We start from the raw sequence: 114,064 nt of genomic DNA, 5'->3' as shown, positions 1-114,064 counted from the left end.
GCCCGTTTCCGGCACACGTGATAACCGTGCGTACGAGTCGTACACCGGCCGCCGCGCCGTCTCACCAGCGGTAATGTTCTCGTAAGCACTCATACGGACGACAGTAGGTCAACAAATAAGGGTTCGCTAGAACCCTCCTTACCACTCACGAAAGGTGACTACTTGTCCCGCCGGAACAGCTTGTTCCCCAGCCATACGATGGGGTCGTACTTCCGGTCCGCGACGCGTTCCTTCATCGGGATCAGCGCGTTGTCGGTGATGTGGATGCCCTCCGGGCACACGTCCGAGCAGCACTTGGTGATGTTGCAGTAGCCGAGCCCGTGTTCCTCCTGCGCCTCGTCACGCCGGTCGGCGACGTCGAGAGGGTGCATCTCGAGTTCGGCGATCCGCATCAGGTACCGAGGCCCGGCGAAGGACTCCTTGTTCTCCTCGTGGTCACGCACCACGTGACAGGTGTTCTGGCACAGGAAGCACTCGATGCACTTGCGGAACTCCTGCGAGCGCTCGACGTCCACCTGCTGCATCCGGTACTCCCCCGGCTTCAGCTCCGGCGGCGGAGTGAACGAGGGGATCTCGCGGGCTTTGGTGTAGTTGAACGACACATCGGTCACCAGGTCGCGGATCACCGGGAACGTCCGCATCGGCGTCACGGTGATGACCTCGTCCTCGGTGAAGGTCGACATCCGGGTCATGCACAGCAGCCGCGGCTTGCCGTTGATCTCCGCCGAGCACGAACCGCATTTGCCGGCCTTGCAGTTCCACCGCACCGCCAGATCCGAGGCCTGGGTGGCCTGCAACCGGTGGATGATGTCGAGGACGACCTCGCCCTCGTTGACTTCGACGCTGTAGTCCTTCAGCTCACCGGAGTCGGCGTCGCCGCGCCACACCCGGAAACTCGCCTTGTAGCTCATGCCGGGCTCCCGGGGTGCGAGGCCAGTTCTTCGTCGGTGTAATACTTCCCCAGCTCGGAGAGTTCGAACAGTTCCAGCAGATCCTGACGCAGCGAAATCTGTTCCTTGACCTCGATGCCGACTTCCGGCACCACCGGGTTGTCGCCCGGCGTGGCCGAGCAGACCAGGAGTTTGTTGCGCCACTGGGCGTCCATGCCCGGGTGGTCGTCGCGGGTGTGCCCGCCCCGGCTCTCGGTCCGCAGCAGCGCGGCACGGGCGACGCATTCGCTGACCATCAGCATGTTGCGCAGGTCGACGGCGAGATGCCAGCCGGGGTTGAACTGCCGGTGCCCTTCGACGGTGACCCGCTTGATCCGCTCGCGCAGTTCCCCGAGCTTCTCCAGCGCCCGCTCGATCTCCTCCGACTTCCGGATGATGCCGACGAGGTCGTTCATCGACTGCTGCAGTTCGGTGTGCAGGCTGTACGGGTTTTCCTCGACGCCGTCACCCGGCGGGTCGAACGGCGCGAGCGCCATCGCCGCGGCGGCGTCCACATCGGACTGGCTGACCTTGGGGCGATCCTTCAGCTCCGACACGTAGGACGCGGCACCGAGTCCCGCGCGGCGGCCGAAGACGAGCAGATCCGAGAGCGAGTTGCCGCCGAGCCGGTTCGAACCGTGCATCCCGCCCGAGCACTCGCCCGCGGCGAACAGCCCCGGCACGCTCGACGACGCGGTGTCCGGATCGACCTCGATCCCGCCCATCACGTAGTGACAGGTAGGGCCGACCTCCATCGGTTCCTTCGTGATGTCGACGTCGGCGAGTTCCTTGAACTGGTGGTACATCGACGGCAGCCGTTTGCGGATCTCCTCCGCGGGCAGCCTGCTGGCGATGTCGAGGAAGACCCCGCCGTGCGGCGACCCCCGGCCCTCCTTGACCTCGGTGTTGATCGCGCGCGCGACCTCGTCCCGCGGCAGCAGGTCCGGGGTGCGGCGGTTCTTCTCCTGGTCGGTGTACCAGCGGTCGGCTTCTTCCTCGCTGTCCGCGTACTGCCCCTTGAACACGTCGGGGACGTAGGAGAACATGAACCGCTTGTCCTCGGTGTTCTTGAGAACCCCGCCGTCACCGCGGACGCCTTCGGTGACCAGGATCCCCTTCACACTCGGCGGCCAGACCATGCCCGTCGGGTGGAACTGGACGAACTCCATGTTGATGAGCGTCGCCCCGGCCCGCAGTGCCAGCGCGTGCCCGTCACCGGTGTACTCCCACGAGTTCGAGGTGACCTTGAACGACTTCCCGATGCCGCCGGTGGCCAGCACCACCGCCGGGGACTCGAACAGGATGAACCGGCCGCTCTCGCGCCAGTACCCGAAGGCACCCGAGATCCGGCCGTCGTCGGTCAGCAGCTCGGTGATCGTGCATTCGGCGAAGACCTTGATCCTCGCCTCGTAGTCGCCGGTCTCCTTGAAGTCCTCTTGTTGCAGCGAAACGATTTTCTGCTGCATCGTGCGGATCAGTTCGAGTCCGGTGCGGTCGCCGACGTGCGCCAGCCGCGGGTACGTGTGCCCGCCGAAGTTGCGCTGACTGATCCGGCCGTCGGCGGTGCGGTCGAACAACGCGCCGTAGGTCTCCAGTTCCCAGACCCGGTCCGGCGCCTCCTTCGCGTGGAGCTCGGCCATCCGCCAGTTGTTGAGGAACTTCCCGCCGCGCATGGTGTCGCGGAAGTGCACCTGCCAGTTGTCGTTCGAGTTCGCGTTGCCCATCGACGCCGCGCAGCCGCCTTCGGCCATCACCGTATGCGCCTTGCCGAACAGCGATTTGCACACCACCGCGACGCTGAAGCCGCGTTCACGGGCTTCGATGACCGCGCGGAGACCTGCGCCGCCGGCCCCGATCACCACCACGTCGTAGTTGAGCCGTTCGACCTCGGTCATAGAAAGAGCCACCTCAAAGCTTGTCGCCGGGGACGGGAGATTCCCGCGCCGCTAGTTGATGAACCGCAGATCCGAAATCGCACCGCTGGCCACGAGCATCACGTAGAGATCGGTCAGCACCAGCGTGCCGAGCGTCGTCCACGCCAGCGCCATGTGCCGGGTGTTGAGCTTCGTGATCTGCGTCCAGATCCAGTAGCGGACCGGATGTTTCGAGAAGTGCTTGAGCCTGCCGCCGGTCACGTGACGACACGAGTGACAGGACAACGTGTAGGCCCACAACAGGATCACGTTGCCGAGCAGCACGATGTTGCCGAGCCCGAAACCGAAACCGCCGGTCTTGCCGTGGAACGCGGTGATCGCGTCGTAGGTGTTGACCAGCGAGACGACCACGGCCACGTAGAAGAAGTAGCGGTGGACGTTCTGCAGGATCAACGGCAAGCGGGTCTCACCGGTGTACTTCGCGTGCGGTTCGGCGACCGCGCACGCGGGCGGCGAGAACCAGACCGCGCGGTAGTACGCCTTGCGGTAGTAGTAGCAGGTCAGCCGGAAGCCGAGCAGGAACGGCAGGACGAGGAAGCCGAGCGGGATGAAGCCCGGCAGTTCGCCGAACCACGCCCCGAAATGCCGGGAGCCTTCGACGCAGGATTCCGAGACGCAGGGCGAGTAGAACGGCGTCAGGTAGTGGTACTCGGGCACCCAGTACGCGGTGCGCACGAACGACCTGATCGTCGCGTAGATGATGAAGGCGGAGAGGCCGAGGACGGTCAGCAGCGGGGAAAGCCACCACCGGTCGGTGCGCAGCGTTTTCTCGGTGATCCGGGCCCGCGACGGTGCGCGGACCCCCGTACCCCGTCCGGCCTCGTTGCCGGCGGGGGCGCTCACCGCTGGTCGCGCTTGTAGCCGCCGACGCCTTCGTCATCGGCGCCTTGCCACAGCGCCGGGTCGTAAGGCGTGTCGGGAACCTGGACACGATCGGCGGCCTTCGCCTGCGCGGGCACCGCGTTCGGGGTCGTGTCGAGATCGGTCGCGTCGATGTCGAGCCGCTCGACGTCGTTCGCCAGGCGTCGTACCGCCGAGGCGTCGCCGTATCGGGATCGCAGCGCGCCGACGCACTGCCTCAACTGACCGATGGCTCGCCGAAGCTCGGCGATCTCTGTGGTGGACATCGGTACCTCCCGATGGTCGGTTCGGTTGGCCGCTTGAGCCTTCGAAGGCAAGCGATCCTCGCCGTCTCGACTCTGCCGCGCGTTGTGCAATGTGACAAGTAGCACAGTGGAACCTAGTGACGTGATGGAGGTCACGCGAGTCGATCTTCTGTATCGATTTTGATTCGAGCTTTCCCCCGAGGTACTGTGGCCACTGTCACGACCCAGCGGCGTCAGCGTTGCCGTCCCGCGGACCACCACGACCAGTGATCCGGAGCCGGACAATGAGCACCGCCCCGAACGTCCATCCCATCATCGCCGAAGTCACCGAACGCATCGCGGCCCGCAGCGCCGAAACCCGCGCCGCGTACCTCGAGCGTGTCGCCGCCTCCCACGAAGAAGGGCCGATGCGGCGCGGCCTCGACTGCAGCAACCTCGCCCACGGCTTCGCCGCGATGGAAGGCGTCGACAAAGCGGCCTTGCGCGCCGTGCGGGCCCCGGGCGTCGCGATCGTCTCGTCCTACAACGACATGCTTTCGGCGCACCAGCCGATGCAGGAGTACCCCGCGATGCTCAAGGGCTCGGTCCGTCAGGCGGGCGGGGTGGCGCAGTTCGCCGGCGGCGTGCCCGCGATGTGCGACGGCGTCACCCAGGGCCGTCCCGGGATGGAGCTGTCGCTGTTCAGCCGCGAGGTGATCGCGATGTCGACCGCGATCGCGCTCTCCCACGACATGTTCGACGCGGCGCTGCTGCTCGGCGTCTGCGACAAGATCGTGCCGGGCCTGCTGATCGGGGCGCTGTCCTTCGGGCACCTCCCGGCGATCCTGGTGCCCGCCGGGCCGATGAACTCCGGCCTGCCGAACAAGGAGAAGGCGCGCGTGCGCCAGCTCTACGCCGAGGGCAAGGCCACCCGCGAAGACCTTCTGGACGCCGAAGCGGCTTCGTACCACTCGGCGGGAACGTGCACCTTCTACGGCACGGCCAACTCGAACCAGATGGTCGTCGAGGTGATGGGCCTGCACCTGCCGGGCGCCAGCTTCGTCCAGCCGAACTCTCCGCTGCGGAAGGCGCTCACCGAAGAGGCCGGACGCCGCGTGGTGAAGCTTTCGCGGGGCGAGGAGTACACGCCTATCTCCGGTGTGATCGACGAGAAGGCCGTCGTCAACGGCGTCATCGCGCTGCTCGCCACGGGCGGTTCGACCAACCACACGATGCATCTCGTCGCGATCGCCGCGGCCGCGGGCATCCAGCTGACCTGGGACGACTTCTCCGACCTGTCGGCGGTGATCCCGCTCCTGGCGCGCGTGTATCCGAACGGCAGCGCCGACATCAACCACTTCCACGCCGCCGGGGGCATCCAGTTCCTGGTCGGCACGCTGCTCGACGCAGGGCTGCTGCACGAGGACGTCCGGACCGTCGCCGGACCGGGTCTGCACCGGTACCGGCAGGAGCCGATCCTCTCCGAGGGCGAACTGGTCTGGCGTGACGTCCCGGCGCGCAGCCTCGACGAGGACGTCCTGCGTCCCGTATGGCGGCCGTTCGCTTCCGACGGCGGGCTTCGCATGGTCGCGGGCAACCTCGGCCGCGCGGTGATCAAGGTGTCGGCGGTGGCGCCCGAGCACCGGATCGTCCAGGCCCCGGCTCGGGTGTTCACCGACCAGAAGTCCTTCAAGGACGCTTTCGAGGCCGGCGAGCTGAACCGCGACGTGGTCGTGGTCATCCGGCAGCAGGGCCCGCAGGCCAACGGGATGCCGGAACTGCACGGCCTCACCCCGGCGCTGGGGGTGCTGATGGACCGCGGGCACCAGGTGGCGTTGCTCACCGACGGCCGGATGTCGGGCGCGTCCGGGAAGATCCCGGCGGCGATCCAGGTGACCCCGGAAGCCGCCGCGGGCGGCCCGATCGCGCGGATCGCCGACGGCGACGTCATCCGTCTCGACGCCAAGGCCGGGACGCTCGACGTCTTCGTGGGTGACGAAGAACTCGCCCGCCGTGAACTGGTGGACTCCCCGCCTTCGGAGGCATCCTGGACCGGCACCGGCCGGGAGCTGTTCGCGGCGCTGCGCCGCGCGGTCGGCCCCGCCGATCAAGGCGCGAGCGTGTTCGGACCGCTCACGCCGGAACACTTCGGCGCTCCGGCGCACACGTTGACCCCTGTGGAGGTAACCCAGTGACCACCGGCGCCGACCTGCTCGGCCTGTCCCCCGTGATGCCCGTCGTCGTGCTCGACGACGCCGCCGACGCCGTGCCCACCGCCCGGGCCTTGCTCGCGGGCGGGATCGGCGTGATCGAGCTGACCCTGCGCACCCCGGCGGCGCTCGCCTCCATCGAGCGGATCGCCGCGGAGGTCCCGGAGATCGTCATCGGCGCCGGGACGGTCACCGCCCCCGAACACGCCAAGCAGGCGGCCGCCGCCGGCGCGAAGTTCCTGGTGACCCCGGGCTGCACCGACTCGGTCCTCGACGCGGCGTTCGACACCGGGCTCCCGTTCCTGCCGGGCGCGAGCACGGTTTCGGAGGCGATGCGGCTGGCCGAACGCGGGCTGACCGCGCTGAAGTTCTTCCCCGCCGAGGCCAGCGGCGGCGTGGCGTACCTGAAGTCGATCGGCGGGCCGCTGCCAGGGCTGCGGTTCTGCCCCACCGGCGGGATCACCGTGAAGACCGCGCCGGACTATCTCGCACTGTCCAATGTGGGCTGCATCGGCGGTTCGTGGCTGACCCCGAAGGACGCCTTGGCGGCCAAGGACTTCGGGAAGATCGAGGCTTTCGCGGCGGAGGCGTCGAAGCTCTGATCCGTGTCGTGAAGGCCACCTTCGCGAAGGTGGCCTTCACTGCTTTCAGAGCGGGAGCTGGTACTGGATGAACCCGCGGTTGACCGCGACCTGGTCGTACAGGCGACGCGCGGTGACGTTGGATTCCTTGGTGTGCCAGTAAACCCTGTCGCAATCGCGGTCGCGCGCCCAGTCCGCGACGGCCTCGATCAGCGCCCGCGCGACCCCCTTGCCCCGGGCTTCCGGCGCGGTGAACAGGTCTTGCAGGTAACAGACGCCGGTGAGCGCGGAAGTGCTGGGATGCACCAGGAAGTGCGTGATCCCGACGAGCTCGCCACCCACGCGGGCCCCGAGCGCGTGCATCCGCTCCCCCGTTCGGAATTCGCGCCAGGCGCGGTCGTAGACCTCTTGGGGCGCAACACGTTCGTAGAAGGCGATGTACGCGCGGAACAGGTTTTCCCAGGCTTCGCGGTCTTCGGGTTTCAGTGGAGCGATGGTGATCATGTGGTCCTCCCAGTGATCACCCGAGCGTAGGGTTTCGCCGCCATCTCGCGTGTGGCCAATCACGCGGTAAAACGAGCTGCCACTCGCGGTATGGGGTTGGCTTGGCGGGAAGGACGTTGCGAAAGTGGCTTTCGCAACAACTTCCCGCGGGCTATCTACCGGGTATCGCAGGCGATGGCTTGCTTCACCAGGGCGGCGATGCGCTTCTTCACCGCGGGGGTGGCGCCGGTCAGCGCGAAGGCCGTCGCCCACATCTCGCCGTCGTCCAGTTGCGCGGCCTCGTTGAAGCCGAGGGTCGCGTAGCGCGTCTTGAACTTGGCCGCTGCTTGGAAGAAGCAGACGATCTTGCCGTCCAGTGCGTAGGCGGGCTGGCCGTACCAGAGCTTCGGCGTGAGTGTCGGGGCGTTCGCCTTCACCACGGTGTAGACCAGTTCGGCGAGCACCCGGTCCTCATCGGGCATCTCGGCGATCTTCGCCAGCACGTCCTGCTCCGCCGCCGCCGCTTTGTCAGCGGCCGAACCGCGGCGCGCGGCCTTCTTCATGTCCTGGGCGTGTTCCTTCATCGCGGCCTTCTCTTCGGCCGTGAATCCTTCGTACCTGGTGGTCATGGTGGTTTCTCCTTGGTAGGCGGCGAGCGGGGGCATCCGGTAGTGGCACATCAGGACTGGTCGGCGAGAGCGGTGGTCTCCCAGGTGAACCCGTCCGGATCGGTGAGCGGGGCGGCACCGCAGATCGCGATGCGGTGCGAGCCGGCGCCTTCGGGCGACACGCCCGCGTCCTTGGCCAGCGCCTTGCGCCGGTACAGGGCCAGCTTCACGGGGCTCGAACCGGCCTCGAACTCGACGTACACGCGGCCGAAGCTCTTCCCCACGGTGAGGCCGTGCTCGACGTAGAACTTCTTGCTCGCGGCCACGTCGGCGACGCCCAGCAGCAACACGATGTCGTCGAACTCACGGGCGGCCGGCCCGGTGTTCTTCTTCGCCGAGGTGGCGATCTTCCAGATCGCGCCGTCCGGCGCCTGGACGACACCGCCGTAACCCCACAGCGATTTCGTGGCGGGCTTGATCACGGTCGCCCCGGCGGCGACGGCGGCGGCGATGAGCGCGTCGGCGTTGGCGGGCTGGGACACCGTGAGGGAAAGGGTGTAGCCGCGGAAGCCGGTGGACGGCTCCTCCGAAGCCCGCAGGCGCAGCTCGGAGCCGAGCCCGAAGGCGGTGGCGTAGAAGCGTTCGGCGGCCTCGGTGTCGGCCACTTCGAGGGTGATGGCGTCGATGAAGTTCATGCCGGTAACGCTATTTCCGAGCAGGCATCCAGCGCTTCTCGATTCCTGATCGGTCGCGACGACGCTGGTCAGAGCCTTGCTTCGGCTGATCGCGGGACCGCGGTCCGTGAAGGCACCTTCCCCAGTACATGAAGGACCCCTTCACTGCGCCAGGCGCAAGGAAGGGGTCCTTCATGTACCTCAAGCGGGACAAGAAAACTCCGGTACCAAGCCGGTCAAGTCTCGTGAGTGGCGATTCGGGTTCTAACCCGAATCGCCACTCACGACCACCGGAACGCGAAACACCGACCGGCGGGCAAGCGGGCCCGCACGGCCGGTGAGCGGCTCAGGTGAAAGTGACTCAGGTGAAAGTGACTCAGTCGAGGGCGGCGTCGTCCAGTAGCGCCGACTCGGCGCCGAACTCGCGGAGTTCGTCGCGGATCACGGTGTAGGCCAGCCCCTGGGGATAGCCCTTGCGGGCGAGGAAGCCCAGCAGGCGGCGGATCGCCGCCTGCTCGTCGACGTTGCCCAGGGAGCGCATGCGCTTCCGTACCAGCTCTCGGGCGCGCTGCTCCTCTGCCTCTCGGTCCACCTCGTCGGCGGCCTGGACGGCGATATCCCCATCGATTCCTTTGCGTTTGAGTTCGGCTACGAGGGCGTTCCGTGCCAGGCCCATGTTGGCATGACGGGAACGAACCCACATCTCGGCGAACTCGGCGTCGTTGATGAGCCCTGCCTGGTCCAGCTTACCGAGCAGGGTTTCCGTCGTCTCCTCGTCGAAGCCCTTGCGCTTGAGGGCCTGACGCAGTTCCTCCGCGGAGCGCGGGCGCGCGGCCAGGAGATCGAAGCAGATCTCCTTGGCCTTCTTCCTCCGCTCGTCCGGCGGTAGCTCCGCCGGATCCACTTTGGGCGGACGCATTCAGCTACCACTCCTCAGAAGTCCCACAACGAATCGGCATCCGAGCCCCGGAAGGCACGGAGGAGGGATCAGGGCGAGCGCACCTCGCCCAATCCCCTCGTTCCCTAGAAGTCGACCGGCGCGGGGGCGGCTTCGGCGTCGACAACGGCGCCGATGCCGAGCTTCTCCTTGATGCGCTTCTCGACCTCGTTGGCGATGTCCGGGTTCTCGAGCAGGAACTTGCGCGCGTTCTCCTTGCCCTGGCCCAGCTGGTCGCCCTCGTAGGTGTACCAGGCGCCGGACTTGCGCAGGATGCCCTGGTCGACACCCATGTCGATCAGTGAGCCCTCGCGGGAGATGCCCTTCCCGTACAGGATGTCGAACTCGGCCTGCTTGAAGGGCGGCGCGACCTTGTTCTTCACGACCTTGACGCGGGTGCGGTTGCCGACGGGCTCGCCGCCGTCCTTGAGCGTCTCGATCCGGCGGACGTCCAGACGGACCGACGCGTAGAACTTCAGCGCCTTACCACCGGTCGTGGTCTCCGGGGAGCCGAACATGACGCCGATCTTCTCGCGCAGCTGGTTGATGAAGATCGCGGTGGTGCCGGAGTTGCTCATCGCACCGGTCATCTTCCGCAGCGCCTGGCTCATCAGCCGGGCCTGGAGACCGACGTGGCTGTCCCCCATCTCGCCCTCGATCTCGGCGCGCGGCACGAGCGCGGCGACCGAGTCGATGACCAGGATGTCGAGCGCGCCGGAGCGGATCAGCATGTCCGCGATCTCGAGCGCCTGCTCACCGGTGTCCGGCTGGGAGACCAGCAGCGCGTCGGTGTCGACGCCGAGCTTCTGGGCGTAATCCGGGTCCAGCGCGTGCTCCGCGTCGATGAACGCGGCGATGCCGCCGTTCCGCTGCGCGTTGGCGACCGCGTGCAGCGCGACGGTGGTCTTACCGGAGGACTCCGGACCGTAGATCTCGATGACCCGGCCACGGGGCAGGCCACCGATCCCGAGCGCGACGTCGAGCGCGATGGCACCGGTGGGGATGACCTCGATCGGCACACGGCCCTCTTCACCGAGGCGCATGACCGAGCCCTTGCCGTACTGCTTGTCGATCTGGGCGAGGGCCAGTTCGAGCGCCTTGTCCTTGTCGGGTGCTGCTGGTGCCATGGAGTCCACCTCGTTGGTTGAGCCGGTAAGGCTTGTTTCAGTTCTGAGCTGTCGGGTCCGACGCTACGGGCGACCACCGACAATTCCAGGCCTCGCGCCCAAGCTGTGGATCGCTGACCCCGTTGTGGACAACACCATAGACGAACACGTGTTCGAGGCCGTTGCCGACACGCCGTCGCGCTAGAGTTCTTGTCCCTTTGCCGAGGTCAGCGCCGCTCCGGCGGGATCTCGAAGGCGTCGCAGACCGCCCGCCAGACGTCTTTGGCCGAGGTTCCCGCGTCGAGGGCCTGTTCGACGGTCTGCCCCCCGAGTTCACCGAAGACGTGATCCCTGGAGAGGGTTTCCGCACGTCCGGGACCGAATTCGTCGGCCATCAGCCGCCGGAAGACCGTGATACGCATCGGGTGAAGTCTAGCCCGCCTCGGGCACGAAACGCGTGAAGGCCCCCTCCCCTCGGCTGAGTTCCGCGAAGGCCTGGGCAAGGGTGCGCCCGATGTGGCATTGGAGGCGCTGAGCGTCCCCAATGCCACATCGGGCGCACCGAACGGAGCCAGAAGGGCGGGGGATCACTCGCCCGGCTGGACGCTCTTTTCGAAGTAGTCGGCCAGTTCGCCCGGCGTCGGGTTCTGTCCTTCGGCCGGGACCTGGTAGATGAAGCCGACCAGCGGCCGGTCGGTCACGGTGAACACCAGTACGGCGGCGTTCCGCCCGGCGGCCGAGGAGTACTGGCCTTCCAGGGCGTTGCCGACCCATTTGGCCTCGGTGCGGTCCCCACCGGCCGATTTGAGCAGTCCGTCGGTGTAGGCCTTGAGCTTGTCCGCGGAGTCGCTCTGCAGATAGGTCACCTGGGTCCCGGCGCGGCCGGGGGCGGAACAGGTCGACGTCACGCCGAGGTCTTCGGCCGGTTTCGCCGGCCCGTTGCCCATGCCGGGTTTGCAGTCGCCGGTGTCGGCGATCTTCCCGGCGAGCTGACGCAGGCAGCCGGTGAGGCCCTTGTCGTCGGCCGCGCCGGGCACCTTGCACTCGTCGGCGGTGTAGGTGGTCGCCGACGAGGACGTCAGGAAGTAGGTGAGCCCGGCGGCGATCAGCACGACGACGGCCGCGATGGCGCCGATGACGAGCGGCTTCTTCTTGCTCGCGGGCGCCTTGTCCCCGGCGGCCTGCCCGGCCAGCGAGTACGTCGGGAAGTTCGCCGGCGCGGGCTGCTGCACCTGCTGCGGGCCGCTGTTCGGGTAGCCCGACTGCGGGAAACCGCCGGATTGACCGGGGCCCCCTCCCGCGTAGCCGGGGATCGACGCGACCTGCTGCGGCGGCGGCGCGTACGGACCCGAAACGCCTGGGTGCGCGCCGGTTCCCGCCGCGACCTGTCCTTCGACGCCCTGCGTACGCGAGCTGATGCCGTCGGAAGCGACGTGCTGGGCGCCGAGCGCGACCGCGGTCTCCGGCTGGTCGAGGCTGCCGGGGACGACGCCGAGCTTCTCCGCGATCAGGCTGCCGACCAGCGGGAGACGGCTCGAACCGCCGACGAGGTAGATGCCGGCGAGCCGGTCCGGGGTCATCCCGGCGGAGCGGACCACGCGCGCCATCAGCTCGACACTGCGCAGCATCGACGGCCGCACCAGCGCTTCGAGTTCGCCTCGCGTGACGAGGACGTCCTCGAACGGCTCCGGCATCGGGACCTCGGTCTGCGGATGCCGCGAGAGGGCCTCCTTCGCCGCCTTCACGTCCTCCTGCAGCGCGCGTCGCGTACGCCGGTCCGGAGTGGACTCGGGCCGCAGGACCCGCTGCCAGCGCTGGGGATCCTTGTGCGAGACCTCACGTCCGACGTGCACCAGCAGCGCCTGGTCGACGTCGAGGCCGCCGAGGTCGGGAAGGCCGTCTTCGGCGACGACGGTGAAGCCGCCGTTCGGGGTCGCGCCGACGATCGCGACGTCGACGATGCGCTCGCCGAGGTCGTACACGGCGAGCGCCTGCCCCGGCGCGAGCGTCTTGCCGGGGAACGACGCGAAGTGCGCGGCCGCGGCGACGGGCTCGGGGACGAGCACCAGGTTGCCGCCCATCCCGGCGAGCCGGGCGGCGGACAGGAGCACGTTGCGGCGGGTCTGGCCCCACTGCGCGGGGTGGGTGAGCCGGACCTCGTCGGGCAGCTCGCCGCCGAGCTGGCGGGTGGTCTCGTCGAGGACGCGGCGCAGGATCGCGGCCAGCACTTCGGTGACCGGGATGACGTCGGTGCCGAGCAGGAGCGTCTGCTCGTCGATGCGGCGTTTGGGGTTGGGCTCGAAGCGCGTCGGGTCCAGCCGGGCCCGGCGTTCGGCGTCCCGGCCGACCATGATCGTGCCGTCCTCGGTGGCGAACACCGCGGACGGCATGTTGGCCGAACCGTCGACCTCGACCACCCGCGGCGGCCTCCCGTGCGCCGAAAGGACGGCCACGGTGTTGGACGTCCCGAGGTCCACCGACAGGATCCGCACAGCACTTACCCCTTCACAGACGAACGGCGACCGCCCCAGCACTGATCCGGTCGCGCTGGCCGTGATGCTCCCATGAGCGAGGTCACCGTACGTGCGGAACCCGCCGAACTCATCCCCGACCGGGTGCCGTGTCACAGGCCTCGGAGCGAAACTGTCGGTGGTCCGGCGCACTATGGAGGGCGTGGCAGACGTACTCGACCTCTTCTCCCCCGCGACCAGGGACTGGTTCACCGGGGCCTTCGCCGCGCCCACCCGGGCGCAGGAGGGGGCGTGGCGTGCCGCGCACGCGAAGGAACATGCGCTGGTCGTGGCGCCCACGGGCTCCGGCAAGACGCTCTCGGCGTTCCTCTGGGCGCTGGACAGGCTGTCGGTCGAGCCGCCGCCGTCCGAGCCGCGGAAACGCTGCCGCGTCCTCTACGTCTCGCCGCTGAAGGCGCTGGCGGTCGACGTCCAGCGCAACCTGCGGGCACCGCTGGCCGGCATCTCGCAGGCGTCGCGGCGGCTCGGGCTGCCGGTGCCGGACATCGGCGTCGGGATGCGGACGGGCGACACCACCGCCGCCGAGCGGCGCTCGTTCGGCAAGACCCCGCCGGACGTGCTGGTCACCACACCGGAGTCGCTGTTCCTCATCCTCACTTCCTCCGCGCGTGACTCGCTGCGCGGCGTGGAGACGGTGATCATCGACGAGGTGCACGCGGTCGCGGGCGGCAAACGCGGCGCACATCTGGCCTTGTCGCTGGAGCGGCTCGACGCTCTTCTCGAGAAGCCCGCCCAGCGGATCGGGTTGTCGGCGACGGTCCGGCCGATCGACGAGGTCGCCTCGTTCCTGGCGGGCGGCAGGCCGGTCACCATCGTCCAGCCGAAGCTCGCGAAGACGATCGAGGTCCGCGTCGAGGTCCCTGTCGAGGACATGTCCAATCTCGACGGTCCACAAGGGCCGAAGCAGAACGAAGACCTCGATGCGGGACTCGCCCGGCTCCCCGGCTCGCTCGAGGACATCGACGGCGCGCCGCGGCGGCCGTCGATCTGGCCCGCGGTGGAGGAGCGGGTCCTCGAACTGATCCAGGCACACCGGTCGACGATCGTGTTCGCCAACTCGCGGCGGCTCACCGAGCGGATGACCGCGCGGCTCAACGAACTCGTGGCGGAACAGTCCGAACTGGAGCCGGATCAGCGGTATCCGGCCGAGGCGATCGGCCAGTCCGGGCTCACCACCGGCGCGGCGCCGGTGATCGCGCGGGCGCACCACGGCTCGATGTCACGCGAGCAGCGCACCCACGTCGAAGAGGAGCTCAAGACCGGCCGTCTCGCCTGCGTCGTGGCGACGTCGTCCTTGGAGCTCGGCATCGACATGGGCGCGGTCGATCTCGTCGTGCAGATCGAGGCACCGCCGACGGTCGCTTCGGGGCTCCAGCGGGTGGGCCGGGCCGGGCACCAGGTCGGCGCGGTGTCGAGCGGCGTGATGTTCCCGAAGTTCCGGGGCGACCTCGTCTCCTGCGCGGTGGTCGCGGAACGGATGGCGTCCGGGTCGATCGAGGCGGTGCGGTATCCGCGGAACCCGCTGGACGTCCTCGCGCAGCAGATCGTGGCGATGGTGGCGCTCGAATCGTGGACCGTCGACGAACTCGCCGCCCTCGCCCGCCGCGCGGCGCCGTTCGCGTCCCTGCCGGACGACGCGTTGCTGGCCGTGCTCGACATGCTCGCCGGCCGGTACCCCAGCGAGGAGTTCGGGGAGCTGCGCGCCCGGATCACCTGGGACAGGGTCAGCGGCGAACTGCACGGCCGTCCGGGTTCGCAGCGGCTGGCGGTGACCTCCGGCGGCACGATCCCCGATCGCGGCCTGTTCACCGTGATGACGCCGGGCGGCGACGACAAACCCGGGTCGCGGGTGGGTGAGCTCGACGAGGAGATGGTCTACGAATCCCGCGTCGGGGACACGATCCTGCTCGGCACCTCTTCCTGGCGGGTCACCGACATCACCCACGACCGCGTGATCGTGGTGCCCGCGCCGGGTGAGCCGGCGCGGATGCCGTTCTGGAAGGGCGACGCCCCGGGCCGCCCACTGGAACTGGGGCGGGCGCTGGGCGCGTTCGTCCGCGAACTGTCCACTTCGGAACCTTCGGTGGCCAGGGAACGCGCCGCAGTCGCCGGGCTGGACGAGTACGCGTGCGACAACCTGCTGGCCTATCTGGAAGAACAGAAGTCCGCCACGCGCCATGTGCCGAACGACAAGACCGTGCTGCTGGAACGCTTCCGCGACGAACTCGGTGACTGGCGGGTCATCCTGCACTCACCGTTCGGCGCTCAGGTCAACGCGCCGTGGGCGCTCGCGATCGCGGCCCGGCTGCGCGAGAACCGCGGGGTCGACGCCCAGGTGGCGCATTCCGACGACGGCATCGTGCTGCGGCTGCCGGAAGCCTTGGACTCCGAAGGCTCGGAAATCACCATCGGCGTCGAAGACGTGCTGCTCGATCCGGAGGAGGTCGAGCAGCTGATCGTCGCCGAGGTCGGCGGCTCGGCGTTGTTCGCCGCCCGGTTCCGGGAATGCGCGGCGCGGTCGCTGCTGCTCCCCCGCCGGGATCCGCGCCGCCGCACGCCGCTGTGGCAGCAGCGGCAGCGCGCGTCGCAACTGCTTTCGGTCGCGGCCAAGTACGAGCGGTTCCCCGTCGTGCTGGAGGCGATGCGGGAAGTCCTGCAGGACGTGTACGACGTCGGCGGGCTGCGCGAACTGATGACCGACGTCCGGTCGCGGAAGGTCAAGCTGGTCGAGGTCGAGACCCCGTCGGCGTCCCCGTTCGCGCGCAGCCTGCTCTTCGGCTACGTCGGGATGTTCCTGTACGAGACCGACGCCCCGCTCGCGGAACGGCGCGCGGCGGCGCTGGCGCTGGATTCGACACTCCTGGCCGAGCTGCTCGGCACCGAGGCGATCCGGGAGCTGCTGGACGCCGAGGTCGTCGCCGAAGTCGAGCGTTCGCTGCAACGCCTCGAGCCCGACAGGCATGCCCGCAATGCCGAGGAAGCCGCGGATCTGTTGCGGTTCCTCGGGGATCTCTCGATCGAGGAGGCCGCCGCGCGCGGTATCCAGCGGGAGTGGCTGGAGGAACTGGAGGCCGCGCGGCGAGTGCTCCGGGTCCGCATCGGCGGCGGCGAACGTTTCATCGCCATCGAGGACGCGGGCCGGGTGCGGGACGCGCTGGGTACCGCGCTGCCGGTCGGCGTGCCGGAGGCGTTCACCGAACCGGTCGACGATCCCGTCGGCGACCTGCTGTCGCGCTATTCGCGCAGCCGCGGCCCGTTCAGCGCCCGTCAGGCCGCCGAGCGGTTCGGGCTCGGGACGGCCGTCGTCACCGGAGTCTTGGACAGGCTGACCGCGCAAGGCAGGCTGGTCCGGGGCGAGCTGAGCCCGGTCGGGCATCCGGAGACCCACGGCGTCGGAATGGAATTCTGCGACGCGTCGGTGCTGCGCAGGCTCAGGCGGGCGTCGCTGGCCCGGCTGCGGGCCGAGGTCGAGCCGGTCGAACCGGCGGCGCTGGGCCGGTTCCTGCCGTCGTGGCACGGCATCGGCGCGCGCGTACGGTCGGCGCCGACGGCGGACGACGTGCTGTCCGTGGTCGAGCAGCTGGCCGGCGCCCCGCTCCCGGCGAGCGCCGTCGAATCGCTGATCCTGCCGAGCAGGCTGCCCGGCTACACCCCCTCGCTGCTGGACGAACTCACCACGGCGGGCGAGGTCACCTGGTGTGGCTGCGGTTCCCTGTCCGGCGGGGACGGCTGGCTGGCGCTCGCCCCCACCGACGTCGCCGATCTGCTGCTGCCCGACCTCGACGACGATCTGCCCTCCGGGCCGCTACACCAGGCCATTCTGTCCACTTTGGAGGGTGGGGCGCAGTTCTTCCGCCAGCTCGTGGACCGGGCGTCGCCGTTGGTCGAAACCCCGCCCAACGACGGTGAAGTCGTCGCCGCGCTGTGGGATCTCGTCTGGGCCGGGCTGGTCACCGGGGACACGCTGGGCCCGTTGCGGGCGCAGGTCTCCGGTTCCGGCGCGGCGCACAAGCCACGGCGGCAAGCTCCTCGTGGCCGGTACGCGCGGCTTCGTGCCGGGCGGCCGGCGATGCCTTCGCGCACCGGTCCGCCGACGGTCGCGGGGCGCTGGGCGCTGACTCCGGACCGCGCGCCGGATCCGACGAGGCGTGCGCTCGCGCGGACGGAGGCGTTCCTGGAACGGCACGGCGTCCTCACCAGGGGCGCGCTCGACACCGAGCGCGTGACGGGCGGGTTTTCCGGGATCTACAAGGTTTTGCGCGGCATGGAGGATTCGGGCCAGGTCGTCCGTGGTTACGTGGTCGAAGGGCTCGGCGCGGCGCAGTTCGCGGCGAAGGGCGCGGTCGACAGGCTGCGCGCGCAGTCCGGGAACCAGCGCACCACCACGGAAGGCGCCGTCGTACTCGCCGCCGCCGACCCGGCCCAGCCCTACGGCGCCGCGTTGCCGTGGCCTGCCGCGACGGGCGACCCGAAGCACCGTCCGGCAAGGAAGGCGGGCGCGCTGGCGGTGCTCGTGGACGGCGTCCCGGCGATGTACGTCGAACGCGGCGGCCGGTCGCTGCTGAGTTTCACCGAGGATCAGGAGACGTTGCGGTCGGCCGCGCGGGCGTTGTCCACGGCGGTGCGGGAGGGCTGGCTGGGTCAGCTCGCGGTGCAGAAGGCCGACGGCGAAGTGGCACTCACCTCGGAGCTTTCCAGCGTCCTCCAGGAGGCGGGATTCCGGGCGACTCCCAAGGGACTGCGCCTGCGGGCCTAGAATCACGGCTCAGACCTGCGGAGAAGGACGTTCGAACATGGTGATGCGCGACCTGCGCTACTTCGGGGATCCCGTGCTCAAGACCGTATGCGACCCGGTCACGACATTCGACAAGAAGATCGAGTCGCTGGTGACCGATCTGATGGACGGGGTGAAACCGGCCGGACGCGCCGGGCTCGCTGCGCCGCAGATCGGGGTCGGCCTGCGGGTGTTCAGTTACGACGTCGGCGGTCTGAGCGGATACGTGATCAACCCGGAGATCGTCGAGCTGTCCGAAGAGACGCATGAGATCGGCGAGGGCTGCCTGTCCGTTCCGGAACTGTGGTTCCCGGTCGTCCGCGCGAAGCACGCGGTGGTGCGAGGCGTCGACCTGCGCAACGAGCCCGTCGAGGTCGAAGGCTTCGAGGTGCTCGCCCAGTGCCTGCAGCACGAGACCGACCACCTCGACGGCAAGCTCTACCTGGATCGGCTCACTCCCGAACGCAAGAAGCGCGCGCTGGGCGAGGCCCGCGGCAAAGACTGGTTCTGGAACCGCAATTAGTCACCTGGTTGCGATCGTTTCTCTCGCAACCAGGTGACTAATTGCGGGGGTTGGGGAGCGTGAGGCGCAGGGTGCCGGAGTCGCCGGGGGCACGTTCGGGGCGGAGCCCCGCGCGGGCGGCGGTGCGGTAGAGGGAATCGTCGCCGGGCAGGCAGACGGCGGCGAGTTCGCGCTCCCCCTTGGCTGCGGCGAGGACGGCGAGCCTGGTCAGCAAGGCGGTGCCGATGCCTTGGCGCTGCCAGGAATCCTCGACCAGGAGCGAGACTTCGGCCGCGCCGGCGTCGGCCGACGGGATCAGCTGGCCGAGACCGATCACGTCCCGGCCGCAGACCGCGAGCAGGCTGATCCCCCGCGGCGGCATCAGGAGCCGGTGCAGCCAACGGCGCGGCACGGCGCGCATCCCTGTGTGGTAGCGGTGGAAAAGCGTCGTCATCGAGCATCTCTGGTGCAGCGCGGACACCGCTTCGGCGTCACCGGGGACACCCTTCCGAAGGACGATCGCGGCGCCGTCGGCCCGGTCGAGCACGACCGGACCGGTCACGTTGTCGCGGACGGCGGTCATCAGCCCGGTCAGCGCGACCGCGCGGCTCAGTTCCAGTTCGACGAACGGCGACCACCGGCGGCGCGCGACGAACGCGGTGCCGTCGCCCGCCGGGAACACCGCCCGATGCCCGCCCTCCGTGCGGGCAGGGTTCGCCTCGATCGACGGGACCTTCGTGACGACGTCGGCCGCGAGCACGCCGCGAAGGACCTCTGCGAGGCCGCTGGGCTCCTCGACGGCTCTCTTGGCCGCGGCGAACGTGGCGGTGGCCGGATCGACCAGTTCGGCCAGATCCGCGTCGATGACGGCGGAGCATTCGCATCCTTCGTCGCGGATCGCGTCGACGAGCAGTTGCCGCGGCAGACCGGTGGCCGGCCGCAGGACGATCTCGTCGAGCAGGCCGCCGGGGACCGGGAGCACCGACAACCCGAGGATGTTGCACTCGAGGTCGGCCAGCCGGATCGCGATCCTGGCCAGGGTGCCCGGCCGGTCGTCCACGCGGATCCGGACCCGCCAGGCCGACGCGGTCGTTGTCTCTTCACCGGGGTGAAGCCGGGCGGGCCGGACTCGATAGGTCTCCATGACCTCCACGGTCCCGGCCGGTTGTTGCCTGCCAACGGCGCGGGTGTTTCGCTCAGGTCAGCGTTCGACGCCACCGCGCAACCCCGGCGAAACAACTACCGGGGTGCGAGCACGCTGAACTCGTTGCCCTCCGGATCCACCATGGCCACGGCACCTTGCCTCGCCGAACCCTGTCCTGTCGCGCCGAGCTCCCTGAGACGCCGGACTTCGGCCGTCCGGCTCTTACCTCGCCGTGGCGCGATCTCGAACCGCAGCCTGTTCTTGTGCTGTTTCTCCTCTTTCGTGGCGAGGAACTCGACCCACGGGCCGCGGCCGCCCGGCGGCCGCAGACCCACGATCGTCTTCTCGCGGACGCCGATCTCCCAGCCAAGGGCGGCCGCCCAGAACCGCGCGAGCCGCTCCGGGTCGAGAGCGTCGGTGACGACCGAAGCGATCGCGCCGGAACCCTCGTACTGCTCGCGCGGTTCGAGGACGCAGAACTCGTTGCCCTCGGGGTCCGCGAGCACCACCCACGGCACCCGCTTCTCCGCCGGCGGGCCCTGGCCGATGTCGATGTGCCGTGCGCCGAGGGACAGCGCACGGTCCACCAGCTCGGCCTGGTGCCCTGGCGAACGGCTCGTCAGATCCAGGTGCAGCCGGTTCTTGCCCCGTTTGGGGACCGCCTCGGAGCGGAACGCCGGTTGAAACGGGGCGTCCCAGCTGAACAGCCCTTCCCAGAAACCCGCCAGATCTCTGGGAAGGGCCGAGTCGAAGACCAGGTTCACCAGCTGCGATGCCACACCCGTGAACCTAGACGGCACCACCGACACTTCTGTGTCTTGTGGGTGAACCCGCGTCTGTGTCCCGTAGGTGAACCCGCGTCCGCGATCGACGTCGGCAGGGCGCTCGCCGGTCATGCACGTCCCGATGAGCGGGCAGGGCGCCCTGCCACCGCGATCGCGGGGCCTTCGGCCGGGGCGGGTTCACGCGTTCGGTCGTTCTTCAGGCACATTTTCGGCTCCGCCGACTGGCGCTGACCGGTTTGGCTTCCCCACCGACCGGTCATCGAGTCGCGAGCCGCAAAAGGGCCCAAAGTTGTCCCGCCATGTCCTGGTCTCCGCTGACCGTCACCGCCGTCGGACCCGCCCGGCCCCAGAGCCAGCGGTAGATCTTGTCCGGATGCCCGGTGATCAGATCGTCCGCGCGCCGGGCCTCCTCGGCGGAGCATCGCCAGGCGACCGTTTCCGTGGGCCCGGCTCTGGCGATCCAGTGGTGGCCCGCGGTGCGCACGCCGACCGATCCGGTCCTGGTGCCGGACAAGCCCAGCAACGGCAGCCGCTGGCCGAACCACAGCACCAGCGCCTCGTCGATCCCGTCGAGTGCCACGTCTTCGGGGATCGCCGACACTTCCCGGCCGGCGGCGCTCTCCGCGTCGATCCGGTGGATCGTCGTCTCGTGCGCCATCCGCCGCCGCCAGAACCCGTAGCTGCGGTCCGCCGGCCACCAGGTCGGCGCCGCTGCCTCCGGATCGTGCGCGGACAATTCGGCGACGAGCTCGTCCCGGCCCTCGCGGAAGTACTCCTCCAGCGACTGCGTCGGCCCCGGCTTGCGCTGCCAGTGTTCGGGACGCCGTCCGTCGATGATCCAGCGGCGGGTGACCCGGTACACGCTGCCCACGTGCCTGAGGACCTCACCGAGCGTCCAGCCGGGGCAGGTCGGAACCGGAGCGTCGGCGGACGCGGTGTGCGCCACCTGGGCCATCAGCTCGGTTTCGGCGCCGAGCACCTCCAGGAACCTGCCCTGGTCGATCATGGCCTGCCCGGCCATCGGGCACCCCCTCTCCATGGTGACTCAGGCGACATGCGCCGAATCACCCATCGGCAGCCCGTGCACCACCCGTCGGACGAGTTCCAGGAACACCGTGGCGGCCCGCGTCAGCTCGTCCGCCAGTTCGACGGTGACCTTGCCGGTGATCCCCGCCTGCGCGGCGGCCCGCGTCGCGGAGTTGGCCGCGAAGAACGCCGCCCACTCCTTCAATTCGGGCGCGACGGAGTCGAGCAGCACCCAGCCGCTCGCCGGCCGGGCCCGGCCCCGGTGCGGACGGCCGCGGGCCTCCAGTACCGCCGCCGCGCCCCGCAGCGCGGCGAGATACGCCCCGATGAACCGCTCCGCGGGATCGTTTTCCCGCTCCGCCTCGGCGAGACCCCGCCTCGCCTGCGCGTACAAGGAGACCGCCGCGGGTGGTGCCGGCGGGCGCAACGACATCGGCAGGGCGGGCTGCGCGGTGCCCCCCGGCCTCTCGGCTTCGTCAGGGGACACGACCGAAACGGACATGACGACCCTCCTCCTGTACGTGAGCGCCGGCCGGTGCCCGGCGCCGAGGCGCTTCCCCCGCCCCCGCGCCGGGCACCTACCGGTGCGCGCTCACCGAATGTCGAACGTCTGTTCGAACAAGACCAATGTAACCCCGAAGTGCCCATTTCTTCAACCCCGTGCCGGGGCGATCGCCGCATGTGGTGCGGGACACCGGATCGGTCACGTGATCTCATAGGCTCATGAGCACCATCGACCAGTCCGGGCATCCCTCGGTGGCCAAGGTCGCGGCCGCGCTCGCCGAGGCGGGTCAGCAGGACGCCGCGGACGGGATCCGGATCCTCCCCGCCGAAGTCCGCACGGCCGCGCAAGCCGCCGAAGCGCTCGGTGTCGAGGTCGGCGCGATCGCGAACAGCCTCGTGTTCCGCAGCCGCACCGGCGGGACCGAAACGGCCCTGCTCGCCCTGACCTCGGGCGCGCACCGCGCCGACACCGGCATCCTCGCCTCGCTGACCGGCGCCGACGAGATCGGCAAGGCGGACGCGGATTTCGTCCGCGCGCACACCGGGCAGCCGATCGGCGGCGTCGCCCCGGTCGGTCACCCGAAAGCGTTGACCACCCTCGTCGACACCGCGTTGCGCGCCCACGACGTCGTCTGGGCCGCCGCCGGACACCCGAAGTCGGTGTACCCCACGACGTTCGCCCGCCTCGTCGCGCTGACCGGGGGCACTCCCGCGGACGTCGCGGGCGCCGGGCAGGATGGGCGCCCGTGACCGCGATGTCCTCGGAATGCACCCGCTACGTCCAGCTGTCCGCGGACGAGTTCCGCGCCCGGCTCCCCGAGGCGCTGACCATCTACGTCAACGCCATGCGCTACCCCGAAGGCACGGCCGAGCAACGCGCGCCGATGTGGCTCACGCACGCGTTACGCGAAGGCTGGCGCTGCATGGCCGCGCTCGACGCGGACGGCGTCCTGCTCGGGCTCGCCTACGGCTACAAGGGCCGCGGCGGCCAGTGGTGGCACGAACAGGTCCGCCACGGCCTGACCCGCCGTGAGGGCCAGGCCGCCGCCGAGCACTGGATGTCCGACTACTTCGAGCTCACCGAGATCCACGTGAGCCCCGAAAACCAGGGGAAGCGGATCGGCGAGGACCTCCTGCGGCGGCTGCTCGACGGCGTGCCCAACGCCCACGTCCTCCTTTCCACGCCGGAAGGCACCAGCCGGGCCTGGAACCTGTACCGGCGCGTCGGCTTCGTCGATGTGCTGCGGGACTACCACTTCGCCGGGGATCCGCGGGCGTTCGCGATCCTCGGGCGGACGCTGCCGCTCTAAGGTTTCGTGTAGGCGACGGCGAGCGCGGCGATGAGCACCGCCGCGCCGCACCAGCCCACGGCGCCGAGCCGTTCACCGAGCAGGGCCATCGACAGCAGCGCGGCGGTCAACGGTTCCAGCAGGGCGGACAGCGCGGCCAGTACGGGATGCGCGCCTTCGAGGCCCCGGAAGTACGCGGCGTACGCCAGCGCCGTGGGCACGACACCGAAGTAGACGACGAGCGCGACCACGTCGGCCTGGACCGGCACGGCCATCCCGAACCACAACGCGGCGGGCGTGAGCGCGGCGCCGCCGATCAGGCAGCCGAACGCCGTGGTGGGCAAGGGATCCAGCCCCTCGACGCGGGTCGCGGTCACGAGTGTCAGCGCGGCGAACCCGGCCGCGGCGAGCAAGGCGAACAGCACTCCGGCGGCGTTGACCTCTTCTCCGGGCGTCCACTGCAACAGCGCCAGCCCGATGAGGGATCCGACCAGCGACACCGCTGTCCACCGCGTGGGGAGTTTCCTGGTCCTGACGACCGTCGCGACGGCGAGCAGAACGGGCGCGCTGCCGATGGTGGTCATCGTCGCGACGCTCACGGAACTCAACGAGACCGCGACGAAATAGCTGGTCTGGAAAAGGGCGAACAAGCCGCCGACCGTCAGGAGGCGACGGCGGACCTGTGTCGTGCGGGGAAGGTCGCGGAGGCCCCCGGTGAGCCAGAGGTAGCCGGTGGCGATCACGCCGCCGATGAGCAGCCGGTACGCGGCGACGCTCAGTGGATGGAGCCCCGCGCGGGAGGCGAGCAGGGATCCGGCGAGGCCGCCGGTCCCCCAGAGGATACCGGCGAGGACGAGCGCGGCCGACGATCGGGCGCGCGTGGGTACGGCTACGGACATGGGGAACGCTCCTGCGTCTTTGTCGGGTCAGCGGACGGCGACGACGCGGGGTGCTTCAGTGCAGCACGGATCGGCCGGGCGGCTGGAACGCCGCGCGGCCGGAGACACCCCGCTCAGGAGGCGGGGGGTGGGGTGACGAGAAAGATCCGGTGCACGCGAGGGAACGTATCAAGGCTTCGGTGGTGGGGGCACGTGAATTGCGGCACGCGGCGGGCCACGGTGGTCGTGAGTGGCGATTCGGGCGCGGTGAAGGTCGGGTTTCCTCGGGTGAGCCGAGGGAAGGGGTCCTTCACGCGCCATCGCTGAGGCTCTTGGTGTCGCGCAAGTCCGTGAAGGGCCCCTTGAGGGACTCTGGGTCCCTCAAGGGGCCCTTCACGGACTTGCGGCCAGATTCCTTCGGACAGGGTGGGAGCACACATCCGGAGGGCCCCTCCGAATGCAATGAAGGAGCCTTTCATTGCGAAATTTGCAATGAAAGGCTCCTTCATTGCGCGCGCGAGGGCCGAAGGAGCGTGGCTCAGTCCAGTGCGGCCAGCATCTCCCGCAGCGTGTCCAGCCCCATCCCGCCGAGCGCCAGCGCCCGCGTGTGGAACTGCTTGATGTCGAAGGCGTCCCCCTGCCGGGCACGGGCCTCGTCACGCGCGGCGAGCCACAGGCGTTCGCCGAGTTTGTACGACGGCGCCTGCCCTGGCCAGCCCAGGTAGCGGTCGATCTCGTCGTGCACGTGGGCCGGATCGGTGACGGTGCGGGTGAGCATGAACTCCAGGCCCAGCTCGGGCGTCCACCGCTCCCCCTCGTGGAAGCCGGTGCCCGCCGGGATCTCCAGTTCCAGGTGCATGCCGATGTCGACGAGCACGCGCGCGGCGCGGAACAGCTGTTCGGAGAGCATGCCGAGCAGGTCGCCGTCGTCGGCGAGGAAGCCGAGGTCCTGCATCAGCCGCTCGGAGTACAGCGCCCAGCCTTCGGCGTGCCCGGAGGTGAACGCCAGCAGCCGCTGGTACTTGTTCAGCGAGTCGGACTGGTCGACCGCGGTCGCGATCTGCAGGTGGTGGCCCGGCGCGCCCTCGTGGTAGACGGTGCTGACCTCACGCCAGGTGACGAACTGGTCCCGGCCCTGCGGCAGCGACCACCACATGCGGCCGGGACGCGCGAAGTCCTCGCTCGGGGCGGTGTAGTACGCGCCGACGGTGCCGCCGGGCGGGGCGATCTTGCACTCCAGTTCCATCACCCGGTCGGTGATGTCGAAGTGCTTGCCGCGCAACGACTTCAGCGCGTTGTCGGACAAGTTTTGCATCCAGGCCTGGAATTCGGCCCGGCCGCGGACGACGTACTTGGGGTCGGCGTCGAGGACGGCGGCCGCCTCGGCGAGGGTGGCGCCCGGTTTGATCCGGCCGGCGACCTCGCGCATTTCCGCTTCGATGCGGGTGAATTCGGCCCAGCCCCAGGCGTAGGCCTCGTCCAGGTCGAGGGTGGCTCCGGTGAACAGCCGGGACCACAGTTTGTAGACCTCGGCGCCGACGGCGTCCTTGACCGGCGCCAGCGGGGCGAGTTCGGCGCGGAGGAAACCGGCGAACTCCGCGTACGCCTCCTGAGCGGCGTGAGCGGCGTGGCCGAGCTCGGCACGCAGCTTCTCGTCGACGTCCTTCGCTCCCGAGATCAGCGTCTCGAAGAAACCGGCGTCGTCCTTCAACCCCGCCCAGGTTTCGGCCTGTTCGGCGACCTTGCCGACCTGCCGCAACGCCGACACCCGGCCGGCGTTCGCGGCCGCGAGCAGCGAAGCGCGGAGACCGTCGAGCGCTTCGGGTACCTTCGCCATCCGGGCGGCGATCGTCGCCCAGTGCTCCGCGGTGTCGGTGGGCATGAGGTCGAAGACCATGCGCAGTTCCTGCACGGGGCTTTCGATCACGTTCAGCGCCGCGACGTCGAGACCGGCATCGTGGATCTCCAGCTGCAACCCGATCCGCTCGGTGAACACCGCCTTGGCCGCGCCCTCGCCGTCGTCGGCGGGTTCGGCCGCTTCGATCTCGGCCAGCGCGCGCGTGGCGATCGCCGCCCTGGCCGCGTGTCCGGCAGGCGAGTAGTCGGTCAGTTGGTCGTCGTATCCGGAGATGCCGAACGTCGTCGCGGCGACCGGGTCGGCCGCGGCGTACTCGTCGACGTACCGGTCACAGATCTGGTGCACACTTTGCGCGGTCGAAGCCATGACCGGCACGCTACCGGGACAGCGGGCGACTTCGGTACGGAGTTACGCCCGGGCCGGGACCAGCCCGAGCCTGCTGACCACCTCACGCGTGGCCTTGGACCGGTTGAACGTGTAGAAGTGCAGGTCAGGGACGCCTTCGGCGATGAGCCGCTCACACAGTTCGGTCACCGCGTCGATCCCTTCCGCGCGGAAGGCCTTCGGGTCGTCGGCCAGCGGTTCGAGCCGGTCCAGCAGCCGCCGCGGCGCCGGCGCGCCGGACAGCTTGATCGACGTGTGCAGCGTCCGCGGCGTGGTCAGCGGCATGATGCCGGGGATGACCAGCGCCTCGCAGCCGGTGGCCGCCACCCGGTCACGCAGGCGGAGGAAGTCTTCCGGCTCGAAGAACAGCTGCGCGATCGCGAAATCGGCGCCCGCGCGCAGCTTGCGCACGAGGTACTCGGTGTCGGCCTCGAGGTTCGCCGACCTCGGGTGGCCGTACGGGAACGCCGAGACGCCGACGCAGAAGTCGCCGAGCGAACGCACCAGTTCGACGAGTTCCTCGGCGTAGTTGAGCCCGTCCGGATGCGGGACCCAGTCGCCGTAGACGTCGCCCGGCGGGTCGCCACGCAGCGCGAGGATGTTCCGCACGCCGACGGCGGCGTACCAGCCGATGACGTTGCGCAGTTCCGCGACCGAGTGGTTCACGGCGGTGAGGTGCGCCATCGGCACCAGCGTGGTTTCGGTGGCGACGCGGGCGATACTGCGGATCGTGCCGTCCCGGCTGGAGCCGCCCGCGCCGTAGGTGATCGACATGTACGCCGGGTCCAGCGGTTCGAGTTCCCGGATCGACTTCCACAGCACCGCCTCGTCGGCCGCGTCGCGAGGCGGGAAGAACTCGATGGAGAACACGGGTCCATCACCCTGCAACCGCTCGACCACCGACGTCATACCGCCATGTTAAGGGGGAGGTCCGCTGGCTGGGAGCCCCCTCTCAGGCTGTGGGCATGCGACCTCGGCCACTCGCGAGCGGTTGCCGTGTGGCGCCGGCCTGGGGAGACTCGGTGACGAGCACAGGGAGCCGCCATGAGCGCCGAAACCGACACCAGCTGGGACGAGGACGTCCGCGTCGCGGTCTACCGCGCGTTCGCCGAACACGGGAGGCCGCCGACGGCGCCGGAACTGGCCGACGCCGCCCACGGATCGCTCGCGGTGGCGAAACAGGCGCTGCACCGGCTCGCGGAGCGGCGGCACCTCGTGCTCGACGACTGCGAGCACGTCGTGATGGCGCATCCGTTCGCGGCGATCCCGCTGGGTTTCTCGGTGATGGGTGAGCGGACGCTGTGGTGGGGCGGCTGCGCGTGGGACGCGTTCGCGATCCCGCATCTGGTCAAGGCCGAACCCGAGGTGCTGGTGTCCACGCGCTGCCGGGGCTGCGGCGAACCGCGGGCCCTGCTCGTGAACGACCAGGTGCCACCGAAGGGCGATCTGGTCGCTCATTTCCTCGTCCCGGCGGCCCGGATGTGGGACGACGTGGTGCACACCTGCGGGAACCAGCGCCTGTTCTGCGGCGAGTCCTGTGTGGACGCTTGGCTGGCGGAAACGGGGCAGGACAAGGGCTACGTCATGGACCTCGCGACGTTGTGGCGGCTCGCGGCAGGCTGGTACGACGGCAGGCTCGACCACGGCTACACCCGCCGGGATCCGGCCGCCGCGGCCGCGTACTTCGAACAGGCCGGGCTGAGCGGACCGTTCTGGACCTAGACCAGGAACCGGAGCGCCGCGGTGACGACGACCCCGCAGAGGATCGCGGCGAGCACCGGGACGCGCAGCAGGTAGGTCACCGCGATCGCGGCCAGTCCCGCGCACAGCGTCCAGTCGACCGCGGACCAGGCCGGACCGGTCACGTCGGTCAGCACCAGACCGGCCAGCAGCGCGGGCGCCAGCAACGCGATCACGCCTGCCGAACGCGGCGGCAGCGTCCGGTCGCCGAGCAGGACCGGGCCCGCCGCCTTGAACCCGATGCTGACCAGCGCGACGGCGACGATGGCGATCCAGAGCGTCATCGCCGCGTCCCCAGGCCCAGCAGCGCGGCGGCCGACGCGCCGATCAGCGCGAGCCCGACCGGGACGAACAGCACCAAGATCCCGGCAAGGCAAGCGGCGAGCGCCGCGGTCCGGACCGCCTCGCGGGAACGGCGCAGTTCGTCGATGAGCAGGACCAGGAAGAAACCGGGGAACACGATGTCGAGCCCGAACCGCGCGACGACGTCCGGCGGCGGCGCGGCGAGGACGCCGAGCACCGTCCCCAGCACCCACGCGGGCAGCTGGACAAGGGTGCAGCCGATGAGTTTTTCGCGATCGAAACGCCCTTCGCCGAGGTGCGCGGCCACCCACGAACCGTCGACGACGGCCTGGCCCTCCCACGCGCGGCGCAGTCGTCCTCCGCGCAGATCCGCGGCGACGGCGGCGCCCATCGGCAGGAACCGGGCGTTGATCAGGGCCGCGGCACCGACCGCGACGGCGATGTTGCCGCCGCCCGCGAGCGCGGTGGCCATCGCGAACTGGGCCGAGCCGGAGAACACGAGGATCGACGCGGCGATCGGGGCCGCGATCCCCCAGCCCAGAGTCTGGCTGTACGCGCCGAAGGTGACGCCGAGGACGAAGGTCGCGACACCCAGCCCGAGCCCGACACGGGCGCCGGCCAGGTAGTTCCGCCGGCGCGTCGACATCTCCGTCATGACCCGAGCCTAACAAGCTAAACTACCTTTGACCATTAGGAGGATTCGTGGACGGCCACTGGGACGGGTACGACAGCATCGGCGGGAGCGCGCCGTTGGACCTGGTCAACACCGTTTCCTGGCGCCGCGATCCGGCCCGGCGGGAAGACCGGCTTTCGACCCCGGAACGGCTGTCCGAGTGGGTCGTCCTGGTCGGTGCGGGCACCGAACGGCTGGAGATCTCCGAGGCCGTCCTGGAGACGGTGAAGGCCTTCCGCGAGACGCTGTACCGCGTGCTCGTGTCGGATCCGCCGGACGTCACGGCGCTGCGAAAGCCCCTGATCGAGGCATACCGGCACGCCTCGCTCCCCCGGTCCTTGCCGCTGCGCTGGGTGGTGCCGCTGGAGAGCGACGGCGCGCTGCCGTACTTCCTCGCGCTGGCGGCCGAGGACCTGCTCCGGACCGGGGATCTGGAGCGGATCCGGGAGTGCGAGGGGCCCGGCTGCGGCTGGGTCTTCACCGACCACACGCGCAACCGGTCGCGGCGCTGGTGCAGTTCGTCGGACTGCGGCAACCGGGCGCGGGCGAAACGGCACTACGACAAGACCCGCAATTAGTCACCTACTTGCGGTAGTCGGTAGCACGAGGACCGCAAGTAGGTGACGAATCGCAACGGCGGGCCACGTCTCGTTCGCCACATTCCACGGCACCCGACTGGGTCATGAAGACATCCTTCCCGGAGGATGTGCGCATGGACACGTCCGCCTACGACGCCGATCTGCCCGCCAACGTCGAGCGGGCCCTGGCCGGATTCCTCGAGCGCGCCGGTGCCGAAATCCGCCGCACCGAACCGGTCGTCGGGGTCGGGATCGACGCGCTGGCCGGATTCGTGCTGGGCGGCGGCAAACGGCTGCGCCCGACGTTCGCCTGGTGGGGCTGGCGCGGCGCCGGCGGCGATCCGGCGGGGCCGGACGTCGAAGGGGTGCTGCAGGCGGTGGCGAGCCTGGAGCTGATCCAGGCGTGTGCGCTGATCCACGACGACCTCATCGACTCCTCCGATTCGCGCCGCGGTTCACCGACCGTGCACATCGCGGGCGCGAAGCTCCACGCCGACAGCGGCTGGCTGGGTTCGCCGAGCACCTTCGGGCTCGCGACCGCCGTCCTGGTCGGTGACCTCGCGCTGGCCTGGGCCGACGACATGTTCGGCGAGGCACCACTTCCGCCCGCCGTCCTCGCGGCGGCACGGCCGGCGTGGCGCGCGATGCGCACCGAAGTACTCGCCGGGCAGTACCTCGACGTCCGCACGCAGGCCACCGGCGACGCCACCCCCGAGGCGGCACTGCACATCTGCAAGCTCAAGACAGCCGCGTACACCGTCCAGCGCCCGCTGCACCTCGGTGCCGCGCTCGGCGGCGCCGACGACGCCCTGATCGCGACGCTGCGCGAGTTCGGCGACGACGTCGGCGTGGCGTTCCAGCTGCGGGACGACCTGCTCGGCGTGTTCGGCGACCCGTCGGTCACCGGCAAACCCGCGGGCGACGACCTGCGTGAGGGCAAGCGGACGCTGCTGGTCGCGCTGGGTCTCCAGCGCGCGGCCGAGCAGGGCAAGGACGCGGCGGCGAAGATCATCTCCGACGCCATCGGCGACGCCCACCTGTCCGAAGACGCCGTCGAGACCGTGCGCGAAGCACTGCGGGACGTCGGTGCGGTCGACGCGGTGGAACGCCGCATCGACGAGCTCACCGACTCCGCGATGGCGGCGCTCGACCGCGCCCACCTGGCCGAGCCCGCTCCCGCCGCGCTGACCGGGCTGGTCGTCAAGGCGACCCAGCGGACGTACTGATGCGCACTGTCACCGGTCCGAGTGACCACGTGGTGGTGATCGGTGGCGGGCTCGCCGGGCTGTCGGCGACGCTGCACCTGCTCGGCGCCGGCCGCCGGGTGACCCTGCTGGAGCAGGACAAAAGCCCCGGGGGCCGGGCGGGGCAGGCGGATTTCGGCGGCAACACCGTCGACACCGGCGCCAGTGTGCTGACCATGCCCGAACTGCTCGACGAGGCCTTTTCCGCGGTCGGCGAATCCCTTTCGGACAACCTGACGCTGACGCGCCTCGACCCGGCCTACCGCGCGAAGTTCGCCGACGGCAGCACGATCGCCGTGCACACCGAGGCGGCGGCGATGGAGGCCGAGATCCGCGCGGCCGCCGGTCCCGCCGAAGCCGAGGGCTACCGCCGGTTGCGGCGCTGGCTGACCGAGCTTTACGCGGTGCAGAAGGACCATTTCATCGGCGCGAACTTCGACTCGCCGCTCGATCTCGTACGCCCGGAGCTGGCGAAGCTGGCCGCACTGGGCGGTTTCGGACGGCTGGGCCCGAAGATCGGCGGATTCCTGCGCGACGACCGCGTGCGCCGTCTGTTCTCCTTCCAGGCCCTCTACGCGGGGCTCGATCCGGCGCGCGCGATCGGCGCGTACGGCGTCATCTCCTACATGGACACCGTCGGCGGGGTCTACTACCCGGCGGGCGGGATGGGTGAGATCGCGCGAGCGATGGCGAACGCGGCCGGACGCGCCGGCGCGGAAGTGCGGTTCGGCACCGAAGCCGCTTGGCTGGAAAGGGTTTCCTCGCGGGTGCGCGCGGTACGGACCCGCTCGGGCGAGCGGATCCCGTGCGACACCGTGGTTCTCGCGACCGAGCTCGGTACCGCGTACCGGCTGCTCGGCGCCCGTCCCCGTCGGCCGCTGCCGCTGCGGTACTCGCCGTCGGCCGTCGTGCTCCACGGGCACGCGCCGAAAACGTGGCCGGACTTGGGCCACCACACCATCTTCTTCGGCCACGCCTGGGAAAAGACGTTCTCGGAGATCATCCGCGAAGGCAAGCTGATGAGCGACCCGTCGCTGCTGGTGACCCGGCCGACGGCGACCGAACCGGGACTGGCCCCCGGCGGCGATCAGGTGATCTCGGTGCTCGCCCCGGCGCCGAACCTGCGCCGCGGCAAGATCGACTGGCGCCGGGTCGGCCCCGCCTATCGTGAGGAACTCCTGCGTACGCTGGAAAAGCGCGGCCTGACCGGATTCGCGGACGGCTTCACCGTCGACGAGACGATCACCCCGGCGGGCTGGGCGGAACGCGGGCTCACCGCGGGCACCCCGTTCTCGCTCGCGCACACCTTCGCCCAGACCGGCCCGTTCCGGCCGGGGAACCTCATACGAGCGGCGGAAAACGTCGTACTGGCGGGCTGCGGGACCACACCCGGCGTCGGCATCCCACCGGTGGTGATCTCCGGCAGGCTGGCGGCGGGAAGGATCACCGGCCGATGAACGAACTCGACGCCGCGGGCATCACCGGCCCGGCGTTGCGGGCCGCGTACACCGAATGCCGGCGCATCAACGCGCACCACGGCCGCACCTTCTTCCTCGCGACCCGGCTGCTGCCGCCACGGACGCGGCCGTTCGCGCACGCGCTGTACGGCTTCGCGCGGATGGCGGACGAACTGGTCGACAATCCCGCGCCCGGCACCGATCCCGCGGCCGCGCTGGACGAGGTCGCCGTCATGGTCGCGCGGATCTTCGACGGTGAAACACCGGCCGATCCGGTCCTGACCGCGCTCGCCGACACCGTGCGCCGCCACGACCTGGACCGCGAGTTGTTCGACGCGTTCCTGCGGTCCATGGCGATGGACCTCAAGATCACCGAGTACGCGACCTACGCCGACCTCCAGGGGTACGTCCACGGTTCGGCCGAGGTGATCGGCCTGCAGATGCTGCCCGTCTTCGGCACCGTCGTCCCGGTCGCGGAAGCCGAACCCGGCGCCGCCGCGCTGGGCGAGGCGTTCCAGCTGACCAACTTCCTGCGCGACATCGGCGAGGACCTCGACCGCGGGAGGCTGTACCTGCCCACCAGGGAACTGGCCGCGTTCGGCGTCGACCGCGAACTGCTCGAATGGTCCCGTGCGCGCGGGCTGCCCGACCGGCGGGTGCGGCGAGCGCTCGCGGTCGCGGTGGCGCGCAACCGGGCGGTGTACCGCCGCGCCGAAGCGGGCATCCCGTTGCTGCGCGAGGAATCCCGCGACTGCGTGCGGACCGCCCTCGTCCTCTACGAAGGCATTCTGGACGAGATCGAGGCCCTCGGTCACGACGTGCTGAACACCCGCGCGGTCGTCCCTCGCCGCCGTCGGCTGAAAGTCGCGCTGCCGAGGATACTGGCGAGCGCGTGGAGCAACTCCAGGCTTAGGGTGCGAACATGACCACTGCTTCGAACAGGAAGATCCGGATCGGCGTCCAGCTGCAGCCGCAGCACGCCGAGTACAAGGCGATCCGCCGGGCGGCTTCGGAGGCCGAAGACCTCGGTGTGGACATCGTGTTCAACTGGGACCATTTCTACCCGCTCTACGGTGAGCCCGAGGGTCTGCACTACGAGTGCTGGACCATGCTGGGCGCCTGGGCGGAGTCCACCTCGCGGGTCGAGATCGGCGCGCTCGTGACGTGCAACAGCTACCGCAACCCCGAACTGCTGGCCGACATGGCCCGCACCGTCGACAACATCTCCGACGGACGGCTGATCCTCGGCATCGGCTCCGGCTGGTTCGAGAAGGACTACGACGAATACGGCTACGAGTTCGGCACCGCGGGCGGGCGGCTCGACAACCTCGCCGAGGCGCTCCCGCGGATCGAGAGCAGGCTGGGCAAGCTGAACCCGCAACCGGTCCGGGACATCCCGGTGCTGATCGGTGGCGGCGGCGAGAAGAAGACGCTGCGCCTGGTCGCGAAGCACGCCGACATCTGGCACGGCTTCGGCGACCCGGAGGTCGTCGAGCGCAAGGTCAAGATCCTCGACCAGCACTGCGCCGACGTCGGCCGGGACCCGAAGGAGATCGAGCGTTCGGTCGCCGTCGAAGGCGAGCCCGAGGAGCTGGGCCCGAAGCTGCTGGAGCTGGGCGTCTCACTGTTCACCGTCGCGACCGGCGGGCCGGACTACAACCTCGACAAGCTGCGGTCCTGGATCGCTTGGCGGGACAAGCAGCAGTCCTGACCCGCTTTCGCGCGCCATGAAAGGTCCTTTCCTTGCAAAATTTGCAAGGAAAGGACCTTTCATGGCGTTCGGGACCGGTCGCGCCGGTGCGCAGCGACCCGCTCCCGAGTCGCGCACCGCGTCGAGCAGTACCGCCGCGGGCTCCCCCCACCCAAATGCGCGAACGGCTTCCCACAGCCCGAAGCCGCGCACAGCCCACCCGGCGGCGCCTGACGGTCCGAAAGCAACGCCGCCAACGCCAGCGCGGACGACGTCACCAGCCACGCGCCCCATGGCCCGTCGTCGTCGGCGTCCACGTGCAGATGCCAGCCGAACCCGTCGGCGTGATCGGTCAGCCGCGGCGGATGCGCGTAGCGAGCCAGCAGCCGGTTGAGTACCTCGGCCGCCTCTCCCGCATCCCGCGCCGCGAATACCTCTCGCAACTCCGCGGCCGCTTCGCGCAGCGAAGCCACATCCGAAGGCGCCATGTCGACCGAGGTCTCGCCGTGCGCCTCCAGAACGGCGCGAACCGACGCGACCGAGGGGTCCGGCGCGAGCAGGACCGCCAGCAGATCCACCGCCCGCCGCGCCGCCGCCCGCGCCGAACGGCCGGGCAGGAAATCCCGCTGCGCTGAAGTCATACCCCACTGTAACGTCTCGCTCATGAGAGGCCGTTACAGTCTCGCCGTCTATTTGACCGGCGCGACGGTCGCCAGGACCGGGGACGAACTGTCCGGACCGGCGTTGCTCCTGCTCGGCATGAGCGTCGACGGCTCGGCCGCCACCGGGTCCGCGCTGCTCGCGGGTCTGACGGTCTCCGCGGCGGCGGGAGGGCCGCTGCTCGGGGCGCTGCTCGACCGGAGTCCACAGCCGGGACGGCTGCTGGCGTGGGCGCTGCTCGCCTACGCGGGCGGACTCGGCGCGGTACTCGCGCTGGTCGAACTCCCGGCGGCGATCGCGGTCGCCGTCGCGGTGGGGCTGCTCAACCCCGCTTTGGCGGGCGGCTGGACGGCGCAGCTGCCGAACGTCCGCGGCATGACACCGCTGGCGAGGGCGAGCACCCTGGACGCGATGACGTTCACCGCCGCGAGCCTCGCCGGGCCGGGGCTCGCCGGGCTCGTGGCCGCGTACGCCGGCGCTCCGGCCGCGGTCGCCGTCGCGATCACGCTGGTCGCCGCCGCCTTCCCCGCCGCATGGTCGCTCCCCGCGGCCGAAGCGAAGCCCGCGACACCGATCCGCCGTCAACTCGCCGACGGGTTCACGGTCCTCTTCCGCAACCGCGCGCTGCTGCGGGCCACCGCGACGTCCACGGTGTCCTTCGTCGGCATCGGGGTCGCCGTGGTCTGCTATCCGCTGCTCGGCGCCCAACGGCTGGGCAGTCCGGGCTTCGGCGCGCTTCTGCTCACCGTGCTGGCCGCCGCGTCACTGGTCGCGAACGCCGTACTGGCCCGCAGGCCACAGCCACCGGACGGCACCGTGCTCGCCAGCACCGTCCTGCTGGGCGCGAGTTTCCTGCTCGCGGCGACAGGGCACGACGCGGTGACCCTGCTGGCCGCCGCCGCGCTCGCCGGATTCGCCGAAGGACCGCAACTTTCGGCGCTTTTCGCCATCCGGCATCGCGAAACGCCCGCGCGAGTGCGGGCTCAGGTTTTCACGACGGCGGCGAGCGTGAAGATCACCGGACTCGCGGCGGGCGCGGCGGCCGCGGGACCGTTGAGCGCACTCTCCGTGACCACGGCGATGAGTGCCGCGGCGGGGTGTCAGCTTCTCGCGGCCGCGACGTATGCGCTGGTCAGAACTAGAACGCCATCGCCTGCGCGCGCCGCTTGACCTCGGTGCCGTGGCTGGTGCGAAGCGCGTTGACCGGGGTGGCCCCGGGCAGGGTCTCGTCCGCGGCGAAAAGCCAGCGCAGCATCTCCGTCCGGCTGAAACCGGAGTCCGCGAGCACGGTGATGGTGCCCGCCAGGCCCTTGACCACGCCGTCCTTCACCAGGAACGCGCCAGGGACGTACAGCTCGCCCTTGCGCCGGACGGCGATCAGATGGCCGTCGCGCAGCATCTGGCGGACCTTGTTGGCCGAAACGTTCAGCGCGGTCGCGACCTCCGACAGCGGAAGAACGGCCACATCTGCGTCAAGAACGTCGTCGGCGACGGGAATCCCACTCACAGGTGACACTGTGCCACATTCCGTCTCCCGCTCCGTTAGTACGCATGGGTGACGGCCCGGCCATGACGGAGAGTGCGCGCCTCGTCACGTATACCGCCGATTCGACGAAATGACGGAAATCGTGATCCTCGGCGCGCCAGGTCCCGTACACCACAACATGGGTACTTCCGTACGATCCATAGCCGTGACACGCACGGATCCCACTCTGGTGGGCACTCTGCTCGAGGGCCGCTACCGGGTGGACAAGCTGCTCGCACGCGGTGGGATGTCGTCGGTGTACCGCGGCGTCGACACCCGCCTGGACCGCCAGGTCGCCATCAAGATCATGGACCCGCGGTTCGCCGACGACCGGTCCTTCGTCGAACGCTTCGAGCGGGAAGCCCGCTCGGCGGCACGCCTGCACCACCCGCACGTGGTGGCGGTACACGACCAGGGTTTCGACACCCCCGGCGGCGAGGAGTCCGGCCGTGCCTTCCTGGTCATGGAACTCGTCGACGGCGGGACCCTGCGTGAACTGCTCGCCGAACGCGGCCCGCTGGACGTCGCGCTCGCGCTGAGCATCACCGAACCGGTGCTCTCCGCGCTGGCCGCGGCGCACGCCGCCGGTCTGGTGCACCGTGACGTCAAACCGGAGAACGTGCTCGTCGGCCGCGGCGGCACGGCGCTTTCGGGCGGCGTGGTCAAGGTGGCCGACTTCGGCCTGGTCCGCGCGATCGCCAGCGCGGGCACCACCAGTTCGAGCGTCATCCTCGGCACCGTCGCCTACGTTTCACCCGAACAGGTCGCCACCGGCGCGACCACCTCGCGCGGCGACGTCTACTCGGCCGGGATCCTGCTGTACGAAATGCTCACCGGACGCCCGCCGTACACCGGCGACACCGCCCTTTCGGTGGCGTACCGGCACGTCAACGACGACGTCCCGCGCCCGAGCGAGCTGCGTCCCGGCATCCCGCCGCAGCTGGACGAGCTGATCCTGCGCGCCACGCGCCGCGATCCCGAGCAACGCCCGGCCGACGCCGCGGCCTTCCTCGCCGAGCTGAACCATCTGCGCACCGTCCTCGGCGTCCCGGCGGTCCCGGTGCCCGTGCCGCTGCCCGCGGACGCCGACCGCGAGACCGACGCCGAACGCACCACTCCCGGCATCCCGGCCGTCCCGGCGGCCCCGGTGGCGAACCCGGCCATGGCGACGACGGTGCTGGCCCCGGTCGCCGAGGCGACCATGCCGGTCACCGGCCCGCGCGGAACGCAGGCGCTGCTCCGTGAACCGCCGCCGCCCGCCGCCCAGCCGCCCCGCACGCCGCCCCCTCGGCCACAGCCGGCCGCGGACGACGAGCAGCCGGGTTCGCGCAAACGCCTCTACGTCATGATCGCCGCCGCGGTGCTGGTTCTCGGCGGCCTGATCGGCGCGTTCGCCTTCATCCTCAACGACACCGGGCCGAGCTCGTCGTCGGTGCCGAAGCTGGCCGGGATGAACCAGGCCGCCGCCGGTGACGCGCTCCGGTCGGCGAAACTGACCCCTGCCTACACCGAGGAGTACAGCGACACCGCCGCCCAGCACACGGTGATCCGGTCCGACCCCGCCGCGGGCACGTCGCTCGCGCCGGGCGCCACGGTCAACGTCGTGCTGTCGAAGGGCCGTCCGATCGTGCCGGACATCCAGGCCGGGACGAGTCAGCAGGACGCCGAGACGGCGATCAAGGCCGCGCAGCTGACCCCGGTCCAGGGCGAACAGGAGTACAGCGACGTCGCCAAGAACAAGGTGGTCCGCGTCGACCCGGGCCCCGGTTCACAGCTGAACATCGGCGGGCAGGTCACGATCATCGTGTCGAAGGGCCCCGAACCGCTGCCGCCGGTTCCCGACGTCACTGGCCAGAGCAAGGACGCCGCCTTCCAGATCCTGCAGCAGGCGGGCTTCCAGCCGTTCCAGGCAGGCGAGGAGTTCTCCGACCAGTTCGCCGCCGGTCAGGTGATCCGCACCGACCCGAAGGGCGGCGAGAAGGCGAGCAACCGCCGGATCGGGGTGTTCGTTTCGAACGCCGTCGAAGTGCCGAACGTGACCTTCAAGCGGATGGAGGAGGCGATCCAGATCCTGAAACAGGCGGGTCTGGAACCCGACCGTGAGGGTCGCGGAAACGGCAACGGTCACGGCGGCGGAAACGGCGGTTTCGACTTCGTCCTGCAGCAGGATCCGTCGCCGGGCACCAAGGTGCCGAAGGGCACGAAAGTGAAGCTCAAGGGCTTCGGGTGACGCGAAAGGTGCGTTGAAACCGTTCAGTACCGGCATGGTCATCGGATACCGTGAAGCGCATGGTGGTCGTTGACGGCGTGAGCGGCAGGTCGGACAGGTTCACCCCGCGTTCTGCCGCGCCCGGTCCACGATGAGCTTCTTCACCGACGGTCCGCGCAGCCGCCCCCTGTTCCCGGTGCCGGAACAGGAACTGTTCGGCTACAACGGCCGCCCCTGGGTGGAGACGCCGCACGAGTACATCGTGCCGGCGATCCTGCCCTGGTCGATGCCGCTTGGCCGCGCAGAGCGGACCATCGTGGCGCTGCGCGGCATCGAGGTGTGGCCGGAGTCGGTGTCGTTCCAGCTGTCGGTGTACTCGCGGGATCTCCTGCTTGACGAACCCGGCGAAGGCCTCATCGACCACCGCCGGGTCCCGGACTACAACGCACTGCTGGTCGGGGTGCTCTTCCCCGACGGCAGGCGGGCAAGTTCGGAGACCATCTCCGTGCCGTCGGCCACCAAACCGGATCAGCCGGTGCTGCGCGCACAGGGGCTGGGCGGTTCGGCCTTCCACGTCGACCACGAGATCTTCCTGTGGCCGCTGCCACCCGACGGGCCGCTGGAGTTCGTCGTCCAGTGGCTCGACCGCGATATCGAGGAGACGCACACCGCGCTCGACGGCACCGCGATCCGCGACGCCGCCAAGGAAGCAGGCGAGATCTGGCCCGGCCTGCCCGCCAGGGAGGCGCACGGTCTGCCGTTCCGCCGGGTCGGGGCGCAGGCGATGATCACCCCCGCCTGGCCCCGCGAATCGCAGGCCCCGCCTCCGCTTCCCCAGCCGCAACGGCCCGCCCCGCCGCCCGCCGAGGCTCCTGCTCCGGCGGCGGATCAGCCGCGACGCGGTGCGCCGCTGCCGACCCGCCTCCCCCGCCGGGCTCGCTGAGCACCGGTAACTCGTATCTCGCGTGATCCTGGCCGTAACTCGCGTGATTGAAGCCGTAACTCGAGAGTTCCGCCTTCAATCACGCGAGTTACGGGTTCGATCACGCGAGTGACGGGTTCAGCGGAACGCTTCGACGTTCGCCACCGCCCACTCCGCGTAGGTGACGCCGGGCCGTCCGGTGAGTTCCTGGACAACCCCCGTCGGCCTGTCGGGGTTTTCGGTGAAGTACGCGAAGCCGTCGAGCAGCCACTCGGCGATCTCCACCGGGACGCCGGCGGCGGCCCACTGCTTGTTCGCCTCTTCCCGGGTGAGCTCGTGGAAGGCGACGTCCTCTCCGAGCGCGGCCGAAATGGCGGCGACCTGCTCGCGCTGGCTGATCGCCTCCGGGCCGCTCAGCGTGTGCTTCTTGCCGACGTGCCCCTCGGTCAGGATGACGTGCGCGGCGACGGCGGCGATGTCCGCGAGGTCGATCGGCGTCATCCGGGATTCGGGGTATGCCTCGCGGACCACGCGCTCGGTCTTGATCGTCTCCGCCCAGCCGAGGGTGTTGTTCATGAACGCGCCCGGCCGCAGGAAGGTCCAGTCGAAGTCCGCCTCCCGGACCGCCTTCTCGATGATCGCGTAGTCCACGCCGCTCGAGTTCTCCTCCGGGTCGTCGGCGTTGCTGCCCGACAGCGCCACCACCCTGCGCACTCCGGCCTCCTTCGCCAGCTTCACGAAGTCGTCCACCTTGGCCGCCAGCGGCGCCAAGTACACGGTCTCGATGCCCTTGAGCGCTTCCGGCAGCGTCTCCGGCTTGCCCAGGTAGCCCTTGGCGATCTCCACCTGCTCCGGCAGTGCCGCCTTCGCCGGGTTGACGGTCAGCGCCCGCACCGGCGCTCCGGCGCTCACCAGCTCGTCGACGAGCAGCCTGCCGACGCTTCCGGTCGCACCGGTCACCAGGATCGTCACGATTCCCCACTCCTTTTCGTACGTCCTACGAGATAAGTTTAACCGTACCGCATACGAGAATGTAGAATCCAGCTTCACGGCCGAGTGGAGTGTGGATGGACTTCGAGCGCAGCCTCGAACTGTTGTGGCGTGACCGCGGCGAAGCCCGGCAGCCGACCAGGGGGCGGAAGCCGAAACTGACCCTCGACCAGGTGATCGCCACCGCCGTCGCGCTCGCCGACGGCGCGGGCGAGGCGACCGTCTCGATGAACCGGATCGCCAAGGAACTCGGCGCGGGCACGATGACGCTCTACACCTACGTCCCCGGCAAGACCGAACTGCTCGACCTCATGGTGGATTCGGTACTCGCCGAACGAGACCTCCCCGGCCCCGGCGCCCCCCGGCCGGACGGCTGGCGCGAGCAGGTGCGGCTCTACGCCGACCGCACCCTGGCCGTGTTCCGCGCGCATCCGTGGCTGCGCTCGACGTCGATGGTGCGGCCGGTGCTCGGCCCCGGGCTGATGGCGGGTCAGGAGTACCTGATCGCGGCGGTGTCGGACATCGGGCTGACGCCGCGCAAGGCGGCCGCGGCCGCGAACAGCATCGAGATCTACGTGCAGGCCAACGCGACGCTTTTCGCCGAGACCGCGCAGGTCGAACAGGAGACCGGGCAGTCGACCGACGCCTGGTGGGGGCAGCGGTCGGTGTTCTGGGAGAAGTACTTCGACGTGGAACGGCATCCGGCGATGACGCGGATCTGGGAAAGCGGCGGTTACGACGCGGACACCTGCGAAGCCGCCGACGAGACCTTCGCTTTCGGCCTGGAGCGCCTGCTGGACGGCATCGAAGCCCTCGTCACCCGCTGACCGTCCCGCAATTCGTCACCTACTTGCGGCAGTTCGCCGTGCCAACTATCGCAAGTAGGTGACGAATTGCGTCAGGAGACCGTCGGCAGATCGGGTGCCGAGACGTCGTAGACCTTGCCCTCACGCGTGAGCAGGGCGGCGAGGACCTTCGCCTTGCGTTCGGTGTCGGCCGAGGTCCCCCACCGCACGGTCTTCCCGTCGGCCAGCGCGAACTCGACGCTGCCGGGGGTCTTCGCCGTCGCGGTGGTGACCTGCTTGAGCAACTGCTGCGGGATCACGCCGAGGACGCCGGTGACCGCGCGGGTCACCGGGTCGTCCGCCGACACCGACGGCAGCTTGAGTTCGGGCAGCCCGGCGGGCCGCTCCTTGACGGTCTTGAACACCACTCCCCCGCCGTCGACGAGGTGGATGCCGTCGCCGCCGGGTCCGCTGTCGAAGAAGGCGATCGCGGCGCGTTCGGTCACGGTGATCTCGATGGTGCTCGGCCACGACCGGGAGACGTCGACGGTGGCGATGCCGGGCATCTGCGCCACCTGGTCGCGGATGTCGTCGGTGTCCAGGCGCAGCATCGGTTTCTGGTCCGGCACCGCCGCCGCGGCGCGGATCTGTTCCGCGGGCACGGAGCTCGCCCCGACGACGTCGACCTGCCGCACGCCCAGCATCGAGCTGAACCACAGCAGGTACACGAGGGCGACGACGGTCAGCACCGAAAGCAGCGCGACCCAGCGCCGTCGCATCTCCTTGTGCCTGGCCGGTCGGGTGGTGCGGCGGCGGTCGTACACGGACCGCCTGCCGCGCCGGGCCTTGACGCGTCGAGCGTGTTCGGTGCGCGGACGCCGACCGGGTTCGGCCGGGCGGCGGCGTTCCCCGGTCTGCGTCATGGCTAGCCTGCCCGCCGGTCCAGTTCGGCCAGGATCTCCGGGCCGAGCTGCGTGACGTCGCCGGCGCCCATGGTCACCAGCAGGTCGCCAGGTTCGACCAGATCCGCCGCGAGTTTCGCCGCGACGTCGAACGCGGGCTGGTAGTGCACGGGGACACCGGAGATCTGGTCGGCGATGAGCGCGCCGCTCACGCCGGGCTCCGGCTTCTCACGCGCCCCGAAGACGTCCAGCACGACGACCTCGTCGGCCAGGGACAGCGCGGCCGCGAACTCCTTCGAGAACGTCTTCGTGCGCGAGTACAGGTGTGGCTGGAAGACCACGACGACCCGGCCCGAACCGGCGGCCGTCCGCACCGCGCGCAACTGCGCGTCGACCTCGGTCGGGTGGTGCGCGTAGTCGTCGTACACGCGGACGTCGCCGGAGCGGCCCTTGAACTCGAACCGTCGCCGGACGCCACCGAACGCGGCGAGCCCTTCGGCGAGCCCTTCGACCGGCGCGCCGAGTTCGATCCCGGCCAGCAGCGCGGCGATCGCGTTCAGCGCCATGTGCTCGCCCGGCACCGCGACCCGCAGGACGATTTCCTCGCCCCGCAAGGAGATCCGGACGACGCCGCCGTCGGGGGCGGGCGCGTAGTCCAGCACCTTGGCGTCGTCGGCGCCGGTGACGGAACGCCCGTATCGGCGGACACGGATGCCCTGCGCCGACGCCCGCGCGCCCAGCTCCGAGGCGCCCTCGTCGTCACCGCAGACGATGAGCAGCCCGTCCGGCACGATCCGGCCGAGGAACTCGGTGAACACCGAGACGTAGGCCTCGGCCGTGCCGTGGTGGTCCAGGTGGTCCGGCTCGACGTTGGTCACCACGGCGACCGAAGGCGAGTAGGCCAGGAACGACCCGTCGCTCTCGTCGGCCTCGGCGACGAAGACGCCGCCCTCGCCGTGGTGCGCGTTGGCGCCCGACTCGTTGAGGTCGCCGCCGATGGCGAACGACGGGTCGAGCCGGCACTGCTGCAGCGCGACGGTCAGCATCGACGTCGTCGACGTCTTGCCGTGTGTCCCGGCGATGCAGGCGACCCGGTGGTCCTCCATCAGCCCGGCCAGCGCCTCCGCGCGGTGCAGCACGGTGATCCCGCGTTCCCGCGCGGCCGCCAGTTCCGGGTTGGACTCCTTGATCGCGGTCGACACGATCACCGCGGACGGGCCTTCGGGGAAGGCGTCGAGGTTCTCGGCGCGCTGCCCGACGGCGATCTCGGCGCCCTGGGCACGCAGCGAAAGGAACGCGCGCGACTCCTTGGCGTCGGATCCGGAGACCTGCGCGCCGCGGGCCAGCAGGATTCGCGCGATACCGCTCATCCCGGCGCCGCCGATCCCGATCAGATGGGCACGCCTGAGCGTTTCGGGCAGCTTTTGATCAAACCCAGTGTCAGGCACCTGCGGCCTCCAGCACGATCTTGGCAAGGGTCTCGTCGGCCTCACGGTGGCCGAGGCCGACCGCAGCCGCACTCATCTTCGCGACCCTGTCGGCGTCGGACACCAGCGGGATCACCAGCTCCGCGACCTTGGCGGGGGTGAGGTCGGCGTCGGCGACCAGCAGACCGGCGCCCGCGTCGACCGCGGGCCGGGCGTTGACCGCCTGCTCGCCGTTGCCGTACGGCAGCGGGACGAACACCGCGGGCAGGCCGACGGCCGAGACCTCGGCGACGGTCATCGCGCCGGAGCGGCACAGCACCGCGTCGGCGGCGGCGTAGGCCAGGTCCATCCGTTCCAGGTACGGCACCGGGACGTACGCGGGCTTTCCGGGGAACTCCTGGACGACCAGCGTGTTCTTCGGCCCGTGGGCGTGCAGGACGCCGACACCGGCGTCCGCGAACTCCTTGGCGGCGCCGGAAACGGCGGCGTTGATCGACACCGCGCCCTGCGAACCGCCGAAGACCAGCAGCGTCGGGGCGTCGGGGTCGAGCCCGAAGTGCTCACGGGCTTCGGCGCGCAGCGCGGCCCTGTCGAGCGACGTGATGGAGCGGCGCAGCGGGATGCCGATGACCTCGGCCTTCGCCAGCGGGGTCCCCGGGACGGCGACCGCGACGCGGACGGCGAACCGCGCGCCGACCTTGTTCGCCAGGCCCGGCTTCTCGTTGGCCTCGTGCACCACGATCGGCGTGCGGCCGCGCGCGGCGAGGTACGCCGGAAGCGCGACGTACCCGCCGAAGCCGACGACGACGTCCGCGCCGACCCGGTCGAGGACCTCACGGGTGCGCTTGACCGCGTCGCGGACCTTCAGCGGCATCTTCAGCAGTTCGGGCGTGGGCTTGCGTGGCATCGGCACCGGCGGGATCAGCTCCAGCTGGTAGCCGCGCGCCGGGACGAGCTTGTTCTCCAGCCCGCGCTCGGTTCCCAGCGCGATCACCTTCGCGTCGGGACGCAGGCGCATCACCGCGTCCGCGAGGGCGAGCGCCGGTTCGATATGCCCTGCGGTGCCGCCACCGGCGACCACGACCACCGGCGCCTTGCCGGCGACCTCGGCTGCTGCGTCGGCTCTGACGGGGTTGTTCACCTATGACCTCTCCGATTTGCGGTACCCCGTTTCGCGGTACCGCGGTTCGCCGCCGTTCGCGCGGCCGTCCTCCTGCCGGGTTCCCGCACCGAACGGCGCCGTTCCTGTGCGGGCGAAGGCCTCGCCGTCCTCGGCGCGGGCCTCGCCGCCTTGGCGGCGCCTCCCCTGCCCACGGCGCCCTTGCGTTTGGCGGGCGGTCGGTACGGCTCGGGCGCGGGAAGCCTCAGCAGGCGTCCGAATTTACCTGGCCCCTGCGAGCGCAGTGCGGCCACCGCCTCCGGTTCGTGCCGGGCGGCGTTGGCGAGGATCCCCATGATGAGCATGGTGATCACCAGCGACGTCCCGCCGTAGGAGATCAACGGCAGCGTCACCCCGGTGACCGGCAGCAGGCCGACGACGTAACCGATGTTGATGCCCGCCTGCGCGACCAGGAAGACGGTCAGCGTGCCGGACACGATCCGGATCCACGGGTCGAGGTTGCGGGTGGCGATCCGCAGGCCGACGATGGCGACCCCGGCGAACAGCCCGAGCACCACCACGCAGCCGACGAAGCCGAGTTCCTCGCCGATCAGGGCGAAGATGAAGTCGTTCTGCACATTCGGCAGGTAGCCCCAGTTGGACTGGCCCTGGCCGAGGCCCTTGCCGAGGAACCCGCCATCGGCGAGCGCGAGTTTCGCCTGGTTGGCCTGGAAGCCGTCGGCGCTGGTGTCCGGGTCGCCGGAGACGAACGACATGACCCGCGCCAGCCGGTACGGGGCGATGATCGCCAGCACCAGGATCCCGGCGAGGCCACCCGCGAGGATGACCCCGAACAGTCGTTTCGGCGCGCCCGCGAACCACAGCAGGGCCATCAGCACGACCGCGAGGGTGATCGTGCCGCCGAGGTCGGGCTGCATCATGACCAGCGCGAACATCAGCAGCGCGATCGGCACGACCGGGACGAGCAGATGCCGCCACTGGTTGATGATGTTGTACTTGATCACCAGGATGTGCGCACCCCAGAAGGCCAGCGCGACCTTCGCCGCCTCGACCGGCTGGAAGGCGAAGCCCCCGAGCCGGAACCAGCCCTGCGAGCCGTTGACCTCGGAGCCGAGCGGGGTCAGCACCAGTACGAGCAGCCCGAGGCACACCACGGTCGCCGTCGCCGAAAGCCGCCGGACGCGTTCCAGCGGCACCCGCAGCCCGACCCAGAACACCACCGCGCCGATCCCGACGAACATGAGGTGCTTGCTGAACTGGGCGTACACGCCGGTGCCGGTCTTGGGGTTGTACGAGGCGACCGACGAGGCGGACAGCACCATCACGATGCCGATCACGGTCAGCACGCCGGTGAGCGCCAGCACCAGGTGGAAGGAGGCGAGTGGCCGCGAAAGCCACGCCGTCAGCGCGGTCCGGAAGGCGACGAACGGGCTTTCCTTGCGTTCACGGCGCTTGCGGGGCGCGGACTCGCGCTTTCTCTCCTCAACCGCCGTCACTGGTCTCCCCCGCACCGTCGCGCAGGACACGGACCGCACGCGCGAACGCGTCGCCGCGCGCGCCGTAGCTCGTGAACATGTCCAACGACGCCGCGGCGGGGGCCAGCAGCACCACATCTCCGGGCCGCGCCAGGGCGCGGGCCGCCTTCACCGCCGCAGTCATGGGGTCATCGTCACCCGGAAGGAGGCTGTTGACCGGGACATCCGGCGCGTGTCGCGCAACAGCGGCGGCGATCACGGGTGAATCCACGCCGAACAGCACGACTCCGCGCAACCTGCCGGCGATCGAGCCGACGAGCTCCTCCACGGAAGTGCCCTTGAGCTGGCCACCGGCGATCCAGACGACGGAAAGGTGCGCGCGCAGGGAGCCGCTCGCGGCGTGCGGATTGGTCGCCTTGGAGTCGTTGATGTACCGGACGCCGTCGATCTCGGCGATCTCCTCGGCCCGGTGCGGGGCGGGCCGGTACTCGCGCAGGCCCTTGGCGACGTCCTCACCGCTGACGCCGTACGCGCGGGCCAGCGCGGCCGCGGCGAGCGCGTTGGACACGTTGTGCGGCCCGGCGGGGCGCACGTCGGCCAGTGTGCCGAGCTCGTCGGCGCTGGTCGCCGGGTCGGCGACGAAGGCGCGGTCGACCAGCAGGTCTTCCACGATCCCGAGTTCGCCGGGACGCGGGGTGTCCATCCCGAAGGCGACCCGGCGGGCGTCCGCGGGCGCGTGCTCGTCGGCGAGCCGGACCGACCACTCTTCGTGCAAGTTGTGCACCACGGTCCGGGAGTGGGTGTGGACCCGCCCCTTCGCGGCCGCGTACTCCTCCATCGAGCCATGCCAGTCGAGGTGGTCCTCGGCCAGGTTCAGCACCACCGAGGCGTGCGGGGCCAGCGTGGACGACCAATGCAGCTGGTAGCTCGACAACTCGACGGCGAGCACCTCGTGCCCGGCACGCACCGCGTCGAGCACCGCGAAGCCGACGTTTCCGCAGGCCACGGCGTCGATCCCGGCGGCGCGCAGGATCGATTCCAGCATCCCGACCGTGGTGGTCTTGCCGTTGGTCCCGGTGATCGCGAGCCACACCGGCGGCTTGTCGCGCAGCTGCCCGACGCGCCAGGCCAGCTCGACGTCGCCGATCACCTCGACCCCCGCCTCGGCCGCCGCCACCAGCAACGGCGAAGACGGCTTCCAGCCGGGACTGGTCACGACCAGCTCGACACCTTCGGGCGGCACCGCGAGACCAGGCACCAGTTCGGCGCCGAGACCTTCGAGTTCCGCCAGGCGTCCGGCGTCGCCGTCGGTGACGGTGACCCGCGCGCCCTGGTCCAGCAGGACCGGGACGGCGGATTTGCCGGTGACCCCGGCTCCGGCGACGAGGACGTGACGACCGGCCAGTTCCACCGCTTATCCTCCGAGACCGAGTTGCTCGCTGTAGAACAGCCCGAGACCGAACATGCAGCAGACGGCCGAGAGCAGCCAGAACCGGATGATGACCGTGGTCTCCGCCCAGCCCGCGAGTTCGAAGTGGTGATGGAACGGGGCCATCCGGAACAGCCGCCGCCTGGTCGTGCGGAACACCGCGATCTGCGCGACCACCGAGATCATCTCGACCATGAACAGGCCGCCGATGACGATGGCGAGCAGTTCGGTGCGGGTGGTCATCGACAGACCGGCGACGAGACCGCCGAGGGCCAGCGAACCGGTGTCACCCATGAAGATCTTCGCCGGGGCCGCGTTCCACCAGAGGAACCCGACGCAGGCGCCGGTCGCCGCGGCGGCCACCACGGCCAGGTCCAGCGGGTCACGGACGTCGTAGCAGGCGGCCTGCGGGGTCACCGCGCACGAGAGGCGGGTCTGCCAGAAGGCGATGACGACGTAGGTCGCCAGCACCATCGCCGCGGTGCCGCCGGCGAGGCCGTCGAGGCCGTCGGTGAAGTTCACCGCGTTCGACCAGCCCGAGATGACGATGTAGCAGAAGATCACGAAGAACACCGACGGGAAGGTGATCAGCGCGAGGTCCCGCACGTAGGACAGGCTCTCCGACGCGGGCGTCAGGCCTTCGCCGTTGGGGAATCGCAGCGCCAGTATCGCGAAGACGATCGTGACCACCAGCTGGCCGACCAGTTTCGCGGTCTTGTTCAGCCCGAGGTTGCGCTGCTTGCGGATCTTGATGAAGTCGTCGAGGAACCCGACGAGCCCGAGGCCCACCGCCAGGAAGAGGACAAGCAGCCCCGAGGCGGACGGGCCGCCGGTGCCGTTGCCGCCGCTGAGCGAGCTGATCAGATGCGCCACGAAATACCCGACGACCATCGCGATGATGATCGCGACACCACCCATCGTCGGGGTACCGCGTTTGGATTTGTGTCCCTGCGGCCCTTCCTCCCGGATCTCCTGGCCGAAGCCCTGCCGGGAGAACACCCGGATCAGATAGGGAGTGAGGAGGATGGAGACCAGCAGGCCCGCCGCGGCCGCGATCAGGATGCTGATCACGCGTCACCACCGTTCGAGCGTTCGTGAGAGGGGGAAGTGGGTACTACAGGGGTTTCGACGATCGTTCCGGGGGAGGCGAGCACGGCATCGGCCACCCGCCACAGCGCGGCGGCTTTGGAGGCCTTCACCAGCACCACGTCCCCCGCGCGGAGCTGATCATGCAGCAGGGCGATGGCGGCCTCGACGTCGGGTACCAGTACCGACTCCTCGCCCCAGGAGCCCTCCTGCTGGGCACCCTGATGCGTGGCCGCGGCGGCCTGGCCGATGACCACGAGCTTGTCGATGTTGAGCCGGACGACGAGCCTGCCGATGCCGTCGTGCGCCGCGACCGAGTTCTCGCCGAGGTCGCCCATCACGCCGAGCACGGCCCAGGAACGGCGGTTCGCGCTCATCGACGCGAGCGCCTTGAGGGCGGCCCGCATCGACTCGGGGCTGGCGTTGAACGAGTCGTTGAGCACCGTGACGCCGTCGGCCCGGGTGGTGACCTCCATGCGGCGGTCCGAGCGCCGCTCGAGGCTCGACAGACGGGCCGCGACCTCCTCGACCGTCGAGCCCATTTCCAGCGCCACGGCGGCCGCGCTGAGCGCGTTGCCGACGTGGTGTTCGCCGTAGAGCGGCAGTTTCACCGGCGCTTCGCCGTCCGGGGTGACCAGGCGGAACGACGCGCGCGCTTCCCCGTCGAGGGTGATGTCGACGGCACGGACCTGCGCGGACGCGCTCTCGCCGACGAAAACCACCCGCGCGGTCGTCCGGCTCGCCATCGCCGCGACGTACGGGTCGTCGAGGTTCAGGACCGCGACACCGCCGTCCGCCGCGCTCGGCAGCGCCTCCACGAGCTCGCCCTTGCCCTTGGCGATGCCCTCGCGGGAACCGAACTCGCCGACGTGCGCGGTGCCGACGTTGAGCACGACGCCGATCCGCGGCGGCGCGATGGCCGCCAGTTCGGCGATGTGGCCGGGCCCGCGGGCGGACAGCTCCAGCACTAGCTGCCGGGTCGAGGCGTCGGCCCGCAGCGCCGTCCAGGGGTGGCCCAGCTCGTTGTTGAACGATCCCGGCGGCGCCACCGTCGGGCCGAGCGGCTCCAGCAGCTGGGCGATGATGTCCTTGGTCGAGGTCTTGCCCGACGAGCCGGTGACCCCGACGACGGTCAGGTGGTCGCCGGCAAGCTTCTGGACCACGTGCCGGGCGAGCTTGGCGAGCGCGGCCAGCACCGCGGCGCCCGCTCCGTCCTTGTCCGAGACCAGCGCGAACGCCCGTTCGTGCGTGGCACCGGCGGCGGGCGGCGGCACGATCACGGCCGGGGCGTCGACCTCACGGGCCGCGAGCACCGCGACAGCGCCGGACTCGACTGCCCGCGCGGCGAAGTCATGGCCGTCGACCTTCGCCCCGGGCAGCGCGACGAACAGACCGCCGGGCGTGATCTCGCGGGTGTCGAATTCGACGCTTCCGGTGACCTCGGCGGTCCCGTCGGTCCGATGCAGCCTGCCGCCGACGATGGCGGCGATCTCGGCCAGGCTGAGCACGATCACTCTGTCTCCAGACGTCTGCGGATGGCGGAGGCCAGCTCTTCCCGGTCGGAGAACGGGTGCACGACACCCTGGACCTCCTGGCCGGTCTCGTGGCCCTTGCCCGCGATGAGCACGATGTCACCGGGCTGGGCGAGCGCGACCGCGTGCACGATGGCTTCGCGGCGATCGGCGATCTCGACGATCTCGCCGCCCAAGGCGGGCCCGGCGTTGCGGGCACCGGCCAGCATCGCCGCCCGGATCGCGGCCGGATCCTCCGAACGCGGGTTGTCGTCGGTCACGATCAGCACTTCGCTGCGCCGGACCGCCGCCTCGCCCATCATCGGGCGCTTCGCGGTGTCACGGTCCCCGCCGCAGCCGAGGACGGTGATGATCCGGCCCTCGGTGCGGGCGCGCAGCGCGTCGAGCCCCTGCGCCACCGCGGCGGGCTTGTGCGCGTAGTCGACGACGGCGGTGAACGGCTGGCCGAGGTACACCCGCTCCATCCGGCCCGGCACCTCGACCGAGGCGAGCCCGGCGACGATCGCTTCGAGCGGGACACCGGCGGTGGTGAGGATCGCGGCCGCGAGCACGGCGTTCGCCACGTTGAACGCACCCGGCAGGGGGATCATCGCCGACGCGGCGAGCCCGTCGGGGCCGTGGAGGGTGAAGGTCTGCTCCCCCGCCGGGGTGGGGGTCAGGTCGGTGGCGCGCCACAGCGCGTCCGTTCCCGGTTCGGTGGACACGGTCACCGTGTGCGGGGTGAGGAGTGCGTGGCCCCAGGCGCTGTCGACGACGACCACTTCGGCGGTGGAACGGCCGTCGAACAGCAGCGACTTGGCGGCGAAGTACTCCTCCATGTCCTTGTGGAAGTCCAGATGGTCCTGGGAGAGGTTGGTGAAGGCCCCGACCGCGAAGCGCGTGCCGTTGACCCGGCCCAGCGACAGCGCGTGGCTGGAGACCTCCATCGGGACGTGCGTGACCCCGCGCTCCACCATCACCGCGAGGAGGGCCTGCAGATCCGGGGCCTCGGGAGTGGTGAACCCGCTGGCCAGCCGCTCGCCCGCGATCCGGGTCTCGACCGTGCCGATCAGCCCGGTGGTCAACCCGGCCGCCTTGAGCCCGGCGTCGACCAGGTACGACGTCGTGGTCTTGCCCGACGTCCCGGTGATCCCGAGGACGGAAAGCTCCAGCGACGGCTCGCCGTAGATCCAGGCGGCGATCTCGCCGAGGGCGGCACGCGGGTCCGGATGCACCAGGATCGGCACGCCGGCGTCGCGGAGCACCGGGCGCTCGGCACCTGCCTCGTCGGTGAGCACGGCGGCCGCGCCGGCGGCGATGGCCTGGTCGCTGAAGTCCGCGCCGTGGGCACGGGCGCCGGGAAGCGCGGCGAACAGGTCACCGGGGAGGACGTGCTGCGCGCGCAGCGTGCTGCCCGTGACCGTCAGCTCGGCCGCGGACGGATAGTCGTCGTCACCGCCCACCACGAGCCGGGCGCCCGCCCTGGCGAGCAGCGTGCCCAGCGGCATCGGCTCGATCCTGGCCGGACGAGGGGGTGCGGCGACGGCCTTGACCGGGCTGTCCGGGACCTGGGCAGCCGTCGCGCCGGACCCGCTTTCGACGGCGGGACCGCTGCGGGGATCTGAAGTAGGCACCGACACAGCAAAGGAGGTTACCGGCGCGGCATTCGGGTGACTGAAGCGGTGCGGTGTGTGCACGCGACGATCACGCCCGTGGTAATGGGTTTCGTGAGCTCTCCTTGGCACGCAAGGGCTTCCGACTGTCGTTTGAGGACAGCCGCGGTGAGCGGGTTCGGGTGCGGGTGGTCGTGAGTGGCGATTCGGGTTAAAACCCGAATCGCCACTCACGACCAACCCGACCCACGCCCTCCGCAGGGGAACACGCCCACCGTCAGGAGAGCACCAGCGGAACCTGGGGCGACGGGCCGTCCGAAAGCGGGATCTGGAACCGCTGCGCCAGATACGCGGCCACCGAGTGGAACAGCGGCGCGGCCGAGAGTCCTTGCTGCAGGGTGGCGTCCGGGGCGTCGAGCCGGATGCCGACCACGAACCGCGGGTTGTCGGCGGGCAGGATCCCGGCGAAGGTGATGTTGTACAAGTGGTTGCTGTACGTCTTCGTCTGCGGGTCGACCTGCTGGCCGGTGCCGGTCTTGCCCGAGATCTGATAACCCTCCAGCGCCGCCTTCGGCCCGGTGCCGCTCTGCTGCCCGCGGCCCTTCTGCGTGACGGCGCGCATCATCTCGCGCACGGTCTTCGCCGCCTGGGGGCTGATGACCTGGACGGTCTTCGGCGCCGGTTCGGGGACGAGTGTCCCGTCCGGGTTGACCTTCGCCTTGACCACCCGGGGTTCCACGCGGAGCCCGTCGTTCGCGATGGCCTGGTACATCCCGGCCATCTGCACGACCGTCATCGAAAGCCCCTGCCCGATCGGCAGGTTCCCGAAGGTCGTGGCCGACCACTGGTTGCGCGGCGGGACGACGCCCGGGCTCTCGCCGGGGAGGCCGAGGCCCGTGCGCTGGCCGAGGCCGAACTTCTTGAGCAGGTCCGCGTACCGGTCCTCGCCGAGCTTCTGCGCCAGCAACAGGGTTCCGACGTTCGACGACTTCGCGAAGATGCCGGTGGTGGTGAACTGCTGCGTGCCGTGATGCCAGGCGTCCTTGACGATCTTGTCCGCGACCTGCAGTGAACCCGGCACCGCCTGCGCCGACTCCGGCGTGGTGATGCCCGCGTCGATCGCGCCCGCGGCGGTGACGATCTTGTTCACCGAACCGGGTTCGAACGGGGTGGTCACCGCGCGGTTGTTCAGGTTCTCCGTCTCACTGCGCGAAGCCGGATCGTTGAGGTTGACGGTCTTGTCGTTGGCCAGCGCGTAGACCTCGCCGGTCTTCGAGTCCATGATGACCGCCTGGCCGCCCTTGGCCTTCGACTTGGCGACGTACTCGCTCAGCTGCCGCTGCAGTTCGTACTGCAGGTCGGTGTCGATCGTGAGCTGCAGGTCCGAACCGGGGACGGCGTTCTGGATGTCCCGTTCGGTGCCGGGGATGACAAGGTTGTCGTTGCCGTTCCGGGTGTTGACGATCTTGCGGCCCGGCGTTCCGGCGAGGTCGTTGTCGCGCGAGGCCTCGAGACCGTAGCCACCGTGCAGGTTGTGCTTGGAGACGTCCTGATCGTCGGTGCGCCAGTTCGCGTAGCCGACGATGTTCGCGCCCACCGAGTCACCGGGGTACTCCCGCTTCGAGCGCTTCTCGACGCTGATCCACGCGTATTCCTTGACGATCGCTTCGGCGACCGACGGTTCGATGTCGTGGACCAGGTACGTGAACCCGTCGGGCTTGTGGAACTTGTCCAGCAGTTCCCGCTCGGTGATCACCCCGGGCAGTTTGGCCGCGATGAGCTTCGCCGCGCCCGCCACCTCGGTCTCGAAGTTCTTGCCCTTGGTCGGGTTCTTCGCGGCGAAGTCGTTCATCGTCTTGTGGAGCCAGTTCAGGCTCACCGCGAGCGTCCGCACCTCGACACTGAACGCGATCTTCGTCCCGTTGCGGTCCAGGATGGACCCGCGCTGCGCGGGACTTTCGATCACCGACGTCCGCTGCCGTTCCGCCGCCTCGGACAGCGCGCCCGCCTCGAACCACTGCACCTGCACCAGTTTGAGGCCGGCGAGCACCATCACGACGATCAACAGGATCCGGACGCCGGTGAACCGGCTCGGATTCCCGCCGTTGCCCCGCCGTGCGGTGGCACGGCGGGTCCCGGCGGCGTAGGTCCGCCGCGCGCTGCCCACCGACCGCGCCCTTGCCTGCGCCGGACGGCCGGGCGACATCACTGACCTCCCTGCGCCGGGGCCGCCGCGTTCTCCTGCGGTACCGCGGGCTGGTCGCCTTCGTACGGAGTGCCCTGCTGCGTGCCCTCGGCGGGCGGAGGCGCCGTCGAGTCGGCCGACGCGGGGGGCGCCTCGCCTTCGGCCTTCTTCGGCTCACCGACCACAGTGGACTGTCCGTCCGGGCCGACCACGATATGCGCGGGGTCGCCGCCGGGCACCATGCCCAGTTCCCTGGCCTTGGGCGCCAGCGATGCGGGCGACTCGGCCTTCGCGACCTCGCGCTGCAACCGTTCCTTCGCCTCGGCGAGCCCGGCGTTGGTCGTGCGGAGCTGTTCGAGCCGGTACGAATCGGCGATGGCCTGCGTGGTCAGCCACAGCGTGCACGCCACGCCGACGGCCAGCATGCCCATCATCATCAACACGAACGACGCGCGCGAACGCGGCCAGCGCAGCTTGAGCTTCTTCGGCTCTTCCTTGCCCGCGCCGCTTTCGGCGTCGGGACGGTTGCGTTGCTGGTCTCGCTGGAGCAGGTCGGCGCGCTGGGCGCGGCGGGCGTAGGCGCGTTCGGCGGCCGACGTGCGACCGCGCGAGGCGCGAGTGGAGGTCGTGGTCTCGGTGGCGTCCGTTGTCTCGTCGACCGTGCTGGTCGCGCGGGCACGCCGTCCGGGCGCCGGTGTCCGGCGGCCGCGGGACTTCGCGGGAGCGGTCATCGTGCTCGGTCTCCGATCCGTTCGGCGGCTCGCAGCCGCACGGAGGCGGCCCGTGTGTTCTGTTCGGTCTCCGCCTCGCCGGCCTTCTCGGCCCCTCTGGTGAGCAGTTTCAGTTCCGGGCCGTGGCCCGGCAGTTCCACCGGAAGCCCTTCCGGCGTCCGGGATTTCGCCAGTTCCGCGAAGGCCTGCTTGACCAGCCTGTCCTCGAGGGACTGATAGGACTCCACGACGATCCGGCCACCGACGGCGAGGCAGGACAGCGCGCGCGGCATCGCCCGCCGCAGCACCTCCAGTTCACCGTTGACCTCGATCCGCAACGCCTGGAACGTGCGCTTCGCCGGATGCCCGCCGGTGCGCCTGCTCGCCGCGGGGACCGCGTCGTACAGCAGTTCCACCAGCCGCCCGCTGCGCGTGAAGGGTTCCTTCTCTCGTTCCGCCACAACGGCTTTGACGATCCGCTTGGCGAATCGTTCCTCGCCGTAGTCGCGCAGGATCCGGATCAGCTCGCCGGGGGCGTAGGTGTTGAGCACGTCGGCCGCGGTGATCCCCGTGGTCGGGTCCATCCGCATGTCGAGCGGGGAATCCTTGGAGTAGGCGAAACCACGCTCGGCGCGGTCCAGCTGCATCGAGGAGACGCCGAGGTCGAACAGGATCCCGTCCACTCTGGACAGTCCGAGACCATGCAGCGCGGACGGCATCTCGTCATAGACGGCGTGCACGAAGTCGACGCGATCACCGTGCGGCGCAAGGCGTTCCGCGGAGAGTTCCAGCGCGTTGGGGTCACGGTCGAGTGCGACGAGGCGCAGTCCGGGGAACGCGGTGAGCAGCGCGTCGGAGTGACCGCCGAGACCGACGGTCGCGTCGACCAGCACGGCCTCGCGGTCGGAGAAGACCGGCGCGAACAGCTCCACGATACGGTCGAGAAGCACCGGAACGTGCTCGTGTTCGTCTGCCATGTCTTCCCCCTTTCCTGTAGTGCCGGGGAAGATGCCGGATGCCGTCAGGTCCCTGTCCGCCCGCCTGCTGACCTGGTACCGGGGAAGGTGTACCAGGGCCACTGAGCGGACAGAGGCCTCACGGCATCCGTGTGGACGATTCCCAGCGTGTCCGAGGTATGAACCCGCGCCCCCCGACGGCGTGGGTGCTTCCTCGGTCACGTCTAGAAGACGCCCGGCAGAACTTCCTCTCGAGCCTTCGCGTAGCTGTCCTCGTGTTCGTCCAGGTAGCCCTGCCACGCTTGGGCGTCCCAGATCTCCAGCCTGGTGATCGCCCCGATCACCACGCACTCCTTGTTCAGCCCGGCATAGCGTCGGAGCTCGGACGCGATCGCGATACGTCCTTGCCCGTCCGGGCGTTGTTCGTCCGTCCCGGCGAAGAGATAACGCTGGTAGGCCCGGACCGCCTCGTTCGTGAACGGGGCGTCGGCGACCTTCCTCGCCATCTGCTCGAACTCGGCCCGGGGAAAGACGAAGAGACAGTGATCCTGTCCCTTGGTGACCATCAGCCCACCGGCGAGCGCGTCGCGGAACTTCGCGGGCAGCGTGAGCCGCCCTTTGTCGTCCAGTTTCGGGGTGTGGGTGCCGAGGAACACCGGCTCCACCTCCCTACCGATCCAGGCTGCGAACAACCAAGCTCGGCCACGGGGCTCCCTTCTGCCCCACTGCGCACCACCGTACCCCACTTTTCACCACAGTCAACGCGTCAAAAGCCGCGACCACTCCGTCGTGTCAGGCGTTTTCGCTGGTCAGCCAGGTGGGGCCAGGTGGGGGCTTGGTGGGGGACGGTGGCCAAGATCCCCCTGGGCGGGTATCGAAGCAACCTCATTCATGCCTGATGCGTCCGGATATCGGCCGCCGGAACCCTGCTGTGGGGCGGAATGGGGGTGAAAGTGGGGAATCCGGTGGAGCGTGGTGGGGACACTGTGGAGGGTGCCGACGTCGGTTCATCCGATGACATGTCGACAAAGGACCCTCGGCGACGACTTGTCCGCCGGGTCCGCGGTGCGCCCAATGTGGCATCGGGGACGTTCAGTGACTCCAATGTCACATTGGGGGCACCTCACTCTCGCGAGTCCCGTGGCGACCGGGCTCCAGGTCTAGCGGTCCGGGTCCAGCAGCGAAGCGAGACGCGCGGCCAGCCGCGGACCGTCCACAGGGGACACAGTGACCCATGCCTGCCCGCCCCGGCCTTCGGTCCGCGCCGCGCAGTACGCGCCGACGTCGGTGTCGAACCAGGTCAGTCCGCCGGCCCGGTGTGCGCGGCCGTCGCGGTCCCGGGTCCGCACGGTGAACTGGCCCGCGCTGTAGACCGGCCGGGCCTGGATCGCGAGCACCTCGCGCAGCTGACTGTCCGAAGCCGACGAGCGTCCGCCGTCGCCGAACACCGGATCCTCCAGGTCACCGCCGAAGCGCGCGGCGGGCAGACTGATCCCGTAGCCGGGGCCGGGCCGCAGCTCTGGCAGGACGTCGACGATCGCGGCGAACACCTCGCCGTCGCCGATCCCGGAAAGCGCGATGGTCTGTTCCGGCTGGGTGGCCAGTACGCCGTGCCGTCCGCGCGCGGCCGCGACCGCGCGGAAGGGCGCTTCGGCCGTCATGTCGGCCAGCGCCTCGCATTCGACGTAGACCTCGGCGCGGGCGAGCAGGTCCAGCCGCGCTTCCAGGGCGGTGTCGAGCCGGTCCCCGTCAAAAAGGCCTCGTTCGGTGAGGTTTTCGTAGACCGCCTCGCGGATCTCGGCGCGTTCCGCTTCCGTGGCGCCGACGCTGCGGACGGACAGCGGCCAGGGCGGGGCCGCGTGTCCCAGGTCGGACCAGAGGACGTCGAACGCCGACGCGGAAACGCGGATCAAGACCGCCCCAGCTCGGGCGGCTTCCCGAAGGAGACCTGTGGAGTCAGCGAACGCAGTGAGGCATCGCGGGTGTTCATGACGTCGACGGCCTTGCGCCGGGCCTCTTCGGCTTCCGCGTGCTTGGCCTCCATCTCGTCGGCGAGCGCGGCGAGGAGCGCGAGGTTCCCGCGGGCGGCGGCGCCGCGGATCATCGCGCCCGGGTCGTAGTCCACCGGCGGCGGCATGTCGGCGCGGGCCCGCGCGGCCGCCTCGGCCTGTCCGGCGACGGCCTTCCCGAGCGCGGACGAGAGGTCCGCGGACCAGGCCAGCCAGCCGGACGCCTTGGCCAGTACGCCGCGGAGCGCGTCGCCCGCTTCCCCGCGCCAGTTCTCTTCGCTGCTGCCGACCAGTCCGGCGAGTTCCGACGTCGCGTCGTTCATGCGCAGGGCGAGCGCGTCCCAGGCGGCGCCGATGCCGCCCGCCGCCTCGGGGTCGTTGCCCGCTTCGACTTCGGCGGCCAGCGCCTCGTGGCTGTAGGCCTCGTACCGCGTGGCCGCGACCGGGACCTCACGCCCCGGCGTCTCTCCTTCAGGCACGGCAGTTCTCCTAAGGCTGCTAAGGCAGTTTGGGTTCGGCCAATCCCGCCACCTGCACCGCGCGCTCGCAGGCGAGCGGGGTGTCGGTGAAGTTCGTGTTGCTCACGTCGATCTGGACGCTCGCCTTCTCCCCCATGCCGAGCAGGACCGCGCAGGTCCCGTCGGCGGCCTTCTTGTCGGCGACCTTGAGCGCGTCCCGGCCGCCGACCTTGGTCTTGGTGGCGGTCTTGCGCGCGACTTCGAGGTCCGTCAGGCCGTTGCGCTCGTCCACGGTGATGGTGACGCCGAAGGTCGCGGGCACCGTCCAGTCGCAGGCGCGGGCGCCGTTGATCTCCTTCGCGACGCCGAGCACGTTGATCCCGGCCGTCGACCGGTCCTGCGGGCCGAGCAGCGCGCACGGGTCGACCCCGCGATCCGGCGCGGGCGCCGAAGACGACGGAGCCGGGCCCGGGCCGTCCGCGGCGGCCGGAATCTTCGCCTGGCCTGCCGCCCCTTGCCCGCAGGCGGACACGGTCATGACGGCGAGCGCGCCGCAGAGGGCGAGAAGAGGGAGGCGGGAGCTCATGGGTTCAGCCGCCGACACAGTCCACGTCCGCCGCCGCTTGTTCATCCTGCCGGGTGTACCGGGCCAGAGCCTTCTCGATCCGGTTCTTGAGCGCCTCGAGTTCCTTGCCGAACGCCGTCAGCGCCTCGACCGCGGAGCCTTCGGCGCCGATCCCGTACTGCGCCATGAACTTGCCGACCTCGTCCGCGTATCCCCCGCCGAGGGGAACCGTGCGGCCGAGGACCTTCGCCTCGCGGACCATCTGGCCGACCACGTCTTGCAGGGCGGAGATCTTCGCGTGGGCGTCGGCTGCCAGCTCCGGCGCGACCGCGAATCCGCTCAGGTCGAACCTGGGTTTGGCGGTGCTCACCTCGCTCATATGCGATTACGCCTCTCCGTAGTCGAGCGACCTCGCACCGGAGCATACGACAAAACCCGGCGTCAGCGGGAGCACCCGAAAACGCGCTCAGCTCACCCGATCGAGGTAAAGTCTCCGGTTGCACAGAGTCATCGACTGGGGTTGGCGGGGTTCCCCCCAAGAGTTCGCCCGAGTTTGACACACTTCGTGGGAGGCTGACCGCTGCCCGGGGCATCGCCCGGGCGTTGAAAAGCTGGCCTTCAGCAGACCCAGCGGACATCCAGCCACGCGGCATCAGGAGGTCGAGTGACGTCGAGAATCCAGTCTGCGACGCCCGGCGAACAGCAGGGCGAGCAGGCAACCGGGCAAGCGCCGTACCCCACGGCCGCCGGCTCGGTCAGCGGCCGGCAGAACGGCCGTGCGAGCAGCAGAGCTTCGCTCGACGAACTGCACGAGACCGCGCGGCGGATCGCCGCCAACGTGGAGCGGGTACTGGTCGGCAAACCCGACGTCATCCGCATCGCGCTCGTGACCCTGCTCGCCGAAGGCCACCTCCTCGTCGAGGACGTCCCCGGGGTCGGCAAGACCTCGCTGGCGAAGGCGCTGGCCCGCTCGATCGACTGCACCGTCAGCCGGATCCAGTTCACCCCCGACCTGTTGCCCAGCGACGTCACCGGGGTGTCCATCTACAACCGGCAGAGCGGCGGGTTCGAGTTCCGGCCCGGTCCGGTGTTCGCGAACATCGTGGTCGGCGACGAGATCAACCGCGCCTCGCCGAAGACGCAGTCGGCGCTGCTCGAATGCATGGAAGAGCACCAGGTCACCGTCGACACCTCGACGTACCACCTCGAAGAGCCGTTCATGGTGATCGCCACCCAGAACCCCATCGAGATGGAGGGCACCTACGCGCTGCCCGAGGCCCAGCGGGACCGGTTCACCGCGCGGGTGTCCATCGGCTACCCCGACCAGCAGGCCGAGCTGGCCATGGTCGACGAGCACGCCGGGCACAACCCGCTTGCCGATCTCGAGCCCGTGTCCGACCGTGAGTCGGTGCAGCGGCTGATCGAGACGGTGCGGGCGGTGCACATGTCGCCGGAGATCCGCAAGTACGCCGTCGAGCTGGTGTCCGCGACCCGTCAGGTGCCGGAGATCCGCCTCGGCGCCTCGCCGCGGGCGACCCTGCAGCTGGTCCGCGCCTCCCGCGCGCAGGCTGCGCTGTCCGGCCGCGAGTTCGTCGTCCCGGACGATCTGCACACGGTCGCGGTCCCGGTGCTGGCGCATCGCATGGTGCTCACCACGGAGGCGCACGCGGCTCGCCGGTCGGCCACCGACGTGGTCCGCGCGATCCTGCACCGCGTTCCCGTCCCGCAGGGCTCGTCGGGCACGAACCACCGCTGAGTAGAAGGAATACGGGGCCATGCTGCGTGCTCTGTCCGGCCTGACCACACGCGGCCGCTGCCTCCTCGCCGCCGGCGTCGCCGCGGCGGCTTGTTCGTTCGTGCTCAACGAACGGGATCTGCTGCGGGTCGCGGTGTTCGTCATCGCCCTGCCGCTGCTGGTCGCCTTCTTCATCTCGGCGACCCGGCTGCGGCTGGGCGCGGCCCGCTCGCTGCGCCCGGAGCGGGTCTCGGTCGGCTCGCCGGGCGAGGTCCAGCTCGAACTCTGGCGCGACGGCAGGCTCCCGGCCGGCGAGGTGCTGCTCGAAGACGGTGTGCCGTACGCGCTGGGTTCGCGGCCGCGGTTCGTCGTCGAACGGCTCCCCCACGATCGCCGCGTCGCGCTGCGGTATCCGCTTCAGCCGGTGCTGCGGGGTATCCAGCAGGTCGGCCCGCTGCGGGCGACGATCACCGACCCGTTCGGGCTGTGCGAGTTCGAACGTGAGCTGATCGGGCATTCCCGGCTGGTCGTCGTGCCGAAGGTGGTCGGCCTGTGGGGGCTGCCCAGCGGTGCCGGGATCGGGGCCGGCGACGACGGCAGCATCCGCCTGCACGCCGGACAGGGCGAGGCGGACGTGATCGTCCGGCAGTACCGCCAGGGCGACGACCTGCGGAAGGTCCACTGGCGCTCCACCGCCCGCCGCGACGAGATCATGGTGCGCGTCGAGGAACGGCCCTGGCGTGGCGGCACGACGGTGCTGCTGGATCACCGCGCGGCCGCGCACCACGGCACCGGTCCCGCCGCGAGCCTCGAATGGGCCGTCTCGTTCGCCGCTTCCGTGGGCCTGCACCTGCGCCGCTCCGGTCACCGCGTCCGGCTGATCACCGAACATGGCCAGACCCTGGCCGACACCCCCGGCGAGGGTGGCGAGCACTACGACAACGTCGTGCTCGACGTCCTCGCCGCGCTCCAGCCCGCGCACCAGCGCGACATCACCCTCGGCCACGACCCGGCCGAAGGACAGGAACTCATCGCCGTGCTCGGCACCGTCAGCAACGAATCCGTGCACGAGCTGTCCCGGTACCGCCCGCGCGGGATCCGGAGCCTCGCCGTGCTGCTCGACACCCCCGGCTGGTCCTCCGGCGTCAACCGCCCGGAGAACCGCGCCGCCGCCACCGAGGAGTCGGTCGCGCTGCTGCGCGCCGCGGGCTGGGGCGTCGTCGTCGCCGGCCCCGGATCGTCGATGCAGCAGGTGTGGGCCGAGCTGTGCCAGACGGCCACCCGCCGGGGCACCCTGATCGGAGGCGGCCTGTGACCGCGACCGCGCCACCCCGCCCGCACACCCCCCGCCCGCGTCCCGAAGCGCCGCCGCCGCTCTGGACGAGCAGTGTGCTCGCCCCGGTCGCCGCCGGACTCGCCACGCTGTTCGCCTCGACCTCGCTCACCGGCGTCGTCTCCGGCTGGGCGTGGTTCGGCTACCTGCTGGTCGCCGTCGTGCTGATCGCCTCCACCGGGCTCGCCCTGCGGTCGCTGCGCGCGCCGACCATCGTCGTCGGCTTGGCGCAGCTGCTGGTACTGCTGTTCCTGATCACCGGGGCGTTCACCACCAGCGGGATCCTGAAGATCATCCCCGGGCCGGACGCACTCGAAGAACTGCGCGGCGTACTCGCCGCGGCGGCCGAACAGATCCGCGTCGGACTGCCCCCGATCGAGGGCACGCCGCCGATCCTCTGCCTGGTCACCATCGCGATCGGCCTGGTCGCCGTCCTGGTCGACACGCTGGCCGTGGCCGCCGCCGCGCCCGCCGCGACCGGCTTGGTCCTGCTGTGCGTGTACGCCGTCCCGGCGGCGCTGGCCGAGGACATGTTGCCGTGGTGGACGTTCCTGCTGGGCGCGGCCGCGTTCGCCGGGCTGCTCGCCGTCGACGGCAACCACCGGCACCGCCGCTGGCGCAACCGCGAGGCACCGGGGCTGGGCAATTCGGCGAGCACGTTGTCCGCGCCTGTCGGCGTGGTGGCCGCGGCGATCGCGATGGGCCTGGTGATCGGCACGGCCGTCACCGGGATCGGCACGGTCGGCAAACTCCCGGGCGCCGAGGGAACCGGCCGCGGCGGCGCGGGCGGCTTCGGTGTCGAGCCGTTCACCCAGCTGCGCGGCCTGCTCGACCAGGGCGAGAACGTGGAACTGTTCAAGGTCTACGGGATGGGCGCGGACAAACGCCTGCTCCGCGCCTTCACCCTCGACACGTACACCCCGAACAAGGGCTGGGGGCTGGCGCAGAACGGCCGCGCCCAGCAGGGGGTGCAGGCCAACAAGGGCCTCCCGCCCGCTCCCGGCGACGACGGCGCCGGCCCCGCGCGGGACATCCGGATCGAGCCGACGAACTGGGTCGACAACTGGCTGCCGATCTACGGCGCGCCGCGGTCGATCAACGGGCTGGCCGACAACTGGCTGTACGACCCGGTCGGTGGTGCCGTGTTCACCACGACCAAGCAGAACGCGCCCGCCTACACCGAGACGGCGTCGATCAAGGAGCCGTCGAAGGACCAGCTCCGGCTCGACGACCCCCGCCTCGCCGAGGTACCGCAGCAGTTCGTCCAGGTCGACCGAGTCGATCCCCGGGTCGTCGCCAAGGCCAAGCAGCTGACGGAGAACGAGTCCAACAACTTCGACAAGGCGCAGGCGATCTGGTCGTTCTTCACCGCGCAGAACGGCTTCGTCTACGACACCAAGACCGCCGACGCCACCGACTCCGACGCGCTCGCCGACTTCATCCTCAACGGCAAACGCGGATTCTGCGAGCAGTACGCGTCCGCGATGGCCGTGATGCTGCGGTCGGTCGGCATCCCGTCGCGAGTCGCCATCGGCTTCACCTCCGGGACCCCGAAGGGCGACTACCTCTCGATCAGCTCCGAGGACGCGCACGCGTGGGTCGAGGTCTACTTCCAGACGAAGGGCTGGGTCAGCTTCGACCCGACCCCGCTGCTCGACGGCCGCGCGGTCGTCCCGCCGTATCTGCAGACCGACACCAGCAGCTCCGCGACCAACGACACCCAGGAAGTGCCGAGCGCGCCCGCGTCGAGCGCCCCCGCCACCGGCACGCCCCGCGACCCGGGCGCGGACCTCGGCGCGGACGGCGACGGTGATCAGCAGGAGGAAGAGCCGCTGTGGCCCGCGATCCTCGCCGGGATCCTCGGTGGCTTGGCGGCCGCGCTGACGGTGGTCGCGATCGTGCGGTCCCGGTTGAGATACCGGGCGCTGATGCGGCCTGGGGCCTCCTCGGCCGCGGACCGCGAGGACAACGGGTTCCTGGACAACCAGAACGTGACGAACTGGCTGCCGCTGATCGCGATCGGCCTGTGGGTCGCGGCGTTCGCCTTCCTGGCGGCCTGGGTGTCGTGGTGGTTCGCGCTGGCGCTGGTGGTCGTCCTCGGCGTGTTCGGGACGCCCACGACGATCCGGGAGATCAAGCGGCGGCTGCGGCTGCAGAAGATCGCGTCCCACTCTCCCGCCGCGGCCGACGCGGCGTGGCGGGAACTGATGGACGAATGCGCGGACCGCGGCCTGCCGCTGTCCGACGGCGACACGGTGCGGGTGGCGGGCCGGAAGGTCGTCGAGAAGCACCGCCTGGACGAGGACGGCCGCACCGGCCTGCGGACCGTCATCGGCGTCGTGGAGAAGTCCTGGTACTCGGACCTGCCGGCGGACGATCAGGAGCTGGGCCCGGCCTTCGACGAGGTGCGCAAGAGCCTGAAACGGAACGCGCCCATGTCGTGGAAGGGCCGCCTGTTCCCGCGGTCGCTGCGGCGAGGGAAGAAGTAGGCCGCTCCTCGTACAGGGCGCCGTGAAGGACTCCAGTCTGGCGCTCACGGGAGTTTTCACGGCTCTGGGGACAAGGGCATCAGAGTTCGGCGCCGGGCCATCGGAAGCACTGAAGGAGCCGCCCGCTCCCCCTCACGCCGGGCTGGGGTTCCGGTGGTCGTGAGTGGCGATTCGGGTTCTAACCCGAATCGCCACTCACGACGTACTTCAACGCGAACATGCCGACGAGGCACCGCCTCGTCGGCATGTTCGCGTGTGTGAGAGCTACTGCTCCTCGAAGCGCTGGCGGAAGCGCTCTTCCATGCGCTGGGTGAAGGAGCTCCGGCGCGGGGACGACTTGCCGCCGCCACCTCCGCCGGCCCCCGGGCCACCGCTGTCCTTACCGCCTTCCGTTTCGGCTCCTTGCCGAATCGATGTGACGGCCATCATGACTCCGAAGAACATCACGAGGAACCCGAGCACGCTGATCACTGGGATTTCGGCGACCCGGATGTTGACCACCACGCCGAGCACCAACAGTGCGACGCCCACTACGAACAGGGCGATGCCCTGCAAACGCCGTCGGCGGGCGGGGCGGCGCAACCGGGTGCCTCGCACCGTGGATGCGAACTTGGGGTCCTCGGCATAGAGCTCGCGCTCGATTTGATCGAGCAGCCGCTGCTCATGCTCGGAGAGTGGCATCTTTCCTCCTCCGGCACAGCTGTCGCGGGCGCCGGGCCGCGCAACGTCATGGACCCAACAGACAACCCCAGGCGGGGTGTCTCTGTCCAGGATACGAGCCCCGCGCTCGTCCGACTACCCGATCCCGTATCCAGAAGGGATCAAATTGGCCGAAACCACCCGACGCGGCTCTCTCGAAGACGGCCGAGCGGCCGATGTCACTGGTCACGGGGGGTCAGCAGTGACGCCGGCCGCACCGCGCCGTCACCGAACTTGGACCTCGCGACGTCGGCGGCGAGTTCCGCATCCCGCCAACGGGGTTCCGGTGAGTCGAAAAGCAGCTGTTCTCCATCACTCTCCGTGTCCAATCCCTCCACTCTTACGCCGATCAGGCGGACTGCGCCCGTCGGCGCGTGCTCGGCGAGGAGCTCGACGGCGGTGCGGTGGATGTCGCGGGCCACGTCCACCGGTACGGCGGTTGTCCTGGCGCGGGTGATGGTCTTGAAATCCGCGAACCGGACCTTGATCGACACCGTCCGCCCGCGCACCCCGCGGCGGCGCAGGGTGGCGGCCACGCGTTCCGACAACCGGAGCAGTTCCAGCCCGAGCGCGGAGCGGTCGTGGAGGTCGACGTCGAAGGTCACTTCGGCGCCGATCGACTTGTCCGGCGTCTCCGGGACGACCTCGCGCTCGTCGTGGCCGCGCGCGAGCGCGAACAGGTGCTCCCCCAGCGCCCGTCCGAGCGATCGCCTCAGCCTGGGCAGCGGGGCGGCGGCGACGTCGGCGATGGTGTCGAGGCCCTGCTGGCGCAGGTGCTCCTCGGTGCGCTTGCCGACGCCCCACAGCGCCGACACCGGCAGCGGGTGCAGGAACGCGAGCGTCTCGGCCGCGGGAACGACGACCATGCCGTCCGGTTTCGCCATCCCGGACGCCAGTTTGGCGACGAACTTGACCTTCGCGACGCCGACCGAGCAGCTGATCCCGAAGTCCGCGGCGACCCGCTCCCGGATCCAGGCGCCGAGCCGGGCGGGTGAGGAATCCAGCCGTTTGAGCGCCCCGCTGACGTCCAGGAAGGCCTCGTCCAGGCTCAGCGGCTCCACCAGCGGCGTCAGCTCGCGGAAGATCCCCATGACCCCCTTCGACACCTCGCCGTACAGCCCCGGTGTCGGGGTGATGCAGATCAGCTGCGGGCAGAGCCGTTTGGCGGTCGAGAACGGCATGGCCGACCGCACGCCGAACTCGCGCGCCGCGTAGCTCGCGGCCGCCACGACCGACCTCGGGCCGCCGCCGGAGACGACCACGGGCTTCCCCACCAGCTCCGGTCGCGTGCGCAGCTCACAGGACACGAAGAAGGCGTCCATGTCGACGTGCAGCAGACCGCAGCCGGTGTCGTCGGGCCAAGTGGTGGCCCCGGTCGTCACCCGGTAGCGGGCCATCCCGCCGGGCAGTTCAGCGTTTCTTCCCACAGGCAGAAGCTAGCCCGGACCACCGACAGTCTCGTGAGTGGTTAGGACGGTTCTATTGAGAGGTAAGGCAAACGTGGCGTGTCGCGCGCCGATGTTCCACGACCGGAGGCCTGGCCTCACAGCCGTCCCAGCGTCACCAGGGATCACACCCGACCTGCCGTACCACTCAATAACCGTCCTGGCCACTCACGAGGGTCAGGGGCGGTGGGCCAGGAAGTGCAGCCTGCTGGAGATGTCCCGCAGCGGCGGAACCGACGCCGCCGCCAGCTCGAACTCCGCCAGCTCCTCTTCCCGCACCCCGCCGGGCACGAAGTCCGCCACGACGCCGTCGCCCTGGAGCGAAGTCACCTCGAGCCCCACGTCGATCAGCTGCGCGCGGAGGGCCTCGGCGTCGAAGCGCCGCAGCACGGTCTCCCGGCCGCCGCCGAGCACGCCGCTCTCCGCCGCGAGCAGTTCCCGTGCCTCGCCGAGCCGTCCGGCCAGCGCACGCTGCAGGATCGCGGCGTGGCGGTTCGCCACCAGCACCGAGACCGCGCCGCCGGGTTTGACCGCCGCGGCCAGCGCGGCGAGCACCAGCGCCGGGTCGTCGACGACTTCGAGCAGCCCGTGCGCGAGGACGAGGTCGGCCGAGCCGTCCGAGACGTGGGCTCCGAGCGCGTCGGAGTCGTCGGCGATCACCGTGATGCTGCCGGAGACGCCCTCCTCCTCGGCGCGGCGGCGCAGGGTCGCCAGCGCGTTGGGGTTCGGCTCGACGACGGTCACCAGGCAGCCCGCCGAGGCGAGCGGCACCGCCCAGCCGCCGCTGCCGCCGCCTACGTCGACGACGTGCGGCTGTTGCGCGCCTCGCGCCCGTGCGGCCCGGAGTTCTGCTTCGAGAACCCGGCGAACCGCCCCCGATCCCCGCGTGGCCACGGTGTCCGTCTTCATAAACGCACAGGGTAATGCCCGCCTTCCGGGCGCCGCCGGGTGTAGTCCGATGCGGTGTTCGACACCTTGCCAAGGAGCCACCCCGCCGACTGCCCGTAGGCTGTATCGAGTGCACACGGTCGCTGTTCTCAGCCTGAAGGGTGGCGTCGGTAAAACGACGGTCGCCCTCGGTGTCGCGTCCGCCGCGCTGCGTAGGGGCGCCCGGACCCTTGTGGCCGACCTCGACCCGCAAGGCAACGCCACCACCTCGCTGGACCCGCCCCTCACCGATCGCACGCTGGCCGACGTCCTGGAGACGCCGGTGCGCTCGGTGCTCGAACGAGCGATCGCGCCCAGCGTGTGGAGCGACCGGATCGACGTCCTCGTCGGCGCCGAAGAGCTCGAAATGCTCAACGAACCCGACGCCGACAACCGTCGCCTGGAGAATCTCTCCCGCGCGCTCGACGAACTGCACACGAACCCGCTGCGCGAGGAACCCTACGAACTGGTGATCCTCGACTGCCCGCCGTCGCTGGGCAGACTGACCCGCTCCGCGCTGGTGGCCGCGGACAGCGCCCTGATCGTCACCGAGCCGACGATGTACGCCGTCTCCGGCGCCCGCCGCGCGCTCGAGGCGATCGAGAAGATCCGCGAGGAGCAGAACCCTGGGCTGCGGCCGATCGGCGTCGTGGTCAACAAGCTCCGCGTGCGTTCCTACGAGCACCAGTTCCGCGTGGCCGAACTGCGGGAGAACTTCGGCCCGCTGGTGATGCCGACGGCCATCCCGGACAGGCTCGCGGTGCAGCAGGCCCAAGGCGCGTGCAGCCCGATCCACGAATGGCACTCCCCCGGCGCGCAGGAGATCGCGCTCACCTTCAACATGGTGCTGGCGAAGGTCCTGCGCTCGAGCCGGGCCGGACGGCATCGCGTCCGCGGCGACGAGGATCCGGAGACCACCGAAAAGCCCGCCAAGCTGAGCGACACCGGCACGGGCTGACGGCCGATGCCCGAAGGCGACACAGTCTTCCTCGCCGGCAAGGTCCTCGACAAGGCACTGGCCGGGAAGACCTTGCTGCGAGGCGAGTTCAGGGTCCCTCAGCTGGCCACGACGGATCTCGCCGGACGTGACGTGCTCGGCGTCGGCACGGTCGGCAAACATCTGCTGACGCGGTTCTCCGACGGGATCACGTTGCACAGCCACCTGCGGATGGACGGCAAGTGGGACGTCTACCGGGCGGGCGCGCGCTGGCGCAACCCGGCGCATCAGGCGAGGGTCATCCTCGCCACCGAGGATCTGCAGGCGATCGGTTTCCGCGTGCACGACCTCGAACTCGTGCCCACGGACGAGGAAGACCGGCTGGTCGGCCACCTCGGCCCGGATCTGCTCGATCCACAATGGACGGACGAACTCGCGGAGCGGGCGGCGGGCGCGCTGGCCGCGGACCCGGATCGCGAACTGGGCGATGCCTTGCTGGATCAGCGGATCATGGCGGGGATCGGCAACATGTACAAGGTCGAGATGTGCTTCCTGCTCGGCGTCACACCATGGACGCAGGTGTCCGAAGTGGACCCGGCGAAGGCCGTCGCGCTCGGGCGCAAGCTGCTGAAGACCAACGCGTGGCGCACCTCGCAGACCACCACCGGTGATCTGCGCCGCGGCCGTGAACACTGGGTCTACGAACGGACCAAACAAGGCTGCTTCCGCTGCGGCGGACCGCTCCGGGTCGCGTCCCAGGGTGCCGGGCACCAGGCGAGGCCGACCTGGTTCTGCCCGCGATGCCAGTCCGGACCCGCTCCGAGCCGCTAAGCTGGCCTGGTGACGCTCTTCAAGCTCCCGCTCTACGGGGCCGACACCGAACGCGGCGACCTCGCTCCCTGAGCCGTCCGCTTCCTCCGCACGTCACCTTCACTTCTTTCCCCAGGGAGCTCTGTCATGCCCGGAATCCTCACGGGCGAGGCGCTGCGCGCGTTCGTGCACGCCCTGCCGAAGGTCGAACTCCACGTCCATCTCGTCGGTTCGGCGAGCCTGCCCACGGTGCTGGAACTGGCAAGGCGCCGCCCGTCCGCGGGGGTGCCGACCGACCCCGCGGCGCTCGCCGAGTTCTTCACCTTCCGCGATTTCCCGCATTTCCTCCGCAACTACCTGGCGGTGACGTCGCTGGTGCGCGACGCCCGCGACATCCACACCCTCGTCACCGGGCTGGCGGCCGATCTGGCCGCGCAGAACGCCCGCTACGCCGAAGTGACCGTGACGCCGTACAACCACGTGCTCGACGGGATGTCGACGGACGATCTCCTCACCGGTCTGGCCACCGGACGGGCGGCGGCACGGGCGGACCACGGGGTGGAACTGGCCTGGTGCTTCGACATTCCCGGTGAGAAGGGGATCGTCGCCGGCCGCGAGACGGTCGTGTTCGCGCTCCGCGAACGCCCCGAAGGCCTGGTGTCCTTCGGTCTCGGGGGACCCGAGGTCGGCGTCGGCCGCGCGCAGTTCGCCCCGTTCTTCACCACGGCCAGGGAGGCGGGGCTGCACAGCGTCCCGCACGCGGGCGAGACCACCGGGCCCGCCACCGTCTGGTCCGCGGTGCACGATCTGGGCGCCGAGCGGATCGGGCACGGCGTCGGCGCGCACACCGATCCGGCGCTACTGGAATACCTTGCCGTGCAACGGATCCCGCTGGAGGTCTGCCCCACGTCGAATGTCCGGACGGGACAGTTCGCCTCGGTCGCGGCGCATCCCGTGCGGCGGCTGCTCGACCACGGCGTGGTGGTCACGCTCAACACCGACGATCCGCCGATGTTCGGCGCCACCCTCGACGGCGAGTACGTCGCGGTCGCCGAAACGCTGGGCCTGAACGCGACCGAAATCGCCCGGTTCGCGAAGAACGCCGTGGAGGCGTCTTTTCTGCCTTCGGCGGACAAGGCCGTCCTTGTGACGGAGATCGAAGAAAACTTGTTGCAGGACCCCGAAGTCCTCGCATAGCGTGGCGGTACACGAGAGAGGAGGTGGTCCAAAGTTGTATTCCAACAGGACTCGTGAGGTGACTGTCCGCTAGCGGACTGCACGCGTAGGACTTTTGAGCAGCGATACAACGCAAGTTGGAGCCACCTTCGGCTCGTCGTCTCTGCTTCGCGTGATGCCTGATAGCGAATACCAGGCAGTCACCGGGCCCCCGAGGTTCCCGAGCACCGGTCCGGCTCGGGCCCGGCCGCCGATTCCGGCGTCCGGGAGCCGCCTCGGGGGTACCCCTATTTCCGGGTGTGCCGCCTGCCGTCCCGAAGGACCGTCCGCCGCAATTCCGTCCCCAGGAACCTCGTCGACTGGATAGCCTGACGCCATGCTGAGGCCCGATTTCCCGATCATCACCCAGCGCCTGACCCTCCGCGCCTTCACCCCGGCGGATCTCGACGAACTCAACTCCTTCCAGTCCCGCGCCGACGTCGCCCGCTACCTCTACTGGGGCCCGCGCAGCCGGGCCGAATCCGCCGCCGCGCTCGCCAAACGGGTGCACAGCAGCAGCCTGTCGAAGGAAGGCCAGTTCCTCGCGGTGGCCGCGGAACTGACCGAGACCGGGCAGCTGATCGGCGACCTGAACCTCGAATACCTCAGCCGCGAGAAGCGCCAGGGCGAGATCGGCTTCGTCTTCCACCCCGACCACCACGGCAAGGGGCTCGCCGCCGAAGCCGCCGTCGAAGTACTCCGGCTCGGCTTCGAAGATCTCGGGCTCCACCGGATCATCGGCCGCTGCGACGGCCGCAACACCGCCTCGACCGCGCTGATGGAACGCCTCGGCATGCAGAAGGAGGCACACCTGCGGCACAACGAACTGGTCAAGGGTGAATGGTGTGACGAACTCGTCTTCGCGATGCTCGAAGACGAGTGGAAGGCGAGCCGCTAGCGGCGACCAGGCATGATGGGGCCGTGCTCTTCGACAAGATCGTCCGCCCCGCTCTCTACCGGGTCTCCGGCAGCGACCCCGAAACCGTGCACGAACGCACCATCGGCACGCTCGCCAGGCTGAGCCGGGTCTCCCCCGCGCTCGGCGCGCTCGGCCGCGTCTACCGGACGGACGATCCGGTCACCTTCCTCGGTCTCCGCTTCCCGAACCGGGTCGGCCTCGCCGCCGGGATGGACAAGAACGGCCGCGCGCTGCACGCGTGGCCCGCGCTCGGCTTCGGTTTCGTCGAGGTCGGCACGGTCACCCGGTATCCGCAGCCGGGCAACGACAAACCGAGGCTGTTCACCCTCGCCGAGACCGACGCGGTGATCAACCGGATGGGCTTCAACAACGAGGGCGCCGAAGCGCTCGCCGCCCGTCTGGCCGCGGGCGGGAAGCCGCCGGTGCCGCTCGGCGTCAGCATCGGAAAGTCCAAGGTGACCCCGCTCGACGAGGCCGTCGAGGACTACCGGTTTTCGCTGCGGGCGCTGTACCCGTACGCCGACTACTTCGCGATCAACGTCAGTTCCCCGAACACGCCTGGACTGCGGGCGTTGCAGGACAAATCCGCGCTGGCCGAACTGCTTTCCGAACTCCGGAAGACCTCGGCAGAGCTCGCCGGCGACGCGAAGCCGACGCCGGTGCTGGTGAAGGTCGCCCCCGACCTCACCGACGAAGCGCTCGCGGAACTGCTGGAGGTCTGCCTCGAACACGGTGTCGCCGGGCTGATCGCGACCAACACGACCTTGTCCCGTGAAGGGATCGCTCCGCCCGAGGCCGCCGTCGGTGAGCAGGCGGGCGGTCTGTCCGGCCGCCCGCTCACCGCGCGCTCGGTCGAGGTGGTGCGGTTCGTGCACGACGAAACCGGCGGCAAGCTGCCGATCATCGGCGTCGGCGGGATCTTCGACGCCGGTGCCGCCGCACGGATGCTCGACGCCGGCGCCGGTCTCGTCCAGCTCTACACCGGTTTCGCCCTGCACGGTCCCGGTCTGGTCAAGCGGGTCGCCCGAGGTCTCGCGGCCCGGCCGTACTGACGAACCTCAGGTAGGCACGCCAGCACTGGTACTTCGTCAGCTCCATCGCGTTCCCCGTGGCGGCCTGGTCGCACAGGACGGCCATCGGCGTCTCCCCGTTCTCCAGCCGGATCCGGCCGAGGACGAACGGGGCGGGCAGCGTGGCCGCGAAGGCACCGAGAGCGGCGGGCGAGAGCCGCCAGCGTTCACCCGAAAGCATCGTGTGCTCGCCCATGGCGTCCACCGGCACCACCCCAGGCTGCGGCGGATCGGACGGCAGCAACACCATCCGGTAGCCCTCGCCGGTCTGGACCAGCCCGGTGAACCGCGCCCCCGCGGCGACCAACCGCCCGTTCAACGGCTGCCCGCGCAGATGCGCGCCGAACACCACGAGATCCGCACCCGGTGTGGGATAAGGGAAGTCGGCCTGTTCGTCGGTGAGCACGGCGGCGAGGTCGATGGCGACCTGGTCGTCGAACGGCCGTACCACCACCGAAACCCCGTACGGCCCGAGATCCGAGGGAGACGCCGGCACCGTGACGGCGGCGAGGTCGAGCAGGTTGACGAAAGCCGTGAAGCGCTCCAGGCGTTTCGTGACACCTTCCGGATCGGACAACGCCTCGGCGACCTCGGGATGGTCGGCGACGGTCGGGAGGACCAAGGCGTCGTACTCGGACAGCATCCGGAGCGCGATCATCCCGGCCTCGGCGACGCGCTGCCTGTCCGCGGTGAAGCCGTCGTCGTGGATCAGCTCGCCCACCGACAGCAGTGCCGAGACCTCCACCGGCTCCACCAGCGCCCCGGACGCCCGCAGCGCCGAAACCGCGCCGAGGAAGGCCGACCGTGATTGGAGCGAAAGACCGGTGAGGGCGTCGGAGCCGGGAATCGCCACGCGCGGCCGATCCCCCGCGGACAACCGGACGTCCGGCGGCCAGTCCCTGGCGAGCGGGTCGATCCCGTCGGGGCCGGTCATCAGCCCCAGCGCGCGCTGGCCCAGCGTGAGACTGCGCGAGAACAGGGAGATCCCGGCGCACGGCGCGGCGCCCGTCTTGGGCACGAGGCCCAAGGTCGGCTTCAGCCCGACGATCCCGTTGAGCGACGCGGGCACGCGGCCCGCTCCCGCCGTATCCGTGCCGACCGCCAGATCGACCAGCCCGAGCGCGACGGCGACGGCCGCGCCACTGCTCGCGCTTCCGGACACGCGGGCGGTGTTCAGTGCGGCGCTCACGCCGCCGTACGGGCTGTGGGTGTGCTCGAGGTCGCTGCCGAACCGATCGCAGTTGGTCTTGCCGATCACCACCGCCCCGGCCGTGGTCAGCCGGGACACCGAGGTGGCGCCGACACAGCAGACGTCCTCCCCCGCTGTCGGCAGACCGGCGACGTCGAGCACGTCGGCGACCGCTATCAGGGTTCCGGCGAGCGGCAGGTCCACACCCGCGCGAACGCGCTCATCGACCGCTTTGGCGTCGACGAGGGTGTCTTCCACGGGGCGGAGGGTGATCCATACGTCGGGCCGGTCGACCTCGGCGATCCGGTCGTAGGCCGCTATGACGCGTTGGTAGGAATTGGGAGGCGAGGCTGGGGTCGGTTCTGGTTCCGGGGGGAGCGTCGTCACTGGGCGTCCTTTCCTCGGTGGGGACGAGAAAGACCACTGCGCGAGATCCACTGTGTCCGGTCCGCCACCCTGGGACGCCCGCTCACGCGGGCTGGGTTCAGGCCCGAGCTGGGAAGAGCACTGCGTGCATGTAAGAAACGTTAGGCATCGCGGGTTGCCGCCACCAGCGGTTTCGGGTTACGCGAGCATTTCGGTATCACACAGTGAGCGAGTCGTTACGCAATGGAGTATTAGCGACGACGAATGAGACGATGGTCCAGGAAAGCGCCTGCTCAGGACGGCTCTCCTAGGCGAGAGTACGCCGGATCCGGGGTCATTCCGGCTGCGGTTGATCCCCAGCCCGGTCCGTGAAGGCCCCCTTCCCTCGGCTCAGCCGAGGAAACTCGACCTTCATACCTTGCCGACTACATGAAGGACCTCTTCCTTGCGCCAAGCGCAAGGAAGGGGTCCTTCATGTACCTCAGGCCGGGCAAGAGGGCACCGGTACCGACCGGCCGGGGGTCGTGAGTGGCGATTCGGGTTAGAACCCGAATCGCCACTCACGACCCACCCGGCCGTACTGTCAGGAGAGCTCGCGCAGCGCCATGGCCAGTCCGGCGAGCTTGTCGGTCGCGTCGGACAGCTGCTCCTTGGACGACGTCATGCCGTCCGAGCTCGCGGCGACGGTGTGCCCGGCGGCCGCGACGAGACCGCCGTAGCCGTCGAGACCGTCGTCGAGCTGTTCGCGCAGTTGCTTGATGGCGGCGTCGAGGGCGCCCCGTTCGCGCTCGGGCGCGGCGTCCCGTCCGCGCTCGATGGCCTGGATCCGGCCCGCCAGCCCGCGCAGGGCCTGCGCGGCCTCCGCGGCGGTGGTCCGGGCGTCCGCGACGGCGATCTCCGACACCGGCATGGTGCCGAGCGACGTCGGCTGCGAAAGCTGGCGAAGCAGCTCCGTCAGCGAAGCCTCGCTCTCGGCGAGGCGCTCCATCGGCTCACGCGCCACGGACCGAGCCGGAGGCAGCGGAGGCGGAGCGGCGGGCGCGGCGGGCAGCACGGTGCGCTTGAGTTCCCGCAGCCGCAGTCCCGAGCGGACGCCGAAGGTGCCGAAGACGATGGTGAACGCGCCGCCCGCGATGGCCTGGAGGATGTCGGCCTCGCCCGACTTCAGCAGGCCGGTGCCCGCGACGACGGCGAATAGTCCACAAAGGATGGTGAGGAGGATCCAGAACGTCATCGCGCGGGAGGTCCGGCGCTTGCGTCGCTCCAGTTTGGCGGCCGGCTCGTTCCAGCGGGCCCATTTGGCCTTCGCGTCGGCCACGACCGGGATCTGGCCCGCGGCCATCGACGTCAGCTGCTGCGAGATCTTCGGCATGGCGGGCATCGGCGGCATCTGCGGGCGCGGCTTGGGCGGCGCCGGCCGAGCGGGCCGCGAAGACCCCTGCTCGGAGGGCGGGATGTAGCGCTGCAGCTTCTCCTGCGCGCGCTGGGCGTAGTCGGGCAGCTTTTCGATGTGCTTCTCAAGCTTGGCGGTGAACTCCCCGAAGTCCTTGCGCCTGCCCTGGCCCATTGCCCTCGCCCCTGTCGTCAGTGTGAGACCGGTCCCGCACCCCGCGGGGTGCGGGACCGGCTCTAGGTGGTGTGTCAGGCGGGGTTCTTGCCCTGTTCGGCCTGAACCCGAGCCTGGATCTCACGCTGGATGTCCGCGGAGCCCGACGCCTTCGGCGCCGCGGCGGCGGTCTTGCCGTCCGTCACCTGAGCGACGGAGTCGCCCTTCATGGACGCACGGATCTGCTCCAGGCGGGAGTGCCCCGCGAGCTGCGTGGTGGAGGCCTGGACCTCCATCATCCGGCCCTGGACGGAGTTCTGTGCGAGTTCGGCCGAGCCGAGCGCGGTGGTGTAGCGCTTCTCGATCTTGTCGCGAACGTCTTCCAGTGACGGGGTGTTGCCCGGCGCCGCCAGCTCGCTCATCTGGTTCAGCGAAGCGGAGACCTGCTCCTGCATCTTCGCCTGCTCCAGCTGCGAGAGCAGCTTGGTGCGCTCGGCCAGTTTCTGCTGCAACATGGTCGCGTTGCGCTCGACGGCCTTCTTCGCCTGCGCCGCAGCCTGGAGCGACTGGTCGTGCAGGGTCTTCAGGTCCTCGATGCTCTGCTCGGCGGTGACGAGCTGCGCGGCGAAACTCTCCGCGGCGTTCTCGAACTCGGTCGCCTTCTGCTCGTCGCCCTTGGCGCGCGCCTCGTCGGCGAGCACCAATGCCTGGCGGGTCGAGGCCTGGAGCTTCTCGACGTCGCCGAGCTGGCGGTTCAGCTTCATCTCCAGCTGGCGCTGGTTACCGATCACCGAGGCGGCCTGCTGGGTCAGCGACTGGTGATTGCGCTGCGCCTCCTCGATGGCCTGCTGGATCTGTACCTTCGGGTCGGCGTGCTCGTCGATCTTCGACGAGAACGCCGCCATCATGTACTTCCAGAACTTCACGAACGGGTTGGCCATCTCCTCCGCCTGCCTTCTCGCATCCCACGGGCTGTTACCTCGAGGTGGGGCGTCCCCTCTGTGATGTTGCAACGTCCCGACCCCGGCGTTGAGTTCCATCGTGTCAGGTCGGCGTCCCGCGTTCCAGGCGACCCCGACGGAATTCAGGGATCCCCCTGACTGTGATGTCCGCGACCTTTCGGGTTCACCGTCCGGTGACCGTGGGTGAAAACGGCCGGAGTCAGCGGCGCAAAGCGGTCTCCTGTTCCATGCGTGACAACTTTTCGGGGTTCCGTACCGCGTAGAGCCCGGTGATGAGGCCGTCGTCGACGCGCAGCGCGAGGACGGTGTCGACCTCGTCTCCGAGCCGGAGGATCAGCGCGGGATGCCCGTTGACCTGCGCCGTCCGCATCGTCGCCGCGTCGTCGCGGACCGGGCGGCTCGCGGCAAGCAGCGGCGCGACCATGGCCGCGCCCACGACGGGTTCGAGCACCGCCTGCACCACGCCGCCCCCGTCGCCGAGGAAGACGACGTCTGGTGAGAGGACGTCGAGCAGTCCTTGCAGGTCACCTGTCCGGACCGCGCGGTGGAACGCGTCGAGCACGTCGCGGGTCTCACCGGGGGACGCGGCACCTCGCGGTCGCCGCGCGGCGACGTGCGCCCGGGCCCGGTGGGCGATCTGGTGGACCGCGGCCGGGGTCTTGCCGACGGCTTCGGCGATCTCGCCGTAGGCCACGTCGAACACCTCACGCAGCACGAACACCGCGCGTTCGGTCGGCGTGAGGGTCTCCAGCACCAGCAACATCGCCATCGAGACGCTGTCGGCCAGCTCGACGTCTTCGGCCACGTCGGGGGTGGTGAGCAGCGGTTCGGGCAGCCAAGGGCCGACGTAGGACTCCTTGCGGCGGCCGAGCGTGCGCAGCCTGCCGAGCGCCTGCCGGGTGGTGATGCGGACCAGATAGGCCCGCGGGTTCTCCACGGTGCCGAGATCGACGCCCGACCAGCGCAGCCAGGTCTCCTGGAGGACGTCTTCGGCGTCGGCGGCCGAGCCGAGCATCTCGTAGGCGACGGTGAACAGCAGGTTCCGGTGGGCGACGAACGCCTCCGTCGCGGTGTCGGACATGGATGGCTCCTGTTCTCGGCGACGGTGTCTCCACCAGACGCCGCGCCCCCTCGATTTCTGACACGTCGATTGCGTGGCGCACGTCACGTTCCGATGCTGTCAGGGCTGGCGGGCTCCCGGCATCTGGTGGTCGTCCGGTTCAGCCAACGACCACCGATGAGGACGAGATCATGGATTCCCGTTTCGATCTGAACAGCAACGAGCTCGGCGCGAAGATCGGCAAGCGCTTCGCAGGAGTCAGTGTGGCCATCAAGGGGTCGACGCTGCCGAAAGTCACCCAAGAACTGGTGTCGCTGCGGGCCAGCCAGCTCAACGGCTGCGGATTCTGCGTCGACGCCCACGCCAAGGACCTGGCGGCCGCCGGCGAACCCGCGGTCCGCGTCAACCTGGTCGCCGCCTGGCGCGAATCCACGGTGTTCACCGAGGCCGAGCAGGCCGCGCTGGCGCTCGCGGAGGAAGGCAGCCGGATCGTCGACGCGCACCAGGGCGTCTCCGACGAGACCTGGGCCCAGGTGCGGAAGCACTACGACGACGATCAGACCGCCGCGCTGGTCTACCTGGTCGCGATGATCAACGCCGCCAACCGGCTGCTCGTCATCACGCACACCAAGGGCGGCTCGTACCAGGCCGGCACGTTCGACGGCGTCGCGAACTGACGGGAAAGGCCCCAGGCGGACTGCCTGGGGCCTTTCCCGTTCACAACCTTGCTAGGCGGCGACCATCTTCGGTGCGGAGATGGTCGTCCGCAGGGCGGGGCTCATCCGCGGCGGGGGCGAGATCCGCAGATCGGCCAGGTCGTTGCCGATCAGCTCGGACACCAGGCGGCCGCCTTCGAGCTCGCCCGCTTCGGTCTTCTCCCGCTCCGGAACGCGCCGCTTTCCGGCCTCGACCTTCTCGTCCACCGGAGCGACCTCGACGTTGTCCATCGCCGAGACGTCCGCCGCGACCTTGTGCAGGAGTTCGCCCAGCGGAAGTTCCAGGGCCTCGCAAATGGACGCCAGCAGCTCGCTGGACGCCTCCTTCTGCCCACGCTCGACCTCGGACAGGTATCCGAGGCTCACCCTGGCGGCGCGGGAGATGTCCCGCAGCGTTCGACGCTGGTTCGTGCGGGCGTGTCGGAGCCGGTCGCCGATCGCCTCGCGCAACAGCACGGTCATCACGCGCCTCCCTTCCAGGACTGACTACCCCCTACGTTACCCAGAGCGGTGCCCCGGGCGCAGGTGTTGACACGGCAATACGCCAAGGGCGAACGCGGCGATCATGCGAGATGTTCCCCCAGCAGGGCGAACGCGCCCTCGATCGCACCGGCCCTGACCGAGGCTCGATCACCGCTCAAGTCCAGCGTACGGACGGTGAGCACGTCCGGGCCCGCGAGCCCGACATGGACGGTGCCGGGTGCCACACCGTCCTGTCCGTCCGGACCCGCGACGCCGGTGAGGCCGAGGCCCCAGGTGGCGCCGCACCGGTCTTTCGCGCCGACGGCCAGTTGCACCGCGACCTCGGGATGCACGGCGCCATGCGCGGCGAGGAGGCCTTCGTCGACGCCGGCCAGCGTCGCCTTGAGATCGGTCGCGTAGACGATCAGGCCGCCGCGGACGGCGGCGCTCGATCCGGGGATCTCGGTCAGCGTCGCGCACACCAGACCGGCCGTCAGCGACTCCGCCGTCGCCACCGTCTCCCCGCGCTCGATCAGGTGAGTGATCAAGGTCTCAGGTTTCATGCGCCCGCGGCACGCCGTCCCGCCGCGCGCAGCCGCACCGCGCGCACGACGTAGTCGAGCCCGGTCACGACGGTCAGCACGAGCGCGAGGCCCATCAGCACCCAGCGCACCGGCTCGGCCGACGCGGGCAGGGGCAGCAGGTACGCGGTGATGGCCGCGACCTGCGCGAGCGTCTTGGCCTTGCCGCCGCGGCTGGCCGGGATGACACCGTGCCGGATCACCCAGAACCGCAGCAGCGTCACCCCGATCTCGCGGATCGCGATGACGATGGTGACCCACCAGCCCAGTTCGCCGAGCACGCTCAGCCCGATCAGCGCGGCGCCGATCAGCGCCTTGTCCGCGATCGGGTCGGCGATCTTGCCGAAGTCGGTGATCAGCCCGTACTTGCGCGCCACCCAGCCGTCGACCTGGTCGGTGAACGACGCGATCGCGAACAGCGCGGTGGCGATCGCGCGCCAGAAGGTGTCCACCCCGTCGCCGGTGAACAGCGCCAGCACGAACAGCGGCACCAGCACCAGCCGCGACATCGTGAGCAGGTTCGCCAGGTTCAGGGTCGGGACCGGGGTGGCCTCGGGAACCCGGGCGTGTTCACCGCCCGTCCCCTCACCGGCCCCGGCGTCGCTCGGGGCGGCATTCACCGGTCGGCCTCGGGCGGTGCGGGCCGCACGATCAGGTCGACACCTTCGGAGTCGACGACCTCGCAGCGCACGAAGTCACCCACCGCCAGCGCGGGCAGGTCGTCCGTCTCGATCAGGACGCATTCGCCGTCGACCTCGGGGGCCTGGTGCGCGGCGCGGCCGATGGGGTCCTCGCCGTCCTCGGCCTGCTCGATGAGGACGTCGACGAAGTCACCGATCCGGTCTTCGGCCCGCTGCGAGGTCAGTTCTTCGACCAGCGCGGAGATCCGCGCGACCCGCTCGGTCACCACGGACTCGTCGAGTTTGCCGTCGAAGGTCTCGGCCTCGGTGCCGTCCTCGTCCGAGTACCCGAAGACGCCCACCGCGTCCAGCCGCGCGCCGTTCAGGAAGCGCTCCAGCTCGGCGAGGTCCTCCTCGGTCTCGCCGGGGAACCCGACGATGACGTTGGTGCGGATGCCGGCGTTGGGCGAGTACTCACGGATCTGGTCGCACAGCGCGAGGAAGGAGTCCGTGGAGCCGAAGCGGCGCATGCGGCGCAGCACGGTCTCGCTGGAGTGCTGGAAGGAGAGGTCGAAGTAGTCGGCGACGCCCGGCGTGGTCGCGATGGCCTTGACCAGGCCGGGGCGCGTCTCGGCGGGCTGCAGGTACGAGACGCGGACGCGTTCGATCCCGGGCACCGCGGCCAGACGCGGGACCAGCAGTTCCAGCGCGCGGGCGCCGTCACGGCCGAAGTCCTTGCCGTAGGAGGTCGAGTTCTCCGAGACGAGGAAGACCTCCTTGACGCCGTTCTCCGCGAGCCACATCGCCTCGGCGACGATCTCGTCCGGCTGCCGCGACACGAAGGAGCCGCGGAACGACGGGATCGCGCAGAACGAGCAGCGCCGGTCGCAGCCGGACGCGATCTTCAGCGCGGCCACCGGGGAGGTGTCGAGCCGGGTCCGCAGCACCCGCGGGCCCCAGCCGTGCTGCGCGTGCCCCGGCACCTCGACCGACTCGGCGGCGTCCGGGCGCTGGACCGGGCTGATCGGCAGCAGCTTGCGGCGGTCGGAGGGGGTGTGGGACTCGATCTTGCGACCGGCCACGACGTCGTCGAGGCGTTCGGAGAGGTCTGCGTAGTGGTCGAAGCCCAGGACCGCGTCGGCCTCCGGGAGGTTCTCGGCCAGCTCGTTGCCGTAACGCTCGGCCATGCAGCCGACGGCGACGACCTTCTTGCCGGTGTCGGACGCGGCGAGCAGCGTGTCGACCGAGTCCTTCTTGGCGGACTCGACGAAGCCGCAGGTGTTGACGACCACGACGTCGGAGTCCTCGGGCTCGGCGGCGAGCTCCCAGCCGCCCGCCGCCAGCCGTCCGGCGAGTTCCTCGGAATCGACCTCGTTGCGGGCGCAACCGAGGGTCAGCAAGGACACGCGGCGGGTGGCGACAGGATCAGTGGTGGGAGAAGGCACGTGCCTTAGGGTAGCTGGCCTGTTCGCGGGGTCGGCGATCGCTCGCTCGGGCGAGCCCTCGACCGGGGGATGCCTCGCGGATGGCTTAATGGTGGACGTGCCCTCAGACCCTCTCCTACGCCGCCATCCGACCGTCCGCCGGGCGCGGATCGCGGACGTCCGCAAGATCAAGGCGCTGGTCGACTCCGACGCGGGGACGGTGCTGCTGGAGAAGGAACTCGTCACCCTCTACGAGAGCGTCCAGGAGTTCTGGGTGGTCGAAGACGGTGACGACGTGCTCGGCTGCGGCGCGCTCCACGTGCTGTGGGAGGACATCGCCGAACTGCGCACCATCGCCGTCGACAAGGCCTCCCGTGGTCGCGGCATCGGGCACGCGCTGGTGGAGCAGCTGATCGGCCTCGCCCGCGAGATCGGGCTGAAGCGGCTGTTCGTGCTGACCTTCGAGACCCACTTCTTCGCAGGCCACGGCTTCGTCGAGATCGACGGCACTCCGGTGACCCAGGAGGTCTACGAGGAGATGCGGCGTTCGGCCGACCCGGGCGTCGCGGAGTTCCTCGACCTGCCGTACGTGAAGCCCAACACCTTGGGCAACAGCCGGATGCTGCTGGAGTTGTAGCTGTCGCTCGAACCCGCCTTGGCCCTCACGTAGGTACTTAGCCTGGCTTCTTCGCGTGGCGGGCGACCCGCACCCGGTTGCCGCACAGCGACGGCGTGCACCAGACACGCCTCCTGTTGGCCGCCACGAACAGCATCGAACAGTCATATGCGCCGCATCGCCGCAGCTGAGCGGCTCGCGGACCGGACACCAGGTCGATCGCGGCCACCGCGACGGCGGCGAGCGCGATCTCGCCGCCGTCCTCGCCGTGCCAGGACGTCTTCGCTCCCTCGGCGGTCAGCCGCGGGCTGGTGGGAACGGCGGCCGCGGCCGCGTTGACCCGCTCGACCGCCCATGCCTCGGGCGCCCGCGCGGCCACGGTCGCCTCCAGCACCTCACGCACCGCTGACCGCAGCCGTCTCGTCTGCGCGGCCGACGGCGGCCGGGCGCCTTCGGGCAGCAGGGGCGCTTGCCTCGACCAGAACCTCTCGTGGCCGTCGTCGAGCAGATCGACCGACGGCGAGACGGCCAGCATCACGGTGTCGGCGAGGTTCACCGCGAGATCGTCACCGGGGAGCGTGTCGAGATCGAGCATGCCTTGACACTATCAGGTACTAATGGTTCAAGACAGTTCTAACCATTAGGGAGTGTTCATGGCGACCATCCGGCACCGCTCGGTCAAACTCGGCGACGTCGAGGTCTTCTATCGCGAGGCCGGTGCCCCCGACGCACCCGTTTTGCTGCTGCTGCACGGCTTCCCGACGTCGTCGCACCAGTTCGTGCGGCTGATGCGCCGTCTCGCCGGCCGGTGGCGGCTCATCGCGCCGGACCTGCCCGGATTCGGGCAGACGGTCACGCCCGAGGGCTTCACGTTCACCTTCGACCGGCTCGCCGAGGTGGTCGGCGACTTCGTGGACGCGCTGGAACTGCGCGGATACGCGCTCTACGTCTTCGACTTCGGTGCCCCGGTAGGGCTGCGGCTGGCCGTCTCGCGGCCGTCCGAGGTCACGGCGCTGATCACGCAGAACGGCAACGCCTACGTCGAAGGACTCGGCCCGGCGATGCCGGACTTCGCTTCCCTGACGGACGAGACCGAGGCGCGGCGCGGGTTCGCGGAGATCCTCCAGCCGGAACCCATCAAGTGGCAGTACACCGAGGGCGCCCGCGCTCCGGAGACGATCGATCCTTCGAACCACCTGCTGGACCAGTACTTCCTCGACCGCCCCGGCCGCGTGGAGGCGATGCAGGACCTGCTTTGGGACTACCGGAACAACCCGCCCGTGTACCCGAAGTTCCAGGCGTGGCTACGGGAAGCGCAGCCGCCCGTACTCGCCGTCTGGGGCCGCAACGACCTGTTCTTCGTCCCTGCGGGAGCCGAAGCGTTCCGGAATGATGTTCCTTCGACGGAGGTTCACTTCTTCGACACCGGGCACTTCGCGCTGGAGGAGGACGTCGAACCGATCAGCGAGCTGATCGACCGCTTCCTGGCGGCGCACCACTGAAAGGCGGGACATGGACACCTCGGTCACCGACCATCTGCTCAGCACGACGCGAGCGGTCCGCCGCAAGCTCGACCTGGACCGGCCGGTGGAACCCGAGGTGCTCGAAGAGTGCCTGCGGCTCGCGTTGCAGGCACCCACGCCGGGGAACCAGCAGGCGTGGCGATGGCTCGTCGTACGGGATCAGGAAGTGAAGGACCGGCTGTCCGCACTGTTCCGGCGGGTCGGGAAGGCGTACCTGGAGGCGAACGCCGCGGCGCTGGGCGAGGCGATCACGGAACCTTCCGTGGCGCGGGCGTTCGCCTCGGGACAGCACCTGATCGACGTGATCGACCGGGTGCCGGTGTTCGTCATCCCGTGCCTGACCGGCAGGCCGGCCGGTGACAACGCGACCGGCGCCGCGTTCTACGGCGGGATCTTCCCGGCGGTGTGGAACTTCCAGCTGGCGCTGCGCTCACGCGGCCTCGGCTCGACGCTCACGACGTATCACCTGACGCACGAAGCGGAGGCAGCCGAAATCCTCGGCATCCCGGCCGACGTCACGCAGGTCGGTCTGCTGCCGGTCGCCTACACGACGGTGCCGGACTTCAAACCCGCGTCGCGCGTGCCGCTGTCCGAAGTGGCGTACCTCGACGGCTGGGGGAACCCGCTCTGAGCGAGGCCGTGCCCGCTCGGTCGGTCGGTCAAGCCTTGGACACCCGCAGGGTGACCTGGTCGCCCCCCGAACTCACGGCGACCAGGTCCACCCGGCAGGCGGCGAACTCGACGGACTGCCGGCCACCCCGCCCGGTGGAGGCGACTTCCGCCGTCGTCCGCTCACCGCGTCCCGGTTCGGCCAAGGCCAGCTCGATCACGGCCTCCCCTTCCCAGACGCAGACCATGCCCGCGGCGCAGCGGGAATCGGACACCAAACGAGCGAACCGGATGCTGACGTCCTTCGACGCGACCTCGGTCGTGTCACCGGCGTTGAGGACGACGGTCTCCCCCAGCTCAACGGCACCCTTGGCAGGCTGGGGCCGCTGGACCGGCGCGGGCTGGACCATCGTGGGCTGGGTCGCGGCGGGTTGTTCGCGCGCGGCGGAGCTGCCGGCTCCGCAGGCGAGGCCGACCAGGGCGCAGAGGACGACGAGCAGCTTCTTGGGGTCCACGTGCTCTGGACGTTGCGGAGGCTCCGGTCCGTTGCATCGGTTTCAAAAGCCTCGTGAGTTAGAGCCAAGGGTGGCTTAGGTACCTACGTGGTTCCGGCTGCGGTTGGTGCCAGGGCCGGTCCGTGAAGGCCTCCTTGAGGGACTCTGGGTCCCTCAAGGAGGCCTTCACGGACTTCGGTGATCGCCACGTTCGCCCCACCGGCACCAGCATGAAGAACCTCAGGCAGGCAAGAACACCGGTGCCGAGCCGGTCAAGTCTCAGTCGTCGGAGACGTCGCCGCCTCCTCCGTCCCCGCCACCGCGGATCATGAACAGCACCGACTCCAGCTCCTCCGGCTTGATCAGCACGTCCCGCGCCTTCGAGCCCTCCGAAGGGCCGACGACGCCGCGGCTTTCCAGCAGGTCCATCAGCCGTCCGGCCTTGGCGAAGCCGACGCGCAGCTTTCGTTGCAGCATCGACGTCGAGCCGAACTGCGAGGTGACGATCAGCTCGGCGGCCTGCAGCAGGACGTCGAGGTCGTCGCCGATATCGGAGTCGATTTCCTTCTTCTCGCCGGCCTTCGCGGCGGTGACGCCGTCCTGGTAGTCCGGCTGCGCCTGCTCCTTGGCGAAGTTCACCACCGCGGAGATCTCTTCGTCGCCGACGAAGGCGCCCTGGATGCGGACCGGTTTCCCGGCGCCCATCGGCAGGTACAGCGCGTCACCCATACCGATGAGCTTCTCCGCGCCCGGCTGGTCGAGGATGACCCGCGAGTCGGTGAGCGAGGAGGTCGCGAACGCCAGCCGCGACGGCACGTTGGTCTTGATCAGGCCGGTCACGACGTCGACCGACGGGCGCTGGGTCGCCAGCACCAGGTGGATACCGGCGGCACGCGCCTTCTGGGTGATCCGGACGATCGCGTCCTCGACGTCGCGCGGAGCGGTCATCATCAGGTCGGCGAGCTCGTCGACGATCGCCATGATGTACGGGTACGGCTGGTAGACGCGCTCACTGCCGGGCGGCGCGGTGATCTCGCCCGAGCGCACCTTCTTGTTGTAGTCGTCGATGTGCCGGACCTTGTTGACCTGCATGTCCTGATACCGCTGCTCCATCTCCTCCACCAGCCAGGCCAGCGCCGCGGCGGCCTTCTTCGGCTGGGTGATGATGGGCGTGATCAGGTGCGGGATGCCCTCGTACGGGGTCAGCTCGACCATCTTCGGGTCGATCAGGATCATCCGGCATTCGTCCGGCGTCGCCCGCGCGAGCAGCGACACCAGCATCGAGTTCACGAAGCTCGACTTACCGGAACCGGTGGACCCTGCCACCAGCAGGTGCGGCATCTTCGTCAGGTTCGCGGTGACGAAATGGCCCTCGATGTCCTTGCCGAGCCCGATGACCATCGGGTGGTTGTCCTTGACCGTCGACGGCGCGCGCAGCACGTCACCGAGGCGCACCATCTCGCGGTCGGAGTTCGGCACCTCGATGCCGACCGCGGATTTGCCGGGGATCGGCGCCAGCAGCCGGACGTTGTCGGTCGCCACCGCGTAGGCGATGTTCTTGGTCAGCGCGGTGATCTTCTCGACCTTCACGCCAGGGCCGAGTTCGACCTCGTACCGGGTGACCGTCGGGCCCCGCGTGAAGCCGGTGACCTGCGCGTCGACGTTGAACTGCTCCAGCACGCCGGTGATCGCCTCGATCATGGCGTCGTTGGCCTTGCTGCGGGACTTCGGCGCGTCGCCGAGCTTCAGCAGATCCGGCGGCGGGAGCTTGTAGTCGCCTTCGACGGTCCTCGTGACCGCCAGCGGAGCCTCGGCCTTCTTCGGCTTCTTCTCTTCGACGGGCTTGGGGGTGGGCTTCGGCGGTCGCAGTGGCGTCGGCGCTTCGGCCAGCGCGGCCTCGATGTCGAGCTGCTCGCCCTCGTGGTCGGCCGTTGCCTGGCGGCGGCGCGACGGCTTCCGCAAGCGGACCGACTTCGGGTCGGCTTCGGTGACGGCGTCGCGTTCGTCGTGGATGGCCTTGCGCTCGGCCTCGGCCTCTTCGATCTCTTCGGGGTCGAGACCCCAGTTCCGCAGCCGGTGCGGGATCTCCCGGACCGGGGTCCCGGTGAACACGAGCGTGCCGAACAGCAGCGCCAGCACCAGCAGCGGCACGGCGACCCAGGTGGTGACGCCCATGGTCAGCAGGCCACCGGAGAACGCGCCGATCACCCCGCCGGCGTACATCCGGCCGTCGTTGCTCTCGGGCAGCGCGGTGAAGATGTGCAGCAGGCCGAGTACCGACAGGATGACCAGCAGCGTGCCGATCACCATCCGCGGCCGGGCCTCCGGCATCGGTTCCGACCGCATCAGCGCGACGGCGACGACGGTGAGCACCAGCGGGAGCGTCACGGCTCCGGCGCCCAGCAGCGAGCGCGTGCCGACCTCCACCCAGCCACCGATCGGGCCCGCGGCCCGCCACCAGACGCCGAACGCGATCACCAGCGCCAGCGCGATCAGGCCCAGCGCGAGACCGTCCCGACGGTGTTCCGGTTCGAGTTCACGGCCGCGGCCGACCGTCCGTGCCAGGGTGCCGAGACCCTTCGCGAGCAGGTTCCAGGTGCCGCGCACGCCCTTGGCGAACGTGCCGGACGACTTCTTCCGCGGTGCCGGACGCCGTGGAGCGGGCTTCCTCGCAGCCGTTGACCTGGGCTTCGCCGGGGTACGCGGCTTTCGCGCCGGCCCCTTGCTGCCGCCGCTTCGCGCCGTACTCCGTTTCCTGGTCGTCGACCCGCTAGCCATGTCTCCACGGTAGCCGCCTCGCCCCTCCAGCCCCGGCTGCCACTCGGAGCACATCGGAGAACATTCGTCTCAGGTCACAGCTTGAGCGGCCATCCGGGTGAAAAGCGGTTCATGACATGCTCTGCCCCATGTTCGCGCTGCATCAGGATGAAAATTCGGCTCGCCGCGCCCCGGCCATCTGGCGCACGATGCTGAACATCGACCGGGGGCTGGTCAACTTCGTCGGCAAACTCACCGTGACCGGCGGTGTCCCGGCCGAACTGCGCCGCAAGCCCTTGCTCATGACGGCCAACCACATCGGCGTGTTCGACGCGTTCGTGCTGATGGCCGCCTGCAAACGGATCGGCATCAACCCGCGGTTCATGCTGGCGGGCGGCATCCTCGACGCGCCGGTCATCGGCCCCGCGCTGCGGGTCAGCGGCCACCTGCGGGTCGACCGCAAACAGGCTTCGACGGCCATCGGCCAGTTCGCCGAAGCCACCGAAGCGCTGCGCACCACCCGTGACCCGTTGATCGTCTATCCCGAGGGCCGGATCAGTCACGATCCCGGCCTGTGGCCGGAGCGCGGCAAGACCGGCGCGGCGCGGCTCGCGCTGGCAGCCGGGGTGCCGGTGATCCCGATCAGCCAGTGGGGCGCGCACGAAGCCGTGTACTGGGGGACGGAGACCGTCAACGGTCCCGCCGACCTGGTGCCACTCGCCAAGTCCGGGCTGAGCGCGCCCATGCGGCGGCCGCGGTTCAAGGTGCATTTCGGCGAGCCGGTGGACCTGTCCGAGGTCGAGCCGGAACGGCCGGGCGCCGGGGTCCGCGCGCACGCGAAGATCATGCAGGCGATCACCGACGGCCTGGTCCCGCTGCGCCGCGACGAACTCGACAAGCCGCGCTTCCACGACCCGACGCGGCCGACCGACACCGTCAGTCCCTGGAAGAAGTACTGAGTTCCGGATCCTGAGACGGGTGCCCGCGTTCGCCTAGGGTCGGCGGACGTGAGCACCCGCATCCTCGTCGTCTACTACAGCGCGACCGGAAACACCGCGAAACTCGCCACGGCGCTGGCCGACGGTGCCCGCGAGGCCGAAGCCGACGTCCGCGTCCGCACGGTTCCCGAAACCGCCCCGCCCGGTGCGGTGGCGAGCAATCGGCGCTGGCAGGCGTGGGTGGACGCGGGGCCGCACCACGAGACGGCGACGCTGGAAGACCTGGAATGGGCCGACGGTTTCGCGGCCGGGAGCCCGACCCGGTTCGGCGGCCCCGCCGCCCAGCTGAAGTCCTTTTTGGACAGCACCGGTGGCCTGTGGGCCAAGGGAAAGCTGGTGAACAAGGTCGCGACGTCGTTCACCACCGCGTCCACCGCGCACGGCGGGCTCGAATCGACCGTGCTGGCGACCAACAACATCTTCTACCACTGGGGCGCCATCGTCCTGCCGCTCGGCTACACCGATCCGCGACTGCTCGAATCGGGCAATCCGTACGGCGGGTCGTTCGTCTCGCGCAAGTCCGCCGAACCCGACGACCTCGCCCTGGACGCCCTCCGTCTCCAGGGGCGGCGCCTCGCCACCGTTTCGGGTTACATCGCCGACGGTCTTTTCAAGGACGGGTGAAGGGAACCGCGCACCCGTCCGCCGCGTCGTAGTGTGGTCACACAGCGTCACGCTACGGGGAGGAAGCGGGATGACCGGCGGCTACGAGGTGGTCCTGGAATCGATCGGCGCGGCATCAAACGCGGCGAAACGCGCTTCGGATGACGTCGGGAAGGTGAACCTCGCGGCCACGCTCACCGATGTCGCGACGGGTTTGCCGGGTGGCGTATCCGGTGAAGCGGCCCGGCTGCTCGCGGACTCCTGGGGCCGCGCGGTGCCCGGCTGGGCCGAGAACACCGCCGACTACTCCGCACGGCTCGACGCGGCGGCCATCCGCTACCGCGCCAACGAGCTGGCGGCGTCACGGGAACTTCGCGTCTGATGCTCACCTGGGGTGACGTGCGCCGGTGGGATCCGGCCGCGATCGGCCGCGTGGCCGACGCGCTCAACGACGGCTGCACCCGCATGATCGCCGCGAGCGACGACGTCGGAGCGATGGCTCGCTTCACGGGCTGGACCGGCGAGGCGGCCACCTCCGCGTCGATCCGGGGCGAATCGCTGACCTCGACCCTGGAGCGGCTCGTCGCCGAGGCGTCCGCGGTCCGGCGGGGTGCCCACGAGGTGCAGATCGCGCTGGACCGGATCGTCGCGTTCGTGCGGGAGACCGACGAACTGGCGCACCGGAACGGCCTGACCATCGGTCCCGGCGGCGAGATCTCCGTCGGCGTCGCCCGGCCCGACCAGTCTCGCGTGATGGCGGAACTGGCCGACCGGATCGAACAGGGCCTGCGCCGCGCGGCGGACGTCGACGCCGATTTCGCCGCGATCCTGGGCCGCGCCCTTCGTGGCGAGATCACCGAACAGGGTGGCGGCACCCTCGCCCAAGCGGCCGACGCCGGGGCCGCGCAAAGCGGCCTGTCGATCATCGGGCCGCCGGAGAACGGCTCCCCCGGCGACAACAAGGCCTGGTGGGCGAGCCTGTCGGATACGGCGAAGGTCGCGCTGCTGCAAGGAAATCCGGGACTCGTCGGCAATCTCGACGGTATCCCGGCTGCCGACCGCGACGCCGCCAACCGTGCTGTCCTCGCCCGCGAGATCGCACGGCTCCAAGGCGATCCCAAACTCAAGGGCCTGGAAGCCATCGAACGGCGGCTGGCCCAGTCGGAGCCGCAGGCGTTCCTGCTGGGGCTGGACACCAGCGGCGACGGGAAGGCGATCGTTTCCGCGGGGAATCCCGACACCGCGGCGAATGTGGCGACCTACGTGCCGGGGACCGGTTCGGAACTGGCGAAGATCGGCGGCGATCTCAACCGGTCCGACAAGATGTGGGCCGCGGCGACCACCTCGGGTTCACCGTCGACCGCGGTGATCACCTGGCTCGGCTACGACGCGCCGAACGAGATCACCGACGCCGCGAGCGCCAAGTACGCCGACGGCGGCAAGGCGGCCCTCGCCGGATTCCAGGACGGGCTACGGGAAACACACCAAGGACCGCCTTCGCACAACACGGTGCTGGGCCACAGCTACGGCACCACCGTCGTCGGGCACGCGGCGGTCGACGGCGGCCTCGCCGCGGACGAACTCGTCTTCGTGGCGAGCCCCGGCGTCGGCGCGCACGACGTCAGCGAACTGCACCTCGACGGGGTGAACCAGGACGAGATCGGCGAGCACGTGCACGCGACCGTGGCCGAACACGACATGATCAACCTGGCCAACGTCGAGATCGCCGGCTACGACCCGATCCTCGGCCAGGACCCGACCGACACGGACTTCGGCGGGCAGGTGTTCACCTCAGCGCCGGGCACGGACGGGTGGGGCGGGTACAGCACGGAGGCGCACAGCGAATACTGGGAAGACAACAACCCGTCGCTCCGGAACATCGGCCTGATCATCGCGGGAAAGCCCGCCTCGTGAGACTTCCGCTCCTGACCGCTCTTCTCGTGCTCTTGTCCGCTTGTTCCTCCGGAGGTGGAGACACCATGAAACCGACCATCACCGAACACGAGGCGAAAGACAAGGTCGAGCGGTACATCGAGGGCGCGCTTTCCGCGCTGCCCGGCTCGGCGAAACGGAAACCGTTCACCCAGCACAGATCCGAGTGCACCGATCCCACCGACGACGGCCCCCAAGGCCGCTTTGAGATCTCCGCGACCTATGAGGTCACCGGTCTCGAACCGGCACGGTTCGCGGAATACTTCGACGCGATCGTCCAGTGGTGGTCGGCTCATGACTTCGCGGTCCTGACGGATTCGCGGCCGAAGGATCAGTACGTGTTCGTCAGGAACAAGGCGGACGCTTTCGACATGTCCGTGCAGGCGAACGACCTCGGCAAGTTCTACGTCGGGGCGACCTCCCCCTGCGTCTGGCCGAACGGCACACCCGAACCCCAAGCCGTCGAAGCCACCGAACCCGAGCAGCCGGTCGCCGCTCCCCCGGAACCGGAGCCGGTCCGCAAACCGCGCCGCGCTCCCGTCGACGACGAGGACTTCGCCCAGACCAACTGGACCGACGGCGGCGCCTCTTTCTGACCTCCGCTCGCCTGAAGTACATGAAGGCCCCCTTCCTTGCGCTAGGCGCAAGGAAGGGGGCCTTCATGTACTCGGCGAGGTGTGGCGGTCGCGTTCCCTCGGCTGAGCCGAGCGAAGGAGGCCAGCACGCGCGGCCACTGTGACCGCACGCACGGGGCGATCATCGAGTCCGTGAAGGCCTCCTTGCGGGACTCTGGGTCCCTCAAGGAGGCCTTCACGGACAGCCGTCTCACGGCCGGGCCCAACCGCTGGGAAAACGGGTCGCCTCGTCGTCACCCGGCCTCTACCCTCCGGCCGTGACCGCCGAACTCGCCGCCGCCCCCGCCCAGCATGTCGCGCATCGCGGCCGGGGCATCACGCTCATCCTGCTCGCCGCGGTCTTCTTCGGGACGTCGGGCGTGCTGGGCAAACCGGCGATGCAGGCGGGGTTGTCGCCGGAGCAGGTCGCGGCGATCCGCATCGGGCTGTCGGCGATCGTGCTGCTCGGGCTGGTCGCCGTCTTCCGGCCGAAGCTCCTCAAAGTGACGAAGCGCGAGTGGCCGCTGCTGCTGGCGTACGGCTCGCTCGGCGTGGCGGGCGTTCAGCTCATGTACTTCCTCGCGGCAGGCCGGATCCCGGTCGGGATCGCGATTTTGCTCGAGTTCACCTCACCGGTGCTGATCGCGCTGTGGGTGCGGTTCGTGCGGCGGGTGCGGTTGCCGAGGGCGATGTGGGCGGGGATCGCGCTGGCGATGACGGGGCTCGTGCTGGTCGCGCAGGTCTGGGAGGGGCTGAGCCTGGACGTCGTCGGGTTGCTCGCCGGGCTGGGCGCGGCCGTCTGTTCGGCGGGTTACTTCCTGCTCGGGGAACGGGGCGTCGCGGACCGCGATCCGCTCGGCATGGTCACCTGGGGGATGACGATCGGCGCGGTCCTGGTGTGCGCGGTCGCGCCGCCGTGGACGATTCCGTGGGGCGTGCTCGACGCCCCGGCGTCGTTCGGGCCGTGGGAGCCGCCGGTGTGGTCGCTGCTGATCGCGTTGGTGCTGATCGCGACCGTCCTCGCCTACGCGACGGGCATGGCGGCGCTGCGTCATCTCCCGGCGTCGGTGGCGAGCGTCGTGGGGCTGGTGGAGCCGCTGATCGCCGCCACCGCGGCCTGGCTGCTGCTGGGCGAGGCGCTCAGCTGGATCCAAGCCGCGGGCGCGGTCGTGCTGCTGACCGGCGCGTACATCGTCCAGCTGAATTCGAACGTGGTCCAGACGGACTCAACCCTGCTGGAGGCCTCGTAGGTCGCTGATCTCCTGCTGCTGCGAACGCGAAGTCGTCGCGGCGAGGTCGCGGGCGTCGGGGTTGCGGCCGTGCTGGGTTTCGGCTTCGGCGATGCGGACGCCCGCCTCGCGCTGGCGGATCAGGCGGGCGGCGAACTGACGGTCGAAGTCCTTTCCGGACAGTCCGGCCAATGCCGCCATGTCGCCGGGGGCGATGTACCCGTCGCGCTGGATGTGTTCGAGGTTCGGGTCGTCCGGCGCGGGCTGGCCCCACGCCTCGATGAGCCCGGAAAGCCGCGCGATCTCCGGCTCGTGCGTGTCGATGACGCGCTTGGCGAGCGCCTTCAGCTGGTCGTTCCCCGCGCGGGTTTCCGCCAGTGAAGCCAGGTCCACGCCCTGCTGGTGGTGCGCGAGCGCCTGCCGCGCGAACGCGACGTCGGCGTCGTTGAACGGAACGGCGGCCTGTTGTGCCATCGGTGAAGACCCGGGAGGCGCCGTCTGCGACTGGGGTGCCTCGTCCGAGCAGCCCGCGAGCGCGACGGCGGCCATGGCGACGGCGGGCAGGAACCGGAGGACGGCGTGCGACATCGAAGAGCTCCTCGGAACGCGCGGTGGAGGTGCCTAGGTTGGCAGAGTCCACATGGGCCTGTTCACCTGGGGTTGCGCAAACACTTTTCCTCTCGTGCTCGTGGTGCGACAATCCCGCGATCCACCGCCACTCCGACAGGAGGTAACCGCGAATGGGCGCAGAAACCACGACCGAGCGGCCGGGATTGCGCCCGGACCTACGGCAACGCCACGTCCGGATGATCGCGCTCGGCGGCATCATCGGCGCGAGCCTGTTCATCGGCAGCGGCGCGGTCATCCACACCGTCGGCCCGGCGGCCGTCCTCTCCTACGCCATCGGCGGCCTGATCGTCGTGCTGGTGATGCGGATGCTGGGCGAGATGGCGACCGCCGCGCCGTCCCAGGGTTCCTTCATGGAATACGCGCGGACTTCGCTCGGCGGCTGGGCGGGTTTCACCGTCGGCTGGCTGTACTGGTACTTCTGGGTCGGCGTGGTCGCGTTCGAGGCCGTCGCCGGGGCGAAGATCCTGCAAACCTGGATTCCCGTTGTGCCGCAATGGATCTTCTCGCTCGTCCTGATGCTCCTGCTGACCGCGACCAATCTCGCCTCGGCCAGGTCGTTCGGGGAGACGGAGTTCTGGCTCGCGTCGGTCAAGATCGCCACGATCGTGGTGTTCCTCGTGGTGGGCGCCCTGTTCGTGCTCGGCCTCTGGCCCGGCGGTTCGTTGTCGGTCGGCAACATCGCGCAGGACGGCTTCTTCGCCAACGGCGGGTTCTCGGTGGTCCACGGCGTGGTGATCGTGATCTTCTCCTACTTCGGCGCGGAGATCGTCACCATCGCCGCCGCCGAATCGCGGGAGCCCGAAACGGCCGTGCGCAAGGCGACCTCGTCGATCGTCTGGCGGGTCATCGTGTTCTACGTCGGCTCCGTGACACTGCTGGTGATGATCACCGGCTGGCGGGACATCCCGACCACGACGAGCCCGTTCGCCGCCGCGTTCGGCCGGTTCGGCATCCCCGCCGCCGAGACCGTGGTCAGCGCGGTGGTGCTGACGGCCGTCCTGTCGGTGCTGAATTCGGGGCTGTACACCGCTTCCCGCATGTTGTTCGCGTTGCACGGCAACGGCTGGGCGCCGAAGTGGATCGCGGACACGAACCGGCGCGGCGTGCCGTGGAAGGCGATCCTGGTGTCCACTTCGGTCGGGTACGTGGCCGTGGTGATGAATTTCGTGTCACCGGACAAGATCTTCTACTTCATCATCAACTCCGCGGGCGCGGTCGCGCTGTTCGTCTACGCGATCATCGCGGGCTCGCAGCTCCGGATGCGGCGCCGTCTGGAGGCCGAGGCGCCGGAACGGCTGAAGCTGCGCATGTGGGGTTACCCGTGGCTGAGCTGGCTCACGCTGGCCGGGACGCTGTCCGTGGTCGCGTCGATGTTGTTCGTGGACGCGGACACGCGGGCCCAGCTGTACCTGAGCCTGATCAGCCTGGCGGTGATCCTCGGTGTCTACTTCATCCAGCGCCGGCGATCCGGCCGAGAGCACCGTAAAACACCTCTCCGATCTTCGCGGGATCACGGCTGAGGAAGGCCTGGCCGCCGACCGGGACGACGAGCTGCCCGAGTTCGGTCTCGTCGGCGTCCGGGCCGATCCCGAGGGCGATCAACGGTATCGGGCGCTCCCGGTCGTGCAGTTTTCCCAGCTCGGCCAGCAGGTTATCGCGGCCGATGCCGCCGGGGTCGGTGTTGCGGCCGTCGGTCAGCACGATGACCAGGTTCAGTTTCCCCGGCTCCCATTCCTCGCGTGCCAGCTGATAGATGTCGAGGACGCTGTCGTACAGGCCGGTCTGCCCGTCCGGCACGGCGCGGACGGCGCGTAGCCGGTCCACGGCTGCCAGCTGCTGTCCGACCGGCGCCATCGGCAGGATCTCCCGGTAGTCGCGTTCACCGTCCATTTTGGTCGCGAAGGTCAGGAAACGGATCTGTGATGCGGGTTTGAACAGCCGCAGCGCGTTCTCCGCCGCTTCCAGCGTGATCCGCAGCCGGGATTTGCCGGTTCCAGGGACCGGCGCGCTCATCGAACCGGAGACGTCGATCAACACCTGGACCCGGGCGGCCGCGTTCACCCCGGCCCACTGGCGGAGCGCTTCGTCGACATCTGCGGCCGCCGGGATCTCGGCGCTGCGCTGTCCCTGTGCCTCGACACGCTGATCGGTTTCCGCCAACCGCAACGCTTGCCCGCCAGGGGCACGCAGGTCGGACCGTGTGCCGGTCGCGGCACCGTGGAGCAGGGCGCGTTTCAGTTCCGCGACGGCTTTGCCCTGCTGCTGGGTCGCGCCCGCGATCTCGACGAACGGGTAGTCGAGCGCTGGGGCCGCGGCGGAGTACGCGGCCACCAGCGCGGTCTCGCCTTCGGAAAGCGCGGAGTTGTGCCGCAGCACCGCGTTCTCCGCCGCGGGGAACACCGTCGGCGAAGCGCCGGCGGAGAACTTCCGGAGCAAGGCCACGTACGCGGCGGCCGGATCCGAGGCGCCCTTCGTGACATTGCGCAGTGCCAGGAGCGCCGAAACACCGACGGGGTCGCGCACGGGATCCGGCATCCCGGCGACCATTCCGGCGTGGCCGAGTACTTCCGGCCAGGTCAGCGGCTTGCGGGGCCAGCCGAGCTCTTTCGCGACCGGTTCGGCGACCGCGAGCACCACCGGCGAACTGGCCACCGACGGCCCGGAGAGGGGGACACCGTCGGCCCTCCTCAGGAACAGCGTCGAGGACGGGATCCAGGCCTGCGGCCGCGGCGCCGTCCCGGCCGGCTCGTCCGCCACCTGGAGGGAATCCCTGGCCTGGATGTCGAACGCGACGCAGGCGAGTCCGAGGTCGCGGGCGGTCCGGGTGACGGCGGGGGCGATGTCGGGCGACGCGGCGACGACGACCCGCTCGGGCTCGCAACCCGGATCGGAACGCGCCAGGGCCACGGTCACCCAGGCGGCCGCGCCGAGCACGGCCGCCAGTAGCGGGAGCAGTATCCGTCTTCGGGTCCGGGCGGTGGCGTGGCGTCCCATCGACTCTCCCGGCATGGGGCTCGAGGAGCGTCCGAGGGTACGCCGACCCCACCCTTAGGGGAAGGCTGCGACTTTCGGCGTAGGAGAAACCGTACCGAGGCGGGAGGTGGCCGGACACGGGTCGCGGAACACTTGCCCGGTAAGGAAAACACTCGAAATCGGGGGGATCCGTGACGAACCGGCCCACGCGCGCGGAACAGCGCAAAGCACGCAACGCCCTGTTCGGTCAGGCGATCACGGTCGCCTTCGCTCTGCTGATGACGGCGGCCGTGAAGCGGTCTTCATCGGGATGAGCCGCGCCTGGGCGACCGGCGAGTTCGCCCACGCGCGCCAGGGCGACGGCCACGCGTGCGCGGCGTCGGGTCGCTCCACCCGCGCGTCGGTGAAGTCGGCGCCTTGTTCGAACTCGGCGCCGGCGAAGGTGGTCGTGCCGCCGAACAGCGCACCGATGAAGGTCGCGTACCTGGGGAACGACGCGGAGCGGAAGTCGGTGTCTCCGGTGAAGCACGCCCTGTCGAAGGTGATGGAGGGCGAGAACCGGGTCCCACGGAAATCCCCGCGGACGATCAGGCTGTCCTGGAGGTCGGCACGCACCAGGAAGGTGTCCGCGAAGTCGGGCTCGATGAGCACCGCGTCCTGCAGTTCCAGCTCTTCGACCTCCCAGAATTCGAAGGGCTTGGCCTCCCCGGCGGGCCATCTGAAGTGCCGCGTCAGAAGCCTCTGCGCGGCGAGCCGAATTTCGAGCTCTTCCTCGTCTTCGACCGGGTACGCGAAAGGTTTGCGCAGGTAACCGCAGGTCAGCTCGACGACGTCTTCCCTGGCGTCGGGTTCTTCGCGTCCGTAGCGTTCCAGGGCCGCGAAGCATTGGAGGCGCTGTGCGGCATCCTCGCTGTCCATCATCTCGACGGCGCGGTCCCAGCGGTCCCGCCGGAGCCCGGCGGCCAGTTCATCGGGCTTCCGCCACCGGTCGCGGCGGATGCCCTCGATGAACGTCCGCCCGAGGTAGACCGCGCCCACTCCCAAGGCCACCCCGGCCAGCGCGCCGACGACGTGCAATCCGATCATCATGCGGCGATTATGCGCGAGAAGGCCCCTTCACTCGACTGAGTAAAGGGGCCTTCTCACGTGCTCACGGCTAAACGGGGATGACCGTCGGCACGATCATCGGACGGCGCCGGTAGGTGTCGGCGACCCAGCGGCCGACGACGCGGCGCACGGCCTGCGCGATGCGGTGGGTGTCGGTGATGCCCTCGGCCTCGGTCCTGGCGAGTTCCATCTCCACCATCGGGAGCACGGCGTCGAGCGCCTTCGGGTCGTCGGAGAAACCGCGCCCGGACACCGTCGGACGGGTCACCGCGCGGCCGGTGCTGGTGTCGACAGCGACGGTGATGGCGATGAAGCCGCCCTCGCCGAGCACGAGCCTGTCGGACAGCGTCGACTCGCCGACGTCGCCGACCGAGAGGCCGTCGACGTAAACGTGCCCGACCTCGACGCGGCCGGTCCGCGTGGCCTTGCCGTCGACGAGGTCGACCACGACGCCGTCCTCGGCGATGACCACGTTCTCCGGCGCGACACCCGTGCGCACGGCCAGTTCACCGTTGGCGCGCAGGTGCTTCCACTCGCCGTGCACCGGCATGACGTTGCTGGGGCGCACCGCGTTGTACAGGTACAGCAGCTCGCCCGCCGACGCGTGCCCGGACACGTGCACCTTGGCGTTGCCCTGGTGCACGACGTTCGCGCCGAGCCGGGTGAGGCCGTTGACGACGCCGAAGACCGCGGTCTCGTTGCCCGGGATCATCGAGCTGGCCAGCACGACGGTGTCGCCGGCGCGGATCGAGATCTGCCGGTGCTCGCCGCGCGCCATCCGCGACAGCGCCGACAGCGGCTCGCCCTGCGAACCGGTCGACACGAACAGCACCTTGCTCTCGGGCAGGTCGCTGGCCTGGTCGAGGTTGACCAGCAGGCCGTCCGGCACGTTCAGCAGGCCGAGGTCGGCGGCGATCCCCATGTTCCGGACCATCGACCGGCCCACGAAGGCGACCCGGCGACCGTGCCGGGTGGCGGCGTCGAGCACCTGCTGGACGCGGTGCACGTGGCTCGCGAAGCAGGCGACGATGACGCGCTGGTCGACCCTGCGGACGACGTCGTCGAGCACCGGGCCGATGTCGCGTTCCGGCATGACGAACCCGGGCACCTCGGCGTTGGTCGAGTCGACGCAGAACAGGTCCACGCCCTCGTCGCCGAGCCGGGAGAACCCGGCGAGGTCGGTCAGCCTGCCGTCGAGCGGGAGCTGGTCGAGCTTGATGTCACCGGTGTGCAGCACGACCCCCGCCGGCGTGCGGATGGCCACCGCGAGCGCGTCCGGGATCGAGTGGTTGACCGCGAAGAACTCGAGGTCGAACGCGCCGACCTTGCGGCGCTCGCCCTCGCGGACCTCGATCAGGTTCGGCCGCTGACGGTGCTCCTTGGCCTTGGCCGCGAGCAGCGCGTTCGTGAACCGGGAGCCGTAGATCTTCAGATCCGGGAAGAGCCGCAGCAGGAACGGGACGGCACCGATGTGGTCCTCGTGCCCGTGGGTGAGGACGAGGCCGTCGATGTCCTCGAGGCGGTCTTCGATCGCGCGGAAGTCGGGCAGGATCAGGTCGACGCCGGGCTGGTCGTCTTCGGGGAAGAGCACCCCGCAGTCGACGATCAGCAGACGGCCGCCGAACTCGAAGACGGTCATGTTGCGGCCGACTTCGCCGATCCCGCCGAGCGCCACGACGCGCAAGGCGCCTTCGGGCAGCGCCGGCGGCGGGGTGGTCGGTCCGGGTCCGGTTGACAATGAACTCACCGAGGCATGGTCCCTACGCTGGTATGTGAGGTCGGCGCCGTGTAGGCCGCCGCTGAATCTGCTTGTGCCACCCGAGCACCATGCCAGTCACTGGCGGCGCTTTCGCCGAGCGGCACGCCTCCCTGGGCGAGATCGGCGGAAATCGCCTGGAGTTGCTCGTCGTTCGCGGCCACGATGGGCAGGCGCGGGTCGCCGATGTCGAAGCCCCGCAGCCGCAGCGCCGCCTTCGAGAACGCGACCCCGCCGACGCGGGACATCGCCCGGAGAACCGGCAGCATGCCGCGGTGGTTGGTGCGCGCGGTCGAGGTGTCGCCGGATTCGTAGGCGTCCATCATGCCGCGGATCCGGCCCGCCACGACGTGCCCGATCACGCTGACCACGCCGGCGCCGCCGACGGAGACCCACGGGAGGTTGAGGCCGTCGTCGCCGGAGTAGTAGGCGAGCTGGGTGTTCGCGATGACCTCGGAGCCGGCGATCAGGTCGCCCTTGGCGTCCTTGACCGCGAGGATGCGCGGATGCTCGGCCAGCCGCAGCAGCGTGTCGACCTCGATGGGGACGATCGAGCGCGGCGGGATGTCGTAGAGCATCACCGGCAGCTCGGTGGCGTCGGCGACGGTGGTGAAATGCGCGTAGAGCCCGGCCTGGCTGGGCCGCGAGTAGTACGGCGTGACGACGAGGATGCCGTGGGCGCCCGCCGCTTCGGCCTGCTTCGCCTGCTCGATGCTGTGCGCGGTGTTGTTCGTGCCCGCCCCGGCGACGATCGTCGCGCGGTCACCGACGGCCTCGACGACCGCACGGACCAGCTCGGCCTTTTCGGCGTCGGTCGTGGTGGGGCTCTCCCCGGTCGTGCCGTTCACGACGAGGCCGTCGTTGCCCAGTTCCACGAGGTGTTCGGCCAGCTCCTGCGCCCGCTTCAAGTCCAGCGCGCCATCGGCGTCGAAGGGGGTGGCCATCGCGGTGAGCACGCGCCCGAACGGTCTTCCCGGCGCTGCGGTAGGTGGAGTGGACATGCTGTGAAGGTACCTCCTGCGGCCGTTCGACCCCTTGCCGACGTGGTCATTCCCGAGAACGCGGGAGATTTTCCGTGGCGAAGGCGAACTCGGCGCAAACTCTGTGTGAGCTATTTGACCTTGGTCGTGATCTGCGCGGGGATCTGGCTCCCGTCGGTCTTGGCGAGCAGGCAGTAGAAGCCACGCGAGTAGCTCGACGAACTCGAGTCGTTCTTGTCGACGGGCCGCTTCCACTCCGCCTCGGACGGGACGACCGCCCGCCAGGTCAGCGAGGTCCGCTGCGCCGCGGGTACGACGTTCGAGTTGAAGGTCGCCGAGCAGGTCGCCTCGGCGATACGGTTGACCGTTTCCGCTCCCGGATACTCGGCGACCCGCGCGTCGTCGTCACCGGCGGATTCGACTTCGAGCAGCGCCCGCTTGGCGAAGATCTCCAGCAGGTGGTCCTTGTCGCAGCTGACCCCGTCGTTCAGGTTGATGCCCTCTTTGAGGGGCACGTTGTAGCAGTCACCGGACGAACCGAGTTTGACCTGGCCGTTGATGCCGTAGGTCAGAGTGGGCTGCGCCTGGTTGTTCCCCTCCGGCGCCGCCATCCAGCGGCCGAGGAAGATGCCACCGACCAGGGCGCCGATCACGGCGACCGCGGCCAGGCTCAGCCACAGCGGGCGCAGGTTGCGCTTCGCCGGTGCCGGGGCCAGCCGGGTCATCGGCTGGCCGGACTGCGGCATCATCGCCGTACCGCCTGAGGGCGGGGTCGGCTGGGCCTGCACCCCCTGCGCGGCCGCGAACAGACTGCGCACCTGGTCGTACGACATCCGCGCCTCGGGTTTGGTGACCAGCAGGCCGAGGATCGCGGCGGCCAGCGGCCCCTGGACCCTGGTCAGATACGGCGCCTCGGTCATGATCGCGTGCAGCGTCGCGGCGGTGGTCGATCGTTCGAACGCGACGATGCCCTCCGCGGCGAAGAACAGCGTCGTGCCCAGCGACCAGAGGTCGGATTCGGGCATCGCGTCGCGGCCCTCGACCCGTTCCGGCGCCATGAACGCGGGCGAGCCGACGATCATGCCGCTGGTGGTCAGGCGCGGGTCGTCGGCGGCGTGCGCGATGCCGAAGTCGGTGAGCTTCACCCGGCCGTCCGGCGCGACCATGATGTTCGCGGGTTTGACGTCGCGGTGCACGATCCCGGCGGCGTGCGCGGCCCGCAGTGCGGACAGCACCCGCTCCCCCACCAGCGCGATCTGCTGGGCGGGCAGGGGGCCGCGGTCGCGCACCAGGTCGGCCAGCGTCGGCGCCTCGACCAGTTCCATCACGATGTAGGTCGCGCCGTTCTCGGTGACGACGTCGTACACGGTGACCACGGCAGGGTCGTTGAGACGACCGGCGGAGCGGACCTCGCGCAGCATCCGCTCCGACAGCACCGAGGCGTCCTCGGGCGCGTTCGGGAACTTCAGCTCCTTGATCGCCACCTGACGGCCGATCACCTGGTCCTGCGCGCGCCAGACGACACCCATCCCGCCACGGCCGAGCTCGCCCAGCAGGGCGTATCGGCCGGCGACGATCCGCGCGCCGGTGGCCTGCTGCGTCTGCTGGGGCGGCCCGTACGGACGGGTCTGTTCGTCGGTCAAGGTTCGGTGCTCCTTCGGTTCGCGCAGGATGCTAACTCGGACCCGTTCGCGCGCCGAAAGGTTCCTTCTCCGAGCTCGTGGATCAGACCGTGACCTCGTGCCCGGATTCCCGGAGCGCCTTCACCGCGCGCTCGAGTTCGGGAGCCCGGACCAGCACGTGGTCGGTGTCGAAGGTGGACATCGAGAACAGCGCCACCCCTGCGGCGGCCAGCTCGCTCGACAGCGCCGCGATGATGCCGGTCAGCGTGAAGGCCAGCGGCCCGCGGACCGACAGCCATCGCCAGCCGTCCTCGACCGTGGCGCCGTCCGGCGCGAGACCGGCCGGACAGATCACCGAAAGCTCCTCCGGGGTCCGCGTGATGGAGATCAGCACGGGCTCGCCGGGGTCGAGCAGATTCGCCGGTATCGGCGCGTCCGGGGCGAGGCGGGCGACCGCGTATTCGCCGGGCCGGACGTCGATCGCGAGGCGTCGCATCAGCCCTCGAGGACCTTCGGGCTGGACGCGACCTCGGTGCCGTCGGGCAGCGCGGAGATGGTGAAGTCCGCGAACACGTTGCCCGAGGCCTTCTGCAGCTCGCGCAGGCAGTCGATGGCCAGGGCGCGGATCTCGACGTCGGCGTGCTCGGTGGCACGCATCGCGATGAAGTGGCGCCAGGCGCGGTAGTTGCCGGTGACCACGATGCGGGTCTCGGTCGCGTTCGGCAGCACGGCGCGGGCGGCCTGGCGGGCCTGCTTGCGGCGCAGGGTCGCGCTGGGCACGTCGGCGAACTTCTCCTCCAGCCCGGCGAGGAGCTCGGTGTAGGCGTCGACGGCGGCCTGCGAGGCGGCAAGGAACTTCGCGTGCAGCTCCGGGTCCTGCGCGATGACGTCGGGCTCGACGAACGCGGCGTCGCGCTCCGGGACGTAGCGCTGCGAAAGCTGCGAGTAGGAGAAGTGACGGTGGCGGATCAGCTCGTGCGTCAGCGACCGGGAGATCCCGGTGATGTAGAAGCTGACGGACCCGTGCTCCAGCACCGAAAGGTGGCCCACGTCGATGATGTGCTCGAGGTAGCCGGCGTTGGTGGCCGTCTTCGGGTTCGGCTTCTTCCAGGACTGGTAGCAGGCGCGGCCCGCGAATTCGGCCAGCGCCTCACCACCGTCGGCATCGGTCGACCACGGCACGTCCGACGGCGGGAAGAACTCCGTCTTCGCGATCAGTTGAACCTTGGGTGACACGGTCTCGGCCACGTTCGCACTCCTTTTCGACCCCTGCTCCACGACTCCGGGCAGCGTAACCGCAGCCGTCTTCGACGACAGGGCGACATCACGGTGACGTCATCGGCGCCTTGACTGACATCACAAGTGACGTCATAGTGGTGTCATGGATTTGACGCCGTACATCACAAGCCTTCGCGAGGACCTCGCGAACACGGCTTCGGCCGGCGACGAGCAGACGCGGCGCGCTGCCGCGCTGCTGTCGTCGGCGCTGGAGCCGGCCGCCCGCCTGACCATCATGAACGCCCTCGCCGACCTGGCCGCCGAAGTGACTTCGGCACTGCCGGGGCACGTCGTCGACGTCCGGCTCGACGGCCGCGACGTGCGCGTCGTCGTCACCGGCTCCGGTTCCGGGGAGCGCGCCGAGCAGTCCGCGCCCCGCCAGGAGGCACCGCGGGAGACCCAGCGCGGACCCAAGATCGACACCGGTGACATCACCCGCATCACGCTGCGCCTGTTCGAACAGGTCAAGGGCCAGGCCGAAGCCGCGGCCGCGTCACAGGGCGTTTCGCTGAACACGTTCGTTTCGCAGGCCGTCCAGGGCGCGCTGGGCAAGAGCGGCGGCGAGCACTGGCAGCACAAGCAGAAGCCGGACGGCGGTGCCGGTTCGCACCTGCACGGCTGGGTCCAGGGCTGAGGGGACGGAAATGACCGAGGAAAGCATTCCCGCCGGTGAAGAGACCGTGCGCGTCGAGGAGTTCGAGGCCGAGGGCCCGATCGAGATCGACGTGAGCGTGGCCATCGGCCGGGTGACCATCGAACTGACCGACGAGAGCGGAATCCACGCCGAGGTCCGCCGGGACGGCGGCGAACAACAGCCGTGGGTGGACGGGATGACGAGCCTGCTCAGCTGGGTCGGCGAACGTTTCGGCGACCAGCTCGGCGGTTCGCCTGCCGGTTCGGCGGGGTCGGCGGGCGACGCCGTGGCGCAGACGCGGGTCGAGAAGGTCGGCAACCGGCTGGTCGTCCAGGCGCCGAAGGCCTGGCAGCTGAAGAACGTCCCGCTCGCCGTGACCGTCCGGGCACCCGCCGGTTCGCACCTGGAAGTGCGGGCGGGGGCGGCCGACGTCACGGTCACCGGTTCGGCCGGACGGGCGGACCTCATGACCGGCGCGGGCAAGATCGGCCTGGAACGGGCCGACGGTTCGGCGATCGTCCGCACCGGCACCGGCGACATCAAACTCGGCCCGACGCTGTCCGGCCTGCAACTGCGCACCGGCAGCGGCTCCGTCGAAGCGTCCTCGGTGAGCGGTTCGGCCACGGTCGCGACCGGCACGGGCGACGTCTGGCTCGGCGAGGTCGCGGGCGAGGTCCTGGCGCGCACCGGCAGCGGCGACCTCTCGGTGGCGGACGCCGCCTCCGGGACGCTGGAGCTGACCACCGGATCGGGTGAGGTCCGGGTCGGGATCCGCGGCGGTGTCCAGGCGGAGATCGACCTTTCGTCGACGACCGGGTCGGTGTCGAGCGAGCTGGATGTCTCGGAGACCGCGCCTTCGGAGGTTTCGCTGAAGGTGCGGGCACGCACCGGCACCGGCGACGCGGTGGTGACCAGCGCGGCCGGCTGAGCCGCGGGCCCGCAGGGGGATCGAGGGACCTTTGCTCTCACTTTTCCACGGGGGTGGGTGCGAAGGTCCCTCGCTCAGGCGAGTGTCATGAAAGGGTCGTTCAGGACGTTTTTCGTCCTGAACGACCCTTTCATGACACTTGGGTGCCCCCCGGGAGAGCTCCTGAGATGAAGGGGCCTTTCATAGCAAATTTTGCTATGAAAGGCCCCTTCATTGCATGACGCGAGGCACAGCGCACGAGGCTCAGCGCACGAGGCGCGAAAGCACCGGTGCCAGATCGCCCCGCTCCCCCACCACGACCCCGTCCAGCCCCTGCCATTCCGCCATCAGCCGCAGTTCTCCGGCAAGCTCACTCGCGACCCGCGCGACATCCACGCCAGGCTCGGCGAAGGCGCCCTGAACGCGAAGCACCCCGGCGGCCCGATCGCATTTGAGGTCCACCCGGCCGACGAGTTCGCCGTCGAGCAGGAACGGGAACACGTAGTAGCCGTAGATCCGTTTCGGCTCGGGAACGTAGATCTCGATGCGGTAGAAGAAATCGAAGATGCGCTCGGTGCGCGCGCGTTCCCAGATCAGCGGGTCGAACGGCGACAGCAGGGCCCGGCCGGTGACCGACCTCGGCGCCTTCGCCGCGACGTGCCGGTATGCCGGGGCGGGCCAGCCGTCCACGATCACCGGTTCCAGGACGCCCGCGTCGACCAGCTCGGCCACCGCACGCTTGCTGACGTCGGGGCCGAGCCGGTAGTAGTCCCGCAGGTCCGGTTCGGTGCCGATGCCCAGCGCGACGGCCGCGCGGGTGATCAGTTCGCGGGCGCCTTCCTCCGGGCTCACGGTCCGCGACAGGATCTCCGGCGGGACGACGCGTTCGGTCAGGTCGTAGAGCCGCTCGAACGACCGGCGTGTGCCGGTCGTCAGCTGGCCCATGCCGAAGAGCCACTCGCAGGCCTTCTTGACCTCAGAGCGTTCCCACCACGAGCCGGGTTTGGAACCACCCGACTCGCCCTCCAGCGCGCGCTCGATGCCGCCCGCGCCGATCGGGCCCTGTTCCTTGATCACGGTGAGGATGTCGTCCACCAGCTGAGGTGTCTGCTCCAGCACCCGCGCGTAGTTCGTCCACCAGCCCATGCGTTTCGCCCCGGACCGCAGCAGCGGCCAGTCCGTGATCGGCAGCAGACTCGCCTCGTGCGCCCAGGATTCGACCAGCATCCGGGGTTTGCGCGCCGAATGGGACCAGGCCGCGTCGTCCACCAGCGTGGGCTCGTACGTGCCGAGCCGGGAGAACAGCGGCATGTAGTGCGCGCGGACCGCGACGTTCACCGAATCCAGTTGCAGCAACTGGATTCGCGACAGCACGCGCTGCAGATGCCGCCTCGTCACCGCCCCGCCCGGACGTGCCTCGGCGAATCCCTGCGCGGCCAGTGCGATCCGGCGCGCGACCGGCCCGCTGATGGTCGTAGTGCTCATCGTCCGAATGGTGCCATCCACCACCGACAGTTTTCGGCGACACCGCTAATCTGCGCAGCATGGCCGCCGCCGAAGTCCGCCCAGCAGTCGTGTCCGACGCCTCCGAAATCGCGCGCATCCAACGCGACACCTGGCGAAGCGCCTACACGGAACTACTCGGCGAAGCAGCGGTCGCCGAACTCGAGGACGTCGAACTCGAGAAGACCTGGGCCGAAACGATCGAGTACCCGGGTACGCGCGTCTTCCTCGCCACCGAAGGCGAGTTCACCGTCGGCTTCTGCGTCGCCGGCCGCGCTCCGGCGAGCGAGGTGGCCACCGCGGACGGAGCACTGCCCGACGACGCTTCGACGACGGCGCTCATCGCCTCGCTGCTGGTCGAGCCCCGCTGGGGACGACGTGGGCACGCTGGACGGCTGCTGGCGAACGCCTCCGTTTGGCTGCGCGAGGACGGCGCCACGCGCGGGATCAGCTGGGTCGCCCAGACCGATCACGCGTCACTGGGCTTCTTCCGGCGCGCGGGCTGGTCCCCCGACGGGACCGTCCGCATCCTCGACACCGGAAGCACGAACGTGCGCGAAGTCCGGCTCACCGGTGGCCTCGACCTCGAGCTCGCTCCCTGACTTCGCGAACACGACCCAGCGCATCACCGAGTACATGAAGACGCCTTCGCACGCCCCGGCGATGAGCCGGGAGAGGCGGTAGTCGACGCCCAGCGCGGCCAGTCCCGCGCCGACGCCGAGCAGGAACGCCACGTAGTTGACGACGATCGCGGCGACGTACAGCACCGCCTGTCTGCCGACGGGCGCGTGCGAGCGGAAGTTCATGCTGCGGTTCAGCACGAAGCTCAACCCGAACGCCGTCGCGTAGGCAAGCGTGATCGCCAGCCACACCGGCAGGCCGAGCCAGCTCCGGAGCAGGGTCAGCAAGATCAGGTCGACCCCGAAGGTGAACCCGTTGATGAGCGCGAAACCGAGGAAACTCGGCGCCACCAGCCGGGAAAGCCCGAAGGGGAGGCGCCGGACCACGGCCGCGCAGAAGTCGGCGAAGCGATCCGCGAAATCCTTGCCGCGGACCGCGCCGTGCACGTCGGCCACGGATTCAGCATGGCAGCGGCAGGTGGCCGCGAGCCGACGAACAGGTGATCTTCTGGTGCGGCCCCGAAGCCGGGAACGGGGGCTGTCCCCAGTGCGTCCTGGTTTTCAACTGATAGCTTGGAGAAGACGAAGGTAACGGGGAGGCAACGATGGTGGGCTGGTTGCTCCTGTCGTTCGGCGTCGCCTTCGGTTCGGCGATCCTGCCCGTGGTCAGCATCGAGATGTTCCTCATCGGCCTGTGCGCGAGCCAGCCGACGATGCCGTGGCTGCTGCTCGGGGCCATCGTCGCGGCGGGCCAGGTCGGCGGGAAGACGCTCTACTACCTCGCCGCGAAGGGCACGATCAAACTGCCGAAACCACTGCACGACCGCCTGCACCGGGAGCGGCCGCCGACCCCGCGACGGGAACGGTGGCAGGCACGGACCAAGAAGATGCGTGCCCGGCTCGACGCCCTGCGTGAACGCTGCCATCGGCATCCGCACTGGATGGCGGGCACGTACGGGGTGAGTTCGGTCCTGGGCCTGCCGCCGTACATGGCCACGAGTGTGCTCGCGGGGCTGGTGCGGATGCCGCTGGCGAGCTTCCTGGCCACCGGGTTCCTCGGCCGCTGGCTGCGGTTCAGCGTGCTGGCCGCCTCCCCCGCCCTCTTCGCGGGCTGGTTCCACTACTGACAAGCCCGCAATCAGTCACCTACTTGCGTAATAAAACCCCGCAAGTAGGTGACTAATTGCGGGGGTCAGCGGGAGGCGGCTTCGAGTTCGACGGCACGCCGCATCGTCGCGCGGGCTCGTTTCCGGTCGCCGGCGATCTCGTACGCGTACGCCAGCCGGTACCAGACGCGCCAGTTCTCCTGATCCGCCTCGACCTCGGCCCGGCGCTCGTCGAACCAGGCGTCCGCGGCGTCGCGATCCACCCGGCCGGAAGGGCGCCGAGGCAGGTCGGAGACGTCGGGCAGGCCGCCTTCTTCGTCCAGCCGCCGCGAAAGCCGCTGGATCTGGACGCCGGAACGCCAGGTGGTCACGATGATCCAGACCCCGAGCAGCGGCAGCAGCAGGACACCGATGCCGAAGAGCACCGGCACCGTCTCACCGGTGCGCACCAACGCGATGCCCCGGCCCGCCAGCAGGACGACGTAGACGGCGAGCGCCGCCGTCATCACCAGCGCGAAGTTGCGGGCCCTCACAGGTCGAGGATGTTCTCGAGACCGACCGTCAGGCCGGGCCGCGTGAGCACCGAGCGCACCCCGAGCAGCACGCCCGGCATGAACGACGTGCGGTGCAGCGAATCGTGCCGGATGGTCAGGGTCTCGCCCTCGCCACCGAACAGGATCTCCTCGTGCGCCACCAGCCCGGGCAGCCGGACCGAGTGCACGCGGACGTCGTCGACGAGTGCGCCGCGGGCACCGTCCACTTCGGACGTCGTCGCGTCTTCGCCGGGCGTGAGGCCGGCTTCCGTGCGGGCCTCGCCGATCAGCCGCGCGGTGTGCGCGGCGGTGCCGGACGGCGCGTCGGCCTTGCGGTTGTGGTGCAGTTCGATGACCTCGGCCGAGTTGTAGAACCGAGCCGCCTGCTGGGCGAACCGCATCGCCAGCACCGCGCCGAGCGCGAAGTTCGGCGCGATGAGCACGCCGACCGACGGGTCGGCCGCGAGCCACGAGCGCAGCTTCTCCAGCCGCTCCCCGCTGAACCCGGTGGTGCCGACGACGGCGTGGATCCCGTTGCCGGTCAGAAACTCCAGGTTGCCCATCACGGCGTCGGGGTGAGTGAAGTCGACGACGACCTGCGCCTGCTTGAGCGCCGACAGGTCGTCACCGGCGTCGAGCGCGGCGACGAGGTCCATGTCGTCGGCGCCGTTGACGGCGTTGACCACTTCCTGGCCCATCCGGCCGCGTGCGCCCAGCACACCGACGCGAATTCCAGCGGTCATGATGCGATCACCTCGTGCAGATCGTCCGGAAGGTCGTCGGCGTGAGCGTACGGCCCGACCACCGCCGCCGCCGACACGCCACCAGGGCGGCGCAGCAGAGTGCGAGCGAGCGCACAGACCTCTTCGGTGGTGACGGCGTCGATCCGCGCCACCGTGTCGTCGACGCCGAGATAGCGACCGTAGTTCAGTTCGTTCTTGCCGATCCGCGACATCCGCGACGAGGTGTCTTCGAGACCGAGCACGAGCCCGCCTCGCAACTGCCCCTTGGCCCGCGCGACCTCGGCTTCGCTCAGCCCGTCCTTGCCGACGACTTCGAGCACCTCGCGGATCAGCCCGGCGACCTCGCCGAGCTTCTCCGGCTGGCAGCCCGCGTACACCGCCATGTGCCCGGCGTCGGCGTAGCTCGCGACGGACGAGTACACCTGGTACGCCAGCCCGCGCTTCTCGCGGACCTCCTGGAACAGACGCGAACTCATGCCGCCGCCGAGCGCGGCGTTGAGCACCGACTGCGCGAACCGGCGGTCGTCGTGCCGCGAAAGCGAACGCAGGCCGAGCATCACGTGCGCCTGCTCGGTGTCGTCGGTGTGCAGCGCGAGCTTCGGCGCCATCGCGATCCGCGCACGGCCGCCACGCGGCGCCACAGGTGTCGCCGTGCCGGTCAGCTTGTGCCGCAAAGCCTTGCGCACCAAGCGAAGCACCTGAGCGTGCTCGATGTTCCCCGCGACGGCGAGCACCATCCGCGGCAGCGTGTAGCGGCGCCGGTAGAACCCGCGCAGCGCCGACGCGGACATCTCCACGATGGACTTCTCGCTGCCGAGCACCGGACGGCCCAGCGCGTGGTCGCCAAGGATCGCGCCGACGAACGTCTCGTGCAGCAGGTCTTCGGGGTCGTCGTCACGCATCGAGATCTCTTCGAGCACGACGCTGCGCTCGGTCTCGACGTCCTTGTCCGTGCACAGCGCCTCGAACACGACGTCGGTGACGAGATCCATCGCGAGCGGCAGATCCTCGTCGAGCACCTGCGCGTAGTAGCAGGTGTGCTCCTTCGCGGTGAAGGCGTTGAACTCGCCGCCGACCGCGTCGATCTCCTCGGCGATCTGGGTGGCGTCGCGGTTCGTGGTGCCCTTGAACAGCAGGTGCTCGAGGTAGTGCGCCGCGCCCTCGACCGACGAAGGCTCGTCACGGGATCCGACGCCGACCCACAGCCCGACCGTCACCGACCGGGAGGCGGGCACATGTTCGGTGATGACCCGCAGCCCTCCGGCGAGCACACTGCGCTTGACCACCGCACCGTCCGAAGTGGACTCCAGCGTGCGGGTGCTGCCGACGGGCTGTTCGTGCCCAAAGATCTGACGAGCCAACGGATCCCTTACTCACATGTCATGAAAGGGTCGTTCAGGACGAAAAATGTCCTGAACGACCCTTTCATGACGTCTCACATCGATCTGGCCGGACCTACTGGGCGTCGACCTTCGGAGCGTCGGCCTTCTCGCCTTCGGCCGCCTTGGCGTCCGCCGAGTCCTCTTCCTGGACCACGATCAGGCTGATCTTGCCGCGGTTGTCGATGTCGGCGATCTCGACGCGGAGCTTGTCGCCCACGTTGACCACGTCTTCGACCTTGTTGATCCGCTTGCCGTTGCCCAGCTTCGAGATGTGCACCAGGCCGTCCTTGCCCGGCAGCAGCGAGACGAACGCGCCGAACGCGGCCGTCTTCACCACGGTGCCGAGGAAGCGCTCGCCGACCTTGGGCAGCTGCGGGTTGGCGATGGCGTTGATCTTGTCGATCGCCGCCTCCGCCGACGGGCCGTCGGCCGCGCCAACATAGATCGTGCCGTCGTCCTCGATGGAGATGTCGGCGCCGGTCTCCTCGGTGATCGAGTTGATCATCTTGCCCTTCGGGCCGATGACCTCGCCGATCTTGTCCACCGGGATCTTCACGCTGGTGACGCGCGGGGCGTACGGGCTCATCTCGTCCGGGCCGTCGATCGCCTCGGCGATGACCTCCAGGATGGTGAGGCGAGCGTCCTTCGCCTGCTTCAGCGCGGCCGCGAGGACCTCCGACGGGATGCCGTCGAGCTTCGTGTCGAGCTGCAGCGCGGTGATGATGTCCTTGGTGCCGGCGACCTTGAAGTCCATGTCGCCCATGGCGTCCTCGGCACCGAGGATGTCGGTCAGCGCGACGTAGCGGGTCTCGCCGTCGACCTCGTCGGAGATGAGGCCCATGGCGATGCCGGCGACCGGCGCCTTCAGCGGGACACCCGCGTTCAGCAGACCCATGGTCGAGGCGCAGACCGAGCCCATCGAGGTGGAGCCGTTGGAGCCCAGCGCCTCGGAGACCTGACGGATCGCGTACGGGAACTCGTCACGCTTCGGCAGGACCGGGACCAGCGCGCGCTCGGCGAGCATGCCGTGGCCGATCTCGCGCCGCTTCGGCGAACCGACGCGGCCGGTCTCGCCGGTGGAGAACGGCGGGAAGTTGTAGTGGTGCAGGTACCGCTTCGTGGTCTCCGGGGAGAGCGAGTCGATCTGCTGCTCCATGCGGAGCATGTTCAGCGTGGTGACGCCCAGGATCTGGGTCTCACCGCGCTCGAACAGCGCGGAACCGTGCGCCCGCGGGATCACGGCGACCTCGGCGGCGAGCGACCGGATGTCGGTCAGGCCGCGGCCGTCCATGCGGATCTTGTCCGTGAGGACGCGCTTGCGCATGATCTTCTTCGACAGGGCCTTGAACGCCGCACCGATCTCCTTCTCGCGGCCCTGGAAGGCTTCGCCCTCGCCCAGGCCGATCTTCTCCAGCACCGCGGCCTTGACCTGGTCGGTCGCGTTGTCGCGGTCCTGCTTGCCCGCGATGGTCAGGGCGTTGGCGAGGTCGTCGGTCGCGATGGCGGCGACGGCGTCGAACGCGTCCTGCTCGAAGGCGAGGAAGACGGGGAACTCACCGGTCGGCTTGGCGGCGACGTCGGCCAGCTGCTGCTGGGCCTCGCACAGCACCTTGATGAACGGCTTCGAGGCCTCGAGGCCCTCGGCGACGGCGATCTCGTCCGGCGACTTGCCGCCGTCGGCGATCAGGTCGAGCGTCTTGTCGGTGGCCTCGGCCTCGACCATCATGATCGCGACGTCGTCACCGACGATGCGGCCGGCGACCACCATGTTGAAGGTGGCCTCTTCCAGCTGCTTCCAGGTCGGGAACGCGACCCACTGGCCCTCGATCAGCGCGACGCGGACGCCGCCGACCGGACCGGAGAACGGCAGGCCGGCGATCTGGGTCGAGGCCGAAGCCGCGTTGATCGCGAGCACGTCGTACGGGTCGTCCGGGTTGAGGCTCTGGACGGTGATGACGACCTGGATCTCGTTGCGGAGACCGTCGGTGAACGACGGGCGCAGCGGCCGGTCGATCAGGCGGCAGGTCAGGATCGCGTCGGTCGACGGGCGACCCTCGCGACGGAAGAACGCGCCGGGGATGCGTCCGGCGGCGTACATCCGCTCCTCGACGTCCACGGTCAGCGGGAAGAAGTCGAAGTGGTCCTTCGGGTGCTTCGACGCGGTGGTCGCCGAGAGCAGCATGGTCTCTTCGTCGAGGTACGCGACGACCGCGCCTGCGGCCTGACGGGCCAGACGGCCGGTCTCGAAGCGGACGGTGCGGGTGCCGAAACGGCCGTTGTCGATCACGGCTTCGGTTTCGTGCACGGTGACTCCGGTGGAGTCGGTCATAGGGTGTATCTCCTCTTTTGATCCTCTGTAACGGCGCGAGTCTCCCACCCTGGGACCTGTTTCGCCTGCGGACGCTCGAGGAGTGATGCCGGTCTTCGATCGAAGCCCCCGGGCCGTTGCCCGGGAACCACTACCGAGGACCGGCGGACGGTTCCTCGTGCGCGCTCGCGCCACGCTCTTCGAAAGACAGAGCTTCGCTGTACTTGGACCGAGGGGGAGCGACCGTCGTGGTCACTCCCCCTCGGGTTCAAGCTATCGGCGCAGGCCGAGACGCTGGATCAGCGCACGGTAACGCTCGATGTCCACCTTCATCACGTAGTTCAGCAGCCGGCGGCGGCGGCCGACCAGCAGCAGAAGCCCGCGACGGGAGTGGTGGTCGTGCTTGTGAGCCTTGAGGTGCTCGGTGAGGCCGACGATGCGCTTGGTCAGCAGCGCGACCTGGGCCTCGGGGGATCCGGTGTCCGAGTCGTGCACGCCGTACTCGGCAAGGATCGTCTTCTTTTCTTCGGTGGACAACGCCACTGTGGTGCTCCTAGATTTCTGTGCCGTGCGGCCCGGACGATGTCTTCACGCCGGGTGAGACGGTCACGGCCGCCACGGACTGCAGCCGGACCCAATCGTGAAGGCTACCAGCCTCGTGATCAGCGGCTTCAGGCGCGGGCGTGGTCCAACGCGTACGACCGGATCACCCGGTAGCGCGACGGCTCTTGCTCACGGTCACTGCTCATCAGAACGGCTTCGGTCGCCGTCCAAGTCTCACTGGTGAACCCGGCCAGCCGCTCCACCCACGCGCTCGCGGCTTCCGGCCGGTCGCGGGGGAAGCGGGCCAGTGTCAGGTGGGCCACGTACGGCCTGCCTTCATTCCCCGCACCGGCCTTCGTGGCCAGCTCGTGGAGCCCGGTTCCGGCAACACTCAACCACAGCACCCCGGGGAATGTCGCGGCCTTTTCCAGCCGGAGGCCGATCGGGCCCGCGCCGGCCAGCCGCCCGGCGAGCCATTCGCCTCGCTCGTCCGCGTCGTCCTCGCCGTAGAAACCGAGGGTGATATGCCAGTCCCCTCGCGTCGACCAGCGGAAACCTTCGTCCTCGGGTGCGGCCAGCGCGGCGGCGACCTCGTCGAGGACACCGTCCGGCGGGATCAACGCACTGAAGAGGGTCATGGGCGCGTGACTCGCGTCAGGATCCGTTCCTCGCGGCACGGCGCAGCAGGTCCGCCAGCGCGGGGAAGTCGTCGTCGAGCACCTTCGCGGCTTCGGTGAGGTCTTCGTCCTCGCCGATGTCCCGCAACGCCACGAGCACACCCTGGTCGTCGGCGACGGCGCCGACCGGGATGCTGTCCCTGCCCACCGTCGGCCGCGAATCGCGGACGTCTTCCAGTGCCTCCTGCATGGCCTTGCGGTCTCCCGCGGCGACCGCCGGGACCAGGACCTTGCGCTCCAGCATGATCATCTTGGCGAGGACGACCGGGTTCCCGATCTTCGCGCGGCGTCCGCTCATCACCTGGCTGAGCATGGGCGCGCTGATGCCGAGGACCTCCGCGAGGAAGGCCTGGGAGATGTCGAAGGCGACGACCAGTCTCCGCACGCGATCGCCGAGCGGCTCCCCGTACCACTCCTTCTGCAGCGCGATGTTCCGCT

109 protein-coding genes and 1 pseudogene (2 of these 110 running past the window's edge) are annotated in these 114,064 nt (G+C 69.8%); 39 read left to right on the top strand and 71 right to left on the bottom strand.

The annotated features are described in order from the left end of the window. From DL990_RS22930 to DL990_RS22910, 5 genes are all read right to left on the bottom strand, one after another. Nucleotides 1-93, bottom strand: partial view of a recombinase family protein gene (locus DL990_RS22930; protein ID WP_233620544.1) — the 5' end (the start) only. Its footprint begins 1,047 nt before the window's first position; 93 of the gene's 1,140 nt are visible here — the first part of the coding sequence; its start codon is at nt 91-93; the stop codon falls past the left edge of the window. A gap of 65 nt (nt 94-158) precedes the next feature. Next, nucleotides 159-911 (bottom strand): succinate dehydrogenase/fumarate reductase iron-sulfur subunit, encoded by a 753-nt coding sequence (locus DL990_RS22925; protein ID WP_125785359.1) that lies wholly within the window; start codon nt 909-911, stop codon nt 159-161. After that, nucleotides 908-2,824 carry a fumarate reductase/succinate dehydrogenase flavoprotein subunit gene (locus DL990_RS22920; RefSeq protein WP_125785358.1) on the bottom strand — a complete coding sequence of 639 codons (1,917 nt, stop codon included), beginning with the start codon at nt 2,822-2,824 and terminating at the stop codon, nt 908-910. Before DL990_RS22920 ends, DL990_RS22925 begins: the two co-directional genes overlap by 4 nt. Nucleotides 2,825-2,875: 51 nt before the next feature. Next, nucleotides 2,876-3,706 (bottom strand): hypothetical protein, encoded by an 831-nt coding sequence (locus DL990_RS22915; RefSeq protein ID WP_125785357.1) that lies wholly within the window; start codon nt 3,704-3,706, stop codon nt 2,876-2,878. Beyond that, nucleotides 3,703-3,990: a hypothetical protein gene (locus tag DL990_RS22910; protein WP_016332714.1), complete on the bottom strand. Its 288-nt coding sequence runs from the start codon at nt 3,988-3,990 to the stop codon at nt 3,703-3,705. The genes DL990_RS22915 and DL990_RS22910 overlap by 4 nt, the downstream gene beginning before the upstream one ends. Before the next feature lie 263 nt (nt 3,991-4,253). On the opposite strand from DL990_RS22910, the gene edd reads away from it, so the two are divergent. Then, on the top strand, nt 4,254-6,143 hold the full coding sequence (gene edd, locus DL990_RS22905) for a phosphogluconate dehydratase (RefSeq protein ID WP_125799845.1): 1,890 nt from the start codon (nt 4,254-4,256) through the stop codon (nt 6,141-6,143). Continuing rightward, nucleotides 6,140-6,760 carry a bifunctional 4-hydroxy-2-oxoglutarate aldolase/2-dehydro-3-deoxy-phosphogluconate aldolase gene (gene eda, locus DL990_RS22900; protein ID WP_125785355.1) on the top strand — a complete coding sequence of 207 codons (621 nt, stop codon included), beginning with the start codon at nt 6,140-6,142 and terminating at the stop codon, nt 6,758-6,760. Before edd ends, eda begins: the two co-directional genes overlap by 4 nt. A 45-nt stretch (nt 6,761-6,805) precedes the next feature. Here the strand turns inward: eda and DL990_RS22895 are convergent, their stop codons facing one another. From DL990_RS22895 to DL990_RS22865, 7 genes are all read right to left on the bottom strand, one after another. Next, nucleotides 6,806-7,243 carry a GNAT family N-acetyltransferase gene (locus tag DL990_RS22895; RefSeq protein ID WP_125785354.1) on the bottom strand — a complete coding sequence of 146 codons (438 nt, stop codon included), beginning with the start codon at nt 7,241-7,243 and terminating at the stop codon, nt 6,806-6,808. Nucleotides 7,244-7,398: 155 nt separating this feature from the next. Continuing rightward, a complete protein-coding gene (locus tag DL990_RS22890; RefSeq protein WP_125785353.1) occupies nt 7,399-7,851 on the bottom strand; it encodes an iron chaperone in 453 nt (150 codons plus the stop codon). Nucleotides 7,852-7,901: 50 nt separating this feature from the next. Beyond that, nucleotides 7,902-8,525, bottom strand: coding sequence for a glyoxalase (locus DL990_RS22885; RefSeq protein WP_125785352.1), 624 nt, complete (start codon nt 8,523-8,525; stop codon nt 7,902-7,904). A gap of 355 nt (nt 8,526-8,880) precedes the next feature. Beyond that, complete coding sequence (locus tag DL990_RS22880; RefSeq protein ID WP_125799946.1) at nt 8,881-9,408, bottom strand: regulatory protein RecX; 528 nt, start codon at nt 9,406-9,408, stop codon at nt 8,881-8,883. Nucleotides 9,409-9,527: 119 nt separating this feature from the next. Then, nucleotides 9,528-10,568 carry a recombinase RecA gene (gene recA, locus DL990_RS22875; RefSeq protein WP_101606377.1) on the bottom strand — a complete coding sequence of 347 codons (1,041 nt, stop codon included), beginning with the start codon at nt 10,566-10,568 and terminating at the stop codon, nt 9,528-9,530. Nucleotides 10,569-10,774: 206 nt separating this feature from the next. Beyond that, nucleotides 10,775-10,969 carry a DUF3046 domain-containing protein gene (locus tag DL990_RS22870; RefSeq protein ID WP_125785350.1) on the bottom strand — a complete coding sequence of 65 codons (195 nt, stop codon included), beginning with the start codon at nt 10,967-10,969 and terminating at the stop codon, nt 10,775-10,777. A gap of 165 nt (nt 10,970-11,134) precedes the next feature. Beyond that, nucleotides 11,135-13,039: an Hsp70 family protein gene (locus DL990_RS22865; protein WP_125799844.1), complete on the bottom strand. Its 1,905-nt coding sequence runs from the start codon at nt 13,037-13,039 to the stop codon at nt 11,135-11,137. A gap of 172 nt (nt 13,040-13,211) precedes the next feature. On the opposite strand from DL990_RS22865, the gene DL990_RS22860 reads away from it, so the two are divergent. Continuing rightward, nucleotides 13,212-17,834, top strand: a complete 4,623-nt coding sequence (locus tag DL990_RS22860; protein WP_199746564.1) for an ATP-dependent helicase — start codon at nt 13,212-13,214, stop codon at nt 17,832-17,834. Between the two features lie 37 nt (nt 17,835-17,871). Further along, nucleotides 17,872-18,375: a peptide deformylase gene (def, locus tag DL990_RS22855; RefSeq protein WP_125785347.1), complete on the top strand. Its 504-nt coding sequence runs from the start codon at nt 17,872-17,874 to the stop codon at nt 18,373-18,375. 37 nt (nt 18,376-18,412) lie between these two features. Here def and DL990_RS22850 read toward each other — a convergent pair whose 3' ends face one another. The 4 genes from DL990_RS22850 to DL990_RS22835 form a co-directional block, all read right to left on the bottom strand. Further along, nucleotides 18,413-19,498: a GNAT family N-acetyltransferase gene (locus DL990_RS22850; protein WP_125799842.1), complete on the bottom strand. Its 1,086-nt coding sequence runs from the start codon at nt 19,496-19,498 to the stop codon at nt 18,413-18,415. Between the two features lie 95 nt (nt 19,499-19,593). Next, entirely contained in the window at nt 19,594-20,277 is a 684-nt protein-coding gene (locus DL990_RS22845; protein WP_125799841.1) for a VOC family protein, read from the bottom strand. A gap of 262 nt (nt 20,278-20,539) precedes the next feature. Then, entirely contained in the window at nt 20,540-21,304 is a 765-nt protein-coding gene (locus DL990_RS22840) for a maleylpyruvate isomerase family mycothiol-dependent enzyme (protein WP_125785344.1), read from the bottom strand. Between the two features lie 24 nt (nt 21,305-21,328). Continuing rightward, the gene (locus DL990_RS22835) at nt 21,329-21,811 is read right to left on the bottom strand and encodes an SAV_6107 family HEPN domain-containing protein (protein ID WP_007029300.1); all 483 of its coding nucleotides are present in this window, start codon (nt 21,809-21,811) and stop codon (nt 21,329-21,331) included. A 221-nt stretch (nt 21,812-22,032) separates the two neighbouring features. Between DL990_RS22835 and DL990_RS22830 the strand changes: the two genes are divergently transcribed. Together DL990_RS22830 and DL990_RS22825 are read left to right on the top strand one after the other, a co-directional pair. Next, nucleotides 22,033-22,563 (top strand): YbaK/EbsC family protein, encoded by a 531-nt coding sequence (locus tag DL990_RS22830; protein ID WP_125785343.1) that lies wholly within the window; start codon nt 22,033-22,035, stop codon nt 22,561-22,563. Next, a complete protein-coding gene (locus DL990_RS22825; RefSeq protein WP_125785342.1) occupies nt 22,560-23,123 on the top strand; it encodes an N-acetyltransferase in 564 nt (187 codons plus the stop codon). The genes DL990_RS22830 and DL990_RS22825 overlap by 4 nt, the downstream gene beginning before the upstream one ends. On the opposite strand, the gene DL990_RS22820 is transcribed toward DL990_RS22825, so the two are convergent. The 3 genes from DL990_RS22820 to DL990_RS22810 form a co-directional block, all read right to left on the bottom strand. Next, complete coding sequence (locus DL990_RS22820; protein ID WP_125799840.1) at nt 23,120-24,001, bottom strand: DMT family transporter; 882 nt, start codon at nt 23,999-24,001, stop codon at nt 23,120-23,122. The two genes, DL990_RS22825 and DL990_RS22820, sit on opposite strands and share 4 nt — an antisense overlap. Before the next feature lie 517 nt (nt 24,002-24,518). After that, nucleotides 24,519-26,204, bottom strand: coding sequence for a DUF885 domain-containing protein (locus DL990_RS22815; RefSeq protein ID WP_199746545.1), 1,686 nt, complete (start codon nt 26,202-26,204; stop codon nt 24,519-24,521). A 42-nt stretch (nt 26,205-26,246) separates the two neighbouring features. Further along, complete coding sequence (locus DL990_RS22810; protein WP_125785339.1) at nt 26,247-27,131, bottom strand: methylenetetrahydrofolate reductase; 885 nt, start codon at nt 27,129-27,131, stop codon at nt 26,247-26,249. A 135-nt stretch (nt 27,132-27,266) separates the two neighbouring features. On the opposite strand from DL990_RS22810, the gene merB reads away from it, so the two are divergent. Further along, nucleotides 27,267-27,944, top strand: coding sequence for an organomercurial lyase (merB, locus tag DL990_RS22805; protein WP_125799838.1), 678 nt, complete (start codon nt 27,267-27,269; stop codon nt 27,942-27,944). On the opposite strand, the gene DL990_RS22800 is transcribed toward merB, so the two are convergent. Further along, nucleotides 27,941-28,246 carry an AzlD domain-containing protein gene (locus DL990_RS22800; protein ID WP_125799837.1) on the bottom strand — a complete coding sequence of 102 codons (306 nt, stop codon included), beginning with the start codon at nt 28,244-28,246 and terminating at the stop codon, nt 27,941-27,943. The two genes, merB and DL990_RS22800, sit on opposite strands and share 4 nt — an antisense overlap. Next, the gene (locus tag DL990_RS22795) at nt 28,243-28,920 is read right to left on the bottom strand and encodes an AzlC family ABC transporter permease (RefSeq protein WP_233620543.1); all 678 of its coding nucleotides are present in this window, start codon (nt 28,918-28,920) and stop codon (nt 28,243-28,245) included. Before DL990_RS22795 ends, DL990_RS22800 begins: the two co-directional genes overlap by 4 nt. A gap of 47 nt (nt 28,921-28,967) precedes the next feature. Between DL990_RS22795 and DL990_RS22790 the strand changes: the two genes are divergently transcribed. The 5 genes from DL990_RS22790 (at nt 28,968) to DL990_RS22770 (ending at nt 33,928) form a co-directional block, all read left to right on the top strand. Continuing rightward, on the top strand, nt 28,968-29,516 hold the full coding sequence (locus tag DL990_RS22790) for a CGNR zinc finger domain-containing protein (protein ID WP_125799836.1): 549 nt from the start codon (nt 28,968-28,970) through the stop codon (nt 29,514-29,516). Nucleotides 29,517-29,650: 134 nt separating this feature from the next. Beyond that, a complete protein-coding gene (locus DL990_RS22785) occupies nt 29,651-30,742 on the top strand; it encodes a polyprenyl synthetase family protein (RefSeq protein ID WP_125785335.1) in 1,092 nt (363 codons plus the stop codon). Further along, nucleotides 30,742-32,217, top strand: a complete 1,476-nt coding sequence (gene crtI / locus DL990_RS22780) for a phytoene desaturase family protein (protein WP_125799835.1) — start codon at nt 30,742-30,744, stop codon at nt 32,215-32,217. The genes DL990_RS22785 and crtI overlap by 1 nt, the downstream gene beginning before the upstream one ends. Then, a complete protein-coding gene (locus tag DL990_RS22775) occupies nt 32,214-33,143 on the top strand; it encodes a phytoene/squalene synthase family protein (RefSeq protein WP_125785333.1) in 930 nt (309 codons plus the stop codon). The genes crtI and DL990_RS22775 overlap by 4 nt, the downstream gene beginning before the upstream one ends. Next, entirely contained in the window at nt 33,140-33,928 is a 789-nt protein-coding gene (locus DL990_RS22770; RefSeq protein ID WP_034312040.1) for an LLM class F420-dependent oxidoreductase, read from the top strand. Before DL990_RS22775 ends, DL990_RS22770 begins: the two co-directional genes overlap by 4 nt. A gap of 59 nt (nt 33,929-33,987) precedes the next feature. Here the strand turns inward: DL990_RS22770 and DL990_RS22765 are convergent, their stop codons facing one another. Further along, nucleotides 33,988-34,548 carry a CGNR zinc finger domain-containing protein gene (locus tag DL990_RS22765; RefSeq protein ID WP_125799834.1) on the bottom strand — a complete coding sequence of 187 codons (561 nt, stop codon included), beginning with the start codon at nt 34,546-34,548 and terminating at the stop codon, nt 33,988-33,990. Between the two features lie 22 nt (nt 34,549-34,570). On the opposite strand from DL990_RS22765, the gene DL990_RS22760 reads away from it, so the two are divergent. Continuing rightward, a complete protein-coding gene (locus tag DL990_RS22760; protein ID WP_125799833.1) occupies nt 34,571-35,737 on the top strand; it encodes an MFS transporter in 1,167 nt (388 codons plus the stop codon). On the opposite strand, the gene DL990_RS22755 is transcribed toward DL990_RS22760, so the two are convergent. After that, complete coding sequence (locus DL990_RS22755) at nt 35,706-36,074, bottom strand: Rv2175c family DNA-binding protein (protein ID WP_125785329.1); 369 nt, start codon at nt 36,072-36,074, stop codon at nt 35,706-35,708. The genes DL990_RS22760 and DL990_RS22755 overlap by 32 nt on opposite strands. A gap of 184 nt (nt 36,075-36,258) precedes the next feature. Here DL990_RS22755 and pknB point away from each other — a divergent pair, with 184 nt between their 5' ends. Together pknB and DL990_RS22745 are read left to right on the top strand one after the other, a co-directional pair. Continuing rightward, the gene (gene pknB, locus DL990_RS22750; RefSeq protein WP_125785328.1) at nt 36,259-38,322 is read left to right on the top strand and encodes a Stk1 family PASTA domain-containing Ser/Thr kinase; all 2,064 of its coding nucleotides are present in this window, start codon (nt 36,259-36,261) and stop codon (nt 38,320-38,322) included. 130 nt (nt 38,323-38,452) lie between these two features. Next, complete coding sequence (locus DL990_RS22745; RefSeq protein ID WP_125785327.1) at nt 38,453-39,244, top strand: hypothetical protein; 792 nt, start codon at nt 38,453-38,455, stop codon at nt 39,242-39,244. 117 nt (nt 39,245-39,361) lie between these two features. Here the strand turns inward: DL990_RS22745 and DL990_RS22740 are convergent, their stop codons facing one another. Beyond that, complete coding sequence (locus DL990_RS22740) at nt 39,362-40,195, bottom strand: NAD(P)H-binding protein (protein ID WP_125799832.1); 834 nt, start codon at nt 40,193-40,195, stop codon at nt 39,362-39,364. 95 nt (nt 40,196-40,290) lie between these two features. On the opposite strand from DL990_RS22740, the gene DL990_RS22735 reads away from it, so the two are divergent. Beyond that, the gene (locus DL990_RS22735; protein ID WP_125785325.1) at nt 40,291-41,040 is read left to right on the top strand and encodes a TetR/AcrR family transcriptional regulator; all 750 of its coding nucleotides are present in this window, start codon (nt 40,291-40,293) and stop codon (nt 41,038-41,040) included. Nucleotides 41,041-41,111: 71 nt separating this feature from the next. Here DL990_RS22735 and DL990_RS22730 read toward each other — a convergent pair whose 3' ends face one another. The 16 genes from DL990_RS22730 to DL990_RS22655 form a co-directional block, all read right to left on the bottom strand. After that, entirely contained in the window at nt 41,112-41,921 is an 810-nt protein-coding gene (locus tag DL990_RS22730) for a cell division protein FtsQ/DivIB (protein WP_125799831.1), read from the bottom strand. A 2-nt stretch (nt 41,922-41,923) separates the two neighbouring features. Beyond that, nucleotides 41,924-43,348, bottom strand: a complete 1,425-nt coding sequence (gene murC, locus DL990_RS22725; RefSeq protein WP_125785323.1) for a UDP-N-acetylmuramate--L-alanine ligase — start codon at nt 43,346-43,348, stop codon at nt 41,924-41,926. After that, nucleotides 43,341-44,468: an undecaprenyldiphospho-muramoylpentapeptide beta-N-acetylglucosaminyltransferase gene (murG, locus tag DL990_RS22720; RefSeq protein WP_125785322.1), complete on the bottom strand. Its 1,128-nt coding sequence runs from the start codon at nt 44,466-44,468 to the stop codon at nt 43,341-43,343. The genes murC and murG overlap by 8 nt, the downstream gene beginning before the upstream one ends. Further along, nucleotides 44,465-45,943: a putative lipid II flippase FtsW gene (ftsW, locus tag DL990_RS22715; RefSeq protein ID WP_125785321.1), complete on the bottom strand. Its 1,479-nt coding sequence runs from the start codon at nt 45,941-45,943 to the stop codon at nt 44,465-44,467. Before ftsW ends, murG begins: the two co-directional genes overlap by 4 nt. Further along, nucleotides 45,930-47,333 carry a UDP-N-acetylmuramoyl-L-alanine--D-glutamate ligase gene (gene murD / locus DL990_RS22710; protein WP_125785320.1) on the bottom strand — a complete coding sequence of 468 codons (1,404 nt, stop codon included), beginning with the start codon at nt 47,331-47,333 and terminating at the stop codon, nt 45,930-45,932. Before murD ends, ftsW begins: the two co-directional genes overlap by 14 nt. Nucleotides 47,334-47,336: 3 nt before the next feature. After that, nucleotides 47,337-48,422: a phospho-N-acetylmuramoyl-pentapeptide-transferase gene (gene mraY / locus DL990_RS22705; protein WP_125785319.1), complete on the bottom strand. Its 1,086-nt coding sequence runs from the start codon at nt 48,420-48,422 to the stop codon at nt 47,337-47,339. Continuing rightward, nucleotides 48,419-49,951 carry a UDP-N-acetylmuramoyl-tripeptide--D-alanyl-D-alanine ligase gene (gene murF, locus DL990_RS22700; RefSeq protein ID WP_125785318.1) on the bottom strand — a complete coding sequence of 511 codons (1,533 nt, stop codon included), beginning with the start codon at nt 49,949-49,951 and terminating at the stop codon, nt 48,419-48,421. The genes mraY and murF overlap by 4 nt, the downstream gene beginning before the upstream one ends. After that, a complete protein-coding gene (locus DL990_RS22695; protein ID WP_125785512.1) occupies nt 49,948-51,456 on the bottom strand; it encodes a UDP-N-acetylmuramoyl-L-alanyl-D-glutamate--2,6-diaminopimelate ligase in 1,509 nt (502 codons plus the stop codon). The genes murF and DL990_RS22695 overlap by 4 nt, the downstream gene beginning before the upstream one ends. A 382-nt stretch (nt 51,457-51,838) precedes the next feature. Next, on the bottom strand, nt 51,839-53,767 hold the full coding sequence (locus tag DL990_RS22690; protein WP_125799830.1) for a penicillin-binding protein 2: 1,929 nt from the start codon (nt 53,765-53,767) through the stop codon (nt 51,839-51,841). Continuing rightward, nucleotides 53,767-54,477: a hypothetical protein gene (locus DL990_RS22685; protein ID WP_125799829.1), complete on the bottom strand. Its 711-nt coding sequence runs from the start codon at nt 54,475-54,477 to the stop codon at nt 53,767-53,769. The genes DL990_RS22690 and DL990_RS22685 overlap by 1 nt, the downstream gene beginning before the upstream one ends. Beyond that, on the bottom strand, nt 54,474-55,433 hold the full coding sequence (rsmH, locus tag DL990_RS22680; RefSeq protein ID WP_125799828.1) for a 16S rRNA (cytosine(1402)-N(4))-methyltransferase RsmH: 960 nt from the start codon (nt 55,431-55,433) through the stop codon (nt 54,474-54,476). Before rsmH ends, DL990_RS22685 begins: the two co-directional genes overlap by 4 nt. 203 nt (nt 55,434-55,636) lie before the next feature. Then, nucleotides 55,637-56,068 (bottom strand): division/cell wall cluster transcriptional repressor MraZ, encoded by a 432-nt coding sequence (gene mraZ, locus DL990_RS22675; protein ID WP_005156436.1) that lies wholly within the window; start codon nt 56,066-56,068, stop codon nt 55,637-55,639. 504 nt (nt 56,069-56,572) lie between these two features. Continuing rightward, nucleotides 56,573-57,325 carry an ESX secretion-associated protein EspG gene (locus tag DL990_RS22670; RefSeq protein WP_125799827.1) on the bottom strand — a complete coding sequence of 251 codons (753 nt, stop codon included), beginning with the start codon at nt 57,323-57,325 and terminating at the stop codon, nt 56,573-56,575. After that, nucleotides 57,322-57,900, bottom strand: a complete 579-nt coding sequence (locus DL990_RS22665; RefSeq protein WP_125785313.1) for a PPE domain-containing protein — start codon at nt 57,898-57,900, stop codon at nt 57,322-57,324. The genes DL990_RS22670 and DL990_RS22665 overlap by 4 nt, the downstream gene beginning before the upstream one ends. Nucleotides 57,901-57,919: 19 nt before the next feature. Beyond that, the gene (locus DL990_RS22660) at nt 57,920-58,465 is read right to left on the bottom strand and encodes a DUF3558 domain-containing protein (RefSeq protein WP_199746544.1); all 546 of its coding nucleotides are present in this window, start codon (nt 58,463-58,465) and stop codon (nt 57,920-57,922) included. Between the two features lie 4 nt (nt 58,466-58,469). Then, nucleotides 58,470-58,823, bottom strand: coding sequence for a hypothetical protein (locus tag DL990_RS22655; RefSeq protein ID WP_125785312.1), 354 nt, complete (start codon nt 58,821-58,823; stop codon nt 58,470-58,472). Nucleotides 58,824-59,108: 285 nt separating this feature from the next. Here DL990_RS22655 and DL990_RS22650 point away from each other — a divergent pair, with 285 nt between their 5' ends. Genes DL990_RS22650 through DL990_RS22640 form a run of 3 tightly spaced genes read left to right on the top strand, consistent with a single transcriptional unit; the run spans nt 59,109 to nt 64,001 of the window. After that, the gene (locus DL990_RS22650) at nt 59,109-60,200 is read left to right on the top strand and encodes a MoxR family ATPase (protein ID WP_199746543.1); all 1,092 of its coding nucleotides are present in this window, start codon (nt 59,109-59,111) and stop codon (nt 60,198-60,200) included. Between the two features lie 19 nt (nt 60,201-60,219). After that, nucleotides 60,220-61,494 carry a DUF58 domain-containing protein gene (locus tag DL990_RS22645; protein ID WP_125785311.1) on the top strand — a complete coding sequence of 425 codons (1,275 nt, stop codon included), beginning with the start codon at nt 60,220-60,222 and terminating at the stop codon, nt 61,492-61,494. Further along, nucleotides 61,491-64,001, top strand: coding sequence for a DUF3488 and transglutaminase-like domain-containing protein (locus tag DL990_RS22640; RefSeq protein ID WP_125785310.1), 2,511 nt, complete (start codon nt 61,491-61,493; stop codon nt 63,999-64,001). Before DL990_RS22645 ends, DL990_RS22640 begins: the two co-directional genes overlap by 4 nt. Nucleotides 64,002-64,265: 264 nt before the next feature. On the opposite strand, the gene DL990_RS22635 is transcribed toward DL990_RS22640, so the two are convergent. The 3 genes from DL990_RS22635 to DL990_RS22625 form a co-directional block, all read right to left on the bottom strand. Next, nucleotides 64,266-64,682, bottom strand: coding sequence for a DUF3040 domain-containing protein (locus tag DL990_RS22635; RefSeq protein WP_125785309.1), 417 nt, complete (start codon nt 64,680-64,682; stop codon nt 64,266-64,268). Nucleotides 64,683-64,879: 197 nt separating this feature from the next. After that, nucleotides 64,880-66,097 (bottom strand): DNA polymerase IV, encoded by a 1,218-nt coding sequence (dinB, locus tag DL990_RS22630; protein WP_125785509.1) that lies wholly within the window; start codon nt 66,095-66,097, stop codon nt 64,880-64,882. 225 nt (nt 66,098-66,322) lie between these two features. Beyond that, nucleotides 66,323-67,054 (bottom strand): methyltransferase domain-containing protein, encoded by a 732-nt coding sequence (locus DL990_RS22625; RefSeq protein ID WP_125799826.1) that lies wholly within the window; start codon nt 67,052-67,054, stop codon nt 66,323-66,325. A 109-nt stretch (nt 67,055-67,163) separates the two neighbouring features. Between DL990_RS22625 and DL990_RS22620 the strand changes: the two genes are divergently transcribed. The 5 genes from DL990_RS22620 (at nt 67,164) to DL990_RS22600 (ending at nt 72,005) form a co-directional block, all read left to right on the top strand. Then, nucleotides 67,164-68,030: a ParA family protein gene (locus tag DL990_RS22620; protein ID WP_125785307.1), complete on the top strand. Its 867-nt coding sequence runs from the start codon at nt 67,164-67,166 to the stop codon at nt 68,028-68,030. A gap of 6 nt (nt 68,031-68,036) precedes the next feature. Beyond that, nucleotides 68,037-68,840 carry a DNA-formamidopyrimidine glycosylase family protein gene (locus DL990_RS22615; protein ID WP_125799825.1) on the top strand — a complete coding sequence of 268 codons (804 nt, stop codon included), beginning with the start codon at nt 68,037-68,039 and terminating at the stop codon, nt 68,838-68,840. A 126-nt stretch (nt 68,841-68,966) separates the two neighbouring features. Next, on the top strand, nt 68,967-70,016 hold the full coding sequence (gene add, locus DL990_RS22610) for an adenosine deaminase (RefSeq protein ID WP_125785305.1): 1,050 nt from the start codon (nt 68,967-68,969) through the stop codon (nt 70,014-70,016). A 355-nt stretch (nt 70,017-70,371) separates the two neighbouring features. Beyond that, nucleotides 70,372-70,932: a GNAT family N-acetyltransferase gene (locus tag DL990_RS22605; protein WP_125785304.1), complete on the top strand. Its 561-nt coding sequence runs from the start codon at nt 70,372-70,374 to the stop codon at nt 70,930-70,932. 23 nt (nt 70,933-70,955) lie between these two features. Beyond that, nucleotides 70,956-72,005: a quinone-dependent dihydroorotate dehydrogenase gene (locus DL990_RS22600; RefSeq protein WP_125785303.1), complete on the top strand. Its 1,050-nt coding sequence runs from the start codon at nt 70,956-70,958 to the stop codon at nt 72,003-72,005. Here DL990_RS22600 and DL990_RS22595 read toward each other — a convergent pair. From DL990_RS22595 to DL990_RS22580, 4 genes are all read right to left on the bottom strand, one after another. After that, nucleotides 71,965-73,599 (bottom strand): amidase family protein, encoded by a 1,635-nt coding sequence (locus tag DL990_RS22595; protein ID WP_125785302.1) that lies wholly within the window; start codon nt 73,597-73,599, stop codon nt 71,965-71,967. The genes DL990_RS22600 and DL990_RS22595 overlap by 41 nt on opposite strands. 562 nt (nt 73,600-74,161) lie before the next feature. Next, nucleotides 74,162-75,145, bottom strand: a complete 984-nt coding sequence (locus DL990_RS22590; protein WP_125785301.1) for a hypothetical protein — start codon at nt 75,143-75,145, stop codon at nt 74,162-74,164. 74 nt (nt 75,146-75,219) lie between these two features. After that, nucleotides 75,220-76,065, bottom strand: a complete 846-nt coding sequence (locus DL990_RS22585; protein WP_125785300.1) for a PspA/IM30 family protein — start codon at nt 76,063-76,065, stop codon at nt 75,220-75,222. A gap of 220 nt (nt 76,066-76,285) precedes the next feature. Continuing rightward, a complete protein-coding gene (locus DL990_RS22580; protein ID WP_125785299.1) occupies nt 76,286-77,167 on the bottom strand; it encodes an RNA polymerase sigma-70 factor in 882 nt (293 codons plus the stop codon). A 170-nt stretch (nt 77,168-77,337) separates the two neighbouring features. On the opposite strand from DL990_RS22580, the gene DL990_RS22575 reads away from it, so the two are divergent. Next, nucleotides 77,338-77,823, top strand: a complete 486-nt coding sequence (locus DL990_RS22575; protein ID WP_125785298.1) for a carboxymuconolactone decarboxylase family protein — start codon at nt 77,338-77,340, stop codon at nt 77,821-77,823. Nucleotides 77,824-77,874: 51 nt separating this feature from the next. Here the strand turns inward: DL990_RS22575 and DL990_RS22570 are convergent, their stop codons facing one another. The 4 genes from DL990_RS22570 to rimO form a co-directional block, all read right to left on the bottom strand. Next, nucleotides 77,875-78,324 carry a helix-turn-helix domain-containing protein gene (locus DL990_RS22570; RefSeq protein ID WP_199746542.1) on the bottom strand — a complete coding sequence of 150 codons (450 nt, stop codon included), beginning with the start codon at nt 78,322-78,324 and terminating at the stop codon, nt 77,875-77,877. 101 nt (nt 78,325-78,425) lie between these two features. Next, on the bottom strand, nt 78,426-78,887 hold the full coding sequence (locus tag DL990_RS22565) for a CinA family protein (protein ID WP_125785296.1): 462 nt from the start codon (nt 78,885-78,887) through the stop codon (nt 78,426-78,428). Further along, on the bottom strand, nt 78,884-79,525 hold the full coding sequence (gene pgsA, locus DL990_RS22560; RefSeq protein WP_125785295.1) for a CDP-diacylglycerol--glycerol-3-phosphate 3-phosphatidyltransferase: 642 nt from the start codon (nt 79,523-79,525) through the stop codon (nt 78,884-78,886). Before pgsA ends, DL990_RS22565 begins: the two co-directional genes overlap by 4 nt. Next, entirely contained in the window at nt 79,522-80,970 is a 1,449-nt protein-coding gene (gene rimO / locus DL990_RS22555) for a 30S ribosomal protein S12 methylthiotransferase RimO (RefSeq protein WP_125785294.1), read from the bottom strand. Before rimO ends, pgsA begins: the two co-directional genes overlap by 4 nt. Nucleotides 80,971-81,058: 88 nt before the next feature. Here rimO and DL990_RS22550 point away from each other — a divergent pair, with 88 nt between their 5' ends. After that, nucleotides 81,059-81,586 (top strand): amino-acid N-acetyltransferase, encoded by a 528-nt coding sequence (locus DL990_RS22550; protein ID WP_199746541.1) that lies wholly within the window; start codon nt 81,059-81,061, stop codon nt 81,584-81,586. Nucleotides 81,587-81,623: 37 nt separating this feature from the next. Here DL990_RS22550 and DL990_RS22545 read toward each other — a convergent pair whose 3' ends face one another. After that, nucleotides 81,624-82,160 (bottom strand): ABATE domain-containing protein, encoded by a 537-nt coding sequence (locus DL990_RS22545; RefSeq protein ID WP_125799823.1) that lies wholly within the window; start codon nt 82,158-82,160, stop codon nt 81,624-81,626. Between the two features lie 58 nt (nt 82,161-82,218). Between DL990_RS22545 and DL990_RS22540 the strand changes: the two genes are divergently transcribed. Both DL990_RS22540 and DL990_RS22535 read left to right on the top strand, forming a co-directional pair. Next, entirely contained in the window at nt 82,219-83,067 is an 849-nt protein-coding gene (locus DL990_RS22540; protein WP_125799822.1) for an alpha/beta fold hydrolase, read from the top strand. 10 nt (nt 83,068-83,077) lie between these two features. Beyond that, nucleotides 83,078-83,719, top strand: a complete 642-nt coding sequence (locus DL990_RS22535) for a nitroreductase family protein (protein ID WP_125799821.1) — start codon at nt 83,078-83,080, stop codon at nt 83,717-83,719. 28 nt (nt 83,720-83,747) lie between these two features. On the opposite strand, the gene DL990_RS22530 is transcribed toward DL990_RS22535, so the two are convergent. Beyond that, nucleotides 83,748-84,212: a hypothetical protein gene (locus DL990_RS22530; RefSeq protein ID WP_125785289.1), complete on the bottom strand. Its 465-nt coding sequence runs from the start codon at nt 84,210-84,212 to the stop codon at nt 83,748-83,750. Nucleotides 84,213-84,470: 258 nt separating this feature from the next. Beyond that, the gene (locus DL990_RS22525) at nt 84,471-86,798 is read right to left on the bottom strand and encodes a DNA translocase FtsK (protein ID WP_233620542.1); all 2,328 of its coding nucleotides are present in this window, start codon (nt 86,796-86,798) and stop codon (nt 84,471-84,473) included. Between the two features lie 299 nt (nt 86,799-87,097). On the opposite strand from DL990_RS22525, the gene DL990_RS22520 reads away from it, so the two are divergent. From DL990_RS22520 to DL990_RS22495, 6 genes are all read left to right on the top strand, one after another. Then, complete coding sequence (locus tag DL990_RS22520) at nt 87,098-87,907, top strand: 1-acyl-sn-glycerol-3-phosphate acyltransferase (RefSeq protein WP_199746540.1); 810 nt, start codon at nt 87,098-87,100, stop codon at nt 87,905-87,907. 48 nt (nt 87,908-87,955) lie between these two features. Beyond that, a complete protein-coding gene (gene wrbA / locus DL990_RS22515) occupies nt 87,956-88,570 on the top strand; it encodes an NAD(P)H:quinone oxidoreductase (RefSeq protein ID WP_125799818.1) in 615 nt (204 codons plus the stop codon). A 70-nt stretch (nt 88,571-88,640) separates the two neighbouring features. After that, a complete protein-coding gene (locus DL990_RS22510; protein ID WP_125799817.1) occupies nt 88,641-88,931 on the top strand; it encodes a hypothetical protein in 291 nt (96 codons plus the stop codon). Next, entirely contained in the window at nt 88,931-90,463 is a 1,533-nt protein-coding gene (locus tag DL990_RS22505; protein WP_125799816.1) for an alpha/beta hydrolase, read from the top strand. Before DL990_RS22510 ends, DL990_RS22505 begins: the two co-directional genes overlap by 1 nt. A 65-nt stretch (nt 90,464-90,528) precedes the next feature. Further along, on the top strand, nt 90,529-91,077 hold the full coding sequence (locus DL990_RS22500) for a hypothetical protein (protein ID WP_125799815.1): 549 nt from the start codon (nt 90,529-90,531) through the stop codon (nt 91,075-91,077). A gap of 296 nt (nt 91,078-91,373) precedes the next feature. Continuing rightward, complete coding sequence (locus DL990_RS22495; protein WP_125785283.1) at nt 91,374-92,345, top strand: DMT family transporter; 972 nt, start codon at nt 91,374-91,376, stop codon at nt 92,343-92,345. Here the strand turns inward: DL990_RS22495 and DL990_RS22490 are convergent. Next, nucleotides 92,322-92,912: a DUF305 domain-containing protein gene (locus DL990_RS22490; protein ID WP_125799814.1), complete on the bottom strand. Its 591-nt coding sequence runs from the start codon at nt 92,910-92,912 to the stop codon at nt 92,322-92,324. The genes DL990_RS22495 and DL990_RS22490 overlap by 24 nt on opposite strands. Nucleotides 92,913-93,064: 152 nt before the next feature. Between DL990_RS22490 and DL990_RS22485 the strand changes: the two genes are divergently transcribed. Further along, nucleotides 93,065-94,474 (top strand): amino acid permease, encoded by a 1,410-nt coding sequence (locus tag DL990_RS22485; RefSeq protein ID WP_125799813.1) that lies wholly within the window; start codon nt 93,065-93,067, stop codon nt 94,472-94,474. Here the strand turns inward: DL990_RS22485 and DL990_RS22480 are convergent. From DL990_RS22480 to thyX, 7 genes are all read right to left on the bottom strand, one after another. Next, complete coding sequence (locus DL990_RS22480; RefSeq protein WP_125799812.1) at nt 94,404-95,948, bottom strand: VWA domain-containing protein; 1,545 nt, start codon at nt 95,946-95,948, stop codon at nt 94,404-94,406. The genes DL990_RS22485 and DL990_RS22480 overlap by 71 nt on opposite strands. 234 nt (nt 95,949-96,182) lie before the next feature. Further along, nucleotides 96,183-97,016, bottom strand: a complete 834-nt coding sequence (locus DL990_RS22475) for a pentapeptide repeat-containing protein (RefSeq protein ID WP_125799811.1) — start codon at nt 97,014-97,016, stop codon at nt 96,183-96,185. A 67-nt stretch (nt 97,017-97,083) separates the two neighbouring features. Next, nucleotides 97,084-98,772, bottom strand: a complete 1,689-nt coding sequence (locus tag DL990_RS22470) for a ribonuclease J (RefSeq protein ID WP_370306685.1) — start codon at nt 98,770-98,772, stop codon at nt 97,084-97,086. A gap of 5 nt (nt 98,773-98,777) precedes the next feature. Next, a complete protein-coding gene (gene dapA / locus DL990_RS22465) occupies nt 98,778-99,791 on the bottom strand; it encodes a 4-hydroxy-tetrahydrodipicolinate synthase (protein WP_125785279.1) in 1,014 nt (337 codons plus the stop codon). Between the two features lie 110 nt (nt 99,792-99,901). Further along, nucleotides 99,902-101,413: a serine/threonine-protein kinase gene (locus DL990_RS22460; protein ID WP_125785278.1), complete on the bottom strand. Its 1,512-nt coding sequence runs from the start codon at nt 101,411-101,413 to the stop codon at nt 99,902-99,904. A gap of 82 nt (nt 101,414-101,495) precedes the next feature. Continuing rightward, nucleotides 101,496-101,888: an ACT domain-containing protein gene (locus DL990_RS22455; protein WP_125785277.1), complete on the bottom strand. Its 393-nt coding sequence runs from the start codon at nt 101,886-101,888 to the stop codon at nt 101,496-101,498. After that, the gene (gene thyX, locus DL990_RS22450) at nt 101,888-102,640 is read right to left on the bottom strand and encodes an FAD-dependent thymidylate synthase (RefSeq protein ID WP_005156312.1); all 753 of its coding nucleotides are present in this window, start codon (nt 102,638-102,640) and stop codon (nt 101,888-101,890) included. The genes DL990_RS22455 and thyX overlap by 1 nt, the downstream gene beginning before the upstream one ends. 133 nt (nt 102,641-102,773) lie before the next feature. On the opposite strand from thyX, the gene DL990_RS22445 reads away from it, so the two are divergent. Together DL990_RS22445 and DL990_RS22440 are read left to right on the top strand one after the other, a co-directional pair. Next, nucleotides 102,774-103,304, top strand: coding sequence for a toxin-antitoxin system HicB family antitoxin (locus tag DL990_RS22445; protein WP_125785276.1), 531 nt, complete (start codon nt 102,774-102,776; stop codon nt 103,302-103,304). A 10-nt stretch (nt 103,305-103,314) separates the two neighbouring features. After that, a complete protein-coding gene (locus DL990_RS22440) occupies nt 103,315-104,232 on the top strand; it encodes a DUF4097 family beta strand repeat-containing protein (RefSeq protein WP_125799810.1) in 918 nt (305 codons plus the stop codon). 243 nt (nt 104,233-104,475) lie between these two features. Here DL990_RS22440 and DL990_RS22435 read toward each other — a convergent pair whose 3' ends face one another. Then, nucleotides 104,476-105,696, bottom strand: a complete 1,221-nt coding sequence (locus DL990_RS22435; RefSeq protein ID WP_125799809.1) for a winged helix-turn-helix domain-containing protein — start codon at nt 105,694-105,696, stop codon at nt 104,476-104,478. Nucleotides 105,697-105,755: 59 nt separating this feature from the next. Between DL990_RS22435 and DL990_RS22430 the strand changes: the two genes are divergently transcribed. Then, nucleotides 105,756-106,316 (top strand): GNAT family N-acetyltransferase, encoded by a 561-nt coding sequence (locus DL990_RS22430; protein WP_233598879.1) that lies wholly within the window; start codon nt 105,756-105,758, stop codon nt 106,314-106,316. A gap of 66 nt (nt 106,317-106,382) precedes the next feature. Here the strand turns inward: DL990_RS22430 and DL990_RS41915 are convergent. Further along, nucleotides 106,383-106,685, bottom strand: a pseudogene (locus DL990_RS41915) (GtrA family protein); the annotation flags it as partial. Between the two features lie 254 nt (nt 106,686-106,939). Between DL990_RS41915 and DL990_RS22420 the strand changes: the two are divergent. Further along, on the top strand, nt 106,940-107,461 hold the full coding sequence (locus DL990_RS22420; protein WP_125785272.1) for a YqaA family protein: 522 nt from the start codon (nt 106,940-106,942) through the stop codon (nt 107,459-107,461). Between the two features lie 65 nt (nt 107,462-107,526). Here DL990_RS22420 and DL990_RS22415 read toward each other — a convergent pair whose 3' ends face one another. From DL990_RS22415 to DL990_RS22385, 7 genes are all read right to left on the bottom strand, one after another. After that, nucleotides 107,527-107,973, bottom strand: a complete 447-nt coding sequence (locus DL990_RS22415; protein WP_125785271.1) for a tetratricopeptide repeat protein — start codon at nt 107,971-107,973, stop codon at nt 107,527-107,529. Further along, nucleotides 107,970-108,716 carry a 4-hydroxy-tetrahydrodipicolinate reductase gene (dapB, locus tag DL990_RS22410; protein ID WP_125799808.1) on the bottom strand — a complete coding sequence of 249 codons (747 nt, stop codon included), beginning with the start codon at nt 108,714-108,716 and terminating at the stop codon, nt 107,970-107,972. Before dapB ends, DL990_RS22415 begins: the two co-directional genes overlap by 4 nt. Continuing rightward, nucleotides 108,713-110,077 carry a pitrilysin family protein gene (locus DL990_RS22405; RefSeq protein WP_125785269.1) on the bottom strand — a complete coding sequence of 455 codons (1,365 nt, stop codon included), beginning with the start codon at nt 110,075-110,077 and terminating at the stop codon, nt 108,713-108,715. The genes dapB and DL990_RS22405 overlap by 4 nt, the downstream gene beginning before the upstream one ends. Nucleotides 110,078-110,171: 94 nt before the next feature. Then, a complete protein-coding gene (locus DL990_RS22400) occupies nt 110,172-112,427 on the bottom strand; it encodes a polyribonucleotide nucleotidyltransferase (protein WP_125799807.1) in 2,256 nt (751 codons plus the stop codon). Between the two features lie 252 nt (nt 112,428-112,679). Continuing rightward, nucleotides 112,680-112,949 (bottom strand): 30S ribosomal protein S15, encoded by a 270-nt coding sequence (gene rpsO / locus DL990_RS22395; RefSeq protein ID WP_072028105.1) that lies wholly within the window; start codon nt 112,947-112,949, stop codon nt 112,680-112,682. Between the two features lie 128 nt (nt 112,950-113,077). Beyond that, nucleotides 113,078-113,587, bottom strand: a complete 510-nt coding sequence (thpR, locus tag DL990_RS22390) for an RNA 2',3'-cyclic phosphodiesterase (protein ID WP_125785267.1) — start codon at nt 113,585-113,587, stop codon at nt 113,078-113,080. A gap of 16 nt (nt 113,588-113,603) precedes the next feature. Continuing rightward, nucleotides 113,604-114,064: the 3' portion of a helix-turn-helix transcriptional regulator gene (locus DL990_RS22385; protein ID WP_125785266.1), read on the bottom strand. It continues 22 nt past the right edge of the window; 461 of the gene's 483 nt are visible here — the last part of the coding sequence; its start codon lies off the right edge, out of view; the stop codon is at nt 113,604-113,606.

It is taken from the genome of Amycolatopsis sp. WAC 01416 (genome assembly GCF_003947485.1).
Classification (GTDB): Bacteria; Actinomycetota; Actinomycetes; order Mycobacteriales; family Pseudonocardiaceae; genus Amycolatopsis.
The sequence above is the reverse complement of the archived record's forward strand: the minus strand, read 5'-3'. Positions and strand labels throughout refer to the sequence as shown.

Coding starts and splice junctions, on each gene's coding strand:
- DL990_RS22925 (WP_125785359.1), bottom strand. CDS start 911: ATGAGCTACAAGGCGAGTTTCCGGGTGTGGCGCGGCGACGCCGACTCC.
- DL990_RS22920 (WP_125785358.1), bottom strand. CDS start 2,824: ATGACCGAGGTCGAACGGCTCAACTACGACGTGGTGGTGATCGGGGCC.
- DL990_RS22910 (WP_016332714.1), bottom strand. CDS start 3,990: ATGTCCACCACAGAGATCGCCGAGCTTCGGCGAGCCATCGGTCAGTTG.
- edd (WP_125799845.1), top strand. CDS start 4,254: ATGAGCACCGCCCCGAACGTCCATCCCATCATCGCCGAAGTCACCGAA.
- DL990_RS22895 (WP_125785354.1), bottom strand. CDS start 7,243: ATGATCACCATCGCTCCACTGAAACCCGAAGACCGCGAAGCCTGGGAA.
- DL990_RS22890 (WP_125785353.1), bottom strand. CDS start 7,851: ATGACCACCAGGTACGAAGGATTCACGGCCGAAGAGAAGGCCGCGATG.
- DL990_RS22885 (WP_125785352.1), bottom strand. CDS start 8,525: ATGAACTTCATCGACGCCATCACCCTCGAAGTGGCCGACACCGAGGCC.
- recA (WP_101606377.1), bottom strand. CDS start 10,568: ATGGCACCAGCAGCACCCGACAAGGACAAGGCGCTCGAACTGGCCCTC.
- DL990_RS22870 (WP_125785350.1), bottom strand. CDS start 10,969: ATGCGTATCACGGTCTTCCGGCGGCTGATGGCCGACGAATTCGGTCCC.
- DL990_RS22860 (WP_199746564.1), top strand. CDS start 13,212: ATGGAGGGCGTGGCAGACGTACTCGACCTCTTCTCCCCCGCGACCAGG.
- def (WP_125785347.1), top strand. CDS start 17,872: ATGGTGATGCGCGACCTGCGCTACTTCGGGGATCCCGTGCTCAAGACC.
- DL990_RS22850 (WP_125799842.1), bottom strand. CDS start 19,498: ATGGAGACCTATCGAGTCCGGCCCGCCCGGCTTCACCCCGGTGAAGAG.
- DL990_RS22840 (WP_125785344.1), bottom strand. CDS start 21,304: ATGGCCGGGCAGGCCATGATCGACCAGGGCAGGTTCCTGGAGGTGCTC.
- DL990_RS22835 (WP_007029300.1), bottom strand. CDS start 21,811: ATGTCCGTTTCGGTCGTGTCCCCTGACGAAGCCGAGAGGCCGGGGGGC.
- DL990_RS22830 (WP_125785343.1), top strand. CDS start 22,033: ATGAGCACCATCGACCAGTCCGGGCATCCCTCGGTGGCCAAGGTCGCG.
- DL990_RS22820 (WP_125799840.1), bottom strand. CDS start 24,001: ATGTCCGTAGCCGTACCCACGCGCGCCCGATCGTCGGCCGCGCTCGTC.
- DL990_RS22815 (WP_199746545.1), bottom strand. CDS start 26,204: ATGGCTTCGACCGCGCAAAGTGTGCACCAGATCTGTGACCGGTACGTC.
- DL990_RS22810 (WP_125785339.1), bottom strand. CDS start 27,131: ATGACGTCGGTGGTCGAGCGGTTGCAGGGTGATGGACCCGTGTTCTCC.
- merB (WP_125799838.1), top strand. CDS start 27,267: ATGAGCGCCGAAACCGACACCAGCTGGGACGAGGACGTCCGCGTCGCG.
- DL990_RS22800 (WP_125799837.1), bottom strand. CDS start 28,246: ATGACGCTCTGGATCGCCATCGTCGCCGTCGCGCTGGTCAGCATCGGG.
- DL990_RS22795 (WP_233620543.1), bottom strand. CDS start 28,920: ATGACGGAGATGTCGACGCGCCGGCGGAACTACCTGGCCGGCGCCCGT.
- DL990_RS22785 (WP_125785335.1), top strand. CDS start 29,651: ATGGACACGTCCGCCTACGACGCCGATCTGCCCGCCAACGTCGAGCGG.
- crtI (WP_125799835.1), top strand. CDS start 30,742: ATGCGCACTGTCACCGGTCCGAGTGACCACGTGGTGGTGATCGGTGGC.
- DL990_RS22775 (WP_125785333.1), top strand. CDS start 32,214: ATGAACGAACTCGACGCCGCGGGCATCACCGGCCCGGCGTTGCGGGCC.
- DL990_RS22770 (WP_034312040.1), top strand. CDS start 33,140: ATGACCACTGCTTCGAACAGGAAGATCCGGATCGGCGTCCAGCTGCAG.
- DL990_RS22765 (WP_125799834.1), bottom strand. CDS start 34,548: ATGACTTCAGCGCAGCGGGATTTCCTGCCCGGCCGTTCGGCGCGGGCG.
- DL990_RS22760 (WP_125799833.1), top strand. CDS start 34,571: ATGAGAGGCCGTTACAGTCTCGCCGTCTATTTGACCGGCGCGACGGTC.
- DL990_RS22745 (WP_125785327.1), top strand. CDS start 38,453: ATGAGCTTCTTCACCGACGGTCCGCGCAGCCGCCCCCTGTTCCCGGTG.
- DL990_RS22735 (WP_125785325.1), top strand. CDS start 40,291: ATGGACTTCGAGCGCAGCCTCGAACTGTTGTGGCGTGACCGCGGCGAA.
- DL990_RS22730 (WP_125799831.1), bottom strand. CDS start 41,921: ATGACGCAGACCGGGGAACGCCGCCGCCCGGCCGAACCCGGTCGGCGT.
- DL990_RS22695 (WP_125785512.1), bottom strand. CDS start 51,456: ATGCCGCTGGGCACGCTGCTCGCCAGGGCGGGCGCCCGGCTCGTGGTG.
- DL990_RS22690 (WP_125799830.1), bottom strand. CDS start 53,767: ATGTCGCCCGGCCGTCCGGCGCAGGCAAGGGCGCGGTCGGTGGGCAGC.
- DL990_RS22685 (WP_125799829.1), bottom strand. CDS start 54,477: ATGACCGCTCCCGCGAAGTCCCGCGGCCGCCGGACACCGGCGCCCGGA.
- rsmH (WP_125799828.1), bottom strand. CDS start 55,433: ATGGCAGACGAACACGAGCACGTTCCGGTGCTTCTCGACCGTATCGTG.
- DL990_RS22660 (WP_199746544.1), bottom strand. CDS start 58,465: ATGAGCTCCCGCCTCCCTCTTCTCGCCCTCTGCGGCGCGCTCGCCGTC.
- DL990_RS22655 (WP_125785312.1), bottom strand. CDS start 58,823: ATGAGCGAGGTGAGCACCGCCAAACCCAGGTTCGACCTGAGCGGATTC.
- DL990_RS22645 (WP_125785311.1), top strand. CDS start 60,220: ATGCTGCGTGCTCTGTCCGGCCTGACCACACGCGGCCGCTGCCTCCTC.
- DL990_RS22635 (WP_125785309.1), bottom strand. CDS start 64,682: ATGCCACTCTCCGAGCATGAGCAGCGGCTGCTCGATCAAATCGAGCGC.
- dinB (WP_125785509.1), bottom strand. CDS start 66,097: ATGGCCCGCTACCGGGTGACGACCGGGGCCACCACTTGGCCCGACGAC.
- DL990_RS22625 (WP_125799826.1), bottom strand. CDS start 67,054: ATGAAGACGGACACCGTGGCCACGCGGGGATCGGGGGCGGTTCGCCGG.
- DL990_RS22615 (WP_125799825.1), top strand. CDS start 68,037: ATGCCCGAAGGCGACACAGTCTTCCTCGCCGGCAAGGTCCTCGACAAG.
- add (WP_125785305.1), top strand. CDS start 68,967: ATGCCCGGAATCCTCACGGGCGAGGCGCTGCGCGCGTTCGTGCACGCC.
- DL990_RS22605 (WP_125785304.1), top strand. CDS start 70,372: ATGCTGAGGCCCGATTTCCCGATCATCACCCAGCGCCTGACCCTCCGC.
- DL990_RS22590 (WP_125785301.1), bottom strand. CDS start 75,145: ATGGGCCAGGGCAGGCGCAAGGACTTCGGGGAGTTCACCGCCAAGCTT.
- DL990_RS22585 (WP_125785300.1), bottom strand. CDS start 76,065: ATGGCCAACCCGTTCGTGAAGTTCTGGAAGTACATGATGGCGGCGTTC.
- DL990_RS22580 (WP_125785299.1), bottom strand. CDS start 77,167: ATGTCCGACACCGCGACGGAGGCGTTCGTCGCCCACCGGAACCTGCTG.
- DL990_RS22575 (WP_125785298.1), top strand. CDS start 77,338: ATGGATTCCCGTTTCGATCTGAACAGCAACGAGCTCGGCGCGAAGATC.
- DL990_RS22570 (WP_199746542.1), bottom strand. CDS start 78,324: ATGACCGTGCTGTTGCGCGAGGCGATCGGCGACCGGCTCCGACACGCC.
- DL990_RS22565 (WP_125785296.1), bottom strand. CDS start 78,887: ATGAAACCTGAGACCTTGATCACTCACCTGATCGAGCGCGGGGAGACG.
- DL990_RS22550 (WP_199746541.1), top strand. CDS start 81,059: ATGGTGGACGTGCCCTCAGACCCTCTCCTACGCCGCCATCCGACCGTC.
- DL990_RS22545 (WP_125799823.1), bottom strand. CDS start 82,160: ATGCTCGATCTCGACACGCTCCCCGGTGACGATCTCGCGGTGAACCTC.
- DL990_RS22540 (WP_125799822.1), top strand. CDS start 82,219: ATGGCGACCATCCGGCACCGCTCGGTCAAACTCGGCGACGTCGAGGTC.
- DL990_RS22535 (WP_125799821.1), top strand. CDS start 83,078: ATGGACACCTCGGTCACCGACCATCTGCTCAGCACGACGCGAGCGGTC.
- DL990_RS22520 (WP_199746540.1), top strand. CDS start 87,098: ATGTTCGCGCTGCATCAGGATGAAAATTCGGCTCGCCGCGCCCCGGCC.
- DL990_RS22510 (WP_125799817.1), top strand. CDS start 88,641: ATGACCGGCGGCTACGAGGTGGTCCTGGAATCGATCGGCGCGGCATCA.
- DL990_RS22505 (WP_125799816.1), top strand. CDS start 88,931: ATGCTCACCTGGGGTGACGTGCGCCGGTGGGATCCGGCCGCGATCGGC.
- DL990_RS22500 (WP_125799815.1), top strand. CDS start 90,529: ATGAAACCGACCATCACCGAACACGAGGCGAAAGACAAGGTCGAGCGG.
- DL990_RS22490 (WP_125799814.1), bottom strand. CDS start 92,912: ATGTCGCACGCCGTCCTCCGGTTCCTGCCCGCCGTCGCCATGGCCGCC.
- DL990_RS22485 (WP_125799813.1), top strand. CDS start 93,065: ATGGGCGCAGAAACCACGACCGAGCGGCCGGGATTGCGCCCGGACCTA.
- DL990_RS22480 (WP_125799812.1), bottom strand. CDS start 95,948: ATGGGACGCCACGCCACCGCCCGGACCCGAAGACGGATACTGCTCCCG.
- DL990_RS22475 (WP_125799811.1), bottom strand. CDS start 97,016: ATGATGATCGGATTGCACGTCGTCGGCGCGCTGGCCGGGGTGGCCTTG.
- dapA (WP_125785279.1), bottom strand. CDS start 99,791: ATGTCCACTCCACCTACCGCAGCGCCGGGAAGACCGTTCGGGCGCGTG.
- DL990_RS22455 (WP_125785277.1), bottom strand. CDS start 101,888: ATGCGACGCCTCGCGATCGACGTCCGGCCCGGCGAATACGCGGTCGCC.
- DL990_RS22445 (WP_125785276.1), top strand. CDS start 102,774: ATGGATTTGACGCCGTACATCACAAGCCTTCGCGAGGACCTCGCGAAC.
- DL990_RS22440 (WP_125799810.1), top strand. CDS start 103,315: ATGACCGAGGAAAGCATTCCCGCCGGTGAAGAGACCGTGCGCGTCGAG.
- DL990_RS22435 (WP_125799809.1), bottom strand. CDS start 105,696: ATGAGCACTACGACCATCAGCGGGCCGGTCGCGCGCCGGATCGCACTG.
- DL990_RS22430 (WP_233598879.1), top strand. CDS start 105,756: ATGGCCGCCGCCGAAGTCCGCCCAGCAGTCGTGTCCGACGCCTCCGAA.
- DL990_RS22420 (WP_125785272.1), top strand. CDS start 106,940: ATGGTGGGCTGGTTGCTCCTGTCGTTCGGCGTCGCCTTCGGTTCGGCG.
- dapB (WP_125799808.1), bottom strand. CDS start 108,716: ATGACCGCTGGAATTCGCGTCGGTGTGCTGGGCGCACGCGGCCGGATG.
- DL990_RS22400 (WP_125799807.1), bottom strand. CDS start 112,427: ATGACCGACTCCACCGGAGTCACCGTGCACGAAACCGAAGCCGTGATC.
- thpR (WP_125785267.1), bottom strand. CDS start 113,587: ATGACCCTCTTCAGTGCGTTGATCCCGCCGGACGGTGTCCTCGACGAG.